The organism is Vibrio sp. SCSIO 43009, assembly GCF_023716525.1.
Lineage (GTDB): Bacteria > Pseudomonadota > Gammaproteobacteria > Enterobacterales > Vibrionaceae > Vibrio > Vibrio alginolyticus.
Map to the genome: position 1 here is coordinate 1,902,324 of NZ_CP071842.1, position 115,343 is coordinate 2,017,666.

The following is a 115,343-nucleotide window of genomic DNA, read 5'->3' on the forward strand; positions in this document are numbered from 1 at the left end:
TCTTGGTGTCATTGGCGTTCACTATTTATTGCCAACACAGCGCAACTTCACCCCGTCATCAAGCTGCTTGCGCCATCAAAATCGTGCGCTTATTGGTCATTTTAAAAACCAACGCGTGTGGTTCGCGATGCTGATAGGAGGACTCAACTTTGCTTTGTTCGTCAACCTTTACTCCGTCATGGGGTTCCGTCTGGTGAGTGAACCTCACAATGTGCCCGTCGGGTTGGCCTCACTGATCTTTATTTGTTACTTGGGAGGAACTTTCTCCTCTCGTTGCGCAGGCCACTGGAGTAAACGTTATTCATCAATCCTCGGCATGTTCTTGGGCGCGATAGTGAGCATGACGGGGATGTGGATTGCGGCGGTTGAAAGCTTGACTGCAATGCTATTTGGGTTGTTGCTGATAAGTTTTGGTGCCTTCTTTACTCATACCCTCGCCTACGGTTGGGTCGGTCAGAACGCCACTCGCGCCAAAGCCACCGCGACAGCGCTCTACTTAGTACACTACTATGTAGGCGGTAGTTTGGGAGGATTCTTACTTCTTTATTGTTGGCAACATGGTGGTTGGTCGAGTGTTCTTATGGGGGGAAGCGCAGTCTACCTAGCAATGTTTGCTGCAATTGCGTATCTGAAACACATTGCCGAAAGAAAGCACACTGACCAAACACCTGACGCGGCTAGTTTAAAGAGTAGCTAAGGTACGCTCATTTGCGTAATACCTCTCTGGTTACTTGGATAACCAACTCTGCTATGCTTGCGCTACTTTAATAAAAACCAGAAAGTCGTATGTCAACGCGTTCAACACAAAACACAGATATCGAAGCGATCACTCAACAGGTCGATCAATGGCTCAACGATGTAGTAATCGGTCTCAACCTTTGTCCGTTTGCTGCCAAGCCGCAACGTAATAAACAAATCAAAATCTTTGTTAGTGAAGCGACTCAAGAAGAAACGCTTCTTGAAGATATTTTATTGCAACTGATTGAGCTGAGTAACACAGAGCCCGAACAACTTGAGACCACGTTGGTTGTGGTTCCCAACATGCTACAAGATTTCTGGGACTACAACTTTTGCATAGATTGGGTTGAAGGATTAATTAAGCAGCAAAACTGGGAAGGTATTTTCCAAGTAGCGACTTTCCATCCTGATTACTGTTTTGGCGGCGCAAGGCCTGAAGACGACGAAAACCTGACCAATCGTTCTCCTTACCCGATCTTCCATTTGATTCGCGAAGAGAGTATGGAAAAGGTACTAAAACACTATCCTGATCCTGAATCCATTCCCGATACAAACATCGCTCGTGTTTCCTCCCTTTCAGAGGAAGAACGTAAAAAGCTGTTCCCTTACCTATTTCGTTAAGCACCACCATTCCCAAAGGCAGATTTATCACCAGTTAGATGCAATGCCCTTGGGGTTCAAAGTGCGGTTTGGTATCATTGCCGCTTCAATCGATTCAATGGAAATTAGAATGCAACTGTCAAAGCTAACCCAAGAGATTTTTGATCACTTATACCGTGATATCACCGAGTTCCGTAGTACGTTCGACTTACCAGTCGCAGACGCTGCAAGCCTTGATACGCAAGCAGACACACTACACACCTCTTTGGCGATCGAAGAGCTAACAGAGCTAACAGAAGCAGATTGTAAAACTGAGCAAGCAGATGCCATCGTAGACAGCGTGTATGTATTAATGGGCCGTCTCGTTCATCTTGGCCACAGCAAAGTAGAAGACAACCTGGCGATCAGCTACTTAATCGATCTTCTATTAAACGTTGCAGTAAACCGTGGTATTGAATTTATTCCTTGCTGGGATGAAGTGCATTCAAGCAACATGAGCAAAGTATGCCGTAACGAGCAAGAGTACTCAGAAACAGAAGCATTCTACGCGGAACAAGGCATCAAGTTGATGGCGGTGCAGAAAGGTGAATACATCATCGCGAAATGCGCCGAAGATTTCGTATCGGAAGGTAAAACCATTCGTAAAGGCAAAGTACTCAAATCTGTTTACTACCGCCCAGCAGATCTAAAACCGTTAACTCAATAAGCGTTGAGTTTGGCTATCTCGATTAAAAAAAACGACCTCAAGTAGGTCGTTTTTTTATTGTCCCTAAATACTAATCAAAGATTAAATAAGGTTGCTCATCTACGATGACCTTTTTGACTTGAGTATTGAACACTTCCCCGAGAGCTTCTTCCGTTAGCACAGTATCGGCATTTCCTGATGAGTGCAGCACACCGTTGTTAAGCAGCAATACTTTATCTGCGTGCTTTAATGTGCGATTGAGATCGTGATTAGCAACTAATACTCCAATTCCCTGCGCCGCCATAGCGTTAATCAATTGATAGAGCAGACCCTCTTGCGCAATATCTAACGGTGCTGCTGGCTCATCCAAAATTAAAAACTGCGAAAAAGGATTAATGGTACGCCACACCTGCAAACATACACCTGCTAATCGGACACGCTGCCACTCACCACCGGATAATGTTTGAATACTGCGATGAAGCTTATCTTGCAGTTGTACCAGCTCCACCACCATATTGACGGCATCACGCACTTTGATATCCGCAATCTCAGCACCACTTGGCAGAGATAAAGCGAGATACTGAAACACATCAACATTAAACGCTGGGCGCGATTGCTGACACAAATAACCTCGAACATGAGCTTGCTCTGACAACGGTAAAGTAAGCAAGTTTTTGTTGCCAACGTACACTTCACCACTCATACCCTCTCGGTGACTTAACGTACCAGAAATCGCAGCCAATAAAGTACTCTTACCGGAACCATTAGGCCCAACGACATGTACGATTTCGCCAGCTTTGCACTCAAAAGAAAGAGGCAATAATCGACTACCAACCGACATATGTTTAACGTGCATCATGACTCTTCACCAGCATCCAGATGAAAATAGGTGCGCCAATCGATGTTGTCATGACACCTAAAGGTAACTCTGCGGAGTCCAATAACAGTCTTGCGCCGATGTCAGCAAATACAAGCAACGCAGCACCAGATATTGCAGAAAGTGGCAATAAATAACGGTTTTCCGTACCAAAAGCCAAACGCAACAAGTGCGGCACCACCAAACCAACAAAACTGATGATGCCACCCAAAGCGACTGAACTCCCCACCAAAACAGAAATGGCGAGGATCAGTTTCCAACGCATTTGATGCACATCGACACCCAATTGGGTCGCATGAATCTCACCCAGCATCAATCTATCAAGCGACTTGCCTTTACAACATAACCAGATGAGCACCGGTAACATCACCAAGGTAACGGTATGTTGATACCAACTCGCACCGCCAATACTGCCCATTAACCAATACATCAGTTGGCGTAAGCTAAGATCATCACTAAAGTAAAAAGCCCACGTCACAATCGCGCTCGATAAAATACCCAATGCGACCCCAACCAAAAGCAATCGAGCCGTCGTCAGGTGCATTGCCCTTGCTATCGCCACCAAAACAAACGTGAAGACCATCGAGCCTGCAATCGCTGCCAACATAAAAACAATCGGGGTAGGAAGAACAGGTGACGCGAACATGATTAAGACCATTGCTAAGCTTGCACCACCAGATATACCGAGCACGCCAGGTTCAGCCAACACGTTCCCAAGCAACACTTGTAACGTCGCGCCAGATACCGCTAACGCAGCACCAATAATTGCCGCAGACACTAACCTCGGTAAACGCAAGTCCACCAATAACTTCTGTTCAAATGCAGATAAGGATTGAAAAGGAGAAAGGAAAATTTCTCCGACCATCAAGTGAATGGCAGAGAGTACAGCGAGCACGATCGACATAACCATCAGGTTACGTTGCCAGCGTCGTTCCTTGTTCAGGATAAGTTGTTGAAAATCCATAGCGGCCGATAAAAACAAACGAGGCTTAACCTTACAGTTAAGCCTCGGTAAATTGCAATTAACTTCTCAAAGCAATGTTGGATTAATCGTAAACCAACTCACCCTCTTCAAAACGGGTTTTCACTTCACAAACCATCAGAGCTGCACGTTGACCTATTGCGACGTGGCGGTTCGGGAAGACAATCGCTTCGTTTTCATTCTTCGCCATTAATGGTTTGTCGCCATCATGACCAAACACTTCGCCGTGAACAAATGAGGTGAAGTTTTCAACATTGTCGTCGAACATAAAGTCAAAGTCTTCGTTCAAACGAACGATTGTGCGACTTACGCGATACTTAATGCATGGTTTTGGTAAGTGTTCTGGCTTCGTTTCCGCAATCAAATTACGTAAAGACAAATCAAACGCGGTCAGTTTATCGAGGTCATTTTCACCGATACGAGCCACACGGCCAAGCTCCATTGTGAGAGCCTGCGCACCAAAATTCTCGGCACTGTACCAGCTAAACGTGCTCGATGGTGAGTTTGACAGGAGCACTGCTTCAATGTGTGCACTGTCCAAGAAATCGATCAATGCCTTGCTGCGCACAGGATGACGAGTCTTAGGACTTACTGCAAACGTATAGTGCTTCGAGCCTCTAATCGCGCAGTGTAAATCAAGGTGCCAGCGTGTTGTCGGGTCGGTATCCTGATAAAAATCTCGAACAAGCAGCTTAAGCGTATCGGCGATAACAAGCTCTTTTGTCTGTTTGTGTTCTTTTTCGTCAAACAGACGGTTGAGATTTTCTTCGAGGAATCGCGTGTGCGCCAGAGTGGATTCTGGGTGAGCGATAATGAACAGACAACGGGTATCGACCGTCTGGAACCCAGATTCTATGTCTTGAATAATGGAATCCACCAGCTCCATCGGTGCGGTTTCATCTCCGTGAACCCCACAAGAGATGATGATGTTCTTCGTATCCTGAGTATAATTCGCAGGGATTACTTCTAATACACCACGCTGATAGAGTTTAAGTTTTACACCGTTAGAAAGCACCTGCTCCGCTGGTGCAACATCAATATGAACATCTAACGTGTCAGTTAAAAACGATTGGCGAAAGAGAGACTTCGTCATGCGTTACTCCTTAATAGCACGGCGGATATGTTAATAAATTGTACAAAGGATTTTTGTTGCTGCGATCTCACTTATGAGTAGAAATCACTATTTCCCTCGAAAATCCGATGCCTTTTCGCGCCAGGCACTCAAATCAAGCATTGAGGCGTTTAATTTTCAAACAATTACAAAGTGTTAGGGCTGTGAACTTTACCACAGCCCTGATTAAGATCATTATGATTTGATCAAATTTTTGTAGCTATAAAGCAGATTATGCATCAACACTGCGAAAAACTTAGCCGCGCTGTGCGAGCAAACGCTCAAACTCATCGACTTTTTCACGCACTAGCTCAACACTCTGCTGCCAAAACGTTGGCTGGGTTAAATCCATCGACAGATGCTTTTCGACGACATCTTCCGCCATCATGCAGCCAGTATCGCGCAGCAAATTGATGTAATCGGTGTAAAACGCTTCGCCTTTGGTTTCTCGCTGTGCATAGATACCCTTGCTAAACAAGAAACCAAATAGGTATGGGTAGTTATAAAAGCTCACGCTATCAATAGAAAAGTGCAGCTTGCTTGCCCAGAAGTACGGATCCGGTTCGCTCATTACGTCGCCATACCATTCTTTCCAAGTTTCTGACATCAACTCACAGAATTCATCTGCGGTTAACTCTCCATCCTGGCGGCGTTCATAGAACGATTTTTCAAACTCGTAGCGAACCGGAATGTTGATCATTAAAGCTAGCGCAGATGACAACTCTTCCCACAACATTTCGAGCTTTTCATCAACGCTCTCCGCTTTCGAAATCAAATGATCACGAACGATGTTTTCTGCAAAGATAGAGGCGGTTTCTGCTAACGTCATTGGGTAGTAAGTTTGGCAAAGTGGCAAATCACGAATAACCCAGTTATGGAACGCATGGCCAAGTTCATGTGCCAGAGTCATAAGGTCTGAACGGCTGCCACTCCAAGTCATAAACACAAGTGGTGTTCGCGTTGCTGGCAGTTTGGTGCAGTATGCGCCAAGACGCTTGTTAGCATTTGGCGCGGCATCAATCCAACCATTTTGTACCATCAAACGGACAAACTCCGACATCTCAGGGTTTACTGTTTCAAATGCTTCACAAATAACATCAATCGCTTCATCAAAGTCGTAAACCTTCGCTTCACCGCTCAAAGCAGGCATAGCGGCCAGATGATTCCAAGGTTTCATCTCATCCAGACCATGTACTTGCGCCATCAATAAACCTGCTTTCTGACCAATAGTTCGACTGTCTTTGGCTACTGTCATCATCGCATTTAAAGTTTCAGCTTGGATTCGGCTACCATGCAAACTCAGCTCTAGGAAGTGAACTTCACGCTTCGTAGAACGCTTTTTGTTTTCAGTTAAGCGCCATCCTGCTAACGCATTCAAAATCGCAGCGAATGATTCTTGGTGCGTTTGCATTGCATCTTGTACGCCACGCCACGCGGCTTCTTGACGCTCGAATTCAGAACCATAAAGAATGCTTGCCGCTTGAGAAAACCCAAGCTCTTCACTATTACCATCTGTGTACTCAAGCTTCACTTTCAATGAGCCAGTCAGGTTATCGTATAGGTTACCCCAAGCCGATTTGCCATCCACACTCATCGCAGCCAGTAACTGTTCTTCTGCGTTGCTAAGACGAGTATCCGCCAACTTTCTAGAATTCAAGATAGAAAAAGCTTGCCCACTGATATCAGGATTTTCATGGTCTAACACGCGCAAGATAAACTCTTCGTCGGCATGAGTTAATGTCAAATCAAAGGGACTGAACGCTTGGGAAAGCTCCGAAAAGATGCGGGTCATTTTACCAAGTAACGATTTCGCTTCGGCGTTTGTTGCATCAACAGAAGCATAACAACTCGCAAAATTTGCAACTGTACCCGCTAAACGACTCGCAGCTTCATTGGTCAAAATCGCATTTTGCATGATCTCTACGTTGCCACAATCTACTGATTGTTTATTCAAAAGATCAATACATTGTTCCACCAGAGCAATATCGTCTTGAATTCGTGGGTCAGAAAGGTCGTTATAAACGATGGACAAATCCCAACTCGGCGTTGTCATTTCTATATTTCCTTTTTATGTAACTGAGTCAATTTTCGCTTCCTGCACCTAGCAGATGGGCTTCCACTGACATCTTCCGTGACTATGCCCGTAAGCAATATCGTTCTGGGCATTTTAATATTTATAAGTTAACGAGTTAAAAGAGGTACGCCAATCGAACGCACCGAGGCGTAAATTTGCTCATCTATGGTAATTGTTATATGCGTGACAGAAGCGTTTCCTATCGACAACGTCGAATACCACCTTGGATTACGCCAATCTAACTCCAATACATGAGCAAGAATCATACGAATGACGCCACCATGCGTGACGATAAGGAGATTGTCATTGATATCGTTGATGATTTGAGACCAAACGCGACATATGCGCTCAGAAAATGTGCTTAAGCTCTCAGCATTCGGCAACGTATGTTGTGCTGGCGATTGCCAAAAAGCATCTAGCTTTTTCCACTGCTCAGTGAGCAGATCAAAAGGCATACCATCAAAATCACCAAATGCCATCTCTTGTAAAGATTCATCCGTCATTACTGGTAATAATTGCTGTTCAGCAATGATGTTTGCCAGTTCTTGACAGCGTGAAAGTGGAGAAGAAATTATTCCACCCACACCTCGTCCACTCTCAGCCCAAGCCCGAGCAATACTCTCTTGATCAGCAGGCGTAACTTTTACATCTGTTTGGCCATGGAGTCCTGGTGGAGCCTCTACTTTTCCATGACGCACAAGATAGATATTGAGTGTTTTCATTTTGTTCCATCCTACTCTTTAAGAACCAACGGCAAACCAGCAGCAACAAAGGTAACGCGATGGCAAACACTGGCTAGTTTTTGATTCATCCGTCCTGCATTATCCACAAAATAACGACTAACCGCCCCCAAAGGTACAATGCCCATTCCAACCTCGTTAGAGACGAATATTAACGTCGCATCTGAGCCACGTACCACCTGTATAAGCTTTTCAATTTCTGCTTCTAGCTTCTCATTGGAACATTCATCACCTAACTCAAATATCCAATTGTTGAGCCACAAGGTTAAACAGTCGATCAATACAACATCGGTGATAGCGAAATTTGTCAGTAACTCAGATAAATGAAGGGGGCATTCATGCTCTTGCCACTCGCCCCCGCGTTGCTTTTGATGATGCGCTATTCGCTCTCGCATTTCTTGGTCAAATGGCAGCGCGGTTGCAACATAGTGTAATGATCGATGAGAAGCGACCGATAATTGCTTAGCTGTTTTTTCTGCCAAATGCGACTTCCCAGAGCGCGCGCCACCGAGTATCAATTGCTTCATGAGGAGTGATACAACCCAATCATAGTGAGATAAATAAGCAGTTCCGACAACTGTTGCGCTGCGCCAAGGCAATCCCCCGTAAAGCCGCCAATTCTCTTGGTTAACCAACGTTTGAACATCAAACGAAATACCACGAGAACAAGCGATATCAAGATCGCATCCGCGAAACCAAGCACAAGCAATGTTACGCCACCAGTAAACAACAAAATGGAGACTTCTAGAGAAGACTGGCGACTTGCTAGCGGTTTACTTTTCGACGTATCACTGTCACTGACATAAGGCATGTCATAAATAAGCGTCGCTGCTAGTGCTCGGCTTGCGGTGTAAGCGACGACAATGACCAACCAAAAGTGCGGCAAGTTAGCCAGTTCACTCCAAAAAACATACTTAGCCAATAACGCCATAATGAGAGTGGCGGCACCATAAGTGCCAATACGACTGTCTTTCATAATAGAGAGGCGTCGCTCTACGGTCATGCCACCGCCAATGCCATCCGCCATATCGGTCAAGCCGTCTTCGTGAAAAGCCCCAGTTAACAATAAGCTAAACACCATCGTTAATACTATGGCAACCGACTCTGGGAAAAAAATTGAGGTGAGCGAGAATACCAAAGCGCAAAGTGCTCCAAGCACGAGACCAACTAACGCGAAGTAACGGCCTGCCTGATTCATGCGTTCTTCACTGTAAGGCAACGCTTGGGGCACGGGTAAGCGGCTAAAAAAACTGGTAGCTAATAGAAATAACTCCCACTGGTATCTTAACGATGACGGCATGACTTTCTCAGAATTATCAGGGACTGACACTATACTGTAACTCCTGCACTCTCGAAGCTCGCCATTTTGTTGTAAAACTGAGCGGCAGCTTTTAACAAGGGTAAGGCAAGAGCGGCTCCTGTTCCCTCCCCTAGCCGTAAACCAAGGTCGAGCAGAGGTTCTGCTTTAAGATGTTCCAATACAAATTTATGTCCATTTTCTTCAGAGCGATGGGCAAACAACATGTATTCACGCGTTTCTTCGTCTAACAACGTCGCAATATAAGCCGCTACCGATACGATAAACCCATCCACTAAAACTGGAGTTTTAAGCCGCTTGGCTTCTAAAAAAGCGCCCACCATTTGTACGATTTCAAAACCCCCAACCTGTGCGAGAATCGCTTTGGTATCAAGACCTCGACATCGGTTTACCCCCTGTGCTACCAGTTTATATTTGCGGCTCAACTGCTGTTGATTGATTCCGGTGCCAACGCCAACACAATAATCAATATCTAATGAGCTCAGCGCCGATAACAGTGCTGAGGCCGAACTGGTATTACCGATGCCCATCTCGCCGAACATTAAGAGGTTTGAACCATGCAAAATGGTATGCTCAGCAATCTTCGCACCATATTCTAAACCTAACGCCACTTGTTCTGGGGACATCGCGGATTGTTTAGAAAAATTAGCCGTACCGTTACCCAACCGTTGTTCAACCAAGTTGGGATGGGATTTAAATTCTGGAACCAGCACATCAATAGGAGCCAACATGCCGCAATCTATTACTTTGAGTTGAATGCCATTAATGTCGCAAAAACAGTTGATGGCTGCGCCGCCAGCGAGAAAGTTAGCCACCATTTGCTGAGTGACTTCGCTTGGCGCAATGCTCACACCCTCCTCTGCCACGCCGTGATCTCCAGCAAATACCAGCATGCTCGGTTTGCAGATAGCGATGGAATCAACTGGCTGAGGTTTATTCTGACTTTGAATAAGAGCTAACTGCAGTGCCACCTTTTCCAATAAGCCTAAAGAACCGACGGGTTTGGTTTTGTTATCTATGCGTGCTTGTATCTCCGCAGCAAAAGAGTCATCCATTTTTTACGTTCCTTTGATGTTGTCTGGGTGAGAGGTGTTCTGTTGTTCAAGAGGTCTTGTTCAGCGACAGTTTTTGCGCGCCCACTATTGTATGCACTTGCATCCAATTGGGGCAGCGCTAATCAAGTTTATCTCAGGATAGTCTGCCGAGTTCGCAGAGCGTCTCACCTTTCTTGCACGAGATTATAAGTAACTCGTTGAAATCCGCTACAATAGCTTAGACTATGTTCCCATATAGGAGAAAAGATATGGATAACAACACCTGCGCAATCATCGCCGGTGCAACTGGCTTAGTAGGCTCAAAAGTCATTGCAAACCTCATAAATCAATCAGGTGTTGGAACATTATATTATCTTTCTCGCCGCCCACTCGATGGCGTCCTAGATGTGGACAACAAGCTTATTCCTCTCATTGATGCAGACCTTTCTATCCACCAATGGGATGAGAACCAACCAACACCAACCATCGGCTTTATCTGTTTAGGCACGACCCTTAAGCAAGCAGGCAGTAAGGATAATTTGCGTAGAGTAGATGTTGATCTGGTGTGCAAAGTCGCCCAACAAATGAAAACAATCGGAGTCAAACGCCTTGCGGTTGTTTCTAGCCTCGGTGCAAATAGTAAATCGCCATCCCATTACTTAGCTTGTAAAGGACAAATGGAACAACGAATCGAAGCTATGGATTTTGAGGAAATCGTATTTGTTCGCCCAGGCCCGCTTGTTGGTCAACGTCAAAACCCAAGAATGGACGAGAAGTTAGTACAAACTCTGTTTAAGGTAATTCGCCCACTTATGCTTGGCAAACTGTCCAACTTTTTACCTATTCGAGCAGAAGATGTCGCCAAAGCGATGATTTATCAACTTTTCAGTTATCAAGAAGACTCGGTGGTTTACTTACAAAGGAAAGAAATGCGTGACTTACTGCATCACTACGAATAACCATTTTGTACAATTAACGTGCTAATTCACGCTCTCACGCGACTTAGATCTCGTTTTTATATTCATTTTAGATCTAGCTAATACCCGTTTGTCATTTTTAAAGTTATATCACGAGCGTTATCTTACGCTCCATAAATAAATCCGTATAAAACCCCGTATAAAAAACAACCGCCACTTCGGCTGGTTGATAAGGTCAAATTATGAATTTTGCAGTGATAGCCTCTCTAGCCGTCTTTGTTGGAATATTGTTCTTTCTATTTAATCAACAACAAAAGAAACACACTCTTTCACGTCTCGTTTTGATCGGTCTTGTTACCGGTTCTCTTTTTGGTCTTGCTTTGCAACTCATTCACGGTGAAGGTAACAGCGCAATTGCTCAAACACTTGAATGGGTAGGCATTGTAGGCAGTGGCTACGTTGGTCTACTGAAAATGGTCATCATGCCACTGGTGTTGGTATCGATGATCTCTGCAGTTGTTAAATTGGAGAAAGGTGGATCATTAGGTAAAATTTCTGGCCTGACCATCTCTGTTCTTCTAGTAACGACTGCAATTGCTGCACTTATCGGTATCTTGGTGACAACGACATTTGGCCTTTCAGCAGAAGGTTTAACTGAAGGCGCGCGTGAAACCGCTCGTATCGCCGTTTTAGAAAGCCGTGCCAGTACAGTAAGTGACCTAACTATTCCTCAAATGCTAGTTAGCTTCATTCCAACCAACCCATTTGCTGATCTAACAGGTGCTCGCTCGACATCAATTATCGCTGTTGTGATTTTCGGCGTGTTAACTGGTATCGCCGCTCGTAAAGTGATGATGGAAAAAGCAGAGTTGGAATCACCGATTCGTACTTTCGTAGAAGCTGCTCAATCTATCGTTATGCGATTAGTGAAGATGATCATGGCCCTAACGCCATACGGCATCGCAGCACTGATGGCAAAAGTGGTAGCGACATCAAGCGCAGGCGACATCCTAAACCTACTTGGCTTTATTGTGGCGTCTTATGTTGCTATCGCACTGATGTTTGTTGTTCATGGCGTATTGGTCTCTTTTGTTGGCGTTAGCCCTGCGGAATACTTTAAGAAAATCTGGCCTGTACTGACCTTCGCGTTTACATCCCGTAGCTCAGCAGCAACAATTCCACTAAACGTAGAAGCGCAAATCACCAAGCTTAACGTACCACCAGCGATTGCAAACCTATCAGCATCGTTTGGTGCCACTATCGGCCAAAACGGCTGTGCGGGTATCTATCCTGCAATGCTTGCAGTGATGGTAGCTCCAACAATGGGTATCAACCCACTTGATCTACACTTTATCCTGTCATTGATTGCGATTATCACCATCAGCTCATTTGGTATTGCAGGTGTCGGCGGCGGTGCGACGTTTGCAGCCTTGATTGTTCTTCCTGCAATGGGCTTACCTGTGACCATCGCGGCACTGCTTATCTCTATTGAACCACTGATTGACATGGCACGTACCGCACTAAACGTTTCAGGCTCAATGACTGCGGGTACAATTGCTAGCCGAGTGCTGAAGTCACCAGAAAGTGAAGCAACATTGGAAGAAACACGAGCATAGAACTCAAATTCCTTCCAAAGCGATAAAACGTAAAATATCAAGCCGATGGTTCGCCATCGGCTTTTTTCATTTTCAAAAATTCAACTTGCATCTTTCGTTGCTAGTCAAGGCGTTGAATGGTCTAATACTGTCATCGGTTTTGTAAACGGTAAGCAGAATGCACCAAGATAATCAGCCCACTTTTTTCTTCTTTGATTATGAGACATGGGGAACCAACCCCGCGAAAGATCGCCCAAGCCAGTTTGCTGGTGTTCGTACAGATGAAAACTTTAATATCATCGGCGAGCCTTTAGTCATGTACTGTCAACCACCGGCTGATTATCTTCCGTCTCCTGAAGCTGCGCTTATTACTGGTATTACTCCGCAAAAAACGGTTCAAGAAGGCCTTTCTGAGCCAGAGTTTATCGCTAAGATTCACACTGAACTCGCGAGACCAAATACCACCAGTTTAGGCTACAACAGCATTCGCTTTGATGACGAAGTGACCCGTTATACTTGTTATCGCAACTTTATCGATCCATACGCATGGAGTTGGCAAAACGGTAACTCACGTTGGGATTTACTCGATGTACTACGCGCGTGCCATGCCCTTCGCCCAGAAGGCGTAGAATGGCCAGAAAACGAAGATGGCTTCACTAGCTTTAAATTAGAACACTTGTCTGTGGCTAACGGCATAGAACATAGTAACGCGCACGATGCCATGGCAGATGTGGTTGCGACTATCGAAATGGCAAAGAAAGTAAAAGCAGCGCAACCAAAATTGTTTGATTACTTTTTTTCTATGCGCCAAAAGCGCAAGCTCAATGATTTAGTCGACATCGTCAACATGACACCGTTGATGCACGTTTCAGGCATGCTAGGGCGCGAATGTCAGTACACTAGCTGGATTGTGCCTGTTGCTTGGCATCCAACCAATAATAACGCCGTTATCACCATCGATTTAGCGAAAGACCCTCAACCTATTCTTGAGCTATCCGCAGAAGAGCTGCACGAAAGACTCTACACGAAGCGCGAAGATCTTGGTGAATTGCTACCAGTGCCAGTTAAACTAGTTCATTTGAACAAATGCCCTATTCTCGCCCCTGCAAAAACGTTAACGGCTGAAAATGCAGAGTCTATTGGCATTGATCGCCAACAATGTCTCGCCAATCTCGCTTTGTTGCGCCAACATCCTGAAATTAGAGAAAAGCTGATTAGCCTCTTTTCCGTCGAGCGTAAATTCGATAAAAGTGATGACGTCGATACACAGCTTTACGACGGGTTCTTTTCTCCGGCTGATCGCGCAGCTATGGATATCATTCGAGAAACCGACCCGAATAATCTTGCTGCATTAGACATTGAATTTGATGACAAGCGTATTAAACCTCTATTGTTCCGCTATCGTGCGCGTAACTTCCCAGGCACATTAGACGAGCAAGAACAAAGACGCTGGGCACTACACTGTCGAGAAGTGTTTGAAAGCCAAATTGAAGAGTACATGCTGAATTTAGAAAACTTAGTTCACGAACATGAAAGTGACGAAAAGAAGATTGCGATATTAAAATCCGTGTACCGTTATGTAGAGAGCTTAGCTTCCTAACTCCTCCTAATACAAGCGCACCTTATGGTGTGCTTGTTGTTTATATACTGTCAAAATGATTAAAGAACGATTCTTACAACTGATCCAACTGCTCATTTCAATCTTCCTCATCATGGGAGCACTTGGCATCGGAATTACCATTCAAAAGTTCACTGGCGTTTCCGTTCCAGGAAGTGTCATCGGTATGCTCGTACTGTTTTTCTCCATGACTCTTGGGCTTGTAAAAGTCGACTGGGTCAAACCGGGCGCCACGCTATTTATCCGCTATATGATCTTATTGTTCGTTCCTATTAGCGTGGGATTAATGCAACATTTCGATATGCTACTCGCTAATGCCCTCCCTATCATTGCTAGCGCAGTTGGAGGCTCACTCATTGTACTAGTCAGCCTCGCTTGGCTGCTGGACTACTTGTTAAAGGAGAAGCACTGATATGTGGTTAGTTGTTACCATTGCGGTTTTTCTTGTCGCGCGCCAAATTGCAATCAAAGTGAATAATCCTCTAGCAAATCCTTTGCTGATCAGTATTGCAGTGCTCATTCCTTTGCTTACTTACTTAAATGTACCGTTTGAAACGTATTATGCGGATAACGAAGGGATCAGTTTTTTACTTCAACCAGCCGTAGTTGCTCTGGCTTATCCACTATATGAACAACTACCACAAATTAAAGCAAACTGGCGAATCATCACTTTTGCTTGCACAGTAGGCAGTGTGATGTCGATGATGACAACCACCTTGATCGCAGTCGCTTTCAAAGCGGATATCAGTTTAATCGCGAGTCTAGTGGGTAAGTCCGTCACTACACCAATAGCGATGGAAATATCGAGTCACCTCGGTGGTGAAGCCGCCGTTGCAGCGATCTTGGTTCTGATTGTCGGTTTATTGGGCGCAATTTTGGCATACCCAATTTACAATTTGATTGGAATTAAACACCCGATTGCACGTGGTCTGACAATGGGTACAGTCTCTCATGCCTTAGGCACCGCTACTTGTGCAGAGAAACAGCCCATAGATGCCGCGTTCTCATCACTCGCATTGGTTTTATGTGGGATCATAACTTCTATTTTGGCTCCAAGCTTTTTTGCTTTGGCTGTCTGGCTATATCAATAGTTAAGCGCTCTCGGTCTGCCCTCCTTCCGGCAGGCCGTAGCCTTTCCGCTTCTTCCTTACCCTTTTCAAAACCCTATCTTATCTATCAACCTCACCCAGTAATATCGTGAAGGGACTTGATCGAGATATACATTCATAGCATTAGCATTCTAGGTGCTACCACTCGCTCTAGATTACGTAGGCATAAAGTAGCATAGCGGTAAAAGTCGCGTTAGTAACATACTCCTGCTCCTTGGTCATATGAATATATACTGATATGGTTAATTGTGAGACGGAGATAACGCTTCACACCTGTGCAATCGAATACATGTGTGAGCTCACTCTAATTATGTAACAGAATTATCAATTGCATTATTTATCGTGATCTAACGCACGGAACATTTCTATCTTTCACATAGAATAACTGTCCATGCAATAACAAGGATTCAACATGAAAAGTCGCATTGAACAGGCGCTAGCAGGCGCTCCAGAAGCACTTTCCAAACAACTTGCTCCTATCATCCAAGCTGATGATTTTGATGCTACGCTTTCAGTTCAACAATTTGAGCAGTTGCTTTCAGCTACCGGTCTATCAGACAAAGAGCTTCGTGTTGCGCTACTTCCTTTTGCCGCAGCGTACTCCTATGCTCCCCTTTCTGACTTTTATGTCGGCGCTATCGTTCGTGGCCTTTCAGGTCGCCTTTACTTCGGTGCCAACATGGAATTCTTTGGTGTACAGTTGGGTCAAACGGTTCACGCAGAGCAGTCTGCGATTAGCCATGCTTGGATGAAAGGCGAACGTGGTGTTAAGGATATCACTATCAACTTCAGCCCATGTGGTCACTGCCGCCAGTTCATGAATGAGTTATCTACCGCAAACGAGCTTAAAATCCAGCTCCCAGAACGCGAAGAAAAGTCACTTCATGAATACCTGCCTGAAGCCTTTGGACCAAACGATCTCGGTATCGAGTCCGGCTTAATGGCAGAAGTTAAACACCAATTCTCATGTGATGATGAAGACGCACTCATCCAAAGTGCAGTTGAAGCGATGAACATGAGCCACTCTCCATACACCAACAACTTGAGTGGTTTAGCATTAGAGATGACTAGCGGCCGTGTATTCCAAGGCGCTTATGCAGAAAATGCAGCGTTTAATCCTAGCTTGCCACCGCTACAAGTTGCGCTAATCCAAGTTTTACTTGCGGGTGAAAACTTTGACAGCATCAAAGCCGCTGCATTGGTAGAAAACTCTGAAGGTAAGATCAGTCACTTAGCCGATACGCAATCAACGTTGGAAGCGTTGAATCCAGATATTCCGCTTAGTTTTGTCAACGTATAAACGACAAATTCAACAAAAAGCTCTACAACATGTAGAGCTTTTTTATTACCTAAAAACCAAAAGCAAACGTTTGCTTTGTCATAAAACTTCAGTATGATCTCCTGCAATTTCTGTCTCATCACTCTATTTTGTAAGGGAACACTATGTTTGGCACTGCAACTAGCGCAAATGCTACCCGTGTATTACTTTTAGGCTCTGGCGAACTCGGTAAAGAAGTCGCCATTGAATGCCAGAGACTTGGTTTAGAAGTGATTGCTTGTGATCGCTATGCCAATGCTCCAGCGATGCAAGTCGCTCACCGTAGTTATGTTATCGACATGTTAGATGGGAACGCCTTAGAAGAAGTTATTACGAAGGAACAACCTACTTACGTCGTACCAGAAATTGAAGCCATCGCAACCGGCAAACTGGTAGAGCTTGAAGAAAAAGGACTGAATGTTGTTCCAACCGCTAAGGCAACCAGGCTAACAATGAATCGTGAAGGTATCCGACGTTTGGCAGCAGAAGAACTGGAATTGACGACTTCACCTTATCGTTTTGCAGATAACTTTGAAGACTTCAAAGCCGCGGTTGAGCATGTGGGTATTCCGTGCGTGGTGAAGCCAGTGATGAGCTCTTCCGGTAAAGGGCAAAGTGTTATCAAGACCGAAGACGACGTTACAAAAGCATGGGATTACGCTCAGGAAGGCGGACGTACGGGTGCAGGTCGCGTTATCGTGGAAGGTTTTATCGACTTCGATTACGAAATCACTTTATTGACCATCAGAGCCGTTGACGGTGTGCATTTCTGTGCTCCAATTGGTCATCGTCAGGAAGATGGCGACTACCGCGAATCATGGCAACCGCAAGCTATGTCAGAAAACGCAGTAAAAGCAGCTGAATACACGGCTGAGAAAGTGGTAAACGCGCTCGGTGGCTACGGCATCTTTGGTGTAGAGCTGTTTGTTAAAGGCGATAAAGTCATTTTCAATGAGGTCTCTCCTCGCCCTCACGATACGGGTATGGTTACAATGATTTCACAGGAAATGTCTGAGTTTGCTCTCCACGTGCGCGCGTTTACCGGAATGCCAATTAATAATATTGTGCAATATGGCCCATCTGCGTCTGCTGTTATTCTTGGACAAGGGACTTCCACAAACATTCGCTTTGAAAACCTAAGCAAAGCTTTAGCTCAACCTCAAACACAAGTTCGTCTATTCGGTAAGCCAGAAATCGATGGTCGCCGCCGTTTAGGTGTTGTCCTTACGCGACGAAAAACCACCGAAGAAGCCGTTCAAGATGCTGTTGAAAGTGCTTCAAAAGTGAATATCATTTATTAAATACGAACCACTCATACAAAAATAGCGCAGCTCAAATTGCTGCGCTATTTCGTGTTCCAAACCGAAGAGAGACTATTCACTCTCGATTAAGTACACTTCTTCAGAGAAGCGACTTAAGCCTTTTTTCGCAATTTTAGGATGATTCTCGTCAGCTTCATCTACGTTCAAACAAGTAACTTTGTAACCTGAAAATAACTGCTCAATCTCTTCGACCGGCACGCTAAATGGAGGCCCCGCCATCTCTTCTTGAGGATAGTTGAGTGTAACAAGCAAAATACGACCGCCTGGGTTCAGCAGTTGCTTGAGACGCTCTACATACTCCTCTCGCATATCTTGCGGTAAAGCAACCAACGCGGCGCGATCATAAATGATATCGGCTTGAGATACTGGTGCAGTGAAAAAGTCCCCAGTATAAATAGAGAGCTCATCAAATTGATAAAGCTCGTGCATGCCATTAAGAGGCGTTACCGTTGGCGTGTAAAAATGTTCAGCAAAAAAGGCACGCACAGCAATATGGCTTAGCTCAACGCCTTCAACCGAATCATGCTTCATCGCTAGCCAAATCAAGTCTTCTGACTTTCCACATAAAGGAACTAACACTTTATCTTCACGCTTTGGATTAGTATGTTTCCAATATACTGGTAATAGCGGGTTTACATCTTCCAAGTGAAATCCGATCTGATTGCTGGCCCATTTGTTATGCCAAAATTCTTGGTCTCTCATTTTACTTTCTACTTGTCGGCTGTTTTCATTTTGAGAGGTAAGACTAACGTTTTTTTTCAATTTGTCTATGCCGTTCATCTTTGGTTAATACTGCGGTGATAGGATGTAATCGGTCTCATAGGAGACGCGCCTTTATCTGATAATCAGAATAAAGAAAAGAGAAATGGTGATCTAACGCACGATTCTACTTCAAGATAAAACTGAAACCTTGGAATCTTTCGTAATGGCCCCATTTATAAGTTAGTACCTGATTTGCCGAACTTAGCGACCTTTATGTTCCCTATTTTCTAAGTACAAGCAAGTTAAGGAGAGTGAATGAGCTTATTTCTTCGTACTACAGCATTGATGCTTTTGGTACTTAGCCGTGCACCGGCATTTGCCGCACTTCCAATTACCCCTGCGCCTAATGGCGAACAAAATCGTTCAACCAGCCAAAACGAAGTTTGTTCGAAACTTTTTAAACACAGCCTTAGCGGTTTATACGGCATTCAGTCAATCGACACCACGCCAACTCAGCCATATTCTGACTTCGACATTCTTTACAGCAAAGCACACCAAGCACAATTCGAACTTGAAACTATCTGTAAAAGTACCGCACTTCTTAATGACGCTCAGCCATACTTCGCAGGTGTAAAATCCAAACAACGAGCAGAAGAAAAGATAGCTTTAGAATTAGGTGGGAAAGTTGAACGTATTACTGACCTAGCACGTGCAACGATTGTAGCTGAAGACGTCGCGAGCTTAGTCTCCATTTATGAAACGTTAGAGCGTGAAACAACGATTGTGAAAGTAAAAAATCGATTCAAAAAACCTGGCCCTTCAGGATATAGAGACTTGAACTTGCTCGTTCGTTTACCAAAAACAAACCTAGTAGCCGAAGTTCAACTGCACTTGAAAGCAATCGCAGATGTAAAAAGCGGTCCCGAACACGACCTATACGAAAAAATCCAGAAACTAGAACGTCAAGCGATGTTGGAAAAACGTGAGCTAAGCGAAATAGAGCTTGCCTCTATTCGCAACATGCGCACACAGTCTAAGAACTTGTACCAACAAGCATGGCAACCATACTTAACAACGCATCTAGAAGCGGCGTAACCGATATCATTAAGCGTCTCTCATAAACAGAAAAACCACCGCATTGCGGTGGTTTTCATTTGTATGCACACGAATTTTACGCAAAAAAAGACCACGCCTTAGCGTGATCCATTTATTCGGCTTACTGTACTTTCTTCAGGTTTTCTACACGAGCTTTTAACTTCTGACCCGGGCGAAAAGTCACTACACGTCGAGCAGTAATTGGAATATCTTCACCAGTTTTCGGGTTACGACCAGGTCGTTCATTCTTGTCACGAAGATCAAAGTTACCAAAACCTGACAGTTTTACCTGTTCGCCACTTTCCAGTGCCTTACGAATCTCTTCAAAGAACACTTCCACCGTTTCCTTGGCGTCCCGCTTACTAAATCCTAATTTATCAAACAGGTTTTCTGCCAGTTCGGCTTTTGTGAGCGCCATAAAACTTTCCTCAAAGCTATGTTAAACAATGCTACGTTAGTGTAGCGCCAGAGCAGTTTTACCCTACCAATTCAACAACATATCGGGGTTACATCAGGAAGTGTATGACAAGCTTATGATTTTCGCCAACTTTTTTCTTGGCGAACAAAAGGAATAGCACTACGTAAATTATTGTTAAACGCCAGAAATTTGATATTTTTGTTTTTGTTTCATCTTTATCAGGAAAAACATCCAGATTATAAAACTAAAATTAGTTTAAATATCAACATTAAACACTATTTAATAAAAATATCAGATATTGGTTATTTAACAGACACTTGACATAGAACTTGTCGTAAATTCAGTGATTTGTATGTAACTCGATACGTAACAATTAGATTAAAAGGTATGACCACCTGTACTTTGTAACTGTGCTTAGAAAGCTTGATTAAACCCACGCTTCTCGCTGTTTAACGATGACGCCATATATAAAGATTGATAATGTGGAAGTTCGTGTATTTCCTCATTAGCTTCTTACACTGCTTCTAGGCGACCATGATTAATCAAATCATAAATATTCTTTTCCCTGTTTTTGCTCTTGTCGGAGTTGGCTATTTGGTCGGTCGTTACATCAAGCCTGACTTTCGCCCAATAAACCGCATTAATATTGAGGTATTTACGCCAGCATTGGTATTTTCGTCACTCGTTAGCATGCCGCTCGATTCAAATCAGGGGCCGCTTCTTTTGGCGGCAATTGTCGCGGTTTTAATTCCCGCACTACTCATGATCCCGGTATGTCGATGGACGTCACTCTCGTTTAAAACCTGGGCGCCACCACATATGTTTCGCAATAGCGGAAATCTAGCTATTCCTTTGTTTACCTATACGTTTGGAGAAATTGCGCTGTCGTCAGCAGTGCTTTTATTTGTCGTGTCAGCATGCTTGCATATCAGCTTAGGCATAATGCTGCTTAGTCATGGCAACCCTTTTAAGCAAATAGTCAAGATGCCAATCTTTTTAGCAGCGTCGTTGGCTCTGTTTCTCAACGTGTCAAATGTGGGTGCATGGGCGCCTTTATACGAAGCCACGGCTCTACTTGGGCAAGCGGCCGTACCCGTGATGCTTTTATCTCTGGGGGCACAAATGTGTCATTTAAGGTTGGACGGTTTAAAGATTGGTGTGTTGTGTACCGTGCAGTCACTGGCAACTGGTGCTGTCGCTTTTGCACTTATTTATTGGTTAATTCCCCTTCCAACGATGCAATTGCAAATGATGGTGCTCTTCACAATGCTGCCGCCAGCCGTCATGAATTACCTATTTGCGGAAAGGCTGAATATAGAACCCATGAAAGTGGCGTCAATGGTACTATTTGGCAACTTTTTCAGCATTCTTACGCTACCTCTTCTGCTTAGCTATACCCTCTCACTCGCTGCCTAACCGCCAACAAGCTATCGTTAGCGTGTATTAGCTGAAAAACAATACGTTCCTAATCTCGGGTAAGGGCCATCCCTAGTTTGGTCTAGTATTTTAAAGTAATGAGGGATGGTGCGAGCAGTAAGGAACTTGAACAACGATAAGGTAATCCTAAAAATAAAAAACCCTGCCAAACTGGCAGGGTTTTCATTTCTTAAGAAGATACGTTACGCGAGATTAGTCACGCAGAGACGCACCAAACTTCTCAGAAACGTGAGCAACGATAGCGTCAACCGCACCAGCGATATCTGCATCTTCAAGCGTACGCTCAAGTGACTGTAGAGTCAGAGCGATTGCTAGGCTCTTCTTACCATCTTCAACGCCTTTACCTACGTAAACGTCGAACAGTTTCGCATCTTTAAGGAACTCGCCACCTTGCTCTAGACAAGCGTTAACAATGTCACCAGATGCAACAGCTTCATCCACTACTACCGCGATATCACGACGGTTTGAAGGGAATTTAGAAAGTGCTACCGCTTCTGGGATCACTTTGCTGTTGATTGCAGACCATTCGATTTCGAATACGATAGTACGACCGTTTAGACCGAACTTACGCTCAAGCTCAGGGTGAACGGTACCGATCACGCCTACTTCTTTGCCGTCTACGATGATTGCCGCAGATTGACCTGGGTGAAGAGCTGGATTAGCTTTTTTGCTTTCAGGTGACAGTGCAGCGAAAGAGTACGCTTTTTCGTTCGCAGATAGCTCTAGAATCGCTTCTAGATCGCCCTTAAGGTCGAAGAAATCAACAGTGTTGGTTTCGATATCCCAGTGCTCTTCACCACGAGTACCAGCAATAACACCTGCAAGCATAGGCTCTTGACGCATGCCGTTTTCTGCAGATTCACATGGGATGAAACGTAGGCCATATTCGAATAGACGAACACGTGGCTGTTGACGCTTCTGGTTGTGAACAACCGTGTTCAGCAGACCTTGGATAAGACCAAGACGCATTGCTGACATGTCTGCAGAAATTGGGTTTGGAAGCACTAGAGGCTCAACACCAGGTACAACTAGCTTTTGTTGCTCAGGCTCAACGAAGCTGTATGTAATTGCTTCGTGGTAACCACGGTCAACAAGAAGATCACGAACGCGTTTCAGTGGAAGATCCGCTTCAACGTGGTTGTGCATCTTAAGTGCTGCTGCTGGGTGTTGGTTAGGAATGTTGTCGTAACCGTAGATACGGCCAACTTCTTCAATCAGGTCTTGCTCGATAGCGATATCGAAACGCCATGTTGGCGCTACTGCCATCCAACCTTCTTCTGAAGCTTCAACCGTCAAACCTAGACGCTCTAAGATTTCTACTACGTCGCTATCAGCGATGTGGTGACCTAGCAGGTTGTCTAGCTTAGTACGACGTAGAGCAACTTTGTTTGGCTTAGGTAGGTCTGCTTCAGACTCTACTGCAACAACAGGTGCTACTTCACCGCCACAGATCTCAACAAGAAGCTGAGTTGCACGCTCCATTGCGCTCACTTGTAGTGCGTAATCCACACCACGCTCGAAACGCATTGAAGAATCAGTGTGAAGACCGTAGCTACGTGCGCGGCCACGGATGTGGTCAGGTGCAAAGAATGCACACTCTAGTAGAACGTCTTTAGTCTCAGTTGTTACACCAGAGTCTTCACCACCAAAGATACCTGCGATAGCAAGTGCTTTGTTGTGGTCAGCAACTACAAGTGTATCTGCGTTTAGTTCTGCTTCGTTGCCGTCAAGAAGCGTTAGCTTCTCACCTTGCTCAGCCATACGAACTACGATGCCACCCTCGATCTTCGCTAGATCGAATGCGTGCATTGGTTGGCCTTGCTCTAGAAGAACGTAGTTAGTGATGTCTACTACAGGGTCGATCGAGCGAATACCACAACGACGCAGTTTCTCTTGCATCCATAGTGGCGTTTCAGCTTGAACGTTTACGTTCTTAACTACACGACCTAGGTAACGTGGACACGCAGCTGGCGCTTTCACTTCGATAGACACTTTATCGTCGATTGAAGGGGCAACTGCTTCTACTAATGGCTCTGTCACGTCAGCACGGTTTAGTACGCCAACTTCACGAGCTAGACCACGAATGCTGAAACAGTCTGCGCGGTTTGCTGTTAGGTCTACGTCTACTGTTACGTCGTCTAGACCTAGGAATTCACGGAAATCAGTACCGATTACTGCGTCTTCTGCTAGTTCCATGATGCCGTCTGACTCAACGTCGATACCTAGTTCAGTGAACGAACAAAGCATGCCGTGAGATGGCTGGCCACGTAGTTTCGCTTTTTTGATTTTGAAATCGCCTGGAAGAACAGCACCAACTGTTGCTACTGCTACTTTCAGACCTTGGCGACAGTTAGGTGCGCCACAAACAATGTCTAGAAGCTCTTCTTCACCCACGTCAACTTTAGTTACGCGCAGTTTGTCTGCATCTGGGTGTTGAGCACATTCAACAACGTGACCGACTTTAACGCCAGTAAAAGAACCAGCAACAGGAAGAACGTCGTCTACCTCTAGACCGGCCATTGTAATTTGGTGAGTTAGCTCGTCAGTAGTAACCGCAGGGCTTACCCACTCACGAAGCCATGATTCGCTGAATTTCATGTTGATGAACCCTCTGGATTACTTGAACTGTTTTAGGAAACGAAGATCGTTCTCGAAGAACGCACGTAGGTCGTTCACGCCGTAACGAAGCATTGTTAGACGCTCAACACCCATACCGAATGCGAAACCAGAGTATTTTTCAGGATCGATACCTACGCTACGTAGCACGTTCGGGTGAACCATACCGCAGCCTAGTACTTCTAACCATTTACCGTTTTTGCCTTTCACGTCTACTTCAGCTGAAGGCTCAGTGAATGGGAAGTAAGATGGACGGAAACGTACTTCTACTTCTTCTTCGAAGAAGTTACATAGGAAATCGTGCAGGATGCCTTTCAGCTGAGCAAAGTTTACGTTCTCATCAACCAGCATGCCTTCCACTTGGTGGAACATTGGCGTGTGCGTTTGGTCGTAGTCGTTACGGTATACACGGCCTGGTGCGATGAAACGGAATGGTGGTTTACCATTTTCCATCGTACGGATCTGTACGCCTGACGTATGAGTACGAAGCATCAAGTCTGGGTTGAAGAAGAAAGTATCGTGGTCAGTACGAGCTGGGTGATCAGCTGCGATGTTTAGTGCATCAAAGTTGTGGAATGCATCTTCGATCTCTGGGCCTGCCTCGGTGTTAAAACCAAGTTCGCCAAAGAACTTCTCAATACGCTCTACAGTACGAGTTACTGGGTGTAAACCACCGTTTTCAATACGACGACCTGGTAGTGTTACGTCGATTGTTTCTGCTGCTAGTTTCGCTTCAAGCTCAGCACGTTGTAGTGCATCTTTACGAGCTGCGATAGCTTGCTGAACTACGCCTTTCGCTTTGTTGATCTCTTGACCAGCTTCACGGCGTTCTTCTGGTGGTAGTTTGCCTAGGCTTTGAAGTTGAGCAGTTAGCTCACCTTTTTTACCCAGATACTGAACACGCACTTCATCAAGTGCGACTAGCGATTCGGCAGCTTCAATTGCAGTGCTCGCGCTAGCAATGATCTCTTCTAGATGTTGCATCGTTTCCTCATCTACCTGTAGGTAGTGTCCATAAGGGAGTGATTGGTTTTTTGATAGCTGTACATAGTAGCCAAACCGGGCACCAATGCCAAATTGAATTACGAAAAGAAGAGGTTATTGAATAAAAAGAGCACAAAAACGTCAAAAATGTCATCTTTAGTTAATCTGCCGTTTAGTTGTGCCCTTTTGTTTTAGAAATAGTATTGAATAGATAGCTCGATAAAATCGTCATCTCTAGCGAAGTAGAGCAAATCATTTGGTGTTTCATTTTTAAACAACCAAGCATCAATTTGCCACTTAACGTGATTCGATATTCGGCTCGATGCTTCTAACTTAGCATTGTAAACATTAGCGTTATCTAAATCCTTCGTGATTCCCGTCAATACTTCCGTTCCGTCCTCATCATTGAGCGCCCAACGAATACCTGCAAACACATCATTTTGACCGATAGTTTGTGCGTTGTTCCCACGACTGTCATAGAGGTACTCACCAATGACCCCCACATCCCAAACCGTGTCAAATGCACCGACGAAGGTATACTCAAAACCCGTCACAAGACCGACATGATTATCAGCGCTATCTCGATAAACACTTTCTAGTTTCCATAACCAATCGCCAACAATTCCTTGCACATCCAGACCGACATGACTCATCAGAGCGTAGTAAGGCTTTAATTCTCCGTACTCTAAACGAAAGTAAGGATCCCGGTTTGTTCCATATAAATAGCTTAGGCCTACGTCCCAATCGCCAAGCATTTTCGAATATCGAAAAGCCACATCTACGTGCTTCTCTTCTCTGCTTGATTCATAGATAGCATCATCAGAGACAACGGGTTCGGTTCGCAAGCGGCCATCTGTACCCGCAAACGTTCGTTCCCTAAAGTAAGGTAACAACATTGCGTGGACGGTGCCCCAGTCTTTGAAAGAGGTAAAATGTAACATCGGCTGACCGAGTTTATCTTCACCATCGACGGCTTCAATGGCATCTGTTTGGTTTACTACATCAACTAAATGGGCTGATTCAGTCACTCCCCAAAAGACCTTACTAATCCCAACTCGAAGCTCATAATCATCCCAATAAGTCAGATAAAGTGCCTCTCGTATGTCGCCATGACTTCGCTCATCGTCTAGACCATCCAGACGATAGAAAGGTGTGAAAGTAAAGTTTGCATCACCATTTTGCATCTCCCAGTAAAATTCTGGCTGCAAAACCAATGACGTTTGCGCTTTGCTCTGACCCTGAGAGCCCGTTTTAAAAAACTGACGATGCTCAATATTGACTTGTCCTGCGAGCTCGACGGCAGTCAGAGGCATTGAGTAAAAAAAGGCTGCTGCACTAAGCAACAACCCAACATTTAATCGCTTCATTTTTCCTCCACTACCTCACTCGCTTCAACACATTCTTATGAAAGTCATTGTCTTGTAATCCAGTGTTAAAACGCATTTCGCTAGTCGTTAGCTCTGTACTTTTTCCTGTTTGATGGTTTGTCATCGCCATAGTGTGCGCGCGCCAATATTGGTTGAGATATTGCTTGTAATCGGAAAAAGAAAGCGTTTTTAACAAAGAGCCTTTGCGGTCGTAAAACTCAACTTTAAGTGGACGATAATGCGCTTTATCTAACCACACCGTTTGCTTGGTATAACCTGAGTTCTTATCGGTCGGAATTTGTTCTACGACGAAAACATCTTGCCCGTTTATGCTGTCATCTTTTAGGTAGTTGAAACGGTATTTTTCAATCTCAAAGGAACTGAGATCCTCATACGCGAATTCACTGCCCATAAAAGGACCTGATTTATTACGCGAGGAAATACGTTTCACACGTTTCAGTGCAGGAAGGTAAAGCCATTGGTCATCGGCACCCACCGTATGAGAATGATTGAGAAACGCCGTGCCTTTTACATCTCTCGGTTCATCAAATATCGTGAGCCCTTTGTCACCATCGCCATCAACTTCGAGTGATTGTAAGCGCATTAAACGTGTGCTGCTTTCTCCTTGCGCGTTTCGCAGAATCATTTGCATCGTAGCAACAGAATCCCCCCACCCTTCATCACGGGCTTTGCGCTCTTGGGCAATTTCTAGTCCTTTTGCTTCATCCGCCAACACCGCATGACTCATAATAAGCGAGACAGAAAGTACTGATACTTTTAAGGCATTTTTTACTAAATTCATGTTCAATCCTTTAATTCGTTATGACTGAGTAACAGTCTTGGTTTGAGAGTCAGTTGATTTAAGCTTATTTCGGCGCTCCACCTCGTCGTAAACGCCTTTGTCAAACAACATCAGTAGAGTCGGTAGGAAGATGAAATCCACAACAAGAGCAATAAAGATGACAATGGCACTCAGCTGTCCCATATCGGCATTTAAACGGAAGCTCGACATCGCCAGAACAGAGAAACCAGCAACAAGCACGACAGTCGTAATCCAAAGTGCGCGCCCCACGGTACGAAAGGCGTAGCGAACCGCTTGCTCCGCACTGTGGCCATCTTTACGAGCGTGTTGATATTTAGAAAGAAAGTGAACGGCGTCATCGACAACAACACCAAGCGTTAATGTCACAACGACAGACAATCCCAAGTTAATCTCGCCAGAAACCAGCGCCCAAATACCAAAACCAATAAGCGCAGGAGCAATATTCGGGACAAGACTAATTAAGCCAAGCTTGAACGAACGCAAGGCAAAGATCAGTAATGCAGAGATTAAGACAAGAGTAATGGGCAAGGTTGACAGCATGCTGGCCATATTCGTTTCACCAATATGCGCAAACATCAATGAAGGACTAGAAGCAACAACATCATATTGAGGCGCGTTTTCGTTAAACCATTGGTAAATGCGATTTTCCAAATCAACAAGCTCGACGCTGCCCAAGTTCTCCACGGTGAGAACCATCTTGATCGACGACTTATCTACATTGATTTGGTTGTTCAAATCTAAACCATACGGTAGTGACATTTCGTAAAGCAGCAGATATTGAGCCGCTAATTCTCTGTCTTGAGGGAGCGAGTAATAAGCCTGATCATCTCCATGCATGTTCTTGTTTAGGCGCTTATAAACATCGCTCAAGGTCGCAACATGGTCCGTTTCTGGCTGCAACCTTAGCCAGTCAGTAAATTTACCCACGGTATTGAGAAAATTAGGATCCGCAATACCCTGCGATTCGTTGGTTTTTATCGCGATACTGATGTTCGCCATGCCACTGATTCGCTCTTCCATAAAATCAGCCGCTCGGCGAAATTCATTGCTATGGCCAAAGTACTCGACGGATTCATCATTGACTTTGTTCAGTGGAATCAAGCTCGCACTCGCGACAATAACAAGCACCGACAACGGCAATAAAGCATGTCGCTTTGACACCACGAAATCTCCTAAATGATCCATAAAGTGCTTTCTTTCATCAGAAGTATCCGACTTCACCGTAACCGGAAGGATATTAAGCAAGGCGGGAAGTAACGTGATGGAAAGGAAACAAGCAACCATGACGCCAAGGGCTGATAGGTTGCCGAAATCTCTCAGGATTGGAGAATCCGACATATTCATCATTAAAAAGCCGATCGCGGTGGTAATGGAGGTAATCAAGATAGGCATGAAATTGAGCGCAATACTTCGCTCAATAGAGTGGGCTTTACTAAAGCCGTTTTGCATAGACTGACGCATTGTCGCGATGATGTGTACACAGTCTGCGACGGCAAGCGTCATCACCAAGGTAGGCACATTAACGGTCGCCGTGCTTAAGAACATACCAGCCCATCCTGACAAGCCCATTGTAACCATAACCGAGCCGATAATAACGATGAGCGTCGCGATGACGCTAAGCAATGAGCGCAACATGATGGTCAGAAACACCAATATCACTAGTAACATAGTTGGCACTAATGTTGCGCTATCATCTTGGGCTGCGGTCATAAACGCGTAGTTCATTGCAATAATACCAGCCTTGTGGAATTCCGTGTCTGGGTACACTTGCTGATAACGCTCAATCATTCCGTTTATGTAAGCAACCACCTCTTGTACTTCAGCAGTTTTATCTATTTCAGGGAGTTGGACCGTAATGTTTACGACCGTGACATCTCCTTTTTCAGAAATCAGTGAACTTTTCAAAACCGGCTCACTCAACGCAATACTTTTGACTTTCTCTATTCGTTGAGGTGTCAATTCATATTCGCTATACAGTAAATCTTCGACAAGAAGATCATCTTCAAACGCTTCGGTATGCTGGTAGTTGGCGAGGGAATCAACGCGGGTCGAGTATGGAACTTGCCACGCCTCGTCAGTGATCTGCTGAATAAGAGATAATGTGCTAGGAGTAAAAACAGTGCCGCTCTTTGGCGCTATAACCAAAGCAAGACTGTCAGATTTTGCAAAGGTGGTTTGAATTTCATCAAACGCAAGTAACTGCTCATTTGTTCCATCAAAGAATATGTCGTAATCTCCTCTAAAGTAAAGATTTTTTCCTCCAATAGTTGCTATGACAATCAATAAAACGGTAGCAAGCATCACCGATACACTGTAATTCGTTGGTAGCTTACCCCACCCTGAACGGGCGTATTGTTGAACGTTGTGATGTGGCATCACACTCTCCTTTTGTGACGTTTCGTCAAATTTAAAAACTAAAAAAAAACAGCAAATGCTGTAAATAACCAGACAAACTCGACATGCAAACTTTAGATCGAATGAATTTGGCTACATAAGTTAGTTTTTAGTAACTTCCTATGCTTCTCGTGATCATTGGCTGAACGCCAACCTTCGAGATTCAATGACGATTCGTCACAATAGTGCGATAAAAAAGCCAACCATAACGTCAGATTGGCCTTTCCAGTTTATTAGCGATTCACTGACTCTAAATAAGCAAGCTCTTCACTAAATAACTCCTGCTCCACTCGACGCCAGGTTTTACGGTAGTCCCATTCTGTAGATAAAGGCGACCAACCTAAACCATCAAGTAACATATTCGCGTTGTGCAGTACTGAGAATGGGTCTTGAATTCGCTGAATACATCGACTGTTCGATGCATTTTGCGCCAAAGCGTTTGAACCGAATGCAATAGACCAGTTGGCGAATACAATAGCATCAGAACCAATTGCGGGAGAAAACTTAAGATCACCACATTCTACCGCATTGTTCACCAGCGCATCAGCACCATCTATTACTTGTTCTTCCAAGTTATTCAGTTCATTCACACGTTTAGGCGAAGCCTTCTCTAGAACCCAAGGCGTCTTTGCAACAATCGCACAAGTTGATAGTACTGGCTCCATACGAGCGTAAATACGATAACCTACATGCATCGCAATGATTTTTTCTCTGGTATTGCCATTAAATTTGGCGGTACGTTCGAAAAATATTGCTTCGCTTTTCAGCGAATGAATACAAAGCGCAAGAATCACATCTTCTTTGCTGCAAAAATGATTGTAGATCGTCCCTTTAGAATAAGGGCTTGACGCTGTAAGCTTGTCCATCGTTAAGTTGGCAAAGCCTTGCTCTTGAACTAGAGACTTAGCCAATTGAATAAGCTCTATCTCACGATCAGCAATCGCCTGTTGCTTTTTTGTTAGCCCTGAAGACACACGACATCCGTCTTGCTTGCTATATTTTTTACAGCGAAAGTTAAACATAATCCTTTGATCCGTATACCAACACACTCCCAATAATTGTAACACGATTCTTTAATACAGGAACGTAACTAAAGTTGACGAACCGTCACAAATGACACTTCGTCATAATAGATCAAAAAACAAACATTTCAAGTATGAATTTATAATTAGAAGATAAATAGCCACCAATTATGCATACCCAAGTAGCTACAGAATGCTTGGTTCAACGAGAATGGTTTCTTTGTAGAGGAAGCGAGAGAGGCTTTGGGAGGAACAACGAAGGAAATCAGCATGTTAAAAATAACGAAAGTAGATGCTGAACAGGTATTATTCGAAATAAGCCCAAAACACTTTAAGTCTGAATTAAGAGCAAACACCGCTGAATGCCCTACTTACAAAGTATTTGCTGTCTTAGGCTTTTTCTTTTGCAACGCCCTTTCAGAAACTCTCTTCAAAAAAGGCTCAAAATCTATATAGATAGGCTTGGCTTATCACCTGCAGATGCGATGGCATAACGAATATCATCAATAAATCGCCCCTCTGTCTCAATAATGCCGTCAGAGAATGTGACTGGCTGATGTGGCCCAGCAAGTAGAACAATATTAGTAAAATCAGAGACATTAAAGTTCTCTGCTACAACATTTTTGGAATGAAAATCGATGACGGTCTTTGCGACTTGATCTTCCAGTAACAAAAGCTGTTCTTCGGTAATTTTCATACGCGCCAAAGCAACGCGAACACACTTATCGTGGGTAGTCGTCTGCTCTTTTATGATTTCTGTATATTTGTCGTTGAGCTTGGAGTTCTCTGCATAGCTATAATATAAAGGCCCGTGCAGCGTTATATTTTTATCTTCATCAACGTAAACGAGATCCAACAACTCTAATGCTTTTAAGTAATCAGACATGCTCTGCTCAGACAAGTCATACTTTTTCTTTAAAATAGAATAACCGTCTTTACCTCGAAGCATTCTCAATTCACGATAAAAGTCGTAAAGGTGAGGGAATTGAAAGAATACCTCATCCTGCGTACGACTAAAGTAATCCTCGTCTTCACCTTGCAATTGATTTGCGAGCTTTTGTAGTTCATCTAACGTGCAATCAACCGCTCTACAATATTCCAGCAACTTATCTAAAGCGAGATTCGTGCTTGTAAGATGTCTCTTAAAGGTAGATAGTGGCATACCCATTTTCTCAGATAGCTCTCGATATGTTAGCCCTTTTGTTTTAATCGCTTGGCGTAATGCGGCTAGCAAGTATTCGGGAGTCAGATCTCTCATCTACAATTCCTTTTGGCAATGTTACAGCTGTATAGTATTTGTAACAATTTAGAACCGCTTGGCAAGGTATAAGTTCATATTTTTATAAGAAAAACATGAATTAATATACTGAAAGTAGAATTCACACAACAAATGAAAAATTCAATATGAATTCAATTTCATTATAGATATAAAATAATATGCAAAATAAAAGTAAAGCAATCACTCTAAATTATCGTGATTAATTTTAATAGTAACGTAAAGTTGAGAATATAAATCTATTCGCTCTGCAAAAATCTAGAATAATTAACCTAAAAGGAACAGAACGGTAAATGCATAATAATTCACCGCTCTCTATTAGCATTTTTGCAATGCTATTCAAGTAGACTAGTCCGCTAGTTTCACTGCAGTACCAAATGCCAAAATTTCCGAAGAACCATCTACGATTGAGCTTGTGGTAAATCGAATCCCTACAATTGCATCGGCACCTTTAGATTCAGCGTCCGCCACCATGCGCTGTATAGCAATATCACGCGCGTCGGTCATCATTTCCGTGTAACCACGAATTTCGCCGCCAACAATGCTCTTGATACCCGCCATGAGGTCACGGCCAATATGCTTTGATTGAACAACATTACCAGTTACAACCCCTCTGATTTCAGAGATCTGCTGGCCAGGAATGCTTTCGGTCGTTGTGTAGATCATTTTTAATCCCTTATAAACGTAAAAATTTATACCCAAGCTACCTTATAACTAACATAAGATGCTAACCAATAAATTGAGAAGACTGATAAACAATACTCTAAATAGCCAAGCTAAAAGTCATTTGGGTATAAATTTTAGCAATAAAAAAGGAGAGCTAATGCTCTCCTTCTCTTAATCCTAAACTGCTAATTAAAGAGCAGCTTTCGCTTTTTCAACTAGAACTGCAAATGCAGCTTTGTCGAATACTGCGATGTCCGCAAGGATCTTACGGTCGATCTCGATAGATGCTTTCTTAAGACCGTTGATGAAACGGCTGTAAGATAGACCATTTTGACGAGATGCCGCATTGATACGTGCAATCCATAGTTGACGGAATTGACGTTTCTTAGCGCGACGGTCACGGTAAGCGTATTGACCAGCTTTAGTAACTGCTTGGAAAGCTACGCGGTAAACGCGTGAACGCGCACCGTAGTAACCTTTAGCTTGTTTTAGAACTTTCTTATGACGTGCACGAGCTTGTACACCACGTTTTACGCGAGGCATTATGCTTCTCCTAAACTAAACGATTGATAACTAAAAAGAATTAAGCGTATGGCAACATACGGATTACTGCAGCCACTTCACATTTTGGAAGGATTGCATTCGGACGTAGTTGACGCTTGTTCTTAGTAGTACGCTTAGTCAGGATGTGACGTTTTGTAGCGTGCTTGTACTTAATACCACCAGCAGTTTTCTTAAAACGCTTAGCAGCACCTTTGTTGGTTTTCATCTTAGGCATGATGAATAACTCCGCATTGAGTAGGTTTAATAAACAACGTAATTAGGGCGAACAAAACCTAGCCGTTATGCCTTTATCGAAAGGAAAGCGGCTAGGTTTTAATTACTTGATGAGCCGTTAATTACTTCTTTTTAGGGGCTAGCACCATGATCATCTGGCGACCTTCAATCTTCTTAGGGAAAGATTCAACTACAGCAATTTCTGCAGTATCTTCCTTAAGACGATTTAGAACGTCAACACCGATGTCTTGGTGTGCCATCTCTCGGCCACGGAAGCGAATTGTTACTTTCACTTTGTTGCCTTCTTCAAGGAAACGCGTCAGGTTGCGTAGTTTTACCTGATAGTCTCCAATATCAGTTCCAGGACGGAATTTTACTTCCTTGATCTGGACCTGCTTTTGCTTCTTCTTCTGCTCTTTAGCAGTTTTGCTCTTCTCGAAGAGGAACTTACCATAGTCCATCACACGACAAACAGGTGGCTCGGCGTTAGGACTGATCTCAACGAGATCCATACCAGCTTCTTCAGCAGCTGCAATGGCTTCTTGAATCGATACAACACCAACTGATTCACCGTCAGCGCCTGTTAGTCGAACTTCACGAATACCACGAATTTCACCGTTGATACGGTGCGGGTTTTGTTTTACCGGCTGTTGGCCACGTCTTCCGCCTTTAATAGCTTATTCCTCCAGATTGAGCTTACGGCTAGAGATCTCGTCTTGGATGTATGCAATAAAATCATCCACTTTAAATTTACCAAGATCTTTACCTTTACGAGTACGCACTGCAATTTCGCCAGCTTCCATTTCTTGGTCACCAACAACAAGCATATACGGTACACGCTTCAAAGTATGTTCGCGGATTTTAAAGCCAATCTTCTCATTTCTCAAGTCCGCTTTAGCTCTAATTCCACTTTTTTGTAGTTTTTGTACTATTTCTTGAACATAACCTGACTGTTTATCAGTAATGTTCATAAGAACTGCTTGTTCTGGCGCCAACCAAGTTGGGAAGAAACCAGCATATTCTTCGATAAGGATACCGATGAAGCGCTCTAGTGAACCTAGAATCGCACGGTGAATCATTACCGGTACAAGACGTTCATTGTTTTCACCTACATAAGTTGCACCTAAGCGACCTGGTAGGTTGAAGTCTAGCTGGACAGTACCACACTGCCACGCACGGTCTAGACAATCGTATAGTGTGAATTCAATCTTAGGACCGTAGAACGCACCCTCGCCTTCTTGAATTTCGTATGGAATATCCATCGATTCAAGAGACTGCTTCAATGCTTCTTCAGATTGATCCCAGATTTCATCTGAACCTACACGTTTCTCTGGACGAGTAGACAGTTTCACTACGATGTTGTCGAAACCAAATGTTTGGTACGTATCGTACACCATCTTGATACAGTTTGTTACTTCTTCTTGAATTTGGCTCTCAGTACAGAAAATGTGAGCGTCATCCTGAGTAAAGCCACGTACACGCATAATACCGTGTAGTGCACCAGATGGTTCGTTACGGTGACATGAGCCAAACTCAGCCATACGTAGCGGTAAGTCGCGGTACGATTTTAGACCTTGGTTGAAGATCTGTACGTGACCTGGACAGTTCATTGGCTTAATCGCGTATTCACGGTTCTCAGAAGAAGTTGTGAACATTGCATCAGCGTATTTGTCCCAGTGCCCAGAGCGTTCCCAAAGAACACGGTCCATCATAAGTGGACCTTTCACTTCTTGGTAACCGTACTCATCTAGCTTAGCGCGGATGAATACTTCTAGATCACGGAAGATAGACCAACCATTGTGATGCCAGAACACCATACCCGGTGCTTCTTGCTGCATGTGGAATAGGTCGAGTTGCTTACCAATCTTACGGTGATCACGCTTCGCCGCTTCTTCTAGGCGAGTTAGGTGCGCTTTCAGTGCTTTCTTGTCGTGGAAAGCCGTACCGTAGATACGTTGAAGCATTTTGTTGTCGCTGTTACCACGCCAGTAAGCACCTGCAACATTCAGCAAAGTGAAGTGTTGACAGAAGCTCATGTTAGGAACGTGAGGACCACGACACATGTCGATGTATTCTTCATGGTGGTAAAGGCCTGGACGATCATCACGAGATACGTTTTCGTCTAGGATTTCCACTTTGTATGGTTCGCCACGTGATTCAAACGTATCACGCGCTTCCTGCCAGCTTACTTTTTTCTTAACCACTTCGTACTTGGTTTTCGCTAGCTCTTTCATACGCTTTTCAATCTTTTCAAGATCTTCTTGCGTTAGAGATTCGTCTAAGTCGATATCGTAGTAGAAGCCATTGTCGATGGTTGGACCGATCGCCATTTTAGCTTGAGGGTAAAGCTGCTTAAGAGCGTGACCAAGAAGGTGAGCACAAGAGTGACGAACGATTTCTAGACCGTCTACTTCATCTTTAACTGTGATGATTTCAAGGCTTGCGTCTTCTTCAATTAGATCACACGCATCAACGCGGTTACCGTTTACACGACCAGCGATAGTTGCTTTTGCAAGACCAGGACCGATCGATTGCGCAACTTCCATAGTAGAAACTGGGTTGTCAAATTGACGCTGACTGCCGTCAGGAAGAGTAATAATAGGCATGCTATGTCCTTTACAGTGGTGTTGCACACCAAGCAACACATGTTATTCAAATTAGAAGCTATTTGTTGAAAATAGTTGAGAGTCAATAAAGGCCTCTCGGTAACACGAATACCGGACCGTTATCGAAAATGGGATTGTACCTAGCTCACATTTAGAATGCAAAGCGCGATTTTGTTTTGTCATAAGAACTTAACCGCAGACCCGTCACGACAATCTGATCATGCTTTTTTAAGAGACCGCATAGCTGATGAATGGAATTGCCCCTCAATGAACTTACACAACAAATTACAATATCCCCTATTACGTGTGAACCGATACAAAGCCTAACACGCTGGGCGAGAGCTCAACGTGCGATTTAGGTATATAGTTGTTTTATAGAGTAGTTTGTATGTAGGTATTCATCATGGTCTATTTCAAATCGCGCTTTATGGTGCTTCTAAGCACCTCGATATGTTCTTTGCAAGCCTTCGCATCAAATGACTTATATGGCCCGCTGCGTTCTTACGCACAATCCCCAATGCAAGTGGTTAGTCACACCAGCATACTGCGTTCAGGACATAGTCTGCCCTATGGTTTTGTCGAAGCCTATGGTTCAGGAACCGTGGCAAGTGTTTGGGCTCATACTGATGAATACGCACTGGATTATTACCACAATCAAATCGAATTAGGCAGCAAATGGCAAGTCAGCAACCGTTGGCAGTGGGAGCTCAACTATCGATGGGTCTTTGCCGCTGACAACCATTTAGATGGACTGACGAAAAGCTTCCATAAACTTTTCGGTATCGGACAAAATGGGCGGGATAAAGTAGACAGAGATCGTTTTTACATTTCAATGCCGCAATATGATGTGCTTGAAGATAATTTCGAAGGACAAACACTGGCCAATAACCTATCTACTTACTTACAGTATCAAGTGTTCCAAAATGAACATCACGGCCTATCGATTGGCGGCAGTTTGTATTTTAACGATGTGGCTCACGGCACTTTTCAAGGTAGCAGTTTCGAGCAAGGCTTCCAATTAAACTACAGCTACTTAAGTGATGCTCATGCATTTTATTCGATGATTGGCATGACTTTTCGCTCGGATGACCGTGCCTTGCTCGATCTGCCCTATCGACATAATACGATTGCCATTGCGGGTGGGTACCGTTATGCCTTAGAAGATAACCATCACCTGATGTTGGAATATCATTGGTATCAAGGCTCAACAGAAGGGCCCACAGAGTTTGCTGATGCCTCTAATGAACTGGTATTGGGCTATCGATATCTAATGGAAAATTCAGCGCTTGAGTTTTTAGCCGTAGAGAACGCAAGAAACATGGATAACAGTACCGATATCGCTTTCACAATAGGATATCGGTACATATTTTCATCAAGGTGATGAGAGCTATAGATTTAGCGTTGGTGCAACTGCGGCTGCGACTTGAGCATCAGTTGCATTGATCGGCAACGTAAACGAGCGATATTGGTCACCAGCCAAGCTGAGCGAACGGTCAATCTCTGCCAAACAATGCATGACCTGCCCTTCCAGAATAAAAGAGAGCTCAATTTCTTTTGATGAGATAAAGCCGCTGTTACGGAACTCTAGCTCTTGATAAATACCAGAGCGAGAGGCAAACGAGCCACCGCGCAAAAAGCCTTTTTCAACATCGGCTTTAACCATAGTGAAGCCAGCTTGCTCGATCGCTTGAATAACCCGAGATGCTACTGGTAGTGGTTTCACTTCAATATAGTCACGATCACGCGGATCAATTGCAAAATCAATATCTAACGTCGTCTCAACCCAAACATGACATTGATTCTTAAGTGCGCTAACCGCAGTAATTGGCGTTTCATCATGCAATTTTAGCTCAAACGGAACCTGCTTTTCTTCATTAGGTTGAATCACAAAAGGGTCAACTGCTTTCAATTGATCAATAGTGAACGTTTGGTAACTTACGCTATCATCCACTTCGACTTTCATTTCCGTGTTCAATTTAATCGTAATAGCATCAATTTGTTGTTCGACGTCTCCGCCTTTGATATGAACATGCCCTTTCAGCGTCGCTCCTTGAAACACGCTCATTTCGTCCAAAGTGGTATCTACTTTTGCAGAGCCGATCCCCAGTGATGCTTTCAATTTTTTAAACATACTTTTCCTTTTTTAGCGATTTTTCTTCTAATAATCGTTTGTTTACACAATTGTTTTCTGCTGTGCAAGCAATAGACCACAAGAAAATGTTTGAATTCAATCATCAATCCAAATAATGCTCAGCAGCAAGAGTCATTCAGCTCTGCAATAGGATTGCTCGGTCACTAAGCGGTACATTCGTCGAGAAATGTTTGCAATTTGTACCTAAATTAAGCAGTATTTGTATAGTCAAATAAAGGAAAATGATTATGTCTGCACCACTCTACATTCAAATTAAACAATTTATCCTGGATAAAATTGATGCCGGAGAGTGGGTAGTTGGTCATCGCATCGCCACCGAGATTGAGCTTACCGAGCAATTTGGTGTCAGTAGAATGACAGTGAACAAAGCAATTCGGGATTTAGTAAATGAGGGCCGATTACAACGTCGCCCACGCTTAGGCACGTTCGTGTGTGATCCTGGTGAAAAGTCAGAATCTCCCCTGCTAGACATTCGAAACATTGCCGAAGAAGTCAGCGATAGAGGGCGAAAGTATGGCAGTAAAGTGCTCAAACAGATTGCTATAAAAGCAGATGACAACATTGCGACAAAACTCGGCGTTATGTTAGGCACGACAGTGTTTTACAGTGAAATTATTCACTATGAAGACCAAACGCCGATTCAATTGGAGCTCCGCTGGGTGAATAGCCAATATGCGCCGAGTTATTTAAATCAAGACTTCACACAAATCACTCCAAATCAATACCTGTCAGATAATTGCCCACTCAGCGCGATAGAACATACTGTAGAGGCAATTGTGCCTGAAAGCCGTATTAAGCAAGACTTAAAAATGCAAGCCAATGAACCTTGCCTTCTCTTGAATCGCAGAACGTGGAGCCAAGATAAGTTAGTCAGTACCGCCCTACTTTATCACCCTGGTAACAAATATAAGCTGAGCTCAAAAGTGCTCATTTAAGGACAAGATTTATCCTCTAGATCTACGTTTTGATCACATTTTAGCAACATCAATCTTGTCAGTGTTCTTATTTTGCTCTATTTATTTGTATATACATTTAATGATACAAATAAACACAGGGACACAAACATGGATTTGCTGATTGAAAACGCACGTCTAGTTACCATGCAATCGGGAGAATGCGGATACCTTCCAACGCCTCCAGCGCGCATTGGTATTCAATCTGGAAAAATCGTTGCGATCAGTACCTGTGCCATTGGTGAAGACGCACCGCAAACCGAGTCTCTGTTGTCTGCCCAACATTACCCTCAGAGTATCGATCTTCAAGGCCAGTTAGTTCTGCCAGGTTTGATCGACTGCCACACTCATCTTATTTACGCGGGCAATCGTGCCAACGAATTTGAAATGCGCTTAAACGGCGTGCCATATCAAGAAATTTCCAAACAAGGCGGCGGGATTCTCTCAACGGTACATGCGACACGCTCTGCAACCGAAGCACAACTAGTTGAGTTAGCGTTACCACGTTTAGATGGGTTACTCGCGAGTGGCGTCACTTCTGTCGAGGTGAAATCTGGCTATGGATTGACACTGAATGATGAAATAAAAATGCTCCGTGCCGCCAAAATGCTAGAGCAAGAGCGCAAAGTTAAAATCACGACTACACTTCTCGCCGCTCACGCTATTCCGCCAGAGTTTCAAGGTCGTGCAGATGATTATATTGAGCACATTTGTCAGGACATAATCCCTGTTGTCGCAAAGGAAGAATTAGCTACGAGTGTCGATATTTTTTGTGAATCGATTGGTTTCAATCTTGAACAAACAGAAAAAGTGTTTGTAGCTGCAAAACGCCACGGCTTAAAGGTTAAAGGGCATACTGAGCAACTTTCTAATCTCGGTGGTACAGCCCTCACTGCGCAATACAACGGTCTGTCAGCGGATCACATCGAGTTTTTAGATGAGCAAGGTGTTAAAGCACTTGCTCGATCAAACACCGTCGCCACTCTATTGCCTGGCGCTTTTTATTTTCTAAGAGAAACTCAGTTACCACCGATTGAGTTGTTGAGAGAGCATAACGTGCCGATGGCAATTGCTACGGACGTCAACCCAGGTACATCACCATTTTCTGATCTCACACTCATGCTGAATATGGCGTGCACGCTATTTCGCCTTACACCGCAAGAAGCACTGCGTGGTGTAACGCAACATGCAGCCAAAGCTCTGGGTTATCAAAACTCACGTGGCGAAATCAAAGTAGGGTTTGATGCGGACTTCTCTATATGGGATATCGAAAGCCCTGCGGATTTAAGCTATCAAGTCGGAGCAAAACGTCTGGTAGGTCGTATAGTAAATGGTGAATACATTTCACACGGAGGCCAATAATATGTCTCAATTCGACCTACACTCTCCCCTATTTCATTGGCAAGGCCGTCATGATGCCGAGGACGGCAAGCTTGGTCAGCGAATTCATCACGTTGTTCAACGCCAAAAAGCAGATGAGTTGAGTGCCGTTGCGCATGGCGTCTCATTACTCGGTTTTGCTACCGACGCTGGCGTTGCGAGAAACAAAGGACGCATTGGCGCGAAAAAAGCGCCAGACTTAATCCGACGAGCACTCGCTAATTTAGCATGGCACCAAGACGCCCCACTATATGACTTAGGTACTGTGGTGTGTGAAGACGACTTACTGGAAGAGAGCCAAGCTCTATGTGCAGCAACCATTTCAAGCGCACTGCCCCATACGCCAGTCATCGTGCTGGGTGGTGGGCATGAGATTGCGTGGGCCTCCTTTTCCGGCTTAGCGGGGTATTTTAAAGAGCACTATCCAGAGAAGAAACCTAAAATCGGCATTATCAATTTCGATGCGCATTTCGATTTGCGCGCATTTGAGAGTAACCTCGCCGACATAAGACCAAGCTCTGGTACACCCTTCAACCAAATTCATCATTTTTGTCAACGTAACGATTGGGACTTTCATTACGCTTGTATTGGTGTAAGCCGTAGTAGCAACACTAAAGCGCTATTTGAAAAAGCAGATGCGTTAAATGTTTGGTATGTAGAGGACAATCAGCTCTGCTACTTAAACCACAGTTATCACTTAACTCAGCTTCAGCATTTTATTGACGACTGTGACTACCTCTATTTGACCATTGATCTAGATGTATTTCCTGCCGCAACCGCACCTGGAGTCAGCGCACCAGCAGCTCGGGGAGTGAGTTACGACACTATTGCACCCTTTTTAGAGCGAATTCTTCATTACAAAAATAAGCTAATGCTGGCTGATATCGCCGAATACAACCCAAATTATGACGTCGATAGTCAAACTGCACGATTAGCTGCCCGTTTGTGTTGGGATATCGCCAACGCGATGGCGGAAAAACAGCACAAACCATAATGCATCCCAGATGCCACTGATTATTACGACCAAGCAAGTACTTGGTCATCACGAGAAACTAAAGGAGTCTGAAATGACACAGCGCCAGGGACAAGATCCACGACTTGATACAAGCAGAACAATTCGTGCACCTCACGGAGATAAACTGCGCGCAAAATCTTGGCTAACCGAAGCCCCTCTTCGTATGCTGATGAACAACCTTGATCCTGATGTTGCAGAACATCCACATTCACTGGTTGTATATGGCGGCATTGGCCGAGCAGCGCGAAACTGGGAATGTTACGACAAGATTGTTGAAGTACTTGAAAGACTCGAAGATGACCAAACGCTTTTAGTTCAATCAGGCAAGCCTGTTGGTGTTTTCCCTACTCATAAAAATGCCCCACGCGTGCTTATCGCAAACTCAAACCTTGTTCCGCATTGGGCAAACTGGGAACACTTCAACGAGCTCGATAAACAAGGCTTGATGATGTACGGCCAAATGACCGCTGGCAGCTGGATATACATTGGCTCGCAAGGTATCGTACAAGGCACATACGAAACGTTCGTATCTGTTGCAAAAAAACACTTTGACGGTGAAGCAAAGGGCCGTTGGATTCTAACAGGTGGTCTTGGTGGCATGGGTGGTGCTCAACCTCTCGCTGGTACAATGGCGGGCTTCTCCATGATTGCAGTAGAGTGTGATGAATCACGTATCGATTACCGCCTACGTACAGGCTATGTCGATAAGAAAGCGACTTCTTTAGATGAAGCGCTAGCTATCATTAAAGAGTCAGACACACCAGTATCGGTTGGTCTACTAGGTAATGCAGCAGACGTTTTCTCTGAGCTGGTAGAACGTAATATCACGCCTGATGTCGTAACAGACCAAACGTCTGCACACGACCCGCTCAATGGCTATTTACCACAAGGCTGGAGCATGTCTCACGCAGCAGAAATGCGTTTGCAAGATGAAGCAATGGTCGTAAAAGCAGCGAAAAAATCCATGGCTGTGCAAGTTCAAGCGATGTTAGAGCTGCAAAATCGCGGCGCCGCAACACTCGACTACGGTAACAACATCCGCCAGATGGCCTTGGAAGAAGGCGTAGAAAACGCATTCGATTTTCCTGGCTTCGTTCCAGCCTACATTCGTCCTCTATTCTGTGAAGGTATCGGTCCTTTCCGTTGGGCTGCTCTCTCTGGCGATCCTGAGGACATTTATAAAACCGACCAAAAAGTAAAAGAGCTAATTCCAGATAATCCGCACTTACATAACTGGCTAGATATGGCTCGCGAACGCATCCAGTTCCAAGGTTTACCTGCGCGTATTTGCTGGGTTGGTCTTAAAGATCGTGAGCGTCTTGGTCAAGCATTCAACGAAATGGTGAAAAATGGCGAACTTAAAGCGCCCGTTGTCATTGGTCGAGATCACTTAGATTCTGGCTCTGTAGCAAGCCCGAACCGTGAAACCGAAGGTATGATGGACGGTTCTGACGCCGTATCAGACTGGCCATTATTAAACGCGCTACTCAACACGGCGGGCGGCGCAACTTGGGTTTCACTACACCACGGTGGTGGCGTAGGTATGGGCTTCTCGCAACACTCAGGTATGGTTATCTGCTGTGACGGCAGTGAAGATGCCTCACAACGTATTGCCCGCGTGCTGCATAACGACCCAGCAACAGGCGTGATGCGTCATGCTGATGCGGGATACGATATCGCTAAACAATGTGCAGCAGAGCAAGGGCTAGATTTGCCAATGCTCAACGAAGAACTGAAGAAGCTCAAGTAAGGATGAAAGAGATGTTAAATTTAACGCTAAAGCCAGGTCATATTAGCTTAAACGAACTACGCCAAGTGAGCCGTTCACCAGTCAACCTTACTTTGGATCCTGAAGCCATTCCGGCCATTGAAGAAAGCACACAGGTCGTAGACCGAGTCATCGCGGAAGATAGAACGGTTTACGGAATTAACACTGGTTTTGGGCTATTGGCTAACACACGAATAGCACCAGAAGATTTAGAAACACTGCAACGCAGTATCGTTCTTTCTCATGCGGCAGGTATCGGTGAGTTTATGTCAGATGAAACGGTTCGTCTGATGATGGTATTAAAAATCAATAGTCTGTCTCGTGGCTTTTCTGGGATTCGCCTAAAAGTCATTAATATGCTGACCGACCTAGTCAACGCACAAGTTTACCCTTGCGTACCTAAAAAGGGCTCTGTTGGCGCATCAGGTGACTTAGCTCCTCTAGCCCATATGAGCACTGTATTACTGGGAGAAGGACAAGCTCGCCACAACGGTAAAATCATTTCCGGGCAAGAAGCATTAAAAATCGCAGGTCTAGAGCCTATCACTCTGGCGCCAAAAGAAGGCTTAGCGCTACTAAATGGGACTCAGGCATCCACAGCGTTCGCATTGGAAGGCCTGTTTATCGCGGAAGACCTTTTCGCGTCAGCAACCGTTTGTGGTGCAATGTCTGTTGAAGCCGCTCTCGGCAGCCGACGTCCATTCGATCCGCGCATTCACCGTGTACGTGGTCATCGCAGCCAGATGGACGCAGCACTCGCATACCGTCATTTGTTAGACACATCGAGTGAAATAGGTGATTCGCACACTAACTGTGAAAAAGTACAAGACCCGTATTCTTTGCGCTGTCAGCCTCAAGTGATGGGCGCGTGTTTACAGCAAATCCGCAATGCGGCGGAAGTATTACAAGTAGAAGCGAACTCCGTATCAGATAATCCATTGGTGTTTGCTGAAGATGGTGACATCATCTCTGGCGGTAACTTCCACGCTGAGCCTGTTGCAATGGCAGCCGACAACCTAGCACTTGCGATTGCCGAGATCGGCAGCTTGTCTGAACGTCGTATGGCATTACTTATCGATAGCGCGCTATCAAAACTGCCACCGTTCTTAGTCGACAATGGTGGTGTGAACTCTGGTTTCATGATTGCTCAGGTTACCTCTGCTGCGTTAGCAAGTGAAAACAAAACACTCGCTCACCCAGCGTCAGTAGACAGCTTGCCAACATCTGCAAACCAAGAAGATCACGTGTCAATGGCAACATTCGCGGCTCGCAGATTGAAAGAAATGGGCGAAAACACTCGCGGTATTCTGGCGGTAGAATACCTCTCAGCAGCACAAGGCCTAGACTTTAGAGCGCCAAACAAGTCCTCTGAGCGTATTGAGATTGCGAAACAAATGTTGCGTGAAAAAGTATCGTTCTACGATAAAGATCGCTACTTTGCGCCGGACATTGAACAGGCCAATACTCTGCTTAAGCTGGCTATCCACAACACGCTTATGCCAGAGAGCTTGTTACCAAGTGTTCAATAATCAAGCATAACTGGCATTTCATCGAATAAACAGGTGATGACTTGAAGGCTCTACGTTCAGCGTGGAGCCTTTTTACATACGATTAAACATATTAATGGCACTATTTATGAACACCAGTCTACTTTGATGGCTATACTTTACAAGATAGGCGAGCCAAAAGGTCGTTGTTTATTGTTTTCACAAATAAAAGCGTTGCTAAAGTATGCGTTTTTAACGGTTTATCCGCCGAAATAGTGTCTTATTGTTAGGATACGGTTAAGTTTTCACTGGATGGACCATTGCTACGCAGATATTCGCATATAATCCCACACAGTTTTGGTTACTACGTAAAAATTATGTTTCTAACACCTTATTTTTCAAACACTAATCACCAGTTTCAGTTCACTCGCGAACAAGCAAGCCACTTTGCAAAACGTGTCGCAGGTGACTACAACCCAATTCATGATGAAGACAACAAACGCTTTTGTGTCCCTGGGGATTTACTTTTCGCTGTGCTTCTTAGTAAAGAAGGCGTTAGCCAAAAGATGCGTTTTAACTTCTCTGGCATGGTAAACGATGGTGTAGCACTTCATATTGAAAATAAGTGTGACAAAGAAAGCGCTGTTGTTGACGAGGCAGGTAAAGAATACTTACACATGTCCCGTGAAGGTGAAACTAACCACGATCCGGCATTTATTGAGCATGTAGTGACAAATTACGTGCAATTTTCTGGTATGAACTTCCCTCACATCATGGTTCCTCTTATGGAAGAGAAGCAAATGATGATTAACTGCCAGCGTCCATTAGTTATTTATGAAAGCATGGAAGTCGAATTTTCACGCTTAGACCTTACGCATCCAGAGGTTGATTTCACTGGCGCAACATTCGACGTAGAAGGAAAACGAGGTGTAGTCACCTTAAACTTTGCGTTCAAAGAAGACGGTGAAGTCGTTGGTAAAGGTATTAAGCGCATGGTTGCAAGTGGCTTGAAGCCATATGACCAAGAAGCGGTTGACGACCTTGTACGCCGCTTTAATGAACGTAAGGATGCATTCCTAGCAAAGTTCGTTAAGGCAGCCTAGTCGACTGCCCTATCAGAAGCGCACAAAAAACGTGTTTACTAAAAGAAAGCCCAACGTCGACCGTTGGGCTTTCTTTTTATGTCTCATCCAAACAAAACTAAACGCAATGCTTAGAGCCAACGACGAACATGGTTTTTATAATCCACATACTCTTCACCAAACAATCGCTCTAAAACGCGTTCCTCAGGCTTGATTTGAAACCGATTCATATAACTGACAAATATCACGCCACAAAGCACCACACTCAAGTGCTGCCACCACAAACCAGTTGCTATGATTAGGAGCAGTAATGCCGTGTACATAGGGTTGCGTGAAAAGGCAAACACACCAGTTCTTACAACAGAAGATGCCGCTTCAGGTTTTACTGGGTTCACTGTGGTTTTTACTTTGCGAAATTCATACACACCAGCAATGCCCATGTAACCAGACAACAAAGTTAATACACCTACTACAAATTCAACAAAGGGTACTCGAATGTTCATGCTCGGCGTCAAAACTTTAAGTCCGTACATCAAAAGTATGACTAACAAAAACACCGCAACAGGTGGGACTTTGAGTTCAAGTTTTCTCAAGATTCATATCCTTTGAAAGGGTCTAAGTACGGTTTCTAAAAAGCCCAGTAAAACTGGGCTTGATTTAGTCCGATTACAACAAAGTTAACAATGCCTGAACGGGATGCTTGGGCTTCGTTCCTTCAAAGCGTTTAACTTGGCTGCGGCAAGAATAGCCTGTAATCAAACATCTCTCGTTATCTAACTTATCTAAGCTCGGCTTCCAGCTTAAATTGTAAATGTCTTTCGACATCGACAACTTATCAACCTCATGACCAAACGTACCCGCCATACCACAACAACCAACCGGTACCGTATTCAAAACTGCACCAAAGTGAGCAAAAATAGCGCCCCACTCTTTTTCCGCATTTGGCATTTTGGTTTTCTCAGTACAGTGAGCAAACAGATACCAAGGTTCCTGCGCCTTATGCTCTCCGCTTTCAAACGCTTCTAGTCTTGGGTAAAGCCATTCGTGGGCTGTTAGTACATCGAAATTACCTCGCTTACTGCCAAGCACTTCAGCGTATTCATCTCGATAACACAGCACCAAAGCAGGATCGACGCCAACTAATGGGATATCCAAATCCGCTACCATCGCCAAGAACTTCGCTGTGTCGGCTGCTGTGTCCTTAAACTGACGTAAAAACCCTTTAATGTGTTGTGCTTTACCATTCGGCTTAAACGGCAGAAGCACCGGATTCATACCCAGCTTTTTCAATAACTTAACGAAGTCTTCAACGACATCAGCGTCGTAGTAACTAGTGAATGGGTCTTGAACAATTAAAACATGCTTGCTCTTTTCAGACGAAGACAAACCACTGAGCGCTTGCAGATCATAAGGCGTTGTCAGCGACTCTACTCGTTGTTTCAAGGTGGGTACTGATAACAACGGCGCATCGACATACCCGACCGTAGATGCCGTTAAACTTTTCACCCACGACTGCTTCAAAACACCATTTACGACACCTGGCGCTTTTGCCATCATCGGCAGCATAGTTTCAATGTTCGCAACCAGATAGTCTTTTGCAGGACGTTGATAACGAGAGTGATAGATGTTTAAAAAGCGTGAGCGAAAGCTCGGAACATCGACTTTAATCGGACACTGACTCGCACACGCTTTACACGCCAAACAACCATTCATCGCTTCATACACTTCGTGAGAGAAGTCATACTCGTGACGACGATTGATAGAATGACGTACGCGGTCAATCATGGTTTTGATTGATGTTTTGTTTTCTAGTGTTTGCTTTTCTAAGTCAAGAATATCAATGCCTTGCTCAGTAAGCTGACGCAACCACTCACGAACCAAACCTGCACGACCTTTTGGTGAATGACGACGATCGGCTGTTACTTTCATCGATGGACACATTGGCGAGCTGGTATCATAGTTAAAACACAAACCGTTACCGTTACATTCCATCGCTTGTTTAAAGCTGTCACGTACTTGAACGTCAATCTGACGGTCATAGTAACCACGTTTGGTATCGGTAACTTTGACAAGCTCTGCATCACTATCCAGCGGTGTACAGATTTTGCCCGGGTTCATTTTGTTGTGTGGATCGAATGCCGCTTTCACACGTCTCAGTTCAGTAAACAACTCGTCGCCGAAAAACTCAGGGCCATATTCTGAACGGAAACCTTTGCCGTGTTCACCCCACATCAAACCGCCGTATTTCGCCACCAGCTTGACCACTTCATCAGACACTTCGTGCATCAATGCTTCTTGGTGCGGGTCACACAAATCCAACGCAGGACGTACGTGAAGCACCCCAGCATCGACGTGACCAAACATGCCGTAATTCAGAGACTTGCTGTCTAACAGTTCTCGAAACTCTACAATAAAGTCCGCCAGGTTTTCTGGTGGCACACAGGTATCTTCAGCGAATGCGACCGGTTTAGCACGACCTTTTGCTGCGCCTAACAAACCCACCGCTTTTTTACGCATGTTGTAAATACGCCCAATGCTCGCTACATCGTTACAAACTTGGTAGCCGATAATGCCCGCTTCTTCTGTTTCCAACATGGTATCGAGCTTGGCGGTCAACGCTGCAACCTGAGCAGCAACTTCCTCTTCGTCCTGACCTGCGTATTCCACCATGTTGATGCCAAGCATCTCTTTATTTGGAACATCGGTAAGTAAATCGCTCACGGTGTGCCAAACGATATCTTGCTTCGCGAGATTAAGCACTTTTGAGTCAACGGTTTCTACAGACAGCGCTTTCGCCTCTACCATAAACGGTGCATTACGCAGTGCAGAATCAAAGCTGTTGTATTTAACGTTAACCAAAGTACGTGCTTTCGGAATTGGCGTCAGGTTCAGCTTTGCTTCGGTAATAAATGCCAATGAACCTTCCGCGCCGCACAGTACTCGTGTGATATCGAAACGGTTACCGTCTTCATTCAAGGCATTTTTTAAATCGTAGCCCGTTAAAAATCGGTTAAGAGGAGGAAACTTATCTACGATCTGCTGGCGTTTTTCACGACATACGGATTCCGTTACACGTAGCGCCTTGGCAGCAAACTCGCCTTCTTTTGGGTAACCATGAGACAAGTCCGACTCTAAAATTGAACCATCAGCAAACACCGCTTGTAGCGACAAAACATGATCGGATGTTTTTCCGTATTTCAGAGAACCTTGACCAGAAGCATCGGTGTTGACCATGCCGCCAATCGTTGCACGGTTACTGGTAGATAAGTCTGGAGAGAAGAAGTAGCCATAAGGGCGAACAGCGTCATTTAACTGGTCTTTCACTACACCAGTTTGTACACGAACCCAGCCTTCTTTCTCATTAATCTCAAGCACTTTGTTCATGTGACGAGACATATCCACCACAATACCTTTGGTTAGCGACTGACCATTGGTCCCTGTGCCGCCACCACGAGGTGAAAAGGTAATTCGTTCGTACTTTTCTTTATTGCTCAGTTTCCCGAGGAGAGAAACATCTTCTGTCGTTTTGGGATGAACGACAGACTGAGGAAGTTGCTGGTAAACACTGTTGTCAGTGGCAACCGCTAGTCGGCTTGAATATTGGCTTTCGATATCACCAGTGAATCCGGCGTGCTCAAGCTCTTTCAGAAAACTAAGAACAAGAGGATCGACATCAGTTTGCGAGTGTAATCTTGGTAACATTTGCTTCCTGCCCCTACGACGCTGATCCGATCAGCTGCGGGTTGTGTAATTATTTGCTCACTTCTCATACAAATTGGCGCTAAGCGAAAAAACACCACAAAAGAGTTAGTGAAGTAATATTCTTTGAATTTCGTCACTTTACAACATTTAAAAAGACGAGCAAATCAGAATCTCGATACAATAATTAAACTTATGCTTTATTTTTTCACGCTTGATGCCTACATTGGGGAACGAATCGCGTTTCTAGATGAGTTTTCAGAATGAAAAAAAATAAAATTGTGACCACTGAAGATATCCTTCTCAAACTTTGCCAGTCTGTTTCTGGCGTACTTACTTCGGCGACATCTTCTCAAGTAAATTATTCAGCAATGGTGCAAAAAATCCACAAGACTAGCCTCAAACCAGATTTTGGCTGTTTTGTTCTGTTTGATGGCGGATTTACCGGGCTAGTTGTGATTAATTTTACGGCAAAAGCCGCACTGGAGATCTACACCAACTACATGCGTAATATGGGCATGCCAGAAGAAGAACTGGCAATATCTCATACTTCTGACGAGGTAGGCGATGTTCTGGGTGAACTCATGAATCAACTGGTCGGAGACTTCACTAATAAAATTCGTAAAGACCTGCAAACGAACATCACACAAAACCAACCAAAAATGCTGGCGCTGAATAAGCAAGTTATCTTACAAGTTGATACCAACCTTGACCGCCCTCAAGCGCGCAGAGTGACGTTCTCCACCGAAAACAACAATATTTTCTATCTCGAACTAGCAATGGATAAAACTGAGTTCATCCAACTGGAAGAGTTTGAAGTTGCTGAAGACGAAAACCCAGACGACATTTTAGAGGCCACACGTAAACAGTTGGCTGAGAAAGAATCTAAATCGTCGGGATCAAACGATGATGCCGATGACTTGCTCAACCAGCTCGGGTTGTAATTCTAACGAATCTTAATGAAGAATGGCTTCTTAGACACAAGTACGACTTCATACTGATTACGACGAACTAAAACGCCAGCCTCGCTTAATGCGAGGCTTCTTTTTATGTGCTGAAATTATCTTCAGTCCCACCTTGTATTTCGTTTTTATGTCAAAAAAGGTAATATGTCTGACTTCATAAATTTTCTGCTTTCGTTACTGGTTGTCGATGGATAAACAAAAAGCTCTGAAAAAAATCGCCAAGTGCTTAGAACTGGGCAATTCCGCTAATGTTAATGAGGCTGCCAATGCTATCAAAATGGCACATCGCCTCATGCTTAAATATGGTCTCGATAAAGACGATATTGAGTTCATCAGAATGGGAAAAACACAATCTTCTCATCTGCTACCAGCGAACATCAGTTCTACCATATTGCGAGTGATTCGCGGCATTAACACAAAATTCGGTGTCGAAGCAGTATTGTTGAATCACAAAGGGCTCAAACGTGTCGAATTTATCGGTGAAGCAGATCGCGCTATTTTTGCTGCATTTGCTTTCGATATTGTTTATCGCGAGATGAACGAAAGTACCGGACAATTCCGAAACAGCTTTGCTGGCACCGGCACCTCTTCTCAGGAAGTGACTCGCCGTGTGAACTCATTTGTATCTGGCTGGGTGGAAGGCGCGATTGAAAAATTGCCAATTATTTCTCCAGATGAAGAGTCGGCCAATAAAATTAATGACTATATTGATAAAGAATTCCAAAACATTGACCGCGAAACGTTCAAGAAGCAATTGAAAGAAGCAATGAAAAACCTAACTGAAGACTACGAAGTGGGCTTAAAGAAAGGTAGAAAGGTTTCAGTTAACCGTGGAGTGGGCGGCGAACAAGCACGCAAAATGTTGGGCGATTCATCGAAATAGCCAGAATAGTAAAGGATTCACATAAGCAGCAATGACTTCGATGTCGATGGGGCTTACTTTGACAGCTTTGGCAGTATTGGTAGGAATTTTCTTACAGAAACTCTTATCAATCTTACTTTCTCATAACAAATATTAATGCTTGTTTATTCATAATTCGCATCCCATTATGAGGCATGGTTTCGCCTCAGTTTTATACGGAGATTTTCCCTTGAAAAAGATGCCTATTGCACTAGCTCTAGTGCTAGCTCTTACTGGCTGTCAAGCCACTCAACGCCAAAATGCAACAACGGGTGAATACGAAACTAACTCCACCACGCAAGGCGCGCTTATTGGTGCGATCGCTGGCGCAGCAATCGGCCTAGCAACGGGTGATGATGCTAAAGAACGTCGTCAGCATGCACTCATTGGTGCAGCCGCAGGCGGAGCGACTGGCGCTGGCGTTGGTTACTACTTTGACCAACAAGAAGCGGAATTACGTCGCGCTTTGCTAAACTCTGGCGTACAAGTTCAGCGTGTTGGTGAAAATCAGCTTTTACTGCGTATGGAAAACGGTATCGGCTTCTCTTCAAGCTCTTACCAGCTTGATGCTAGTATCCATAACACTCTACGCGGTGTTGCTCGCATCCTAGTTGAGTACCCAGATACCAGTCTCGTTATTGACGGTTACACGGATAGCACAGGTAGTGAGTCATACAACCAAACGTTGTCAGAGCGCCGTGCAGAGTCCGTACGTCAATTCCTAGTATCTCAAAACGTTGCACCTGGTCGTGCAATTGCACGCGGCTACGGCGAACGTAACCCAATTTGCTCAAACCAAACTTCTGAAGGTCGTGCGTGCAACCGTCGTGTTGAAATCCAGATCTTGCCACTGAAGTAATTTGGTTGCACCATAACGGTAATAATAAAAAATTACCGGAGCAGGCCTAACCATTATCGTTAGGCCTGACATATTAATGTCTGTCAAAACGTCTGCCCTACTCTGCTTATTTAGCCTCAGCTTTTCTGGCTACTCACTTGCCTCTCAAGCTCCAAATGACCCCATCGAACAATACGAGTACGCACAACAATTATTGGCATCAAACGAAGCTGAAGCCTCACCAGAAACGCGCTACTGGCTAGAGCAATCCGCCAACCAAGGTTACCTCCCTGCACAAAAACAGCTCGCGAACGACTTTGCTAAAGGGATAAATGGCGAAAAAAATGAAACACAAGCGTTATATTGGCTAACCTCTATCGCACTCAATGACCCAACCGATCGTGGCTTTCTTCTCGCCGATTTTATTCAGCGCAATCCAGATAAGGTCACAACTTCTCAATTGACTGAAGCCTTGTATCAAATGGCTTCTCAGCATAATCCAGCAGCAGAACAAGCTTATAATCAACTGTTAGAGCAGCGCTTCAACCAACTGCGAGCTAAACAAGTCTCGCAAATAAAGTCGCTCGATAAAAAGGCTGAGCAAGCACAGGAAGAGAAAAGCACAGTTGCAAACCCCAAAGTAGAACACTCGCAGTTTTTATGGCTGATCTGGCTAGCGGCGATACTCATCATCAGCGGCTTAAGTTTTCTCGTAATCAAGAAACTTAAGCAAAATAGAAAAGCGCTTGAAGCCAAAGAGGAAAGCCAAAATCAACGAATGGCGAAAAAAATAAAAGAGCTAGAGTTTACGAACAAGCAACTGAAACGCCAGCTAGAGAAAGTATTCAAAGAATTTAAGAAATCCAAAACCCAGGCAGAGAACCATAAGCTAAGCGTCGCGTGTGCTATGTTTGGCTACACACCACAACACATCCCTGATTTACAAGCAATCAAGCTACGCTATAGACAGCTATCAAAGCTTTATCATCCTGACACAAGAGGCAGTGAAGAAGAAATGAAGCGACTCAATCATGCCTTTAAGCTCGTCTCACAAAATGTTACAAAACAGTAAAAATAGGTCAGGATACTTTGGCTAGCATGCTTTTAGACCTATATAATCAAGCGCCGCAATCGATCTCCCTCTCAAACAAATTAACAGACATTTAACTTAAGTCGCGCTTTTATGCCATAATGCCCGGCGCAAAATAACACCTAACGACTCAAATTAATCTAGGTGGGGAGAAAATCAATGTTCACTGAAGAAGGCACCTGTGATTGGTGTAAAAAACCTAGTCTTGTAACTCGTCACGATTATTTAGATGGCAAGCACCACTACTCATGTAAAGCTTGTTACGATATGGCAAAAATCGACGTGCGCCTATTTAACCAAGGCGAATTGCAAATGCGCGAACGTTTGCAACGAGCGAGCTAAGCAAGACGGAATCAATGGAACTGATTTTCAAAAGCGCCTTTTATAAGGCGCTTTTTTGATCTCCCAAGCCTATTTCCAATCTCTATCTCGTATTCCCTCCTATCCTACATAGCATGTCGCATCGGTTATCAGCCCTCTTCCACTGTATACAAACCACTGTCCGTGAAAAACACCTGTATATACAGTAGTAAACCCCTGTATGTCTCTCGTCCAACTTTCTACTCACCTCACATTTTTAAATTGATGTTAGACATATCAGAAATAAAAAATAAACAAATAAATTCAATTACTTAAAGTAAAATTCTTTTATTTCCTTTTCAAAAAACCGCAAATAACTTTTGAGAAACTTGTTGATCAGGTCGCCAAAACAAACTACTGTATAGGCATACAGCATGTATAAAGGAACAGTAAGATGCAGTTACAAAGTCAATCTCATACATACTCTCGTTACAACGTATTGGCACAAGCAACTAAGCCCATGGCCGTTTCGGATCAGCTTCTATCTAAGCTGGCTGTTTTATCGCAGCAGAAACAATGGATTTTGTTTACAGCAGACTGCCCTCGTCCAGACTTTGAACAACTCACTGCTTCTAATATTTGCTGTAAAAACGTTATTCAAATGAAGCCCTCTCAACAGCTTTCAGAAGTCGAGATCGTGATAAAAGCCATCCGATCAGGCAATGCCAGTGCTGTTGTCGCATCCAATAAAATTGCACTTATGAATCAATCTATGTTGCGCGACATGGCGCAGCGCTATCAGTGTGAAGTCTTTTTCGTCGAAGGCAGAGTTAATAAGTACCACTAATAAGTTCGACGTTATCCATCCTGCATCTCGCCTCCTTTTTAAGGGGGCTTTTTTTGTGCTTTAACAAATTAAGGAAAACGTTTGAATAGTGAACACACCTTAACAGAGCTATGTTTTGTATAAATCAAACATAAAAAGGCTCTAAAAAGAGCCTTTGACGATGATGTATGCACTATTGGAAAGTTATTGCTGTAACAGGCGTATATTTGTATTTAGAATCATCAATATTGTAATGTACTGTGATACTACTTTTCGTGTGCTTTACTGACAACAAAGTAGACAAAAATGTATCAAATGCGATATCACTTTTATTTATGCGAAAGTAGCTAGCATTGCTTGGCATGTTTTCCAATGTGAATAATATGCCACCTGCATGACTATTTTTCCAATTGCCTCCATATAGATTTATTTTACTTACCTTACCAGTGTGGGACTCTGCGTAGACATTGAATGAGATTAATCCGATAAAAAATAGTGTGAGTAGTGTTTTCATTTATTTAATCCTTAAATACCCCAGCTTTTTACTCAAAGTGAAGAAAGAGGGTGCATGCTTTAGCACACCTGAATAATAATGCGGAGTTTGCTTATTTGAACTCTCTTGGTAATCTGGAAGTTAAGACCCAAAATACGTCGACCAACTTTTAATTTGGAATCTCTTATTTAGTCAAGAGACTCTCTGATCATGACATAATGTGGCTTTTCAGAAGCGGTGTAACGTTTGATATCACTGCACTTTTTAAGATTGTAATATTGCATCATTAAAGGCTTTCGTGTTGTCACTGCAGTCAGGGCCATTGATGCCCAAGATTTACACGTTTCAGGAGCAACCCCATTTCTAGATGTATTAACATTACATAATCCAACAGATGACGCCCATGAAGTACTCACGATTAGAGCACCATCGCTCTGTATCCATACATCATTGACAAGGCCTTCACAATGAATTGACTCTGCCGTCATGGCGGAAGCAGAGAAAAGACACAATAAGAATAAGAACTTTGTTTTCATGTTGTTCCTTTAATTTAAAAATAGCTTTCCTGAATAGCTAAGAAGTCCAGTTCACATGTCCCCTTCAAAGAGAAAGCTCGCACTTTTTTTCCAGCCATATAAGCTGAAAGTGCTAGAGAAGTAATTTGCTCCAAACCTTTATCTGAGTGTTTTGAGTGCGTAATTATTGCCACTCCGTCACAATCACTATTAAAAATTTTCGCTTGATCGTCAAAATAGACTTTTGTCGCTTTAAAAGTTGCTTGGTCGTACACTTTTATGCCTTTAAGACGCCCGTGTGCGATATCTTTCGCGTCTGCTAACACAAAGTTTGAGCACAAACAAAGAGGGATGATTAGGTAATTTAAAATTTTCATACTAGGCTCTACGCTAAAGTGGGAATGCAAAAATCCCTTCGATGGAACAATGCCACCAACCTTTGTGATTGGTTTCTTGGTAACGGATATTCCCTTTAAAGTTTTTGGTAGTCATCATCGTAAGTAAAAGTGAATAAAGCTCCTTGTAGTTAGGGTTAGATTTACTGAGTCTTCCTCCCTTTTCATGACTACAACCAGGCATAGCGCCTTGCTGGAACTCAATGTAAAGTCCGTCCCTTGCGTCATGGTAAAAAGCAACAGGGTATAACTTTTCAATTTGTGGGCCTGTTTTTATCTCAGCGTAAGCGTGGAATGAGAAAAGCGTAATCATCAATAGCAAATATTTTTTCATCAGTATTTCCCATTATCCCGCAGGATCAACTTGGTTAATCACACAAAACGAAGAACCACTTTGGATACCAGAGGTATAAACGGTCACGCTACGTTTACCTGCAAGCCATAAAGCAAGAGTGGTTGATGTCATTGCACTAAATTCTTGTTTAACTAACATCCAACCATACGGAGAACCCTCGCAGTTATCTGGTAGGCCAGTATCAAGCATAATCAATAAGCCTTGCGTCGTTGTTGTTAGATTTTTGATATTCCCTGACAAATAGGTCGACGCGCCAAAAGACACTGGAGACCAAAGCAGTACCCCAATAACAAAAAAACTTATAATTCTACGCATATTTGCGATTCCTTTTCCGTAAGTCATTTAAACGTTCAGTCAGCCAATAAACCTAATACAACAGCTTTAGGTACCGTACTCCCCCAAGGGCTGGGGCTGCACTGAGTCGCCCATACTCGGATTCTTTTTCCAGAAGCAACCGCTGTTAAGGCCTGTGAATACATTTGCTCGAAACTAGGTGTATCAGGAGACAACTTAACCACCTGTCCATTACTGCAATTAAGTGGATTTTGAATGGTGGTTTTAGGTATTAAATATACCGACCCTTTTTCCGCCCTGATCTCTTGTAGTTTAAACTCCCCTATTCCTGCCGAGTACGCGATAGAGCTATAGATAAAAAAAGAAAATAGTAATATTTTTTTCATTGTAAATTTCGTTTTTTGGTTGAGAAAGCCCACCCAAAGAGTTCAACTCTTTAGAGTATAATTAAACGCATTTGAGACTTGTAATAAAAGCTATCTATATAAGGACGCTTTTACTTTTTACGTCGCAATAAAAATTTATGGTTTTTATTTATCTGAAACTACATACGATATTTTGCATGAACCTTTATCTGAGACGCGCAGCCAAATTGGGTGTTCCGTTGTATGTGAGGTTAATATTAAACTATAAATTGAATCATAGTTTTTATGTCCTAGCTCTAGTTTTAAATAGTCGTAGGTTCCGGCGTCACAATCTAATTTTTTCTCATCACCAGACGTTCCAACAGAAATACCCGACTCAGTAATCACTAAACGAGTAATTTTTACATTTGTACAGTGGACACCACTACAATCAGCGAAGCTTTGCCCAGACAGTAGCAATAACGAAGTTAATAGCCATTTTTTCATATTAAAAATCACAGGTATGCTTGCTCACCCTTGTTACAAGCTTCTTTGTATAGGGTGAGCAATGGATTTTAGTTTCACTCTCTTACTGAGGAAACGATAAGGCACTACTTACTGCCCTTCAATTAATGAAGAGCAATAAGCATCGTTTGTATCAGGCTAGCAAATCCTGCTCGCCGTACACGAGCCACTTCGGCAAATATGCGGTTTCTGGAATCGTCCAGCCATACTTATCGTATGCTAATGCAGCAAGACCAGTCAGTTTCAGAGAAACATTTCCTTTTGGCGAATAACGAACATCTTCATTCATATAGAACTGGTAATGCGCCTCTAACGCATCCCTCAGTGCTTCTTGATAATGTGACTCATCGCCATCGATAATGGCAACAAACACGTTCACAAAAGGAATAAACAAAGAGTGTACATATGGCACTCTGGTTGATTCTAAATGTTGCGGGGAGGATTTCTCCATCACCGTTTGCAATAACTCAGGTAATGCTGATGAATTGCTAAATACACCGTTAACGAACTCGACCAGCGCAACATCGAAAGGATCTTTTAAACGCACTAACGACTCATCCATGATGGTCATCAGCTCTACGCAGCGCCAATCTCTCGCGGCCATCGCTAAACAGATTTCATCCAACCATGCATCCATTGTTCCTTCTGCAATAGAACGGTTACCCACTTCCGAAAATTGTCGGTGCCCAACGGAGAATTCAACCACTTGGTCTGCATGATTGGCCAGCAAGTACACGTTATTCAGTAACTCAAGCGCCCTTTTTATATAAGCTGGCGAGGCCTGATGTTGCCCGTATTTTGAAGCAGTGAAGAATGCACCAAGCGAATACCAAGCATCGCTACTCATTCTTTTGAGAGGTTGCTGATAAAAAGATTGTTTGTCATCCAACATTTTTTCCCAAAAGCTGTAGAAACGTTCGTCTTCTTCACGAAAAATACGCAATTTTCTTTCTTCAGGTATATCTAAATAGTGATTTTTTATTGGTTCCATAAAGTCAACGCTCCTACTTCGTACTCTTTGGCGGTGTAATTCTCTCTAATCGTCGATGAACCATCAACATACTTTTGCTGGACGACTTTCATGCGGATCTTATCACTATTTTCAGCCATAAGGTCTACGGTTTCCTGCAATGCCGAGACGTCATCTCCACGTTCTTTGGCGATTGCGATCTTTTTGACCATATTCTCGTGAATAGACTGAATATAATCTCCTGATGCTTGCTCGACTCGCTTACCGTTGTGCAATCGACTGCCTAGTGTGGAGTTTCCTCCTTTTGCGTCGAAGATACTAATAATCGACGAGCCATCTGGAGCCTCACTCACCCAGAGTTGGTCAAATTCACCCGATTTTTGTTTACCTGGTAAAGAAGTCGCCAATTTTCTAGGATTTTTGAGGGTTGATAAAGCTTCTACCGTTGTTGCGATCTCACCAATGGCTTCACTTATCATTCCTTTTCTAGCTTGAATAATATCAGGAGAAAGATCTTTAGAAACTGAAATCTCGTCTCTCAATTTAGTTAGCTCTTGAATATTGAGGTCCTTATATTCCACACCGCCAATTTTCACAGACTGAGTCACCGCAGCTAAACGAGTTTTTCCGTCGCCTAACACTTCGTTTAAGTCTTTTGGTATACCGCGAGAGTTATCGGGTTTTCCCTTTGGTGTAGCCTTAACATCAATTTTTTTAGTCGCTGGCTTTCTAAATCGCTTAGATACAGTGTCGAACTCGTAATTCTTCTCTATAAAGTATGCAAGATCCTCATCTTTATATTTCCCATTTGGAACGTGTTGACTGTACTGTGCTTTCAGTGCGTCTATGTCATCAGGACCGTATTCATCAAGATCTATAACCTCATTTCTTGCTCTTCGGTGTTGTAGCAAAGCTTCTTGATAGTTATCACCTTGCATCATATTCGCCATGCTTTGGTTCTCTGGGCCCCCAGCAGTCGCAAGCTGGTTATGACGACTTAGCATCATCGCCTCTAGACGATCCATGAATTCGCCCAACCCCATGCTGTTTAATTTAGCAGCAATCTTTCTCATCATTCGAGAACCAGGCACAAGCTGTCCTATTGACGCATCAATAGCAAAGCCTTTAAGCAGTTCTTGCAGCGCGGCGTCACCTGCCGCTTGACCTTGTTTATCATAAGTATCAGCTACTTCGTAAAAGTCAGCCGCAATGGTAACTGCATCAATGACTTTTAGAAGAATAGGGATGAGAAGCAAGAACAGCGCATTATTTTCAGCCGCGTTTTCACCAGCGCTAGCCGCAATATCAACATCACCACCGGCGGCAAACGCAGCCAGCCCGGCGCCTAGTTTCGCTAAATCGACCCCAGCAGCTTTAAGTTCATTGAGCTCAGCTTCAATTTGGCCTCTGTGTTCTTCTACAAATTGACGATCTAATTCAACAAGATCAACCGCACTTAAATCTGAATTCTCAGACTTTGCTGATTCCTTTAACTTATCAATTTTGTCTTCAAGAAATGCTTGTTGCTTCTTAGCATTTTCCTCGACTTGCTTTCGAGACAAATCGCCAATGACTTCACCGACTACCGCGCCTCCTGCACCAGATGAACAGGAAAGACTATTTGTAGAGCCACCCTGAGCTTCAGCTAACGCCGCTCCATAAACACAACCAGCACCAGCGTGCGCTATATATCTTATTGCATCGCTCCAGTTGTGATCCTCAGCTAATCCTTTTATCTCTTGTGCCATGCTCTCGCCAAGGCTATTGGCAGCGGCAACAAGCATGTTTTGCTTCAGTGAGTCGCCAAAGTCGCCAAAGTCTCCACCGTTAATCAACGTAGAAACACTTGAGCGGATGACAGAGCGCATCAATGCATCTTGTGCTTGCTCGATTAAGTTTATCGATGTTTGATTGGCATTCATGGCAGAGCTAATGTCTGCACTATTAAAGAAGCTTGAGTTTTGGAAAGCCTCGCTATTTAAGACACCAGCGGTTGCCATTGAAATAGCCAAAGACCGAAGACCGTCCGATGACACAATTTTCTCGATCGCGCCGTCTAAGCCATCACCATTGGCAAGGCTTGTCGCTGCCGAGGTAGCAAGTGTAACCGCCCCAGCTTGCATTGCCGCAGCACTAATACCGCCAAAAGAAGAAATTGAGCCACCAGCTCCGATCCAACCGGCACCAGCAGGCCCCATTGCCACAGACACTGCAATAGCAATGATAGCCATTGCCGCAGGTGATAGATTAGAGGTCTTTTCATGGATGTGGAGTTCTTCTAATCTTTGATACACCAATTCGATATTTTCACTGTATTGAGGGTCATTGTATAAGTCGACCATCCAGCTTAAATCTTCAGCTGCACCAAGCTCTGACAGTACATCGTTCAGCGTTTGACCGTCTTTTTGGCCTAATTCTAGAGTAACTCCTTGTGTCGCATGTATCTTAACGCCACCAGTGATACTGTTATAAACTGCTGTTTCTACTTGATCTTGTTTGGTTTCAGTTTTTATTTTCCAAAAGCCTTTCTTTACCTTGTTAAAGAAATAATGGTCTTGTTCTTTAGCAAGTAATAGGTGGACTTTACCCAACATGGCATTAACGCTTGTTCCGTCTACAGAGTCAATTTTGGTCGCCTTCAGAGCAATATCACCCATAGAAGAAGAGATCATGACATTTCGCCCAGCACTTAGCGCGGAGCGAATAGCAATTGATTGAAATTCACTTTCCTGAATAGTGGTTTTGCCAAATCTTCCGTATCTAGAGGATTGAAACTTGTTATCAGCATTTGCAATATGAACCCCTTGCTGAGCAAGAATAGAAAGTACTCCTTTGTCAGCAAACACCTCAGATGCATTAATAACAACTTGTCCTGACGCCATTAACGAAATGCTATCTTCGGCCGTCAATTTAGAACCGAAATGTTCAACAATTGACTCATCTTCTTTAAAACCGTTAACTTGCTCATTTCGGACATAAGTCGTCTGTTGGCTAGTAATGAAAATATTACTACCAGCATTAAAGATGATATTCTTACCCGTTACTTGGCCACCAGCTATATCGATATCAGAAGCCGATGAAATAGATATCGTGCCATTTTTTGCATTTACTGAAGAAATTTTACCAAGACGACTCCCTTGCTCATATTTTGTAGCAAATCGATGTACCATCGTCTTTTGAACATACTGCCCCGTAATAATATTAGCGTTGCCAGTGTCCGCGTTTACCGTACCCGCATTAAACAATGTGCCACCAACATTTAGGTTTAGATCTTCGTCAGCAATAATCTTTGCATGCTCGCTAACTGAAAGATTACCCGTTGCATTTAGGAATGCATTGCGTCGTGTGAGTAGTGTACCCGAGTTAACAGTGATATTACGGAAGTTGGCGTAATCTCCTGAGACTTCTACTGTGTGACCCGCAATTTTTGCACTATCGATGGTTGCATCGGTTAAATGCAACACAGGAACCAGTACTTGTTCGCCATTAATATTGCGCAATTCTGGCCAAACGAAATCATGCTTAAATGCGTTAACTTGCTGACGGGTTACTTTTTCACCATATTTTACGCTGTACTTGGCCGCAAAACTTTTCGCATTTTGGTAAAGGTAATTAATCTGTTCCTTTTCTGTTCTCGGATCAATGTTCTTTGAGCCTGACTGATAGATGGACATTTTAGGTAAAATTAAACGATCAATTTCGCGTTGCATTTGCATGCGAATTAAGCGTGCCTGTACAAACTTATCACCGATTCTTTTATCAACCGGATAATGTGGGAATATAACGGTTATATCACCTACCGCAATCGGGATCATCAGTGGCTCAGGCAAGCCCGATTTATTATCGTTTAGCAGCGTTTTGTGAAACGATACTAAGTCTTGAGCCGTCTCTACTTGGTTGCTAGCGATATAATACGCTTTTTCAAACTGACGTTCTCGGTTATAAACGCGAGAAAACTGAGGAGACGCATTTACATTAGTGATAATAGTCGCATCATTGATCACCTCTGCCGCACTCGCGACTCCAGGTAAAACAATTTGACCAACCATAACGAAGCTTAATAAGTACGAGGTGCACTTTTGCCACAATGGAGGTGGTAGATCTGCCATTTTTTCAATATTTTTATTCATTTTAAAACCAATTTATTCCGCAAGATAATGACTTAGCTGCCCTTGAGTTACGACAATCGAATCGTTAACTTTTTTATATTCCAACGTATTTCTCGAATAACGATCTCTTCCACCCAACTTCAACTTAGGATATATTCTTTTAAAATTAATCGTCACATTATTACCATTTACTTTATGGGACTCATAGACAATAGTTCGAGCAAATTTACCTTCATATTCAGCTAATATCGACTGCTTTCTTCCTTCTGGTATTATTGTTTTTAATAAGTTATCTATTGCTATAACTTGTTGAGCTCCACTCAACACTACTTTTTTATTCTTTATCTCATCACCTAGAGAACCATGAGGAATAAATCTTTCTAATACACTCAGGTCTAGCTGCACTTTTTGATAAGTGACTCCTTCATCATCTGGAATCATACCGCTTTGGCGCGTGTACATGCTGGCAAGAACTTTGTAAACTAGCTCTATTCGATTCGAATTTTTTACAATATTTACGGTTTCATCCCCGGATGTATCAATTGCCACCCAAAGATAGTTTGTACGGAAAGAGTAAGAGCCTTCAGGAGTATTTAATCCTACCTTCAACCTTTCCCTTTCATATTCTTCAGCCTCTTTTACTGTTTTGAACATCCCAGTAAAACTTAGATATCTTTCTGCAGCAGCTTCTAACTGGTTAAGAGTATAAGATGTACCACCAAATTCTTTCTCACTCTGTGTTTCATCATAGATCTCTTTCCAGTTGACACTGAACTTATATGGACGAGTTAATTTCCAATCCGTAAGGTCTTTATAATCGTCAGACCACGGCAGACCTTCAGGCCAATTACTTGGCTTTGATGAGTAAGCGGTATATAACAATACCTCTCCTTTTACAACATCTGAAACAACCTCTATATTTGATAGTCGATATTCGTAATTAAATGTGCTGTAAATTGATGATGCATTTGTAAGAAAATTTCTGTAATCAAAATGTTTAAATAAAACTGGTTCATTTTCATCTATAAAGTTTTTGACTATATTTGAAATAATAAATTGCTGATCAGTGTCTAAGGAGTTTATATTATCGATAATCAAATCAGATTCTGTAGCAACTTCACCATTTACACCAAATACATTTCCCTCAAAAGAGAGCAATGTTTCAGCCTCTGTTCTTGTTGTGACGTACTCTCTGTTACAACCTCGGTAGTTCAAACATGATGTAAGACCTTCAAAGTCCGTATTTTCTGTATCAGTACCTACCTCTAAGCCAATGCTTTTAGTCGTACTATTAAAAAAACGTACGTCTTTAAAGGCTTGAAAGTAAGATACTTCGTTAAACAGCTTACTGCTTTCCACTTTTTTCGGATCGCTTGTTCCACCACGACTAAACTGGAAGTCACCAAATGAAAACACACGCCCCGGCGGTGAGTAAGTTAAGATTTTTGTTTCAGTACCAGACTTATAGTGACCTATCTCGTTTTTCTTGCTGTCATCTTGACTGTATTCAACAACACGGTAAGGATAAGATTCAAAACTGATTTCGTATCGCTCGTTACTAAAGATTGGTGAGTTAACTAAGAATTCGCCACCACCGTTCAGCCCCATAATGGCAGATGAGTTCAAAACGTATCCACTAGCTTTTAATTTCAAGCTTCGTTCCGCCTCAATCGCGACTTGATTGGCTTTGATGCCATTGACTCGAATACCCGCATCCCAGTTGACGCTATTACTTTTCTTAAGACGATATGGATTAATGTTTTCAATTCTTTTCGCTTGTATGGTTAAATTATCCGCAAGAATAGAAGCTGACACCGTACTGGCGCTATTTGCATTAGCTATCCTTGTTTTTGTATTTTTATCTTCCTTAATTTTTTCTTGTAGCTCATGCCAAATACCAAACTGTTTTTTGACCTCATAACCTTCGCCGCCAATGGTTAATACATCGTCAAGGTACACGACTTTATCAACGAGAGAGCCATTAATTACCGAGCCAGACTTTGAATAAAGTGTCACGTTTTTACCCAACACTTTGCCGCCAAAGCTGTTGTAAATGGACTTTTCCGTCTCTACATCAATGTTTGCCGATTCCACCACGCCATTATTGATGAACTGGTTTGCGGAAACTTTTACCTCATCCGCAGCAACATAACCCTGTTGAAGCACGTCATTAAGAGCAATCAAAGTCATATCACCACCAATCACTTTTGCTTGCTTATTACCCTGCTTTAGTATGTGTATATTGCTCAAGCTTTTTAACGAAAGGTGATTATCTGACGACAATTTAGCAGTGGCTTTTACATGAATATTCTGATATTCCTTACTCTTATATTTGCCCAAACTCTGAACAAAAACACCTTCAGTCGGCGCATAAAGTTTACCGTTATGTTGACTGGTACTTAGTGCATCAGACATGGTGCTCATGTCTGCATCTATCACAATATTGTTCGGGCTAGCAATCGCAATAGTCGCTGCTCGGAATTTACCTTTAATCGTCGACCAAGCAGAGCTCAATGTTGCGGACTTCACGGCTAAATCTTCGTAGCTGACTTTAAGGCGGCCAGTAAACATGTTGATACCACCTGCGCCTACTACTTTACTCCCCCTATCGACAATTATCATGCCTGACTCAGGATGATTTTCCGCACGTAAGTTAGTATCAATTGTGCCAGAGGTATCAATGGTATCTGCAATCAATTCCAAGGATTGAAGGCCCGGTGACACCAAGCCCTTCACCGTGACTTTTCCATCTCTGACCGTGGTTAAATCACCAATGCCATTCACAGTTTTTGCGCTCGATGAGTAACTTGGCGCCGCGGCTGCCATTGTCACGCGACCAACATTATCAAAACTACACTGTTCACAAGTTAATTTGCCACTTGCGCTTCGTGTAATAAATAGAATGTCTACCGGAGAGCCAAGAATAGAGAACTGATCTTTTAAGGAGATATTGTTGGACTCAATAACAATTAAATCCGCTTTGCCCGTACCGCGCACTCCACCGGATGTATCATCGGTATTAACAACAGTAAGAGGCTTGCCACTTAACTCAAACTTACTGAACACATTGTAGGAAATGCCATTTTTTGCTTTTGCTGGTACTAAAATATCAAAGTTGCTCGAAGATTGTTGGATCACCTGAGTGTCAGTTCTACTTGAAAAACCAAAACTCGACGCAGTCGCATGGCCTGTAAATAAGCTCGCTGAAATAAGCGAGAGAAACGCAATTTTTACGGATTTGCGAACCGACTTCGTTTCCATATTAAGCCTTTTTTTCGTCACAAAGATTAATTATTGTGACCATTATCAATGAAACCAAAACACCAAAGGGCTGAGCCATTTATTAATTAAACTTCCCATATAAGTAGTAATCAATAGAGATAAATGATAAATAGCCTTAAAGCTTCCTCCCTCAATCAAAGGGAGGAAGTGACTATATAACGTCTTTTATAGGTAATGACTGAGCTGGCTTTTCGTTAATATGGTTTTTTCATAGATAGCCCTATTGAACCAATGACAACCACCATAATTTACACATCCATATGTTTTAATTATCCTAGTATATTCTATCTCTATATTATTCCCTATGACTTTATGAGAGCGATAGGTTGTTCTATCGAATGTCTTAAAATCCCCTCGGAATCCACGATGTGGATTTTTTGGATAATCAATAGTGGTAGGAATCGTTTTCAAATAATTAGTGATTGCAATGTTCATGTTTGAGCCATTTAACTCTATAGGTAAATTTGGCCTCAAATATTCAACAGGCAAGTATTTCATTAACTGTGTTAAGTTAACTTTTTTTCTTAGATACTGTTTCTCTTCATATTCGAACCTTTTGTAGTAAGTAACAAGAAACTTATCACGCTGTACATAGTTTATTGTTATAGTGTCTGAATCCCGTTCTTTGAAAACATCTATAGTGTTAAGGTCAATGTAACTATATAGTAGTTTTCCATATCTATTATTTGTGCTAGCTTTTTTAAAACTTGTTACTTGCAGATAAGTTTTCGCTGCCTCTTCAATCTGCTTTAGGGTGTAGCCTGTAGAATCAAGTTCTTTATCTCCTTGATCTTCATCGTACTTCTCTTTCCAGTTTACTTTAAACTTATACGGTTGGCTTATTTTAAAACTCGTTAGATCTTTATAATCATCAGACCAAGGCTTTCCCGTTGGCCAATTATCTGGCTTCGCTGTAAATCCTGTATATAATGACACCTCTCCCTTCACGAAGTCTGATACTACTTCTACCTTCTCTAATCTATATTCGTAAACACAAGTGTTCCATATTTTGCATAACCCAATACCCCATATATACTTTTCATCTAAACGATTCGAATTTTTAGAGACATAATTATTAACTATATTCGAGATGACAATTTGCTTGTCAGTATCTACTGAGTTTATATTTCTGATAACCAAATCAGATTCTGTGGCAACTTCACCGTTTACACCAGACACATTTCCCTCAAAAGCAAGCAATGTTTCAGCCTCTGTTCTTGTTGTGACGTACTCTCTATTACAACGTCGATAGTTCAAACATGACGTCATACCTTCAAAGTCAGTGTTCTCTGTGTCTGTACCTATTTCTAAGCCAATGCTTTTAATCGTACTATTAAAGAAACGCACGTCTTTAAATGCTTGGAAGTAAGAAACCTCATTAAACAGTTTACTGCTTTGCACTTTTTTCGGATCGCTTGTTCCACCACGACTAAATTGGAAGTCACCAAATGAAAACACGCGCCCCGGCGGTGAGTACGTTAAGATCTTCGTTTCTGTACCAGACTTGTAGTGACCTATCTCGTTTTTCTTGCTGTCATCTTGACTATATTCAACAACACGGTAAGGATAAGACTCAAAACTGATTTCGTAACGCTCGTTGCTAAAAATCGGTGAGTTAACTAAGAATTCGCCACCACCATTCAATCCCATAATGGCAGATGAGTTCAAAACGTATTCGCTGGCTTTTAATTTTATGCTTCGCTCAGCCTCAATCGCGACTTGGTTTGCTTTAATACCATTAACACGAATACCCGCATCCCAGTTGACACTGTCGGCTTTTTTAAGGCGATACGGATTGATGTTCTCAATTATCTTCGCTTGTATGTCTAAATTATCTGCAAGAATTGAAGCGGAAACAGTACTGACGCTGTTTGCTGAATTTATTTGTGATTTTATATCTGGGTCGTCGTCTAACGACTGCCATATACCAAACTGCTTGTCAATATCGTAACCTTCGCCACCAATGCTCAAGGCGCTGTCAAGGTATACTGCTTTATCTGTACGAGAACCATTAATTACGGCTCCAGACTTTGAGTAAAGTGTCACGTTCTTACCCAACACTTTGCCGCCAAAGCTGTTGTAAATGGACTTTTCTGTCTCTACATCAATGTTTGCCGATTCCACCACGCCATTATTGATGAACTGGTTTGCGGAAACTTTTACCTCATCCGCAGCAACATAACCCTGTTGAAGCACGTCATTAAGAGCAATCAAAGTCATATCACCACCAATCACTTTTGCTTGCTTATTACCCTGCTTTAGTATGTGTATATTGCTCAAGCTTTTTAACGAAAGGTGATTATCTGACGACAATTTAGCAGTGGCTTTTACATGAATATTCTGATATTCCTTACTCTTATATTTGCCCAAACTCTGAACAAAAACACCTTCAGTCGGCGCATAAAGTTTACCGTTATGTTGACTGGTACTTAGTGCATCAGACATGGTGCTCATGTCTGCATCTATCACAATATTGTTCGGGCTAGCAATCGCAATAGTCGCTGCTCGGAATTTACCTTTAATCGTCGACCAAGCAGAGCTCAATGTTGCGGACTTCACGGCTAAATCTTCGTAGCTGACTTTAAGGCGGCCAGTAAACATGTTGATACCACCTGCGCCTACTACTTTACTCCCCCTATCGACAATTATCATGCCTGACTCAGGATGATTTTCCGCACGTAAGTTAGTATCAATTGTGCCAGAGGTATCAATGGTATCTGCAATCAATTCCAAGGATTGAAGGCCCGGTGACACCAAGCCCTTCACCGTGACTTTTCCATCTCTGACCGTGGTTAAATCACCAATGCCATTCACAGTTTTTGCGCTCGATGAGTAACTTGGCGCCGCGGCTGCCATTGTCACGCGACCAACATTATCAAAACTACACTGTTCACAAGTTAATTTGCCACTTGCGCTTCGTGTAATAAATAGAATGTCTACCGGAGAGCCAAGAATAGAGAACTGATCTTTTAAGGAGATATTGTTGGACTCAATAACAATTAAATCCGCTTTGCCCGTACCGCGCACTCCACCGGATGTATCATCGGTATTAACAACAGTAAGAGGCTTGCCACTTAACTCAAACTTACTGAATACATTGTAGGAAATGCCATTTTTCGCTTTCGCAGGTACCAGAACATCAAAGTTGCTTGAGGAGCTCTGACGCACCTGAGTATCAGTCCTGCTTGACAGACCATAACTTGATGCCAACACATGGCTTGTTAATAAACTCGCTGAAAGGAGCGAGAAAACTGCAATTTTTACGGATTTGCGAACCGACTTCGTTTCCATATTAAGCCTATTTTATGTCACGTATAATAGTTGTTGTAACACTTATCAATTACAATAAAACGCCAAAGGTAACGATTCACTTGTTGATTCAATGCTCTTCATAAGAAAGCAGATTTATCTGGGTTTAGTCCGACTTGCTAGACATATAAGAGAAGAAGTTCTTAGAAGATCGCCCTACTTTCACTTTCTGATGTTAAGAGTTTCTGACCCAGAAAATACCTGTGGCAGGCCGACTAACAGCGCTAACATGCACCGCAAGTAACGGTTCATAACACTTTTCGTTGTTCTAGGGTTTAACCAAGAATCGATCGACGACAGCAGCACATTTCTTAGTTTGCTCTGCATCGTATCTGAGAAGAATTTTTTTCTTCGCCATAAAGGCTGCCATTATCACACTAACTTTCGTATCGTAATTTTGTGCTGAAGCAGGAATATCAAAACGGTAACCACCATCGCAGGCAGAGACAGATTCATCTTTATATTCCGTATAAAAATTCAATCCTCCATTGTTGGGGTAAAGTTTCTTGATTTCTACATATGGCGAATCTTTCCATTTAACTGCAAATGCAGACGAAGATAAGCTCGCGAATACAGCGATAGCCAGTAGACATTTTTTCATTATTTTATTTGCCTTTATTCTTTGAAATTTGAGTTAATTAACTCGCAAAAACCCAGTTTATATTTTTAGCCACCGACCAACTCTTGAGTGACGAACACGAGTCTATATTTGGTAGAAAGGTGATATTAACTACTTTATCTTGTGATTTTGCAGCAAGTAACGTGCTGTACATAGCTTTGCAACTCTCGACCTCTACGTTGTTGGTCTTATGTTTTACATTACAAAGATATACACTTGGTAACCCTCCAGGACCACTGACTAGCACCGTCCCTCCTCGTCCGATAGCAAGATTACTGACCTTTCCTCTGCAATGTGTATCCGCAAACGCCGGTAAAGTCACCACAGAGATAAATAAACCGACAAGGCAAACAATTTTATTCATTTTTCATTATTCCTCTTTTAGAGTTTGTGATTTTACGAACGCAGCTTGGCTAGGTTAAAAAAGACGCACATGGCCGATGGTCGCAAACGTTGGTCCGACCCAATGCGTTTTATCGCAACTTGCATTTACCCATATATCCACCTCTTTACCCGCCATATGGGCAGATAACAGAACGGTAAACCAGGTTTTATTGGTAAGTGGATTAAGAATGATATCCCCGCTTAAAATGACTTCACAATTGTGTGGATTTCGGAAACTTGCGAGCTTAATTAGTGCTTGTGTTTCATTAAGTACATAGATACTGGAAATTTTAGATTTACCTGACCACCCCGGAGCTGCAACAGAATGAAAGGATGTAAGCATTGCCAATGTCATACTCAATATTAAAAACCAAGTTCTCATGTTGTATCTCCTCGATTTGAAATTTGGGCAACAATATTTCTATTCGTACATGTTGTGATTTCAGGTTCTCTAGCCAACCCGATGTACTCTCATGCGATTTCCAACACAAGAATCCTTATGGCTCTCTTTATCATACCCGATGTTTACTTTCTCTTTAGTTGAGTATGCTAATAGTAATCGTGACATAATGATCTGGCGGGACTCCGGCGATATTGCCGGATCGATAGCCATATAATCAGTCAAAGTACACTTTGGGTGAGAATCGGGCATACCTTCGACTCGGATCAGAATAATAGTATTTCCTGGGTAAGTTAGAACCGCTTTTACTTCACCTGAAAAGTTTGCTGTATACCTTGCGCTCGCCGCCAGAGGAAATAATAAAAGTAGTAGTAAGATGTTTTTCATATCTAGCTTTCCAAACCTAACACTCAGTTATTTAATCTAGGCCCTAATTTCTCAACTAAAACATCACCTGTCTGAGGGGTTATGCTCAACCCTTTGACCTCACCTATACAGGTATATTTGCCATAACTTGCAAATGATAGACCTGATAATAAAGTAACAATTAGCGCTTTTTTGATAACCTTTACCTCACTTGTTGAATAAATAATCCTGATCCTTATAAGTAGGCTCTAATTAAGGATATACACCGTTCCATTTGGAGTAACTGTGTTATATGTAAACTCAGGTTTAGAGTACCAACCAACTGATTTACAAGAATGAGCATAAAGTTTAATCCTCTTTTTTGTATTAAACGCCGCTAATATGGTTGAGTAAATTTCACTGTACTGGGGGTGTGTTTTTTGATTAAAAAATCAACATTCGTTAGTACAGTTCATCGGATTTCCAAAGTTTCCATACACCATAAACCCATTACCTCGCTCTATATCTATTCTAGTGGGTACAGCTTCATTAGAAAACGCGCCAGAAAAGACAGGCATAGATAAAAACAATAAAGATAATTTTCTCATTACTTACACCATGTTCTATTTTTTAAAATACTGTAACTAGACGATCGGCAAGCTTATTGTCCAAATTGAACACCATTAAAATAGCGGGCTATTTTACACATTCAAATCAAAAATAAAATCATTAAGTCAAAAAATTGTCAAAAACACAGGTTTCAATAGTAACTAAGAACACATTTACGCCTATCTACAGCCACAATTAAGATTATTGTTAATAAAAGTTAAGACTCGAAAAAATTAGAAACATCTAAATTAGATTTAAAAAATAAAACCAAATACATTACGCCATATTGAAAATAATCCAAATCAACTTGTAACTTATATTTTTCATCTAGAAATAAGCTCTATTTGTCTTTATCTCCTAGCTAGAAATCTGATTAACAATGACGCACGCCAACCGTTATTACTATTTCAATACGGGAGATTCTTCTAACTAATGGAATCATGAGGCACTTTCTTGCCAACTGGTAACAAATTAACCCACAGTACAAGGCAAACGTTTGCTTTTTCTCTGGCGAGTTAAAATAGTTCTGGTATGATGCCCACATTCGATTTATTCAGCGTCCACATTTTGCTGAATATCTTCTCTTTCTGACGTTTGATTAAGATGATAGGAATGTCGCAATGAGCCTTGCTAATCAAGTACTTGCCGTCAATGACGACCTGCCAATTCGCACCCATAAACCCGTTCATAGTGGAAAAGTTCGTTCAGTTTACTGGTTAACTGAAGAAGACAGCGCCCGACTGATCAAAGAAAAAGGATACGATGTCGCTCCAGATGCGCCTTTGGCTATCATGGTGATTAGCGACCGAATCTCTGCATTCGATTGTATTTGGTATGCTGAAGGTGGTCTTAATGGTGTCCCGGGTAAAGGGGCTGCGCTTAATGCGATTTCTAATCACTGGTTCAAACTGTTCAAAGAAAATGGCTTAGCAGATAGCCATATTCTAGACATTCCTCACCCTTTTGTTTGGATTGTACAAAAAGCCAAACCGGTAAAAATCGAAGCCATCTGCCGCAAATACATCACGGGTTCGATGTGGCGCGCTTACGCAAATGGCGAGCGCGAGTTTTGTGGAATCCAACTTCCTGAAGGGTTAGAAAAAGACAAAGCACTTCCAGAATTGCTAATGACCCCATCCACAAAAGGCATTCTAAAAGGCATTCCCGGTGTGCCAGAAGCGGATGACGTAAATATTACTCGTCAAAACATCGTAGACAACTACGAAGCATTTAACTTCTCAAGCGCTGACGATATCGCACTCTACGAAAAATTGCTGAAAGAAGGCTTTAACGTTATCAGCCAAGCGTTAGAAGAAATCGACCAAATCTTTGTCGATACCAAATTCGAATTTGGTTATGTTCATGATGCTGCTGGCAATGAAAAGCTGATTTACATGGATGAAGTGGGTACACCAGACTCGTCTCGTATATGGGATGCTAAAGAGTACCAAGCAGGTCACATCGTAGAGAACTCAAAAGAAGGTTTCCGCCAGTTCCTACTTAACCACTTCCCTGACCCAGATATCTTGCTAAACAAAGAACGTATGCCAGAGCGTGAAGCACTCGCTCGTGATAATGCTTTACCCGTCGAATCTTTGATGGCGATTTCGAGCACCTACATTGGTATTGCCGAGAAGATTACAGGCAAGCCGATTCATTTGAGTGAGAATCCGAAAGCGGAAATCATCGAAGTTCTGAGCAAAGAATACGGATTGATTGACTAGCACTGTCGCTAGATTGCTAAACGCTTTCCAATAAAAAGTCCGCACTAGCTTGCGGACTTTTTTCATATTAGGTTCAGTTTAGCTGATGTTTAACGTAGTGCCATCTGTTGTAAAGGCTGACTTAGTCGTCACCTGATATGTTTTGTCTTTAATCGTTGATACGAAATACCAGGTCGACTCTGCCTTGTCGGGCGTAAAAGTAACGCGCATAAAGCCACGCTGTTTGATGTCTGCCCACTGTAATTCTGACACTAAGTGCGGCAGCGTGTATTCCATTTGAGCGATCGCAACAGGGTCTAACGCGAGGTAGGCCTCTAACCCAGGGGAACTCACAGAGCTAGTCGCAAACTCTACCCCGATAGGATGCTTAGATATGTCTTTAAGCTCACTTGCCCATGCGTTGTGCGTATCTCCTGCCAAACAGACAAAGTTACCACTGCTGGCTTTGGCCAGTTGATAAACGCTCTCTCGCTCAACGTAGTAACCATCCCATGCATCTAGGTTATATGGCAAAGCAATGGTATCTAAACTTGGGTCAGAGAGATAACCCGTAATCGCAGAGTTTACCGCTAATAACGCCTCTGTTTTTTGTTCTTCAGTGGCAGTAAACAATTGAAACATCGCGGTCATAACCGAACTTGGCAACTCCATACGAGACATTAACACTTGTTGCCCTAGCACATTCCAAGTTGCGTCGTGCGTACTGAACGCATCCATCAGCCAAGCGAGTTGGTCACCGCCTAACAGCTCTCGGTCTTGACTGCGCGACTGAGCAACTAAACCGCCAATAGCTTCCATCGTTGGTGAGCTGAGCGAGAAATAATCCAACGGTTTATCACGCCCCACAAGTCGCGTGTCGAGCATCATCAAATTGACTAAACTTCCAAACGAAAACTGACGGTAAATCAGCATGTTTGAGAAAGTGTTTTCACGAACGGGCAACCATTCTGTCCACGCGGCAGCCGCAGCTGCACGACGATCATTAAAACTGCCTTCCTCTTCTTGATGGTTTTCCGCACCATTTTTCCAACTATCATTTGCAAGCTCATGGTCATCCCAGACTGCAATCATTGGTAGGCTCGCATGTAACGCTTGCAGATCAGCATCTTGGCGATATTGCGCATACCGTTTTCGGTAATCATCTAAGGTAATGCATTCAGTGCCTTTGCTTGGCTCTCGCCCTAGTGCCTCAGCATCTTCATTAGCGTAGCCACCAGCACCATACTCATATATGTAATCACCGAGATGAAGCACCACATCAAACGGGTCTTGCTCATGTTGATTTAAAATCTCTCGGTACACATGGAAATAGCCAGCAGGATAGTTTGCACAAGAAACAACCGCCATGGATGCCTTTTCTACACCATCTTCTGGTAATGTTTGAGTTTGCCCGACTTCGCTAGTGACATCACCAACCATGAATCGATAGTAGTAACGAGAATTTGCGTTGAGATTTTGAACATCGACTTTTACCGTGAAATCTCGGCTCGTGTCTGTGGCAAAAGTGCCACTTTGCACGATATCAGTAAAATTTTCGTTAGATGAAACTTGCCAGCTTACATCTGCGTAGCTCGCTGAGGTTGTAACACGAGTCCAAATGATTACTTGTGTTTGAGTAGGATCTCCACTCGCCACTCCGTGCTCAAAGGTAACCGCAACAGATTCACTAGCATCGCTACCACAGCCCACCAGCCCGGTAACAATCGCCGTTGAAGAGGCAGCTTTCATAAAGTCTCGACGAGACAAAGACATATTGACTTCCTTTCTTATTGTGTTTGTTTTTATGCCCAAATGACGTGGTGACTCAATCATCCTTGTGTGCCAATAAGGGACGTTAATTCGAACTTACAGTACCAACCACTTAGTCGGTAATTTGTCCTAAAAACACAAAGTTAGAAGCTAGTTATGACAATTGCATTTCCAAACGTTACATTTTTGTTAATTTAAGTGCAAATACTCTATATTCATCACACTTCCAAGACCTGTGACAAAAACCTCAAAATAAAAAAGCGACCTACTTTGAGGTCGCTTTTCATTGCACTATTGTTAAGTGGTACATCGATGAAGTGGAAATGCTCAGCCTAAAACTTGATGTTAAGGACATCTTGTTCTGACGTATCCACCTTCAACTGACTGCGAGATTCTATGTACTCGATTTGCTGAACATCGAGCGAATATGGCATAACGACTCGCAATTCATTGATCCCTTCATGTTTAGCTAGCTGGGTTAAGCGGACCAAATTGGATTCATCACTTTTACGAGAAGACATCGATTTTAATGCGGCATCCCACAACCGATCTTCAGGCTTGCTCAATTCCGCAATGTTCTGTTTCCACATCAAACCGAAAATAGGCGCGATGGTGGCAAATGCCTCTAAAAAGGTCCATTTTTTACTACCTGTCGCTCCTAAAAAGCTAGTGTAGTCGAATTCAATGCACGTCTTTCCTTGTTGATCCATTCTATGCCCCCGACACTCGAAAATGAGATATACCAAATATCGTTCAACTGTTTTGATATAGCAATGGGATATAAAACATTCGTCTTTTATGCCCTAATTTACATACAAAAGGAAATATTAAAACCAGCTTTGTAACAACTGATGTACAGCTTCGCCATATATAAGCATTCAATTGATTAATATTTCAATTAAGAAACTAAAAACAACACGCAAGTAACGCTATCAATATGAAATCATTATAGATTCACCAAGAAAATATCAATTCTTGTCACAACGTCATCCGCCGACCTACTTTACATCAATCACTCGACTGGCCTTTTTATACTGTATCTTCCAACCAGCCCAACGTGGCAGCTCCCAACGCTTCGGGTCCCCCTTACGGTTTCCCTCTCGATAAACGACCTGTACCAGCTTGCGAGACGCGTAATACTCAACATCCAGTTGGAGTTCTGGCAGCGAAAGTTCTAAAGGGTACTGCTCCGTGAAATCGTCGTATTCCCATTCTGGAACACCGTTAAATGTTAAGTCTTCCGGTTCAAACAACGCCATATCATCGACATTTTCAACGCCTAATGTTTCCAACTGATCCTTTAACCAGCTAGAAAATGTCAAGGAGGCCAAGTCGTTAACCTCTTCTCCTTCGACATTAAGGCCCAATGCGTTGTAGAGTTTCCAGTGTTGGATTTGTTGTTTTCTTTGAGAAGCAAATCCTGGTAACAGTGTCTCGTCTTCTATCATTTCGACAATAGACTGAACAGCAACATCACCTTTTAACGCTTGATGTTCAGTACAGATTGTTCGTCCGGCGTAGACCAAATGCATCGTTGCTCTTGGGGTCTCCTCTTCATAATTCGTCTCACCTTGTTGCCACTCCCCTAGCTCAAGTTCGCGTAATAATGTCAGCGGGATAGGCATCATAACCGATGCGAGGTTCAGTGTTTGCTTAACGCCTCGTCCTGGCACGCTATGGCTATCTAGCACGATGGCCGCTTCTTCTTTATCAGGAAAGCGGCTGTTACGCCCAACCAGCATCTCGACTACGCCATTTCCTAGAGCATCCCTTCGACGAGCTCGTCGGACAAACACAAGCTCAGGGTGCAATGAGGCGATGGAGAAAAAGAGCGCTTCACGTTTATATCGAGAGGCAACGTCAAGTTCCGGCAATTCAAATATTTCTCGCATTTGTTTCGCTAAACCTTGTGACTCTTCGAGTGCGCTGGCATCAATGACAATGCCCGGAAATCGCTCCCCCCGAACCAAACGGATAAGCAAAGAGGCATCACATCCGTATGGCTCCTCTTGAGATAGAAGCTCAGCGACTTCGCCACTTTGTCGCTGATAGAGCTGTGCAGGCACAGATAAGGCGGCAGCCAAATCAATCATTGCTTCCTTCTCTGGCTTCGCTTGAATTCTGGTAACAAGATCGGCAAACAGTGCATCAATGGGTAGTGGATATACTTTTCTCCCATGCTGCGTGACATTGCCATCCTCATCAATCGCTTCCATAGATAACAACGTCGAATGAGATGCCTCTAGCGACTTTGGGGGAATTGAGTCGAGAAAATCGAGTGTTGAGAGACGGTACCCACAACAAGCCGCTGCCAGCATGGGCTCGACGAGCTCTTCTCTGTGTAATTCTGGAGGTGTCACCAACTCTAAAGGCGCGTGCTCACCATATAGACGAATACAAGCCCCTTCGGTAACGCGACCTGCTCGCCCCATTCGCTGCGCGGCACTGGCCTTAGAAATGTTGGTTAATGTCAGTGCTGTACGTCCATTTCGTTGTACAGTTCTGCGCTCTAAACCACTATCGATTACCACACGGATATTAGGAATGGTCAGAGAGGTTTCCGCGACGTTGGTTGCCAATACGACTTTCCGTTGCTTTTGTACCGTCAGCGCACGATGTCGTTCTTCATCACTGACCGAGGCATGAAGTTTAACCACCATGACATCACTGCTGCTTTGTAGCATCTGCGCGCATTGGGCGATCTCTTTACGTCCTGGGAGAAAAACAAGAATATCGCCATCTTCATCTTCCAGTACTTCTTTTACCGCTCCGACAACCTCCTGTTCACATCCCTTTTTGTTCGGTAAATAGCGGCTGTCTGTAGAACGATGTGTCACCGTGACTGGAAAGCAACGTCCCTCCGAACGCAGACGCTTAGCATTCAGGTAACGAGCAAGCTTTTCGCCTTCTAAGGTAGCGGAAGTGACGATCAATCGATGTTGATTTTCTTGCTTCAAAATGGCGGTTAATAGATCAATATCCCAGCGTCGCTCGTGAAATTCGTCCACTATCACGACATCAAAGTCTGCTAGCTTGTTTTCCGAAAACCAACGCAGTGCAACCCCCGGAGTCACAAATACAACTTCGGTTTTTTCATCAAAGTAGGCATGAAGCTTGATCGCGTAACCGACTTTGCGACCTATTGGCTCTCCAGATTGCTCCGCAAGAAATTCAGCCAGCGAGGTACAAGCAATTCGACGTGGTTCAATAACCAGAACGCGTCCGTGTTTTGCCGCCCACATGGGCAAGCGGGTAGATTTACCCGACCCGGTTTCGGCTTCCACCACAAGATGGTTAAGGCTTACATGATGGTCAAACTCGGCTTGCAGGCTGTCGATAGGTAGTTGAAACATAGAAATTGGACTTGATTTGATGATGCAAAACATTATACCCAAGTAAAAAAATCCTGCTTTAGGTATCTCTAAACAACCAATATTGCCGATATTTTCGTCGGTATCTGAATTTTTTTGCGACATTACATTGATGTGCATCAACGCATGTTTACAACTAAATAGTGAACCCGTTAAAATTTGGTGCGCATCCTTCAACCCTACATAAGGCACCCAATGAACAACGATAAACGCCCACTATATATTCCATATGCGGGTCCGGCTCTTTTAGCAACCCCTCTTTTGAACAAAGGCAGTGCATTCTCTGCTGAAGAACGTAGTTCATTCAACTTAGAAGGTCTGCTTCCAGAGTCGACCGAAACTATCCAAGAGCAGGTGGAACGTGCCTACCAGCAATACAAAAGTTTCGAAAGCGATATGGATAAGCACATTTATCTGCGTAACATCCAAGACACCAACGAAACATTGTATTACCGCCTAGTGCAAAATCACATTTCTGAGATGATGCCTATCATCTACACGCCGACTGTTGGCGCAGCATGTGAAAACTTCTCTAACATTTACCGTCGTGGTCGTGGTCTGTTCATTTCATACCCAAACCGTGACCGTATTGACGACTTGCTGAACAACGCAGCAAACCACAACGTTAAAGTGATTGTTGTGACAGATGGCGAACGTATCCTTGGCTTGGGTGACCAAGGTATCGGCGGCATGGGTATTCCTATCGGTAAACTGTCACTATATACCGCGTGTGGTGGTATCAGCCCTGCTTACACTCTACCAATCGTGCTTGATGTGGGTACCAATAACCCGCAACGCTTAGCTGATCCGATGTACATGGGTTGGCGTCATCCTCGTATTACGGGTGCAGAATACGATGCATTTGTAGAAGAGTTTATCCAAGCGGTACAGCGCCGTTGGCCTGATGCTTTGATCCAGTTCGAAGACTTTGCTCAGAAAAATGCGATGCCTCTTCTAGAGCGTTACAAAGACCGCGTGTGTTGCTTCAATGATGATATTCAGGGTACTGCAGCTGTTACTGTTGGCTCTCTACTTGCCGCCTGTAAAGCAGCAGGAACTCAGCTTTCTAAACAACGTATTACCTTCCTAGGCGCAGGGTCTGCTGGTTGTGGTATCGCAGAAGCGATCATCGCACAAATGGTATCGGAAGGAATTTCTGACGAGCAAGCTCGCTCACAAGTTTACATGGTTGACCGTTGGGGTCTGTTACAAGAAGGCATGCCTAACCTTCTTGATTTCCAACAACGCTTGGTGCAAAAGCATACCAATACGAAAGAGTGGGAAAATGAAGGAAATGGCTTCTCACTACTCGATGTTATGCGTAACGCCAAGCCAACGGTACTAATTGGTGTTTCTGGTGCGCCTGGCCTATTTAGCCAAGAAGTCATCGAAGAAATGCATAAACACTGTAAGCGTCCGATTGTCTTCCCACTGTCGAACCCAACAAGCCGCGTGGAAGCGACACCGAACGACATCATTCGTTGGACAAATGGTGAAGCACTGGTTGCAACAGGTAGCCCATTTGAGCCAGTGGTTCATGAAGGTCGCACTTACCCTATTGCACAATGTAACAACAGCTACATCTTCCCAGGCATTGGCCTTGGTGTACTTGCTGTCAATGCAAAACGTGTCACTGACGAGATGCTAATGGAATCAAGTCGCGCGCTAGCAACATGTTCTCCTCTAGCAATCAATGGTCGTGGTGCACTACTTCCACCACTGGAAGAGATCCACTTAGTGTCGAAAAAAATCGCATTTGCCGTTGGTAAAAAGGCAATTGAACAAGGTGTCGCATTAGAAATTACTGATGAAGCATTGAACGTGGCAATTGAACAGTCGTTCTGGCAACCTGTTTACCGCCGCTACAAACGCACTGCGTTCTAAGCTTGAGACAATTCGTTTAATAATTAGCCTCTACCATGTAGGGGCTTTTATTTTTTTATCATCCTAACCAGATTTTGGCATAAATGGGCTTCTCTCTTTTTGCTTCTATCAGATATGATGAGAACTACATTTTTAGTTAAGGATATAAAACGTTTTGTTGTTTTCTCGCATAAGATCAAAGTGGAAGCTGAAATTTTCCTGGAAGCGATTTGCTTTGATTTTGTCGATCTCTGCACTTAGTCTGCTTGTTTCTGTTATTGCCATCGACCGATGGGTGGTTTTACAAGCCAAAGAGAGCATTTTCACCGAATACGAGCAAATCCCTCAACATGAGGTTGCCGTAGTTCTTGGTACCAGTAAGTACATCGGAAAGATCCTCAACACTTACTACACTCATCGCATTAATGCGGCGATTGAGCTTTACAACCAAGGCAAAGTAAAACAGTTTTTATTGAGTGGCGATAACGCCCACCGTTCATACAACGAACCGTGGACAATGAAACGCGATTTACTTAAAGCAGGCGTGCCTGAAGAAGTGATTCACCTTGATTATGCTGGCTTTCGTACCTTAGATTCGATTGTACGAGCGAAAAAAATTTTTGCTTCGGAGCGATTTCTGATTGTGACTCAGCGCTTTCACTGTGAACGCGCACTGTTCATCGCTGATGCTTACAGCATTGATGCGCAGTGTCTCGCGGTAGCAGGGCCGACGGCCAACAAGCAAAAAACATCGATGCGTGTTCGAGAACTGCTAGCCCGTGTGAAAGCGTTTTTAGACCTGTATATTATCAATACGCAGCCTAAGTTCCTTGGCCCTCAAGAACCTATCGTTGCAGTAAAAGAGCCAAATAAAGCAGCTAACGAGCCTCTTCAAGTCCCCGTCGAATAGAGGAATAACGTGGCTCACAAGCCTAGTAACATTTCTATAAAACAAATGGGTAGTTTTCTACCCATTTCCAATTCTCAACATCACACTTTCTAATTTGCTCTACGATTCAGGCAAAACTCTTTTTCGCATTCAAAGTAACATTTCATCAATAAATAACTACAAGTCAGTTACTTTGCCATAAAAAAACCGACAAAAGGCAATGCAAAAGGAGCACTACCCATGACCGCACTCGCTGTGACATTGAAGAATTGGTTCTTCACTCGCAACAGCATGATTTTGAACGCGAATATCCTATTGTTCATTATCTTGTTTAATACCTTACCCTTTGAACCACAAGTAGTAACCGGCCTGAGCATCTTAGTTTTTGTTGCTATTCTGTGGCTAACCGAAGCGATTCACGTCAGCATTACTGCGCTGCTCATACCACTACTTGCGGTATTTTTGGGTGTGTTCAACACTCAAGCCGCACTGAATAACTTTTCCAACTCCATCATTTTTCTATTTTTGGGTGGTTTTGCACTAGCTGCGGCTCTACATAAACAAAAGTTAGATCAAGCGATTGCAGATAAAGTACTATTGCTGGCAAGAGGAAAAATGTCTGTCGCTGTATTCATGCTATTTGGTGTGAGTGCTGGCCTGTCAATGTGGATTTCAAACACCGCCACCGCCGCGATGATGTTACCGCTTGTGCTGGGTGTGATGACAAAGCTAGACGCCAAGAAAAACCACAACACCTTTTTGTTTGTTCTACTCGGTATCGCTTACAGTGCTTCAATTGGTGGTATTGCAACACTGGTTGGTAGCCCACCAAACGCAATTGCAGCCGCTGAAGTTGGCCTAAGCTTCACTGAATGGATGAAGTTTGGTGTACCTATTTCCCTAGTATTAATGCCAATCGCTATCCTCGTATTGTACACGATGACTAAGCCTGACCTTAGCCACAAGTTTGACCTTGACCATCAACCAGTCGAATGGACAAACGGCAAAATGATTACGTTGGCGATTTTCTTACTGACCGTAACTTTGTGGATATTCAGTAAGCCTATTAACGCTATGCTGGGTGGCTTCGCGAAGTTCGATACTCTTGTAGCCATTGGCGCCATCCTTCTACTTGGTGCTTCTCGCGCCGTCGAGTGGAAAGATATTGAGAAAACAACCGACTGGGGTGTGTTAATCCTATTTGGTGGTGGTATCTGTCTGAGTAACGTCCTAAAAGCAACCGGAACAAGCGTATTTTTGGCTCATAGCTTGTCAGGCTTCCTTGAGCAAGCCGGTATTCTCTTAACGATTCTTGCAGTGGTTGCTTTTGTTGTCTTCTTAACTGAGTTTGCGAGTAACACCGCCAGTGCTGCGCTACTTGTCCCTGTATTTGCGACCATTGCAGAAGCCTTAGGCATGTCTCCGGTTATTCTCTCTGCACTGATTGCCGTCGCTGCATCTTGTGCATTTATGTTACCTGTTGCAACACCTCCAAACGCGATTGTGTTCGGTACGGGTCATATCAAGCAAAAAGAAATGATGCGAATTGGTTTCGTATTAAACATTGCCTGTATTGCTGCACTAACGCTTTTCGCTTGGTTGTTCTGGTAAAAATAGCAAGTTCGATTAGCACTACACTGCTGCTCACGGTAATCGTATCGATAACCCAAACTTCCCCCCTAAGTGGTGTTCAGCAGTATCCCTCTTGGTGGCCAGTTGGCCACCTTTTTTCTTTCCTTTTAGTGAACGGCTATCAGGCTTGCTTCTTTTCGCAAGCAAGTAAACCATAATGAGCTTCCACTCGGTTGCGACCATTGCGCTTCGCCTGATACAGCACTTCGTCAGCTCTCGCCATGGTTTCTGAGACGCGTTCATTCTGCATTTGGGCAACGCCAATACTGCAAGTTAATGATTCACCGTGCACCCACAAATGATCCTCCACATTTTTGCGAATCATTTCTGCCTTCTCTAACGCTTGTTCAATATTGGTATCAGGGCAAAATACGACAAACTCTTCGCCGCCCCAACGAACGAGTCGATCGTCTGAGTAAATAGAAGTCGCTACCACCATGACAAATTCGCGCAATATGTCATCCCCCATTTGGTGCCCAAATTTGTCGTTCACCTTTTTAAACTTATCCAAGTCCAAATAGAGAATACTGAAGGTGTTATGCCCCCAGCGAACCTGACGAGATTGTTGTTCCAGCCAGTGTTGCACAGCATATCGGTTCATCGCGCCCGTCAAAGCATCTCGATGCGCTAGCTCTGCAAACTCATAGTTTTGAGCTCGCAAAGTATCATTCACCTTTTCCAAATGACGGTGACGCTTTTGCGCTTTTTCATAAGCCACTCTATTTTTTCGTAACTCATGCAGTGAAAAAGCCAGTCCAAGCGCCATCCAAGAGAGTAATAATGCATACAACAATGTTTCTTGCGCAAGGTAAGCGCCTTCAAACTCAATTTTATCAATCACAATTCTATGTTTACCAAGTGCCGCACCAGACCCAGTTGCAATATCAATACGTGTGATGTTTGAAAATTCAGGTGCAGAGTGCTCAATCGCGACTCCGTTATCTGCTAACCACCAGGTCATCACCTGAAGATTTTTAATCGGAATTTCGACAATATCGCTCGAACCCGACGGAGAAAACTGCATGCCATTATATTTAATGGTGTACTCGTCGTCCGGCTTGGAATACTCAGAATTATAATTGCGAAGATACAAACGTAGGTCGTGGCTAGGGTTAGCCCCTATTCCTGCCTCTTCATATCGCACCTTCAATCGAATCGTATGGTAGTTGGAAAGGTCAATACCCTGTGTTGGCGTTGCTGAATCGGTATAAACCGAGATTCCGCAGTAAGGCCAAGCATACGAGCTCTGCTTTAGTTCACAGCTAAGGACTAGGCTTTGCCGATCGTATGTGATATCTGCCTCACTCACACCTCCTTCACTGGCATCTTTAGTTGCATAGATATTGAAATGCTCAGGTGTAATGGTCAGCTTTCGCGTATCGCCAAGCACACTATAAAGGGCAACCAAACTGATAGTGCAAATAGAAAGAGCAAAGATAAAGTTATGGATCCACTTCATGGGCAAGTGACCTGCTGAGATTATACAATACGTGGGGTTCAATAATTTCAAAAATGAAATCAAGGTGATTTATCAAGAAATAAAATCGCTTTTTCATTCAATTCTTAGTTTCGACACATGGTAACGGATTTTGAACCGTTATCACGTTTTAAAATTTCTAAAAAGTGCAGCCCAACTTCTATTTGCGAAGCATTTCACAGCCATAATTTTTAGAAAATAAAACACGATGCATAATAATTTAGTGCAAGACACTTACTTTAAAGCTCCTGTCAACCCTGCATCTCTTCTCCACTTCAGTATATACTGTGCAAAAACACAATAATGAGTAATGTCATGTCATTAATTGCAACTGGCACGCTAAACAAAATGCGTGCTTCTCTGGACGGTGCCGTCAACTACCGTCTTCCTGTCGGTGAGGAAGAAATCGACTTAACTCCTTTTCTGGGTAAAACGCTCACACTGACTCACACTGGCAATATTTTTTGTTGCTCATGTGGAAAGAAAACGAAAAAGAGTTATTCGCAAGGCCACTGTTTTGTATGCATGAAAAAGCTAGCAAGCTGCGACATGTGTATCATGAAGCCAGAGACCTGCCACTACGATCAAGGGACTTGTCGCGAACCACAATGGGGTGAAGAGAATTGCATGGTGGATCACTTTGTCTACCTGTCCAACACATCCAGCTTAAAAGTTGGTATTACTCGTCATACTCAAGTCCCGACTCGTTGGATTGACCAAGGCGCGACTCAGGGCTTGCCAATTTTTAAAGTAAAAACTCGCCATATCTCCGGTTTAATTGAAGTTGAACTGGCGAAACATATCGCAGACAAGACCAATTGGCGCACACTGCTAAAAGGTGACGGTGAACCTATGGCATTGCAGGACCGTTTTGCTGAGCTATTGCCTTTAGTCGAAGAGAAAATTGCCGAGATAAAACAGCAATTCGGCGAAGATGCCATTGAAGTATTAAACGAAAGCATTACCGACCTTAGCTACCCGGTACAACAGCACCCAACGAAGATCACTTCGCATAACTTCGATAAAAACCCGGTTGTTACTGGCACTTTGCAAGGCATCAAAGGTCAATACCTCATCTTTGATACCGGCGTTATTAATGTAAGAAAATTCACTTCCTATGAAGTTGAAGTTAGTGAGTAATCGCTTGCAGAACGCGTTGATTCAAATAAAAATGAAAAAAGCTCGATTTTGACTCGAGCTTTTGTTTTTCTATTAGGAAGAAATCGTTAGTTATGCGTCAAGGATGCTTTCTAGCACATCGAATAACATATCGACTTCTTCTATTGTGTTGTAATGCATACAACCAATTCGCACTACACCACCCGATTCTTCTAAACCAAGTTGACGAACTAAGCCCAACGCATAAAAGTGACCATTCCATACACAAATGTTATGTTCACCCAGTGTTTTCGCGATGAACTCTGGAGAATATCGGTCAAACGTTAGCGCAAAAGTTGGCGTGCGGAGTTGGCTATCTTCCTTTGCGATACCGAATAGATTGACACCATCTAATGCATTCAAACGCTGCAAGAAACGCTCACTCAAGCGCTGCTCATGTTGTTCATACAGTTGGTAGCTTTGCTCCAATCGTTGGCGAAGAGGTAAACCGACTTCACCAAATTGAGCCAGGTACTCAACCGCAGAAACGACACCAGCAAGACCTTCAAAACTTTGCGTTCCTGTTTCAAATCGACCAGGGCCTATATTAGTGGCAGGCTCGACTTTGTAAGGGCGAATACTGTGGAGCCACTGATCGGCTATGTAAGCAATACCAACGTGCGGTCCGAAAAACTTGTAAGCTGAGCAAGCTAAAAAGTCACAACCTAACGCTTGAACATCAACCAAATGATGAGGCGCATAATGGACGGCATCCACATAAACTTGTGCCCCAACATTGTGCGCCATGCTGACTACTTGCTGTACATCCACAATAGAACCCGTCGTGTTCGATGCATAAGTCACAGCGACAAGGCGCGTTTTATCAGAAAGAAGGCGGCTTAAATGCTCCATATCAAGCGTACAATCTTCTTCGTTGATACGAACTTGATGAACCGTAACGCCTTTATCTTCTGCCGCTTGCTGCCAGCTGGATACATTTGAATAGTGATCCAAAGCGGAGACAATGATCTCATCTCCTGCTTGCCAATCTCGACTAATCGCGCGACTAAGCTGAAAGGTTAGTGAGGTCATATTGGCACCGAAGACAATATTGCCAGATGAAGGGGCATTAAGTAGAGCCTGAGCCGACTCACGCGCATTTTGCATTACGTCAACGGTCACTTGGCTAGAAAAATAATGCCCGCCTAAGTTAGCGTTGAAACGACCTAAATACCCAACCATGCTGTCTAGTACTGGTTGAGGCACTTGTGAGCCACCTGGACCATCAAAAAACGTCACGGGCTTGTCGTTGTGGTATTGAGCCAACGCCGGAAATTGCTCTCTGATCTGATTAAGATTGAAGTTCATTACGCTTATCCGTAGCAGTAAGTACAAATACATCCATATGGCCCGCTTCGTCATCAATAACAGAGCGGATAGGGCACGCGTTATGCCACAGCTTGCTATCAGCCAAGATTGCGACCTCTCCGGTTTCTAGCACTTTACGGAAAAATGGGGCTTGGTTATGGCTGCTGTACAGCATGATGTCGCCACCGATGATGTTATGGCGTCCCACACCAACCATTGCAATATGATCAAAACCGTCTTGGTGCACACCTTCAGGTGCTACTTGGGTTTCTTCTTCCAGTGCCCTGATACGGATTTGGTGAATTTCTATTTCTTGACCGTTTGGCAGATGATTCGCATTGACAAACAATTCACACATTTCTCGAAATCCATCGCTGGTAAGAATATCCTTCTCAATTGGCTCGAATTGTCTTACTACATCACCTTGAAATCGGTTGATATCAGAGGATTGAACAAAGCTATTTTTATTTAAGTCGATGACTTTGCCGTTATCAAAGCCAACCACAGAATAACGTCGTAGTCGATACTGACCATCTGCATGTTCGGTACGAGGCAGTTCTTCAAACGATGGGGAAAGCTGCTCAATTGCTGCCATGCTGAGCTGTGTTAAATGTAGAGTATTCTCACGTGAATGTAACATCATTTGCTCCTTTAATGAGGCACATTAATTAACATTTAATTTACACACTAGGTTACGCAAATATTCTGCAATTACCAGCTTTTAACGTTGATAGCTTCAACAAAACGACGAAAACAACATAACAAACCAAACCAAACCACAAAAACAGAGCCATGTTTCAGTTTTACGCTTTGACAATATTTGAAACTAGACTTCTCTACTACGAATAGAATTTTATGCTAGAAGTCAACGTTCTCAATCAATATTTAGTGGGTTCTAATCTATAACCAATTATTCGATCACAATCGTTGTTTATGCTTTTAAAGCACTAAGAATTTCCATACAATCGAGGGAAATGTTACGCCCTTTTTGGAGCCATAATGAGCGACGTAAAACACTGTAAATTATTAATTCTTGGTTCTGGTCCTGCAGGATACACAGCTGCCGTCTACGCAGCGCGTGCAAACTTAAACCCTGTGCTTGTGACGGGAATGCAACAAGGTGGTCAGCTAACCACCACAACTGAAGTTGAAAACTGGCCAGGCGATGCTGAGGGACTGACAGGTCCAGCATTGATGGATCGCATGAAAGAACACGCCGAGCGTTTTGAAACTGAAATCGTATTTGATCACATCAATGAAGTAGAGCTATCACAACGCCCATTTCGTTTAAAAGGCGACTCAGGTGAGTACACTTGTGATGCCTTAATCATATCTACCGGCGCATCAGCAAAATACCTTGGCCTTGAGTCTGAAGAAGCATTTAAAGGTCGCGGCGTTTCTGCTTGTGCAACCTGTGACGGTTTCTTCTACCGTAATCAGAAAGTTGCAGTTGTGGGCGGTGGTAACACGGCTGTTGAAGAAGCGCTATACCTATCTAACATTGCGTCAGAAGTTCACCTGATCCACCGCCGCGATTCATTCCGCGCAGAGAAGATCCTTGTGAAACGTCTGATGGATAAAGTTGAAAGCGGTAATATCGTTCTTCATACCGATCGCACTCTCGATGAAGTACTGGGTGACGATATGGGCGTAACGGGCGTCCGCATTAAAGACGTGAACAGCGGTGCGACAGAAGATATCGATGTAATGGGTGCATTCATCGCAATTGGTCACCAGCCAAACACACAAATCTTTGAAGGCCAAGTAGACATGAAAGATGGCTACATCATCGTTCAATCAGGTCTTGAAGGCAACGCAACACAAACTAGTATCGAAGGTGTATTTGCAGCTGGCGACGTAATGGACCACAACTACCGTCAAGCGATCACCTCTGCAGGTACAGGTTGTATGGCTGCATTAGATGCTGAACGTTTCTTAGACTCACTTGGTGACAAATAACTTTTCACATTTGTGTCATATCCTTAAAGCCCAGCGGTATTCCCGCTGGGTTTTCTTTTGTATACTACCGCCTCATTAAAACAATTATCATTAAGCCTTCACGATGGATAAGAAAAAGCAAAGCAGCTTGAATAAGTGGCTGAAGCAACAAAGTAAGTTAGCCAAGCGCTGGCTTATGATTGCGATAGGCCTAGGCGTACTTTCAAGCGTGTTTTTATTGGCTCAAGCAGCCCTGCTCGCCTCCATTCTGCACCAGTTAATCATTGACCAAGTCGACAAAGCCGAGCTCATTTGGCATTTTGTTGGGCTCGGTGGCACGGTTATCGGTCGAGCTGCTTGTACCTGGGGTCGAGAGCTTGCCGGTTACCGTTGCGGGGAGCAAATTCGAGTTTATATTCGCCAACTCATTTTAGATAAAGTTCACAAGCTTGGGCCAGCTTACATCAAAGGCAAACCTGCTGGCAGTTGGGCAACGCTCATCTTAGAGCAGGTAGAAGATATGCAAGATTTCTTCTCACGCTACTTGCCTCAAATGTCATTATCGGTACTAGTGCCTTTCATCATTTTGGTTGTCGTATTCCCAGTAAACTGGGCAGCAGGCTTGATCTTCCTGGTCACTGCACCACTAGTGCCTATTTTCATGGCACTGGTTGGGATGAAAGCCGCAGAAGCAAACCGTAAAAACTTTAAAGCGATGCAGCGTTTGTCGGGTCACTTTTATGACCGCTTGCAAGCAATGACAACCATTCGCTTATTCGATAGAACAAAATCTGAAACTGAGACGCTAAAGGGTGCTTCAGAAGTCTTTCGTACTCGTACCATGGACGTTCTGAAAATCGCGTTTCTGTCTTCTGCGGTGTTAGAGTTTTTCACTTCTATTTCTATCGCAATTACCGCTGTCTACTTTGGCTTTAGTTATATCGGGGAGCTCGATTTCGGCTACTACGGCGCAGGTGTTACGCTCTTTGCTGGTTTGTTCATTCTGATTCTTGCTCCAGAGTTTTATCAGCCATTACGTGATTTGGGCACGTTCTATCATGCGAAACAGCAAGCGGTTGGCGCAGCAGAAAGCATTGTCGAGTTTCTGGATTTGGAAGTCGATCAAATCAAAGATGGTACCCAAGCGTTAGATAAAAACAGCCCTATCCATATTGAAGCGGACCAGTTAACCATTTTTAGTCCGGAAGGTAAGCAGCTCGCAGGTCCCCTATCCTTCTCTCTTGAAGCCAACAAAAGTACAGCGTTGGTTGGACCAAGTGGCGCAGGTAAAACAAGTTTGGTAAACACAATCCTCGGTTTCATGCCTTATCAAGGTAGCTTAAAAATTAATGGCTGCGAATTGTCGCAACTGGATCTAGCCACATGGCGAGAGGCAGTAAGCTGGATTGGTCAAAACCCGATGCTATTACACGGTGGCATTCGAGATAACATCACACTAGGTAAGCAAAATATTCAGGATGCAGACGTACATTCTGTGTTGAATGACTCTCACGCTGCTGAATTTGTTGAAATGCATGGGTTGGATTATCCGATATCTGATCGTTCTGGTGGTTTATCTGTCGGCCAAGCGCAGCGTTTAGCACTGGCTCGCGCCATGCTACAAAATGGTCGTTTTTGGTTATTAGATGAACCAACCGCAAGCTTAGATGCTCGCAGTGAAAAACTCGTGATGGAAGGCATTAACAAGTATGCGCATGCCACAACGAATTTGATGATTACTCACCAACTTGCGCCTTTACAAAACGTATCGCAAATTCTTGTTATGCAGGACGGCCAGATTGTTCAACGTGGTGATTACGCCACACTGTCGACAGAAGATGGCTTATTTAAAGACATGTTGGAAGCGAACCTCGCACAACGTGAAACAGACAAGGAGAACTTAGATGCGTGATTTACTCCCTTATCTAAAACTCTATAAAAAACACTGGTTTGGTCTTTCGCTAGGTATGCTACTGGCATTTCTGACCTTAGCGGCGTCTATTGGCTTATTAACGCTATCAGGTTGGTTTATTTCAGCCGCAGCGGTGGCAGGCTTGACGGTTGCTCGTGAGACCTTCAACTACATGTTACCAGGTGCCGGGGTACGCGGCGCTGCAATGGCTCGAACCGCAGGTCGATGGGGAGAACGTGTCGTTAGCCACAATGCAACGTTCAAGCTGCTTACCGATCTACGCATCTTCTTCTTTAAGAAACTTGCACCACTGATTCCGGGTCGTGTTTCTACGATGCGTGATGCCGATCTGCTCAACCGCTTAGTAGCGGACGTAGATGCGATGGATCACGTTTACCTTCGACTTATCAGCCCTGTCGTGATTGGTGTTTTTGGCATATTGAGTTTAACGGCTGTCCTGGCGTTCTTTGATTGGCATCTCGCCCTACTGCTTGGCTCGATTCTTACCGTCATGTTGTTTGTATGGCCAGTACTGTTCTATAAACTGGGTAAAAACAATGGCGAGAATCTCACTCATCATAAAGCGCAATTGCGAGTGGCGACACTGGACTGGCTTCAAGGCTACAGTGAACTGAGTATCTTTGGAGCAGAAGAACGTTATCGTAATCTCATTCTAGAGAAGCAGAAGCAGTTGCTGTCTAACCAATTTGTGAACGCGAATTTAACGGGCATGGCTTCAGGCCTGCTTATGCTGGTGAACGGCATTACACTGGTTGTGATGCTTTGGTTTGCTGCAGACGGCGTAGGTGGTCGTGCTCCTGATCCTTGGATTGCGCTGTTCGCGTTTGCAACCATGGCTAGCTTTGAGATTCTGATGCCTATCGCGGGCGCATTCCAGTATCTCGGTCAAACGTTGACTTCTGCTCGTCGTTTAAATGAAGTAATTTTGGCTGAACCTGACGTCGTCTTCCCTGAGCAGTCGAAACATAAAGACACAACGTTAGACATTGAATTCGACAACATAGATTTTACTTACCCTGACGGTCAGCAAAAGGTGCTGAAAGACTTGTCACTCTCACTACCGTTGGGCACTAAAACTGCAATTGTAGGTCAAACAGGTTCAGGTAAATCAACACTGATTCAGCTTCTTTGCCGCTACTGGGATGTTAACCAAGGTGAAGTTCGAATCGGTGGTACAAAACTGCAAGATTGGAGCGAGTCGGACCTGCGAGCAGCAATGACTGTGGTCAGTCAACGCGTAGATGTACTAAACGGGACACTACGTGACAACTTACTCATGGCCGCTCCGGATGCAAGTGATGAGCAACTGTCTACTATTTTACGAAAAGTCGAGCTTGGCGGACTTCTTGAAGAGCCAGGTTTAGACGCTTGGTTAGGCGACGGCGGTCGTCAGTTATCTGGTGGTGAGAAACGCCGAATCGGTATTGCTCGAGCATTGCTACGTGATGCCCCAATCCTACTCTTAGATGAGCCGACTGAAGGCCTCGATAAGCGTACGGAACAAAAAGTGATGGCGCTTTTCAATGAACACTTTGCTAATAAGACAGTAGTATTCATTACACACCGACTGATAGAGTTAGAAAGTATGGATAGCATCTGTTTGATGGAACAAGGTGAGATCATCGAACAAGGCGACCATCCAACGCTACTCGCTCAAAAAGGTCGTTACTACCAGCTATTACAATCTCTATAATTCGATTTTCAGTGACGAGAAGGGCTCATCAAACGATGAGCCCTTTTGTTATTCCTGTATTATTAGTTACCTAATTAAGCACGTATACAGTGCTGATTTACCGACCAGATTTTTTGAGATAAGCCGCCATTTCATCTTCCGGAACCATGCCCCCACCTGTTGCCCAAACAAGATGTGTTGCGTTTTTGAGTTTTTCTTCGTCAAATTTCATTCGAGACTGATAAGCATGGTTATTCGAGACGTGCACTGCCCCAATCATACCGGCTAATGCAGAAGGCTCTAGATTAATACCTTCCAGTTCACTTAACTCACCCAAGTGGTGATACATACGAGCGTCATCAATGGTGTAAAAACCATCAAGTAGCCTTTCCATCGCTCTTCCGACAAATCCCGAGGCACGACCTACTGCCAAACCATCAGCGGCGGTAATGTTATCGATACCCAAATCTTGCACCGAAATATCGTCATGCAAGCCTGTATGTACGCCCAACAGCATGCACGGTGAGTGCGTTGGCTCTGCGAAAATACAGTGGACATGCTCGCCAAATGCTACCTTCAAGCCAAATGCCACCCCACCAGGTCCACCGCCAACACCACAAGGAAGATAAACAAACAATGGATGATGCTCATCAACCACGATTCCCAAGTCATCAAATTGCTGCTTAAGACGCTCACCCGCAACAGAGTAACCTAGAAACAGCGTCCGTGAGTTTTCATCATCGATAAAGAAACAGTTGGGATCTTTTTCTGCCTCTTTACGACCTTGCTCGACAGCAATACCATAATCTTCTTGGTGCTCTACGACATTAACACCATGTGACCGGAGCTTATTTTTCTTCCATTCCCGCGCATCCGCAGACATGTGGACTGAAACTGAAAAACCCAGCTTCGCACTCATGATGCCGATGGACATACCAAGATTGCCGGTTGAGCCAACCGCAATACTGTACTGCTTAAAAAACTGCCGAAACTCATTGCTGAACAATTTGCTGTAATCATCGCTTTCACAGAGCAAGCCGGCATCAAACGCCAACTTTTCTGCATGAGTGAGCACTTCATAAATACCACCTCTCGCTTTGATCGAACCAGAAATTGGCAAATGACTGTCTTTTTTGAGCATTAAATGGCCCAATATTGGCGTGTCGTATTGCTGCTCCAAACGCACTTTCATATTGGGAATATCCACCACTGCGGACTCAATAACGCCACGCGACGTTTCCGTTTCGGGAAACGCTTTCATCAAATAAGGCGCAAATCGTGTTAGCCGTTCACTCGCCGCTTGAATATCTTTTTCATCTAACCCGACATGAGGTAAGCCTTCCTCCAATGAAGTGATATGGGGGTTGAACCAACAAACCTCTTCAAGATCAATAAGTGCAGCCAAGAGTGGGAACTGCTTAGTCAGCGCTTCAATATTTGCCTTGGTCATTTTACCTTCCTGGAATGATGTGAGTTGAGATAAACAAAAGCGCCGCAATAGCGACGCTTTGGAGAACAACTATCAGTTTGAGCTTACGCGTAGTTTTTCTCAAACTCTTGCATGAAGTCTACTAACGCTTGAACGCCTTCTAGCGGCATTGCGTTATAAATGGATGCTCGCATACCACCAACTGCTCGGTGACCTTTTAGCGCTTTCAGCCCTTTAGAGTCTGCTAACTCAAGGAAGGTTGCATCCAGTTCAGGCTTAGCAAGTTGAAATGGAACGTTCATCAAAGAACGGTTCGCTGAGTGCACGCCATTACGGTAGAAATCAGACTGATCGATGTAATCATACAGTAGCGCGGCTTTAGCGCGGTTCACTTGCTCAATCGCTTTTACTCCGCCCTGTGCCTTCAGCCATTTGAAAACAAGACCAGACAGGTACCATGCAAAGGTTGGTGGCGTGTTGAACATTGATTCTTTTTCTGCCAAAACAGTGTAATCCAAGATACTTGGTAGAACCTGCTTCGCCATACCTAATAAATCATCGCGCACGATAGCAATAGCAATGCCGGAAGGACCAATATTTTTCTGAGCGCCCGCGTAAATCACACCGTATTTAGACACATCGATCTCACGAGAAAGAATTGTCGAAGACATGTCAGCAACAATCGGTTTGTCGGTGATAGGAAGATCGTTAATCTCAATACCATCAATGGTCTCATTTGGACAGAAGTGAACGTAAGCCGCTTCTGGAGCAATTTTCCATTCACTTGCAGGTAGAACCGCGACTTTCCCGTTGATTTCTGTTTTTGCATCAAACACGTCTGGTTCGCAGTATTTTTTCGCTTCAGCTACCGCGCTTTCAGCCCAATAACCACCATCGATGTAAGTTGCCGTATCGGCATCACCAAGTAAGTTTAGAGGAACAGCAGCAAACTGAGCACGAGCACCACCTTGGCAGAACAGCACTTTATAGTTGTCCGGAATATTCAGAAGATCACGTAAATCCTGCTCGGCTTCTTCTGCAACTTTGATGAACTCTTTGCTTCGGTGGCTGATTTCCATGACCGAAGTGCCAAGACCTTGCCAATCGATTAGTTCCTTTTGTGCTTGCTGCATAACTGCTTTAGGCAGACCTGCTGGCCCTGCACTGAAGTTAAATACGTTGTCCGTATTTTGTTCCATGATGCTCATTGCTCCTGCTATGTAAATATTACGAAATTAATATCACGTTTTCGCAGTGATAAAAACAAGAAAAGAGGTCTTACGACCTCTTTTTAAAGACTAAGCGTTGAATTGGAACAAATTCGCAACAACACGAATTACTGTTGTTGCATCAAAGCAGGCATAAGTAGAGCCACCAATGGGAACTCATGCCCATTTTCGAACTTCAATTTGCCTTCACCAATTTCTGCTTTTAATTGATAACCGCCCTCTACTTTTTCGATCAACTCCATAATAAGGAGCTCATCAATCCCTTCTTGAATAAATGGGTAATGCGTTACTAATTCATCAGAGAAGTAAGTGCTAAGTTCACCAGTAGTGGCCGTCACCAACTTCATTGGATCTTGAGTAATATGCTCAGTACCTTCAGGGATGGATAGTTGCCACTCATTGTGGAACTTGCCGTCACCGAACGCGAGTGAAAGCTCGTTCACGGATAAATCAAAACCTTTGCTAAACAGCGTATCGACATGCGGCAATAAATTCGCAATTTCCTGCTCATCTAACATAGGAGAGCTTTGATAGATAGACATAATTTGATCAAAAGACTGGCTATCCACATCTGCAATTGAGAAATCCAACTTAAAGTTATCGACATCCGTCCCATCAGTTAAACGTAGTTTCTTAGCATCTAGGTTTAATTGACTGTTCAGCTTATCACCAGACTCACTCATCGTAGTGTTACCACGGTAGCTCGCATTTTCAATCAAAAAGACAGGCGTTAAGTTCGCATCAACCACATCTAGCTTCTCTAGAGAGAAAGATTGCTCGCCTAACCAGTAGCCTTTTGCTTGCTTTCCTTTACCTTGCCCTGTCAATGCATTCAGATGAAGCTCTTCACCGTTTTCAAAATCCACTTGAACAGAAGGAACGGAAACTTGGTAATTGAGATCACCCAATACCGTCACATCACCTGTTACTTTTGCAGGGCTTGTAGAAACAGAAACGCCTTGCGCTTCGTTACGATAATGCCAACTGTCTAGGTCGAGGATAAATGCTGTATTGCCATTTAGTTGAGTCTGGCTATGCATCGTGAGAGGCAAAAAGTCATTGTCCACCAATTTTGAATCTGCTGTTAGGCTTGTTAGACCGTGGCTAACATCACTGGTTACGTCAAACGTCGTTGGCATACCATCACGCTCTAACTGCGTTTTAAGCTCAGGATCAACAACTGAATAACGAGTCAGCACGACTGAAGACAAATAGCCACGCTGATACTCGACCACTTCGCCTTTAATCATTTCATCATTCATATTGGTAATACCATCTTCAATGATGGACTGACCAATTTGTCCGACAGCCAATGGCCAACACAGTGCTAATGAGATAGCACCACCAATGGCGCCGATTTTTTTAAGATTTTGCATAACGTCACTTATTAGATATTTTCGGTCAGTCTACCCCAAACCACCTGCGGAGAAAACATTGAGACAAATCAGACTATTGATGCTTATTCTAGTCCATTAATCAGGAATCATACTTGGCTCCCACTCATCATGTCCTTTTATTGTTAAAGTTTGCGTGGCGAAGTTTTAACCGGAGCTAAAACATCTGTGAATCGTTATGCTGTGTTGTGTCTCGACAACAACCCAATCAGTGCTGAACAGTTTCGATTGGAGCTGTCTGCCTTCTCAAGTAAGTTTGATATTTTTTCTGTCGAATCGATAGAAGAGGCTCAAAGCGCTTTAGAGTATCTAGAAGAAAGAGAACAGACTGTTGCTTTAGTTATAGCGAGCCATCACGCTCATTTTAACGGCGTGGATTTTCTTATTGGTTTAGACCGGATGCCACATACCGAGCAAGCAAGAAAAATTCTTATTAGCTGCTCGTCTGATATAGAGGCAATTCTCACTGCCGTTAATGAGGGCAGGCTCGACCACTGCCTCACTAAACCTTTGCCAGATCACGTCTTATTTAACACAGTGCAAAAAGAGCTGACCCAATTTATCTTGCGAAATGGCAAAGAAGACCTGCTAAGTTACAGTCAGATATTGGATCATCACAGCTTGTTGCGAGCGCACATCAATAACCAGATGAGCCATTATCAAGCCGGATTCTTACACGACTACCACTCGATGTCTGATGCCGAGTTAGCCGAGCAAGTGATCTCCGCTCTCCAGCAATTTTTCAAAGATAATGACGAAACAAGAGCGTGCCGTACATACTCACCTGAACACTTATTAACCGTGGAAGGCGAGCCAAATTGCTTTTTGTGGTTTATCACCGAAGGTGAAGTGGCTCTGTACAAGCGCGATGAGCAAGGCATGCAGCGAGAGGTTGTACGCCATAACAAAGGGAATATTGTCGGAGGCATGTCGTTTGTTACTGGGGAATGTTCTTTCTCGACAGCTCTAACACTAACCAAAACAGAAGTTATCAAACTCGATCGCAACGTATTCAATAAAGTGATGCAAAGCGACTCAAACTTACTGCCTCTTTTTACAAACTTGCTTTTACGCCACTTCAACCGCCGATTGCAAAGAAGCATCAACACCAAACTGCAACTTCAAAAAACGCTCGAATCTTTAGAATCAGCCCACCAGCAGCTCATTGAAAGAGAAAAAATGGCGATGCTTGGCCAATTGGTTGCGGGAGTGGCACACGAACTAAACAATCCAGTAGCCGCGATATTGAGGGGCGTAGAGAATTTAACGCATACGCTAGAACGATTACTTAACGATGCGCCCAGTTCCGATATACAAAGCAAAGGCATTGAATTACTGAGCAAAGCGCAAACCTCAAAACCCGCTTCAACCGCCGAGCTCAGATCACGCGTAAAAGCGCTTAGCCATACTCTTCCAGACCGAGCATTGGCAAAAAAAGTGGTGAGCCTTGGATTAGAGTCCGATCAAGAGCTACTTACCCAACTAACGAGAAAGCAGAAAGCGTCTTATCATGCTCTCAATACACTAGAGCAATACCACAAAGCAGGTTCTACACTTCGCTCAATTAATGTCTGTGCAGCACGAATTGCTGATATGGTAAAAAGCCTGAAAGGATATGCTCGGTCAGATGATGAGACCCTGCACTATGCCGATATTCATGAGGGCATTGAAGACACCTTGGTGATTTTCGAGAACAAATTAAAAATGCACCAAGTTTCAACCGACTATGCAAACTTGCCTTCCATCCTTTGTCAACCGATCGCACTCCAACAGGTGTGGACGAACTTGGTCTCTAACGCCATTGACGCATTTCCAGAGAAAGGTGTGTTAAACATACAAACACGCCTTATAGAAAAAGAGCACACACATTATGCCGTTATCTCCTTTGAAGATAATGGATGTGGCATTCCTGAATCGCAAAGAGACGCCATTTTCGAGCTGAACTTCACCACAAAAAAAGAAGGTAATTTTGGCTTAGGCATCGGGCTGTCCATCTGCCAGCAAATCGTAACAGCACACAGAGGGTGGATTGACGTCGAATCAGAGATCGGCCAGTTCACACGAATGACCGTCTGGTTACCAGTCATCGAAGAAGGAGATGAAACATGACCAAGTATCTAATTTTATGTGTCGATGACGAACGAGAAGTCTTGGATAGCGTGCTCCAAGATCTTGCTCCCTTCGAGGAGAACTTTGTCGTCGAAGGAGCGGAATCGGTGACTGAAGCTCGGCAAGTGATTGAGGAGATGGCGGAAGAAGAAGTTCAGCTTGCGCTCATTTTATGTGACCACATTATGCCGGAACAAACTGGGATCAGCTTCTTAATCGAACTCAGTCAAAATGGTGACACAAAAGCAGCGCGCAAAGTTTTACTCACAGGACAAGCTGGTTTGGAAGACACCGTAGAAGCCGTAAATAACGCGAGTCTCGATTATTACATTGCCAAACCTTGGAAAGGTGAAGCATTGAGAAAAGCAATCGTGTCTCAGCTTACCGCGTTTGTGATTGAGAATGATGATAACCTGCTATCCTGGACTCAAATCCTTGATTCTGAGGCAATCCTCAACGCCATGGCAGAAAGAAGAGCAAGCTTTGGCGAGTAATAAAGTGTTTGGTTCTAACTTGAACTCAACGATGCTCATTGCACCACCTAACCTCGCATAGTCGAATGAGGTTAGAAAAACATCGTTACTTGTCCGAGTGAAATTCTCGGACACTACGTATATGGCGTAGTTTTTGCTTAAACCAAGGAACTATTAAGTTAATTGACAAAACATCGACACATTTTTGTTGGTCGTGGACCTTCCTTTTTATTATGATGTCGGACAAATCAGATTACGGTTCAAGTGGTTGCTTGAATCCATGGAAATAATGAACAAGGTTTATCGTTAGTTATGCGTAAAACACTATTAGCCGCTGCCTTACTAGTGGCATCAAGCCATGCCCTAGCTGCAAACGATCGCAATGCGCCAGCAACTATGAGCAACTTTAGCTACGACTATTTCGAAGCACGTATTGGCGCAAGTCCTGTGACATTTGGTGCTGGATTCAGCAAATCAATTCACCCGAACGCGCATGTTATTGCTCGTATTGACTCTGAGTTTGAAAGTGATTTTGACTCAGCTGCAGGCTTTGGCTTCCATTCTCCGCTAAACAACTGGGCAGATCTTACTGGTGAAATGCTAATGCGCGTTGTGCAACCTTCGAATGAGAGCAGCACAGATGTTGGTATGGAGCTGAACTTAGGTGTTCGCCAATGGTTGGGCCCTCAATTAGAAGTAGGCGGCAAAGTCGGCTACGTTTCTATCGATAACGATGACGATTGGACTGGCTCTGCCTACGCTCGATTCCACTCAACAGAGCTTTTCTCTTTGGGTGCTGAAGCACGTATCAACGATTTTTACGGTGATCAGGTAATGTTCACTACGCGTTTTAAGTTTTAAGATTTGTGCTGTAAGAAAAGAGCAAATTAAAAAAACAAAAACCGAGGTCTCTGCCTCGGTTTTTTTGTCTAATTTAATGACTAACTCAATGAAGTGGTAAAAAACTTCAACGTCCTTTTTCCGCTTTTCACACTTGCCTTTACGACCCGCTAACTCCATCGAAACGAGTCAATCATTGTGCGATCAGCTTCGCTTAGTCACACAGTGCCAATAACTGTTTTTTACGCGGCTCTTGGATCAGTTTCCAATGTACGCCATCAGTTGCACCAGCAAATTTCCACAGTAGCTTTACATCAACATCATTACCGTAAGCTGTTTTAACTTTGTTGAAGACTTTTACAGGTCCAAGTTCTAAAAAGGTTTCTACGTCATCAACACCGGCTTTCTTGACCATACGTTCAAGGGTTAGTTGCATGTTGGGTAAGTCTCTTAAGCGTCTACTGGCAGAGGACTTTTGATATTTCCGTTCCTTAATTGAGTATTCAATTGATTTCTGTACCAGTTCATCAAGCCCTACATATCCGGATTCGAATAAATCGGTTACATCATAATAATTTACGGTTGCCGTCGTCTGTTTTTTGACGTGCTTATACTTCTCACAGCTCAGTTGAGTAAACACTTCATCTAGCCCATTACCACCACGTAAGTAGCAGCAATCATTGCTGACAAGCGCAAACATAGCATCATCGGTGAATAAACCAATACCACCGAACATAGAACGTTTTTGGTACTCACTGAAGGTGCGTACATATTTAAAAAAAGCTTGGTCTGTCATGTCCATTGACCTCTTTAATCTGAATAAATTACCCCGATTAGCGATGTCACCAGATAAACAGCAGCTTATAGCGAATTATAAATGTCGATTTGTTGGCGATATTTTTGTGAGTTGTGCTCACCAACTTGCTTAATCATACTTAACGTTGAAAAATAAGTTAGGACATAGGTCACATATAAAAAAGTATAAATTCTGCATACGTGATTAGTTTCACACTTATTGTTTGTGTGGTGATATTTTTTTGACGCATAGCATGCCTAAAACACGCCATCATTATGATCTCGCTGGCAATTACGGGCACATAATACGCATTTAATTGATAAAGAATACGCTGTAAGGGTACACTGTACGAAAGATCTCAAGTACAGCGTCACAATGGAACATTTATCATTTTTTTGGCTGCCAAATAATAAAGATAAGCTTATAAACGCACTGGAATCCGAGTTTGCTCAGCTGGTAGAACAGTCCATCGCCACGGGTAAGATTTCGTTACCTCCTATTCCTGATGTCGTGCTTAAAATTCAGCAGTTATGTGTCGAAGAACACACCACGATTGCCGATGTTGCTAACTGTTTATTGGAAGATCCCGGATTAGCAGCGGTCGTTTTACGAGTCGCTAACTCTGTGATTTTCAATCGCAGAAATATCACCTGCAACGACTTAACTACAGCGGTATCTCGTCTCGGAATACTTCGTGTACGTGATATTGTTACCGCACAAGCGATCGAGCAACTTAAACACTCAGTTAATCTCACTAAAGAATGCAATGCCATCTTGGTGAAGAGTGCGGCGATATCGCGTGAGCTCGGTGCCGTCATGGTGATGTTGGTTCAATCGTTTCGTAGCCACGAGCCAGGCACTTATGGTCATCTAGAGCAAGAAAAGGCGTTATTGGTCGGTCTATTAGCCGATATAGGGTTATTTTGCCTAATTAATGAGTACCACTTGTACTTAGATAGGGGCAATTACTTAGACCCAGATATTGCATTGCAGATCTTCCAAACACGTTGTTCTGCCACAAGTAAACTGGTACTTGAGCGTTGGGGGTTTGACAACGACTTCAGAGAAGTATCCTCAAACGAAAAATACGAATTAACGCGACCAGAAGTGAGTTATCTCGACATCGCTAGAATTGCGCATCATTTATTGATGTTCCGCAATCACGATGAACGCATTGACGAACATGAAGTTGAATTCAACTTAACTGGTGCAGAAGTCTTGTATGAACTTAGTAACATGAGTGATACTGACTTCAATGATCAAATCCGTGCTGTACTGAATGCTAGCGGTTTGTAATTTATCGTTTTCTGATAATACCTTATCCGTGATAAAACGATTCGCTCAAGGCTGGGCTGTGTGTGGTGAAATGTCTCTAATTTCAACCGATAGATAATTTGATTTATGCGTGTTGATGTTATCTCAAAAAGGAATCATTGAGCTTTATGTTCTCAGGGATGCTATTTATTTTCGCTCCGCTTGTGGTGGGGTATCTAATTCCTATATCTCGATCTTCGTTATTGGAGAAGATCAATCAGTCAACGTCCTACCTTATTTACGTCATTTTGTCGTTGATGGGTCTTAGCTTAGCGGCGCTCGATAATTTAAGCAGCAACTTACAAAGTATTCTCCTCTATGCGAGTACGTTTTTTTTGTGTCTAAGTGCCTGCAACCTGTTGGCTCTGCCTATTATTGATAAAATTATTCCACTCCAGACCAATCAGAATCAAAAGAAGTTACCGTTATCTTCGATGGCTTTAGAGTCTGTTAAGCTTATCGTGGTCGTTGGCGGCGGGTTAGTGGTTGGCCTGCTGTTACCCATTGATTTAAGTTGGGTAGATACAGCAAGCGAATGGATACTCTTTCTACTTCTATTTTTTATTGGTATTCAGCTGCGCAATAGTGGACTTACTCTGCGTCAAATCCTATTAAATAAACAAGGAATGGCCATTGCGGCTGTTGTCATCGCAACATGTATGCTTGGTGGCGTTCTTGCAGCGGTGCTTTTGGATCTTCCTCTTTATCAAGCACTCGCAATGGCTTCAGGTTTTGGCTGGTATTCACTCGCAGGTATTTTAATGGGTGACGCTTTTGGTCCGGTATTTGGTGGCGCGTCGTTCTTGATTGAATTGATGAGAGAGCTAGTCGCACTGGTTGCCATTCCTCTCTTTATTCGTAGCTATCCGTGCACCGCAATCGGTTATGCCGGTGCAACAGCAATGGACTTCACCCTACCCGTTATTCAAACCACCGGTGGTGTGCGTTGTGTTCCTGTTGCTATCGTTAGCGGCTTTATTTTGAGTTTATTGGTACCAGTTATGATGCTTTTCTTTGTATCACTTGCTAGCTAGATCTCAGGTTTTCGCTTTAACATCCATTACAATACGGCAAAAATTTAAATACCCAGTTAACGTCAAAGTGGTCAATATTTTTTGGCAAGCCCCCTCTTTCTTTTCGTCATTCAGCCCAACGATTTGTCACGACCAAATAGAAAGAAGGGAGAAACATCAAATGATGCGCATTGCGTTAATAAAGGGATAACAACCAGAAGGAAGAAGAATGAAACGCTTTGTCGTTGCAGCGCTCCTCGCTACAAGCTCAACTTTTACACTTGCCGCAGATCAACAATGTCTTGCTAGCAAATACGATGGCTACGTCGATGCCTCACTACAGTGGTATCAAGATCTTGTTGATTTGACGGTTACCCAATATCCAGATCTGAAAGAAGTTAGCCAATGGTTCTTGGATGGACGTAAACATCACTTTGAATTAAACCGCGAAGCGGTTCACTACTTTCTAGAGAACGACCCTAGCCGCGTTGCGACGGAACAGCCAATCGAAGCATGGTTAAAACTAGAGCAACATGACGTTAAGCAGTTAGCGACCCGAAGCGATAAGTTAGGTGAAGTTGCAAAACAGACATTTAGCGACCGTCAATCAACTAACCATCCAAAAAACTACGAGCTTCGTTCAGCATTCGCTGATCTGCTTAGTCATCCCCAACAAATTGATACCGCACTTAATAAGTACAATCAGTCAATAGAAAAGATTGAAAAGCAGAAATGTGACTAAGATTGCTCGCATTAGTCGTTGATTAGCATTCGATAACATCAGAGTGTTTTAACGTACTCAATCTAGAATTTTTTAATGTGAATATCGTAACCTTCACCTAAAATTTTCATTTCTACAACTTGGGTTTCAACAATTAAAACGGGACTTTGCGCCCGTTTTAGTTTAGATTGTGCCGCTCGCATTACCAAAATAACTACAAAGATTCTTTGCTATGGTTAAGGAACAAAAAACCGCTGATGTTAGCTTTGAGAGCTTGCTAAAGATCTTCACTGTCCCAGAAGGTCCGGACTCAACGTTAACTAAAATTGACGAGAGCCTCTCGCGAAATCTAAATCAATTTCTTCGTGAACACATCGTGGCAGAAGAAAAGCCTTTACGCGAAATCGAAAAAGACTTTTCTTCTGCTCAGATTCCTGAGCAGCCAGAGTTCGTGTCAGATCATACAGAGCACTTACTCGACACTTTGGTGTCGCACTCAGTTCACACATCTTCACCAAGCTTCATTGGTCATATGACATCGGCACTGCCTTATTTCTTGATGCCACTGTCAAAGATCATGATCGCCTTAAACCAAAACCTGGTAAAAATAGAGACTTCCAAAGCCTTTACGCCACTTGAGCGTCAAGTTTTGGGTATGCTGCATCGCTTGATATATGGTCAGAATGATACGTTTTACAATCAGTGGATGCACAGTGCAAACCACTCATTAGGCGCATTTTGTTCCGGCGGCACCATTGCCAATATCACTGCGCTTTGGGTAGCACGTAACAAAGCGTTAAGAGCCAATGGCTCATTTAAAGGCGTGGAGAAGGAAGGCCTTTTTAAAGCCATGAAGCACTATGGCTATGATGGCTTAGCGGTGCTAGTGTCTGAGCGTGGTCACTACTCCCTTAAGAAAGCAGCCGATGTATTAGGGCTAGGCCAAGAGGGCTTGGTTGCGGTTAAAACCGATGCCAACAACCGTATTATTGTCGACGACCTTAAAGCGAAAATTGTTGAGCTCGAAAAACAAAACATCAAGCCTATTGCTGTTATTGGTGTGGCTGGCACAACAGAGACAGGTAATGTTGATCCATTGCCTGAAATCGCTGAAGTCTGCCAAGCTCACGGCTGTCACTTCCATGTGGATGCCGCATGGGGTGGCGCAACACTGATGTCTAACCATCACCGTCATCTTCTTAAAGGTGTGGAAATGGCAGACTCAGTAACTATTGATGCACACAAGCAGCTCTATATCCCGATGGGCGCTGGTATGGTTCTGTTCAAAGACCCTGACGCAATGAAATCCATAGAGCATCACGCTCAATATATATTGCGCAAAGGTTCAAAAGACCTAGGCAGCCATACACTAGAAGGCTCACGTTCGGGCATGGCGATGTTGGTCTACGCCGCAATGCACATCATAAGTCGCCCAGGTTACGAGCTTCTGATTGACCAAAGCATTGAAAAAGCTCGATACTTTGCGGATTTAATCAAACAGCAAGATGATTTCGAGTTAGTTTCTGAACCAGAGCTTTGTCTGCTCACATACCGTTATTTGCCGCCATTCATCCGTGAAGCATTAGCACAAGCAGAAGGCTCACAAAAAGAACAACTGAATGAGCTGATCAATGAGTTAACACAGTTTATTCAAAAGCGTCAGCGCGAAACGGGCAAATCGTTCGTTTCACGTACAAGACTGAACCCAGACCAATGGCAACGCATGAATACGATAGTGTTTCGAGTGGTTTTGGCAAATCCACTGACCACAAAAGAAATTTTGAGCTCAGTGCTTGATGAACAACGCGAAATCGCCAAGCAAGCACCAAATTTGATGAAAAGAATTCAACAGCTGGTTGTTGATATTCAATCGTCTTAACAGCCAGATCGAGTTACATCAATTTGAAATTTTTTTTCGTTTTGATGTAACTCAAACATCATTATCGTGCGACTAGCGCAACAAAACTTCGTTTACACATCCAATTCTGTAGTTTTTACAACATTTTGTTTGAGGCCTGTCAAATTCTCACTAAATAGTACCCGTTATTGGTTTAGACTGATTGAAGATCAGGTTTATACTGATTCTATGGCGCTGGTTGTTTTCGTTAACGCCCCACTCTACTCCGGAATCTTCGTGTTTCCTTTCGTTAGCAGAGCCAGCGAGTTGTTCTCTATACCCTCGTGAACACTATGAATACATTAGAAAAAATTCAAAAAAACCTGGAGAATTTCAGTAAGTCAGAGCGCAAAGTTGCGGAAGTAATTATGGCGTCTCCACAAACTGCAATTCATTCAAGCATTGCAACGCTGGCTAAAATGGCCGACGTTAGTGAGCCCACTGTAAACCGCTTCTGTCGTCGTCTGGACACCAAGGGCTTTCCAGATTTTAAGCTTCACTTGGCACAGAGCCTAGCCAACGGCACCCCTTACGTTAACCGTAATGTGGAAGAAGACGATGGCCCAGACGCGTACACCCATAAGATTTTCGAATCGACGATGGCGTGTTTAGATGTCGCGAAAAATAGCCTAGATCCAATGCAAGTGAACCGTGCGGTCGATTTGCTAACGCAAGCGAAGCGCATTTCATTCTTTGGCCTTGGTGCATCATCTTCTGTTGCCCGAGACGCACAAAACAAGTTTATTCGCTTTAATATTCCAATTACTTGTTTTGAAGATATTGTTATGCAGCGCATGAGTTGTATCAACTGCAGTGATAATGATGTTGTGGTTCTTATTTCTCATACCGGTCGAACAAAGAGTCAGGTAGAAATAGCGAACCTTGCTCGTGAAAATGGCGCAACGGTTATTGCGATTACAGCGAAGGATTCTCCTCTAGAAAAGGCAAGCTCGCTGGCCATCACGCTCGATATTCCAGAAGATACCGACGTTTACATGCCAATGGCAAGCCGAGTTGTACAAATGACAGTGATTGATGTGCTAGCAACTGGCTTCACTCTTCGCCGTGGTACAGGTTTCCGTGAGAACCTAAAACGCGTAAAAGATGCGTTGAAAGACAGTCGCTATGACAAACTAAGCCAGTACTAAGCACTAAAGCTTAGTCAATACTTTATCTAGGGGAGCTCAAGGCTCCCCTTTTGTTTTAATGCTGCTAAGGGAGCAATCACCCTAAGTCGTTGACACTCGATAAGTCCGTTCTTGATTCCAGTACTTCAACAGAACTGACATGTTGTGCACTCTCAGCTGCGCACTCTCCGCTACAATCACAGACTTGCTGTAATATGTGTATCAAACGTTCTTGATTAAGAGGTAAAGGATTCCCTTTGATTGCCATTGATTTAAGCGCATCATTCGCCACTTGCTCAAAAGAGGTTTGGCATACTCCAAATTGAGCCAGTAGCGGTAACGCTAACTTATCTAGCACCATATTTACCCAAAGAATTCCATCGTGTTCGTTAGCATTTACTCGCTCAGTGACTAATTGGGCCAGCTTGCGATAACGACTTATCACATCATTCCTACCCGCGAGTTTAGCGGCGTTAATGTTCTCCTGCATCACGTGCGGAGCTAGGCGAGCCGTAATAACGCTATGGGGGGCGTCTAACTTGCCTCCTAACGCCGATGCTAACCCATGAGCGGCACCTAATTTGGCATTAGTAATCGCCATACCACCAAGCAATGCAGCGAACGATAAATCAGAGCGCGCCTTATGATTATCTTGCTTACAAGCGGCAATCACTGAACGGCTTAAACGGCGTAGCCCCTCTTCGCAGACCATATCAGTAAGAGGGTTTGGCTCACCACACACATACGCTTCCATTAAATGAGTGAACGCATCCATTGCGCCACGTCCAGATGTGTATTGGTCGGTCCCGTAAGTAAGTGTCGGGTCTACAATGGCAACGTCTGCGAGCATATCAGGGCTTCGAAGACTCACTTTCACTTTATCTTGTCCAGATTTCAGCACAGCATTTCTGGTCACTTCTGAACCGGTGCTTGCTGTCGTAGGAATTGCAATAAAATGAAGAGGCTTTGCTTTTAAAGGGACGCTTCTTCCTACCACTTCTACGTAATCGTAAACATTGCCTTGATTGGGAATAATGGCAGCTAAGGCTTTGCCCATATCGATGACGCTGCCACCACCTATCGCAACCACCATATCAGGTTGGAATTTTCTACCGAGCACTGCGGTCTCTTCTACCATCGTGATGTATGGTTCACCAACGATAGCTACGTGCTGGTAACGCATATTTTGAGATTTAAGATATTGGATAATGGGGGCGGCTCGTTGGGTATCCTGCCCAGTGACCAGCAAAACACTGTAGCCAAATTGGTTAATAACGGATAATGAAGATTGAAGTGCACCTTCACCAAATATAATCCTTGTTGCAGTCATAAACTGAAACATACACACCCTCCCAAAAGAATATCCCCAAATAACCTCTCGCCCTCTGATTTAACACTTATGTTAGAGTTGAAGTTATTTGCGTATAGCCAAAATAGATTGCTATTTTTTTAAACAAAAAAAATTGACCAATTCCACCTTGCCATCATTAACCCTTTAGAATGTATGTTTTTTATGCGTCACTTCACATACTTCAGAGCCGTAAAATAAGAACACGCGTTTAGTTTTTATTCGATAGATTTCACCTATAGAACCAAGAGGTAATTGCCACTTTATTTCCGTATCTGGATCGGGCATAGTTACTCCAACAAAAGAAAGCGCACTCAGCCGCTATGTTTTGTACGCTTTCAAAAAAGAATAGATTTAGGAGAAATAAGATTATGTTCGTTGTTATCTTTGGTCGCCCTGCATGTCCTTTCTGTGTTCGTGCAAAAGAGCACGCAGAAACGCTAAAAGCAAAACGTGATGACTTCAACTACCGTTACGTTGATATTCACGCTGAAGGTATTTCTAAAGCAGATCTTGAGAAAACAGTTGGTAAACCAGTTGAAACCGTTCCTCAGATCTTTATCGACCAAGAGCATATCGGTGGCTGCGACGAGTTCGAAGCATACGCGAAAGAGCACCTAGGTCTATTTGACGAGTAATAAAGACTGTTTTCAAAAAAGCCGCTTCATGCGGCTTTTTTATTATTTTTCAGCTGGTTATTACGTTAAGTCAACTAATGGTAAAACCTAAAAAAATTCACTTATCTTTTTGCTATATTTAGTTACAATTCACAGTTCTTAATCTTTTTTGGCACACACTCTACCGAGCCACACAGTGAACATAGACGTCGTATACCTTCTTGAGCAAAACCCTATCCTTCTAATCTTCGTCGTATTAGCCATTGGCCTTGCCATCGGAAAAATTCGATTTGGCAAATTACAATTAGGCAACTCTATTGGCGTTCTTATTACCTCTTTGGTAATGGGCCACCTTGGTTTCTCATTTAATGCAGAAGCTTTAACCATTGGCTTTATGCTGTTTATCTACTGCGTTGGCATTGAAGCTGGACCAAACTTTTTTGGTATATTCTTCAGAGATGGTAAGCATTATTTTATTTTAAGCATGACTGTTCTCGTGTCTGCGGTCAGCTTAACGTATGGCTTGAGTCACTATTTCGGCCTCGATTTTGGCTTATCCGCCGGTATGATGGCAGGCGCATTGACCGCAACGCCAGTACTGGTTGGTGCACAAGATGCCCTTAACTCTGGCCTTGCGACTATACCGCGGAATATGGAATTTTCTCTGGTATTAGAAAATCTATCCGTAGGCTACGCGATGGCTTATCTGGTCGGCTTAATTAGCATGATCATGTTTGCTAAATTGTTGCCAAAACTGCAAAAACAAAACCTTTCTGATTCCGCGCAGCAAATCGCACAAGAGCGTGGCCTTGGAAATTCAAGCCAGAGAAAAGTGTATTTACCCATTATTCGAGCTTACCGAGTGGGCCCAGAGCTAATTGACTGGACTGATGGTAAAAACTTGCGAGAACTGGGTATTTATCGTCAAACTGGCTGTTACATTGAACGAATCCGTCGCAATGGTATTCTCGCCCACCCAGATGGTGATGCTATCTTGCAAGAGGGAGATGAAATTGCACTGGTTGGCTTCCCTGACAGCCATGCTCGCTTAGACCCTAGCTTCCGTAATGGTAAAGAAGTATTCGACCGTAACTTGCTTGATTTGCGCATCGTTGAAGAAGAAATCGTCGTAAAAAGTGACGCTATCGCTGGTAAGCGTTTATCGGATTTGAATTTGTCTGAGTTTGGCTGTTTCTTAAACCGCGTAGTTCGCGCTCAGATTGAAATGCCTATGGACTTAGACATTGTGCTCGCTAAAGGGGACGTCCTTCAAGTGAGCGGCGAGAAAAGCCGAGTACATGGACTGGCGGAAAAAATCGGTTTCATCTCGATCCACAGTCAAATGGCCGATTTGCTCGCTTTTTGTAGCTTCTTTATTTTGGGTATTCTGTTCGGCCTCATCACAATGACGTTCGGTCAGGTGTCTTTCAGTTTGGGTAATGCGGTGGGTCTTCTGTTGTCCGGTATTACGCTTGGTTTCTTACGAGCAAATCACCCTACTTTCGGTTATGTCCCACAAGGGGCGCTGAATATGGTCAAAGATCTAGGGTTAATGTTCTTTATGGTGGGAATTGGTCTAAGTGCAGGTGGAAAGATGTTCGAGCACCTAACGCAAGTAGGACCAAAAGTCATTGGTTTGGCATTTATTGTCAGTGTTGTGCCTGTGGTTCTGGCTTACTTAGTTGGCGCACACGTACTCAAGATGAACCGTGCCCTGCTCTTCGGTGCCATTATTGGCGCCCGTACTTGCGCTCCAGCTATGGATGTCGTTAACGACTACGCTAAGTCCACCATCCCAGCCCTTGGTTATGCGGGTACATATGCGATTGCGAATATTTTAATGACGCTAGCTGGTACGATTCTGATAATACTAAGTTAATACTCACTTTGACTATGAAATACAAAAAGGCGCTCAATGAGCGCCTTTTGTTTATTGGTTATCTAGTCTGTGATTCGATTAGATTTGAATGAAGTCTGCTTCAACTGCTGGATTCACATCCGCTTCGTAATCTACGCCTTCAACGCCGAAACCAAATAGTTTCAAGAACTCTTCTTTGTACTCAACGTAGTCAGTCAGCTCTTTTAGGTTCTCAGTCGTAATTTGAGGCCATAGCTCACGACAGTGCTGCTGAATGTCGTCACGAAGTTCCCAGTCATCCAGACGTAGGCGGTTCATCTCATCAACTTCTGCCGCGCTACCGTCTTCTTTGTATAGACGTTGGCTGAACATACGGTAGATTTGTTCCATACAGCCTTCGTGTACACCTTCTTCGCGCATTTTCTTGAATACCATTGCGATGTACAGTGGCATAACAGGAATTGCAGAACTCGCCTGAGTTACAACAGATTTAAGTACCGCAACATTGGCACTACCACCTGTTGCTGCTAACTTGTCGTTTAGCGCTTTCGCTGCACGGTCTAGGTCCATTTTTGCTTTACCTAGTGCACCATCCCAATAAATTGGCCAAGTTAGCTCAGTACCAATGTAGCTGTACGCGACGGTCTTACAACCTTCAGCAAGAACACCAGCATCAGACAACGCATTGATCCAAAGTTCCCAATCTTCACCGCCCATTACCGTGACAGTGTCTTTGATTTCTTCTTCTGTTGCAGGCTCAACGCTAGCTTCGATGATCACATCTTTGTTGGTATCAACAGCCGTTGATGTGTAAGTTTCACCGATAGGTTTAAGAGATGAACGAACTAATTCACCAGTTTCTGGCATTTTACGTACTGGAGATGCCAGTGAGTAAACCACCATATCGATTTGACCTAAGTCTTCTTTGATCAGCTCGATAGTTTTCTGTTTCGCTTCATTTGAGAAAGCGTCGCCGTTTAAGCTTTTTGCGTACAGACCTTCTTCACGCGCTAGCTTTTCAAAAGCAGCGGCATTGTAAAAACCTGCTGTACCTGGCTTCTTCTCAGTACCTTCTTTTTCGAAGAAAACACCGATAGTTGATGCACCGCCACCAAATGCCGCAGCGATACGAGAAGATAGACCGTAGCCACTTGATGCACCAACAACAAGAACACGCTTAGGTGCGTTTTTGATTGGACCTTGCGCTTTGGTGTACGCAATTTGTTCTTTTACGTTAGCTTCACAACCAACAGGGTGCGTTGTAGTACAGATAAATCCACGAATTCTAGGTTTGATGATCATATTCAACTTCCTTTAAAAAACCTTGTTAGGATAAAAGTTTCGTTGGGATTTCGCATCTAATTTCTGTAAAAATGCTCTTAAAAGGCAAGTGGTTGGAGCACTATCCCACCATCCACTCCCCAAGAATACAAAAAAGCACCTCATTGAGGTGCTTTTCTTAACATTAGTTGTCTATTATGCCGCCGGATTCAACTGCGACTTTTTTGGGCTATGAGTTCGCACTTCAGAAAAGTCATGACTAAAGTGGTCAACTTGAATCGCCTTGTAGCGCAATTTATCTGCAGCCATGATTTGATCAATTTCTTGTTCAGTTAACACGCCTGCTTCAAATGCTTGCTGCAAACGATCATGTAGCAGACCTTTACGAGCCACTTTACCATCCTTCGCAGCCTTCATAAGTTTACGCTCCAAAGGTTTAATGTCGTACATTGCAAGGAATGCATTCTCCATTAAGCCTACGCTGTCATCCTCTGATTTTCCGATGTAGCACAGATGCGTGAGGCGATCGCGTTGCGCGCCTGGCGTCATCATCGCTTCAGCCAAATTCACACACAGCTCATCACTTGGCTTATTGAAATGATTACCAAGCGGGAACAATAGCCCCTTAAGCACACCGCCAACGTATTTCACAGGGAAGTTGGTGTAAGCCTCATTTAATGACTTAGAAGCGTTATACAAACAGTGTTGAACAGCGTAATGAACGAAGTCTAGATCGCCTTGTTGACGGCCTTCATCTTCATACTTTTTCAAGGCAGCAGATGCCATGTATAGATAGCTTAATCCATCACCCAAACGTGCGGAGATCATTTCTTTACGCTTCAAGTCTCCACCTAAGGTTAACATCGCAAAGTCTGCACTTACTGCAAGTGCACGACTGAGACGAGTAATGTTTTTGTAGTATTGCTGCGTTGGGCCACTCATGTGCGCGTTAACAAATCGAGAACCAGTTAGTGCTGCACCAAATGCACCGAATGTATTACCGAGCGCGTGCTTGATGTGTTTAAAGAGTAAGTTGTCAAATTCTTTCGCACCTTGTTCAGAATCTGGATTCGCCGCGGCTTCCATTTCTTTTAGAACATATGGGTGACATCGAGTCGCACCTTGACCAAAAATCATCAGGTTACGAGTCAGAATATTCGCGCCTTCAACGGTAATAGCAACCGGGATACCAAGGTAATGTTTAGCAAGATAGTTCATTGGGCCATCTTGAATCGCACGACCCGCATGGATATCAAACGAATCATTTAGAATGGTACGCGCGATTTCCGTCATGTGGTACTTGGCAATCGCGGTTACAATCCCAGGTTTTTCTTTCATATCGAGAGAAGTCGTCGTTAGCGTACGCGTCGCTTCTAGTAGATAAGTAAGACCACCAATGCGCCCCATCGCTTCTGCGACGCCTTCAAACTTACCGATCGACATTCCAAACTGTTTACGCACGTAAGCATAAGCACCTGTTGTACGTGTAGTAAGGTGACCAATCGCAGTGCCAAGCGCTGGGAGAGAGATACCACGCCCCGCAGAAAGACACTCAACCAGCATACGCCAACCTTTACCTGCGTAATCAGCGCCACCGATCAACCAGTCCATAGGGATGAAGACATCTTCACCACGAGTTGGACCATTCATGAACGCAGACCCCAGAGGATCATGGCGTTCACCTATCTCGACACCTTCATGGTCAGCGGGAATCAACGCACATGTAATGCCAACCTCTTTCTTGTCTCCAAGTAGCCCTTCAGGATCCTGCAGTTTAAATGCTAACCCGAGCACTGTCGCAACTGGCGCAAGCGTGATGTAGCGTTTATTCCAACTAACTCGCACGCCAAGCACTTCTTTGCCTTCATGGGTGCCGTAACAAACTACGCCTTGATCAGGTATGCCACCCGCATCAGAACCCGCTTCAGGGCCAGTTAGGGCGAAACAAGGGATGTCTGTACCATCAGCTAAACGAGGCAACCAGTAATCTTTTTGCTCTTGCGTACCATAGTGCGATAGCAGCTCACCAGGGCCAAGAGAGTTCGGTACCATTACCGATACCGCGGTACTGATACTTCGAGTCGCAATACGAGAAACAATGGTTGAGTTCGCCAAAGCGGAAAATTCACGACCACCATATGCTTTCGAGATGATCAAAGAGAAAAATCGCTCTTTACGTAGGTACTCCCATACTTCAGGCGGTAAATCCCTGTCTTCTTTGACAATCTTCTGGTCATCAAGCATTTCTAGCAGGGTTTCAAGCTCATTATCCATAAATGACTGCTCTTCTGCCGTCAGTGTAGGCGTTGGATAATGATGCAATGTTGTGAAGTTTGGCTTGCCTGAGAATAGTTCGGCATCCCACCATACACTACCCGCTTCCATCGCCTCTTTCTCGGTGCTAGACAGAGGTGGCAATACTTTTTTGAACACTTTAAAAGCCGGGTCACTAATCCATTTTCTTCGTAGAGAGCTCATAGTTCAGATCCTTTTGTTCACGTAACCGCTCGGGGTATAATCTTATTATTGGTTTAACTTTCTTATTTGTCTTATGCCAACTGCTTTGCTGACATTCCTGCTGACAAATATGGAATCAGTAAATCGACGACAGATTTCACATCGACTTCCTTTTCAAACTTACTTTCTGCCAGCTCCGAAAGAGCCTGGCTTGAAGCCATCGTAAATACACAGGTTCCTAACGTGAAGTGCAATCGCCAAAACAACTGTTCTTCACATAGTTCCGGGTTCGCCTTCATTATCGAGAAAGTGAAAAGGTTCAGTACCTCTTCGTATCTGGTGGTAATGAACCAGCGTAGATGACCTTGAACGTCTGTATAACCGCGGCCAATTAACAACATAAATAGCGCAGTACCATTTGGGCGTACATCGTTTAATGTACGTAAAGGTAATCGCAATGACTCAAAGACATCGTCCATGTTGTAGCTATCGCGCGTGTTTAACTCAATTAATGAAGTCTTAATGCTCGGCATTAGTGCTTCTAAATACCTATCTAAAACCGCTCTAACCAGCGTTTTTTTATCGCCAAAGTGATAGTTTACCGATGCTAAGTTAACGTTAGCTTTACCTGTTATCGTTCTTAGCGAAGTATCATTAAAGCCATGTTCAGCAAAGAGTCCTTCTGCGACATCGAGTATTTTTTCTTTTGTTGATGTTCTCGGGGCCATTTTAATCACTCGTATTAAACAACTGTTTGAAAATATACTCCCGAAACTTCAGATTAACAAATGATTAACATCACACTTTAACCAATTGGTCTGACCAGACAATAAAAGGTGTGATCTAATCTTTTGAAATTCAATCGAATACTCCAGTGAAGCTTGTCAGAAGAAAACGATCAAACTTCTCAGTCCATCGCAATTGAAATGCTAACAATAGCCTTGGCGGCTTGGAGTGAGCGACGAGAGTATGAAATACATCTTCGGTTCTAGGGGAGATAAAATGAGAAACACAGAAGTTAGTAACTTCGCCAAGTTGGTAATCCATCTCGATTTTTCTATTACTTTCGGGTGTGTAAGAAGCTAGAAAGCATTAAGTAGA

The 115,343-nt window shown here is 43.5% G+C and carries 97 protein-coding genes (1 of these 97 only partly in view); 44 read left to right on the plus strand and 53 right to left on the minus strand.

Annotation, left to right across the window (positions count from 1 at the left end):
• From J4N43_RS08935 to J4N43_RS08945, 3 genes are all read left to right on the plus strand, one after another.
• Positions 1-697, plus strand: the 3' portion of a protein-coding gene (locus J4N43_RS08935; RefSeq protein WP_158159633.1) for an MFS transporter. Its footprint begins 527 nt before the window's first position; only the last 697 of its 1,224 coding nucleotides appear in the window; its start codon lies beyond the left edge, outside the window; it ends in the stop codon at positions 695-697.
• A gap of 89 nt (positions 698-786) precedes the next feature.
• A complete protein-coding gene (locus J4N43_RS08940) occupies positions 787-1,359 on the plus strand; it encodes a DUF1415 domain-containing protein (protein ID WP_115385896.1) in 573 nt (190 codons plus the stop codon).
• Between the two features lie 109 nt (positions 1,360-1,468).
• Positions 1,469-2,044, plus strand: coding sequence for a nucleoside triphosphate pyrophosphohydrolase family protein (locus J4N43_RS08945; RefSeq protein ID WP_252094107.1), 576 nt, complete (start codon positions 1,469-1,471; stop codon positions 2,042-2,044).
• Between the two features lie 70 nt (positions 2,045-2,114).
• Here J4N43_RS08945 and btuD read toward each other — a convergent pair whose 3' ends face one another.
• The 8 genes from btuD to cobT form a co-directional block, all read right to left on the minus strand.
• Entirely contained in the window at positions 2,115-2,882 is a 768-nt protein-coding gene (gene btuD / locus J4N43_RS08950) for a vitamin B12 ABC transporter ATP-binding protein BtuD (RefSeq protein WP_082245220.1), read from the minus strand.
• Complete coding sequence (gene btuC, locus J4N43_RS08955; protein ID WP_005377877.1) at positions 2,869-3,864, minus strand: vitamin B12 ABC transporter permease BtuC; 996 nt, start codon at positions 3,862-3,864, stop codon at positions 2,869-2,871. Before btuC ends, btuD begins: the two co-directional genes overlap by 14 nt.
• Positions 3,865-3,946: 82 nt before the next feature.
• Complete coding sequence (locus tag J4N43_RS08960) at positions 3,947-4,975, minus strand: succinylglutamate desuccinylase (RefSeq protein WP_005377878.1); 1,029 nt, start codon at positions 4,973-4,975, stop codon at positions 3,947-3,949.
• 274 nt (positions 4,976-5,249) lie between these two features.
• Positions 5,250-7,046: a M3 family oligoendopeptidase gene (locus J4N43_RS08965; RefSeq protein ID WP_158159631.1), complete on the minus strand. Its 1,797-nt coding sequence runs from the start codon at positions 7,044-7,046 to the stop codon at positions 5,250-5,252.
• A 128-nt stretch (positions 7,047-7,174) separates the two neighbouring features.
• Entirely contained in the window at positions 7,175-7,789 is a 615-nt protein-coding gene (gene cobC / locus J4N43_RS08970) for an alpha-ribazole phosphatase (protein ID WP_158159630.1), read from the minus strand.
• Positions 7,790-7,800: 11 nt separating this feature from the next.
• On the minus strand, positions 7,801-8,334 hold the full coding sequence (gene cobU / locus J4N43_RS08975) for a bifunctional adenosylcobinamide kinase/adenosylcobinamide-phosphate guanylyltransferase (protein ID WP_065274411.1): 534 nt from the start codon (positions 8,332-8,334) through the stop codon (positions 7,801-7,803).
• A complete protein-coding gene (locus J4N43_RS08980; protein WP_158159810.1) occupies positions 8,331-9,107 on the minus strand; it encodes an adenosylcobinamide-GDP ribazoletransferase in 777 nt (258 codons plus the stop codon). Before J4N43_RS08980 ends, cobU begins: the two co-directional genes overlap by 4 nt.
• Before the next feature lie 29 nt (positions 9,108-9,136).
• A complete protein-coding gene (gene cobT / locus J4N43_RS08985; protein WP_005377883.1) occupies positions 9,137-10,180 on the minus strand; it encodes a nicotinate-nucleotide--dimethylbenzimidazole phosphoribosyltransferase in 1,044 nt (347 codons plus the stop codon).
• Between the two features lie 248 nt (positions 10,181-10,428).
• Between cobT and J4N43_RS08990 the strand changes: the two genes are divergently transcribed.
• The 7 genes from J4N43_RS08990 (at position 10,429) to purT (ending at position 18,017) form a co-directional block, all read left to right on the plus strand.
• Complete coding sequence (locus J4N43_RS08990) at positions 10,429-11,118, plus strand: NAD(P)H-binding protein (RefSeq protein WP_053350419.1); 690 nt, start codon at positions 10,429-10,431, stop codon at positions 11,116-11,118.
• A 200-nt stretch (positions 11,119-11,318) separates the two neighbouring features.
• Positions 11,319-12,692 carry an L-cystine transporter gene (locus J4N43_RS08995; RefSeq protein ID WP_053350420.1) on the plus strand — a complete coding sequence of 458 codons (1,374 nt, stop codon included), beginning with the start codon at positions 11,319-11,321 and terminating at the stop codon, positions 12,690-12,692.
• A 157-nt stretch (positions 12,693-12,849) separates the two neighbouring features.
• Positions 12,850-14,271: an exodeoxyribonuclease I gene (gene sbcB, locus J4N43_RS09000; protein WP_017820876.1), complete on the plus strand. Its 1,422-nt coding sequence runs from the start codon at positions 12,850-12,852 to the stop codon at positions 14,269-14,271.
• 55 nt (positions 14,272-14,326) lie between these two features.
• Positions 14,327-14,701, plus strand: a complete 375-nt coding sequence (locus tag J4N43_RS09005) for a CidA/LrgA family protein (RefSeq protein ID WP_005397786.1) — start codon at positions 14,327-14,329, stop codon at positions 14,699-14,701.
• 1 nt (position 14,702) lies between these two features.
• On the plus strand, positions 14,703-15,380 hold the full coding sequence (locus tag J4N43_RS09010; RefSeq protein WP_005377888.1) for an LrgB family protein: 678 nt from the start codon (positions 14,703-14,705) through the stop codon (positions 15,378-15,380).
• A gap of 430 nt (positions 15,381-15,810) precedes the next feature.
• Positions 15,811-16,698 (plus strand): cytidine deaminase, encoded by an 888-nt coding sequence (cdd, locus tag J4N43_RS09015; RefSeq protein WP_053350421.1) that lies wholly within the window; start codon positions 15,811-15,813, stop codon positions 16,696-16,698.
• A gap of 143 nt (positions 16,699-16,841) precedes the next feature.
• Positions 16,842-18,017, plus strand: coding sequence for a formate-dependent phosphoribosylglycinamide formyltransferase (gene purT / locus J4N43_RS09020; RefSeq protein ID WP_021033842.1), 1,176 nt, complete (start codon positions 16,842-16,844; stop codon positions 18,015-18,017).
• A gap of 72 nt (positions 18,018-18,089) precedes the next feature.
• On the opposite strand, the gene J4N43_RS09025 is transcribed toward purT, so the two are convergent.
• The gene (locus J4N43_RS09025; protein WP_021707633.1) at positions 18,090-18,740 is read right to left on the minus strand and encodes a thiopurine S-methyltransferase; all 651 of its coding nucleotides are present in this window, start codon (positions 18,738-18,740) and stop codon (positions 18,090-18,092) included.
• A 315-nt stretch (positions 18,741-19,055) separates the two neighbouring features.
• Here J4N43_RS09025 and J4N43_RS09030 point away from each other — a divergent pair, with 315 nt between their 5' ends.
• Positions 19,056-19,835: a nucleotidyltransferase family protein gene (locus tag J4N43_RS09030; RefSeq protein ID WP_053350422.1), complete on the plus strand. Its 780-nt coding sequence runs from the start codon at positions 19,056-19,058 to the stop codon at positions 19,833-19,835.
• A 121-nt stretch (positions 19,836-19,956) separates the two neighbouring features.
• Here J4N43_RS09030 and ihfA read toward each other — a convergent pair whose 3' ends face one another.
• Positions 19,957-20,253: an integration host factor subunit alpha gene (ihfA, locus tag J4N43_RS09035; protein ID WP_005377899.1), complete on the minus strand. Its 297-nt coding sequence runs from the start codon at positions 20,251-20,253 to the stop codon at positions 19,957-19,959.
• A 534-nt stretch (positions 20,254-20,787) separates the two neighbouring features.
• Between ihfA and J4N43_RS09040 the strand changes: the two genes are divergently transcribed.
• Positions 20,788-21,669 (plus strand): AEC family transporter, encoded by an 882-nt coding sequence (locus J4N43_RS09040; RefSeq protein ID WP_042521947.1) that lies wholly within the window; start codon positions 20,788-20,790, stop codon positions 21,667-21,669.
• Between the two features lie 213 nt (positions 21,670-21,882).
• On the opposite strand, the gene pheT is transcribed toward J4N43_RS09040, so the two are convergent.
• The 6 genes from pheT to J4N43_RS09070 form a co-directional block, all read right to left on the minus strand.
• Positions 21,883-24,288 (minus strand): phenylalanine--tRNA ligase subunit beta, encoded by a 2,406-nt coding sequence (pheT, locus tag J4N43_RS09045; protein ID WP_053350423.1) that lies wholly within the window; start codon positions 24,286-24,288, stop codon positions 21,883-21,885.
• Between the two features lie 18 nt (positions 24,289-24,306).
• Positions 24,307-25,290: a phenylalanine--tRNA ligase subunit alpha gene (gene pheS / locus J4N43_RS09050; RefSeq protein WP_005385470.1), complete on the minus strand. Its 984-nt coding sequence runs from the start codon at positions 25,288-25,290 to the stop codon at positions 24,307-24,309.
• A gap of 191 nt (positions 25,291-25,481) precedes the next feature.
• On the minus strand, positions 25,482-26,657 hold the full coding sequence (locus J4N43_RS09055) for a hypothetical protein (RefSeq protein ID WP_053350424.1): 1,176 nt from the start codon (positions 26,655-26,657) through the stop codon (positions 25,482-25,484).
• Positions 26,658-26,667: 10 nt separating this feature from the next.
• Positions 26,668-27,459: an outer membrane lipoprotein-sorting protein gene (locus tag J4N43_RS09060; protein WP_025766823.1), complete on the minus strand. Its 792-nt coding sequence runs from the start codon at positions 27,457-27,459 to the stop codon at positions 26,668-26,670.
• An 18-nt stretch (positions 27,460-27,477) separates the two neighbouring features.
• Positions 27,478-29,856, minus strand: a complete 2,379-nt coding sequence (locus J4N43_RS09065; protein ID WP_053350425.1) for an efflux RND transporter permease subunit — start codon at positions 29,854-29,856, stop codon at positions 27,478-27,480.
• Positions 29,857-30,107: 251 nt separating this feature from the next.
• A complete protein-coding gene (locus J4N43_RS09070; RefSeq protein ID WP_005377913.1) occupies positions 30,108-30,896 on the minus strand; it encodes a TetR/AcrR family transcriptional regulator in 789 nt (262 codons plus the stop codon).
• Between the two features lie 270 nt (positions 30,897-31,166).
• Between J4N43_RS09070 and J4N43_RS09075 the strand changes: the two genes are divergently transcribed.
• Positions 31,167-31,352, plus strand: coding sequence for a hypothetical protein (locus tag J4N43_RS09075; protein ID WP_005377915.1), 186 nt, complete (start codon positions 31,167-31,169; stop codon positions 31,350-31,352).
• Here J4N43_RS09075 and J4N43_RS09080 read toward each other — a convergent pair.
• From J4N43_RS09080 to thrS, 6 genes are all read right to left on the minus strand, one after another.
• On the minus strand, positions 31,345-32,154 hold the full coding sequence (locus J4N43_RS09080; protein ID WP_005377917.1) for a helix-turn-helix domain-containing protein: 810 nt from the start codon (positions 32,152-32,154) through the stop codon (positions 31,345-31,347). The genes J4N43_RS09075 and J4N43_RS09080 overlap by 8 nt on opposite strands.
• A gap of 366 nt (positions 32,155-32,520) precedes the next feature.
• Positions 32,521-32,838 carry a heavy metal-binding domain-containing protein gene (locus tag J4N43_RS09085; RefSeq protein WP_033905144.1) on the minus strand — a complete coding sequence of 106 codons (318 nt, stop codon included), beginning with the start codon at positions 32,836-32,838 and terminating at the stop codon, positions 32,521-32,523.
• Positions 32,839-33,027: 189 nt separating this feature from the next.
• The gene (gene rplT, locus J4N43_RS09090) at positions 33,028-33,381 is read right to left on the minus strand and encodes a 50S ribosomal protein L20 (protein ID WP_004727974.1); all 354 of its coding nucleotides are present in this window, start codon (positions 33,379-33,381) and stop codon (positions 33,028-33,030) included.
• 40 nt (positions 33,382-33,421) lie between these two features.
• The gene (gene rpmI / locus J4N43_RS09095; protein WP_005377932.1) at positions 33,422-33,616 is read right to left on the minus strand and encodes a 50S ribosomal protein L35; all 195 of its coding nucleotides are present in this window, start codon (positions 33,614-33,616) and stop codon (positions 33,422-33,424) included.
• 121 nt (positions 33,617-33,737) lie between these two features.
• Positions 33,738-34,289 (minus strand): translation initiation factor IF-3, encoded by a 552-nt coding sequence (gene infC / locus J4N43_RS09100; RefSeq protein WP_080276913.1) that lies wholly within the window; start codon positions 34,287-34,289, stop codon positions 33,738-33,740.
• A 3-nt stretch (positions 34,290-34,292) separates the two neighbouring features.
• Positions 34,293-36,221, minus strand: a complete 1,929-nt coding sequence (gene thrS, locus J4N43_RS09105; protein ID WP_005395892.1) for a threonine--tRNA ligase — start codon at positions 36,219-36,221, stop codon at positions 34,293-34,295.
• Between the two features lie 403 nt (positions 36,222-36,624).
• On the opposite strand from thrS, the gene J4N43_RS09110 reads away from it, so the two are divergent.
• Positions 36,625-37,602, plus strand: coding sequence for a DUF3187 family protein (locus tag J4N43_RS09110; RefSeq protein ID WP_158159628.1), 978 nt, complete (start codon positions 36,625-36,627; stop codon positions 37,600-37,602).
• Between the two features lie 6 nt (positions 37,603-37,608).
• Here J4N43_RS09110 and J4N43_RS09115 read toward each other — a convergent pair whose 3' ends face one another.
• Positions 37,609-38,352: a sporulation protein gene (locus J4N43_RS09115; protein ID WP_158159627.1), complete on the minus strand. Its 744-nt coding sequence runs from the start codon at positions 38,350-38,352 to the stop codon at positions 37,609-37,611.
• Positions 38,353-38,600: 248 nt separating this feature from the next.
• Here J4N43_RS09115 and hutC point away from each other — a divergent pair, with 248 nt between their 5' ends.
• The 6 genes from hutC to J4N43_RS09145 all read left to right on the plus strand — a co-directional run bounded on the left by hutC (position 38,601) and on the right by J4N43_RS09145 (position 46,079).
• Positions 38,601-39,308: a histidine utilization transcriptional repressor HutC gene (gene hutC, locus J4N43_RS09120; RefSeq protein WP_005385493.1), complete on the plus strand. Its 708-nt coding sequence runs from the start codon at positions 38,601-38,603 to the stop codon at positions 39,306-39,308.
• A gap of 129 nt (positions 39,309-39,437) precedes the next feature.
• Positions 39,438-40,688, plus strand: coding sequence for an imidazolonepropionase (gene hutI / locus J4N43_RS09125; protein WP_158159626.1), 1,251 nt, complete (start codon positions 39,438-39,440; stop codon positions 40,686-40,688).
• A gap of 1 nt (position 40,689) precedes the next feature.
• Positions 40,690-41,700 carry a formimidoylglutamase gene (gene hutG / locus J4N43_RS09130; RefSeq protein ID WP_005377946.1) on the plus strand — a complete coding sequence of 337 codons (1,011 nt, stop codon included), beginning with the start codon at positions 40,690-40,692 and terminating at the stop codon, positions 41,698-41,700.
• Between the two features lie 73 nt (positions 41,701-41,773).
• Positions 41,774-43,471 (plus strand): urocanate hydratase, encoded by a 1,698-nt coding sequence (gene hutU / locus J4N43_RS09135; RefSeq protein ID WP_054578031.1) that lies wholly within the window; start codon positions 41,774-41,776, stop codon positions 43,469-43,471.
• A gap of 11 nt (positions 43,472-43,482) precedes the next feature.
• Positions 43,483-45,018 (plus strand): histidine ammonia-lyase, encoded by a 1,536-nt coding sequence (hutH, locus tag J4N43_RS09140; RefSeq protein WP_017821814.1) that lies wholly within the window; start codon positions 43,483-43,485, stop codon positions 45,016-45,018.
• A gap of 335 nt (positions 45,019-45,353) precedes the next feature.
• Positions 45,354-46,079, plus strand: a complete 726-nt coding sequence (locus J4N43_RS09145) for a DUF3581 domain-containing protein (RefSeq protein WP_017821813.1) — start codon at positions 45,354-45,356, stop codon at positions 46,077-46,079.
• Between the two features lie 110 nt (positions 46,080-46,189).
• Here the strand turns inward: J4N43_RS09145 and J4N43_RS09150 are convergent, their stop codons facing one another.
• Together J4N43_RS09150 and ydiJ are read right to left on the minus strand one after the other, a co-directional pair.
• Entirely contained in the window at positions 46,190-46,651 is a 462-nt protein-coding gene (locus J4N43_RS09150; protein ID WP_033905135.1) for a methyltransferase family protein, read from the minus strand.
• A gap of 73 nt (positions 46,652-46,724) precedes the next feature.
• The gene (gene ydiJ, locus J4N43_RS09155; RefSeq protein ID WP_053350427.1) at positions 46,725-49,760 is read right to left on the minus strand and encodes a D-2-hydroxyglutarate dehydrogenase YdiJ; all 3,036 of its coding nucleotides are present in this window, start codon (positions 49,758-49,760) and stop codon (positions 46,725-46,727) included.
• A gap of 260 nt (positions 49,761-50,020) precedes the next feature.
• Here ydiJ and J4N43_RS09160 point away from each other — a divergent pair, with 260 nt between their 5' ends.
• The 6 genes from J4N43_RS09160 to J4N43_RS09185 all read left to right on the plus strand — a co-directional run bounded on the left by J4N43_RS09160 (position 50,021) and on the right by J4N43_RS09185 (position 54,698).
• A complete protein-coding gene (locus tag J4N43_RS09160) occupies positions 50,021-50,701 on the plus strand; it encodes a DUF3334 family protein (RefSeq protein WP_005388843.1) in 681 nt (226 codons plus the stop codon).
• A 208-nt stretch (positions 50,702-50,909) separates the two neighbouring features.
• Positions 50,910-51,605 carry a DUF2786 domain-containing protein gene (locus tag J4N43_RS09165; protein WP_005377954.1) on the plus strand — a complete coding sequence of 232 codons (696 nt, stop codon included), beginning with the start codon at positions 50,910-50,912 and terminating at the stop codon, positions 51,603-51,605.
• A 208-nt stretch (positions 51,606-51,813) separates the two neighbouring features.
• On the plus strand, positions 51,814-52,482 hold the full coding sequence (locus J4N43_RS09170) for a YiaD family glycine zipper/OmpA-like lipoprotein (RefSeq protein WP_005395877.1): 669 nt from the start codon (positions 51,814-51,816) through the stop codon (positions 52,480-52,482).
• Positions 52,483-52,558: 76 nt separating this feature from the next.
• Entirely contained in the window at positions 52,559-53,533 is a 975-nt protein-coding gene (locus tag J4N43_RS09175) for a molecular chaperone DnaJ (protein ID WP_017634859.1), read from the plus strand.
• A 177-nt stretch (positions 53,534-53,710) separates the two neighbouring features.
• Positions 53,711-53,893, plus strand: coding sequence for a hypothetical protein (locus J4N43_RS09180; protein WP_005377960.1), 183 nt, complete (start codon positions 53,711-53,713; stop codon positions 53,891-53,893).
• Positions 53,894-54,305: 412 nt separating this feature from the next.
• Complete coding sequence (locus tag J4N43_RS09185; protein WP_005377962.1) at positions 54,306-54,698, plus strand: SulA-like leucine-rich domain-containing protein; 393 nt, start codon at positions 54,306-54,308, stop codon at positions 54,696-54,698.
• A 660-nt stretch (positions 54,699-55,358) separates the two neighbouring features.
• Here the strand turns inward: J4N43_RS09185 and J4N43_RS09190 are convergent.
• The 14 genes from J4N43_RS09190 to J4N43_RS09255 all read right to left on the minus strand — a co-directional run bounded on the left by J4N43_RS09190 (position 55,359) and on the right by J4N43_RS09255 (position 71,058).
• Complete coding sequence (locus J4N43_RS09190; RefSeq protein ID WP_053350430.1) at positions 55,359-55,706, minus strand: hypothetical protein; 348 nt, start codon at positions 55,704-55,706, stop codon at positions 55,359-55,361.
• Positions 55,707-55,720: 14 nt separating this feature from the next.
• Positions 55,721-56,062, minus strand: a complete 342-nt coding sequence (locus tag J4N43_RS09195) for a hypothetical protein (RefSeq protein WP_031854115.1) — start codon at positions 56,060-56,062, stop codon at positions 55,721-55,723.
• Positions 56,063-56,075: 13 nt separating this feature from the next.
• Positions 56,076-56,414, minus strand: coding sequence for a hypothetical protein (locus tag J4N43_RS09200; RefSeq protein WP_053350431.1), 339 nt, complete (start codon positions 56,412-56,414; stop codon positions 56,076-56,078).
• Positions 56,415-56,426: 12 nt separating this feature from the next.
• Positions 56,427-56,750, minus strand: a complete 324-nt coding sequence (locus J4N43_RS09205; RefSeq protein WP_031854116.1) for a hypothetical protein — start codon at positions 56,748-56,750, stop codon at positions 56,427-56,429.
• Between the two features lie 35 nt (positions 56,751-56,785).
• Positions 56,786-57,115, minus strand: coding sequence for a hypothetical protein (locus J4N43_RS09210; protein WP_031854117.1), 330 nt, complete (start codon positions 57,113-57,115; stop codon positions 56,786-56,788).
• A 144-nt stretch (positions 57,116-57,259) separates the two neighbouring features.
• Positions 57,260-57,580 (minus strand): hypothetical protein, encoded by a 321-nt coding sequence (locus J4N43_RS09215; protein WP_053350433.1) that lies wholly within the window; start codon positions 57,578-57,580, stop codon positions 57,260-57,262.
• A gap of 151 nt (positions 57,581-57,731) precedes the next feature.
• Positions 57,732-58,589 (minus strand): immunity 49 family protein, encoded by an 858-nt coding sequence (locus J4N43_RS09220; protein ID WP_062730693.1) that lies wholly within the window; start codon positions 58,587-58,589, stop codon positions 57,732-57,734.
• A complete protein-coding gene (locus tag J4N43_RS09225) occupies positions 58,577-62,698 on the minus strand; it encodes a DUF637 domain-containing protein (protein ID WP_053350840.1) in 4,122 nt (1,373 codons plus the stop codon). The genes J4N43_RS09220 and J4N43_RS09225 overlap by 13 nt, the downstream gene beginning before the upstream one ends.
• Positions 62,699-62,710: 12 nt before the next feature.
• The gene (locus tag J4N43_RS09230) at positions 62,711-65,938 is read right to left on the minus strand and encodes a hypothetical protein (protein ID WP_062730694.1); all 3,228 of its coding nucleotides are present in this window, start codon (positions 65,936-65,938) and stop codon (positions 62,711-62,713) included.
• Between the two features lie 186 nt (positions 65,939-66,124).
• The gene (locus tag J4N43_RS09235) at positions 66,125-69,250 is read right to left on the minus strand and encodes an FhaB protein (protein WP_158159625.1); all 3,126 of its coding nucleotides are present in this window, start codon (positions 69,248-69,250) and stop codon (positions 66,125-66,127) included.
• A gap of 286 nt (positions 69,251-69,536) precedes the next feature.
• Positions 69,537-69,869, minus strand: a complete 333-nt coding sequence (locus J4N43_RS09240) for a hypothetical protein (RefSeq protein ID WP_053349532.1) — start codon at positions 69,867-69,869, stop codon at positions 69,537-69,539.
• Between the two features lie 37 nt (positions 69,870-69,906).
• Positions 69,907-70,251, minus strand: a complete 345-nt coding sequence (locus J4N43_RS09245; protein WP_053349531.1) for a hypothetical protein — start codon at positions 70,249-70,251, stop codon at positions 69,907-69,909.
• Positions 70,252-70,305: 54 nt separating this feature from the next.
• The gene (locus J4N43_RS09250; protein WP_238966574.1) at positions 70,306-70,653 is read right to left on the minus strand and encodes a hypothetical protein; all 348 of its coding nucleotides are present in this window, start codon (positions 70,651-70,653) and stop codon (positions 70,306-70,308) included.
• Positions 70,654-70,722: 69 nt separating this feature from the next.
• Positions 70,723-71,058: a hypothetical protein gene (locus J4N43_RS09255; protein ID WP_053349530.1), complete on the minus strand. Its 336-nt coding sequence runs from the start codon at positions 71,056-71,058 to the stop codon at positions 70,723-70,725.
• Between the two features lie 1,187 nt (positions 71,059-72,245).
• On the opposite strand from J4N43_RS09255, the gene J4N43_RS09260 reads away from it, so the two are divergent.
• Positions 72,246-73,349: a phosphoribosylaminoimidazolesuccinocarboxamide synthase gene (locus tag J4N43_RS09260; protein ID WP_053349529.1), complete on the plus strand. Its 1,104-nt coding sequence runs from the start codon at positions 72,246-72,248 to the stop codon at positions 73,347-73,349.
• Positions 73,350-73,427: 78 nt separating this feature from the next.
• On the opposite strand, the gene J4N43_RS09265 is transcribed toward J4N43_RS09260, so the two are convergent.
• From J4N43_RS09265 to J4N43_RS09275, 3 genes are all read right to left on the minus strand, one after another.
• On the minus strand, positions 73,428-75,101 hold the full coding sequence (locus J4N43_RS09265) for an alkaline phosphatase D family protein (RefSeq protein WP_062730696.1): 1,674 nt from the start codon (positions 75,099-75,101) through the stop codon (positions 73,428-73,430).
• 329 nt (positions 75,102-75,430) lie between these two features.
• Positions 75,431-75,808, minus strand: a complete 378-nt coding sequence (locus J4N43_RS09270) for a hypothetical protein (protein WP_005377965.1) — start codon at positions 75,806-75,808, stop codon at positions 75,431-75,433.
• A 288-nt stretch (positions 75,809-76,096) separates the two neighbouring features.
• Positions 76,097-78,451, minus strand: a complete 2,355-nt coding sequence (locus J4N43_RS09275; protein ID WP_053349540.1) for a helicase-related protein — start codon at positions 78,449-78,451, stop codon at positions 76,097-76,099.
• A 213-nt stretch (positions 78,452-78,664) separates the two neighbouring features.
• Between J4N43_RS09275 and J4N43_RS09280 the strand changes: the two genes are divergently transcribed.
• The 3 genes from J4N43_RS09280 (at position 78,665) to J4N43_RS09290 (ending at position 82,832) form a co-directional block, all read left to right on the plus strand.
• On the plus strand, positions 78,665-80,353 hold the full coding sequence (locus J4N43_RS09280) for an NAD-dependent malic enzyme (RefSeq protein ID WP_005377977.1): 1,689 nt from the start codon (positions 78,665-78,667) through the stop codon (positions 80,351-80,353).
• 154 nt (positions 80,354-80,507) lie between these two features.
• Complete coding sequence (locus tag J4N43_RS09285; protein WP_005388862.1) at positions 80,508-81,242, plus strand: SanA/YdcF family protein; 735 nt, start codon at positions 80,508-80,510, stop codon at positions 81,240-81,242.
• 219 nt (positions 81,243-81,461) lie between these two features.
• Complete coding sequence (locus J4N43_RS09290; RefSeq protein ID WP_017634863.1) at positions 81,462-82,832, plus strand: SLC13 family permease; 1,371 nt, start codon at positions 81,462-81,464, stop codon at positions 82,830-82,832.
• 142 nt (positions 82,833-82,974) lie between these two features.
• Here J4N43_RS09290 and J4N43_RS09295 read toward each other — a convergent pair whose 3' ends face one another.
• On the minus strand, positions 82,975-84,312 hold the full coding sequence (locus tag J4N43_RS09295) for a GGDEF domain-containing protein (protein WP_031781257.1): 1,338 nt from the start codon (positions 84,310-84,312) through the stop codon (positions 82,975-82,977).
• A gap of 333 nt (positions 84,313-84,645) precedes the next feature.
• Here J4N43_RS09295 and J4N43_RS09300 point away from each other — a divergent pair, with 333 nt between their 5' ends.
• A complete protein-coding gene (locus tag J4N43_RS09300; RefSeq protein WP_053349526.1) occupies positions 84,646-85,470 on the plus strand; it encodes a DUF2797 domain-containing protein in 825 nt (274 codons plus the stop codon).
• Between the two features lie 90 nt (positions 85,471-85,560).
• Here the strand turns inward: J4N43_RS09300 and J4N43_RS09305 are convergent, their stop codons facing one another.
• The gene (locus tag J4N43_RS09305) at positions 85,561-86,796 is read right to left on the minus strand and encodes a cysteine desulfurase-like protein (protein WP_005377986.1); all 1,236 of its coding nucleotides are present in this window, start codon (positions 86,794-86,796) and stop codon (positions 85,561-85,563) included.
• Positions 86,780-87,436, minus strand: coding sequence for a 2OG-Fe dioxygenase family protein (locus tag J4N43_RS09310; protein WP_005377989.1), 657 nt, complete (start codon positions 87,434-87,436; stop codon positions 86,780-86,782). Before J4N43_RS09310 ends, J4N43_RS09305 begins: the two co-directional genes overlap by 17 nt.
• A gap of 359 nt (positions 87,437-87,795) precedes the next feature.
• On the opposite strand from J4N43_RS09310, the gene trxB reads away from it, so the two are divergent.
• From trxB to cydC, 3 genes are all read left to right on the plus strand, one after another.
• Positions 87,796-88,755, plus strand: coding sequence for a thioredoxin-disulfide reductase (gene trxB, locus J4N43_RS09315; RefSeq protein ID WP_005377991.1), 960 nt, complete (start codon positions 87,796-87,798; stop codon positions 88,753-88,755).
• 103 nt (positions 88,756-88,858) lie between these two features.
• Positions 88,859-90,646, plus strand: a complete 1,788-nt coding sequence (cydD, locus tag J4N43_RS09320) for a heme ABC transporter permease/ATP-binding protein CydD (protein ID WP_158159624.1) — start codon at positions 88,859-88,861, stop codon at positions 90,644-90,646.
• A complete protein-coding gene (gene cydC, locus J4N43_RS09325; RefSeq protein WP_053349524.1) occupies positions 90,639-92,360 on the plus strand; it encodes a heme ABC transporter ATP-binding protein/permease CydC in 1,722 nt (573 codons plus the stop codon). The genes cydD and cydC overlap by 8 nt, the downstream gene beginning before the upstream one ends.
• A 97-nt stretch (positions 92,361-92,457) precedes the next feature.
• On the opposite strand, the gene dsdA is transcribed toward cydC, so the two are convergent.
• The 3 genes from dsdA to J4N43_RS09340 form a co-directional block, all read right to left on the minus strand.
• A complete protein-coding gene (dsdA, locus tag J4N43_RS09330; protein WP_053349523.1) occupies positions 92,458-93,789 on the minus strand; it encodes a D-serine ammonia-lyase in 1,332 nt (443 codons plus the stop codon).
• Positions 93,790-93,872: 83 nt separating this feature from the next.
• Positions 93,873-94,967, minus strand: a complete 1,095-nt coding sequence (gene serC, locus J4N43_RS09335) for a 3-phosphoserine/phosphohydroxythreonine transaminase (RefSeq protein WP_031781349.1) — start codon at positions 94,965-94,967, stop codon at positions 93,873-93,875.
• Positions 94,968-95,104: 137 nt separating this feature from the next.
• A complete protein-coding gene (locus J4N43_RS09340) occupies positions 95,105-96,373 on the minus strand; it encodes a DUF945 family protein (protein WP_005389614.1) in 1,269 nt (422 codons plus the stop codon).
• Between the two features lie 186 nt (positions 96,374-96,559).
• Between J4N43_RS09340 and J4N43_RS09345 the strand changes: the two genes are divergently transcribed.
• The 3 genes from J4N43_RS09345 (at position 96,560) to J4N43_RS09355 (ending at position 99,834) form a co-directional block, all read left to right on the plus strand.
• Positions 96,560-98,500, plus strand: coding sequence for an ATP-binding protein (locus tag J4N43_RS09345; protein WP_053349539.1), 1,941 nt, complete (start codon positions 96,560-96,562; stop codon positions 98,498-98,500).
• Complete coding sequence (locus J4N43_RS09350) at positions 98,497-98,994, plus strand: response regulator (protein ID WP_005378005.1); 498 nt, start codon at positions 98,497-98,499, stop codon at positions 98,992-98,994. Before J4N43_RS09345 ends, J4N43_RS09350 begins: the two co-directional genes overlap by 4 nt.
• A 291-nt stretch (positions 98,995-99,285) precedes the next feature.
• Entirely contained in the window at positions 99,286-99,834 is a 549-nt protein-coding gene (locus J4N43_RS09355; RefSeq protein ID WP_005378006.1) for a hypothetical protein, read from the plus strand.
• Between the two features lie 193 nt (positions 99,835-100,027).
• On the opposite strand, the gene J4N43_RS09360 is transcribed toward J4N43_RS09355, so the two are convergent.
• Entirely contained in the window at positions 100,028-100,615 is a 588-nt protein-coding gene (locus tag J4N43_RS09360; RefSeq protein ID WP_005378007.1) for a TfoX/Sxy family DNA transformation protein, read from the minus strand.
• Positions 100,616-100,984: 369 nt separating this feature from the next.
• On the opposite strand from J4N43_RS09360, the gene J4N43_RS09365 reads away from it, so the two are divergent.
• The 5 genes from J4N43_RS09365 (at position 100,985) to J4N43_RS09385 (ending at position 106,702) form a co-directional block, all read left to right on the plus strand.
• Positions 100,985-101,905 carry an HDOD domain-containing protein gene (locus J4N43_RS09365; protein WP_005378009.1) on the plus strand — a complete coding sequence of 307 codons (921 nt, stop codon included), beginning with the start codon at positions 100,985-100,987 and terminating at the stop codon, positions 101,903-101,905.
• A gap of 146 nt (positions 101,906-102,051) precedes the next feature.
• A complete protein-coding gene (locus J4N43_RS09370; protein WP_005378011.1) occupies positions 102,052-102,957 on the plus strand; it encodes a LysO family transporter in 906 nt (301 codons plus the stop codon).
• Positions 102,958-103,165: 208 nt separating this feature from the next.
• Positions 103,166-103,678: a hypothetical protein gene (locus J4N43_RS09375; protein ID WP_017634875.1), complete on the plus strand. Its 513-nt coding sequence runs from the start codon at positions 103,166-103,168 to the stop codon at positions 103,676-103,678.
• Positions 103,679-103,889: 211 nt separating this feature from the next.
• Entirely contained in the window at positions 103,890-105,536 is a 1,647-nt protein-coding gene (gene panP / locus J4N43_RS09380; RefSeq protein ID WP_047100728.1) for a pyridoxal-dependent aspartate 1-decarboxylase PanP, read from the plus strand.
• A 311-nt stretch (positions 105,537-105,847) separates the two neighbouring features.
• Complete coding sequence (locus tag J4N43_RS09385; RefSeq protein WP_005378021.1) at positions 105,848-106,702, plus strand: MurR/RpiR family transcriptional regulator; 855 nt, start codon at positions 105,848-105,850, stop codon at positions 106,700-106,702.
• 76 nt (positions 106,703-106,778) lie between these two features.
• Here J4N43_RS09385 and J4N43_RS09390 read toward each other — a convergent pair whose 3' ends face one another.
• The gene (locus tag J4N43_RS09390) at positions 106,779-108,023 is read right to left on the minus strand and encodes an iron-containing alcohol dehydrogenase (protein ID WP_047100729.1); all 1,245 of its coding nucleotides are present in this window, start codon (positions 108,021-108,023) and stop codon (positions 106,779-106,781) included.
• A gap of 377 nt (positions 108,024-108,400) precedes the next feature.
• Between J4N43_RS09390 and J4N43_RS09395 the strand changes: the two genes are divergently transcribed.
• Together J4N43_RS09395 and J4N43_RS09400 are read left to right on the plus strand one after the other, a co-directional pair.
• Positions 108,401-108,667 (plus strand): GrxA family glutaredoxin, encoded by a 267-nt coding sequence (locus J4N43_RS09395; protein ID WP_005378026.1) that lies wholly within the window; start codon positions 108,401-108,403, stop codon positions 108,665-108,667.
• Between the two features lie 175 nt (positions 108,668-108,842).
• Complete coding sequence (locus J4N43_RS09400) at positions 108,843-110,525, plus strand: aspartate:alanine antiporter (RefSeq protein WP_005378028.1); 1,683 nt, start codon at positions 108,843-108,845, stop codon at positions 110,523-110,525.
• A gap of 78 nt (positions 110,526-110,603) precedes the next feature.
• Here J4N43_RS09400 and fabV read toward each other — a convergent pair whose 3' ends face one another.
• From fabV to psrA, 3 genes are all read right to left on the minus strand, one after another.
• Positions 110,604-111,806, minus strand: coding sequence for an enoyl-ACP reductase FabV (gene fabV, locus J4N43_RS09405; protein ID WP_005388648.1), 1,203 nt, complete (start codon positions 111,804-111,806; stop codon positions 110,604-110,606).
• A 174-nt stretch (positions 111,807-111,980) separates the two neighbouring features.
• Positions 111,981-114,263, minus strand: a complete 2,283-nt coding sequence (locus J4N43_RS09410) for an acyl-CoA dehydrogenase (protein WP_158159623.1) — start codon at positions 114,261-114,263, stop codon at positions 111,981-111,983.
• A 71-nt stretch (positions 114,264-114,334) separates the two neighbouring features.
• A complete protein-coding gene (gene psrA / locus J4N43_RS09415) occupies positions 114,335-114,970 on the minus strand; it encodes a TetR family transcriptional repressor PsrA (protein ID WP_005378033.1) in 636 nt (211 codons plus the stop codon).
• Positions 114,971-115,343: the final 373 nt, after the last annotated feature.

Coding starts and splice junctions, on each gene's coding strand:
- J4N43_RS08940 (WP_115385896.1), top strand. CDS start 787: ATGTCAACGCGTTCAACACAAAACACAGATATCGAAGCGATCACTCAA.
- J4N43_RS08945 (WP_252094107.1), top strand. CDS start 1,469: ATGCAACTGTCAAAGCTAACCCAAGAGATTTTTGATCACTTATACCGT.
- btuD (WP_082245220.1), bottom strand. CDS start 2,882: ATGATGCACGTTAAACATATGTCGGTTGGTAGTCGATTATTGCCTCTT.
- btuC (WP_005377877.1), bottom strand. CDS start 3,864: ATGGATTTTCAACAACTTATCCTGAACAAGGAACGACGCTGGCAACGT.
- J4N43_RS08960 (WP_005377878.1), bottom strand. CDS start 4,975: ATGACGAAGTCTCTCTTTCGCCAATCGTTTTTAACTGACACGTTAGAT.
- J4N43_RS08965 (WP_158159631.1), bottom strand. CDS start 7,046: ATGACAACGCCGAGTTGGGATTTGTCCATCGTTTATAACGACCTTTCT.
- cobC (WP_158159630.1), bottom strand. CDS start 7,789: ATGAAAACACTCAATATCTATCTTGTGCGTCATGGAAAAGTAGAGGCT.
- cobU (WP_065274411.1), bottom strand. CDS start 8,334: ATGAAGCAATTGATACTCGGTGGCGCGCGCTCTGGGAAGTCGCATTTG.
- J4N43_RS08980 (WP_158159810.1), bottom strand. CDS start 9,107: ATGCCGTCATCGTTAAGATACCAGTGGGAGTTATTTCTATTAGCTACC.
- cobT (WP_005377883.1), bottom strand. CDS start 10,180: ATGGATGACTCTTTTGCTGCGGAGATACAAGCACGCATAGATAACAAA.
- J4N43_RS08990 (WP_053350419.1), top strand. CDS start 10,429: ATGGATAACAACACCTGCGCAATCATCGCCGGTGCAACTGGCTTAGTA.
- J4N43_RS08995 (WP_053350420.1), top strand. CDS start 11,319: ATGAATTTTGCAGTGATAGCCTCTCTAGCCGTCTTTGTTGGAATATTG.
- sbcB (WP_017820876.1), top strand. CDS start 12,850: ATGCACCAAGATAATCAGCCCACTTTTTTCTTCTTTGATTATGAGACA.
- J4N43_RS09005 (WP_005397786.1), top strand. CDS start 14,327: ATGATTAAAGAACGATTCTTACAACTGATCCAACTGCTCATTTCAATC.
- J4N43_RS09010 (WP_005377888.1), top strand. CDS start 14,703: ATGTGGTTAGTTGTTACCATTGCGGTTTTTCTTGTCGCGCGCCAAATT.
- cdd (WP_053350421.1), top strand. CDS start 15,811: ATGAAAAGTCGCATTGAACAGGCGCTAGCAGGCGCTCCAGAAGCACTT.
- purT (WP_021033842.1), top strand. CDS start 16,842: ATGTTTGGCACTGCAACTAGCGCAAATGCTACCCGTGTATTACTTTTA.
- J4N43_RS09025 (WP_021707633.1), bottom strand. CDS start 18,740: ATGAGAGACCAAGAATTTTGGCATAACAAATGGGCCAGCAATCAGATC.
- J4N43_RS09030 (WP_053350422.1), top strand. CDS start 19,056: ATGAGCTTATTTCTTCGTACTACAGCATTGATGCTTTTGGTACTTAGC.
- ihfA (WP_005377899.1), bottom strand. CDS start 20,253: ATGGCGCTCACAAAAGCCGAACTGGCAGAAAACCTGTTTGATAAATTA.
- J4N43_RS09040 (WP_042521947.1), top strand. CDS start 20,788: ATGATTAATCAAATCATAAATATTCTTTTCCCTGTTTTTGCTCTTGTC.
- pheT (WP_053350423.1), bottom strand. CDS start 24,288: ATGAAATTCAGCGAATCATGGCTTCGTGAGTGGGTAAGCCCTGCGGTT.
- pheS (WP_005385470.1), bottom strand. CDS start 25,290: ATGCAACATCTAGAAGAGATCATTGCTAGCGCGAGCACTGCAATTGAA.
- J4N43_RS09055 (WP_053350424.1), bottom strand. CDS start 26,657: ATGAAGCGATTAAATGTTGGGTTGTTGCTTAGTGCAGCAGCCTTTTTT.
- J4N43_RS09060 (WP_025766823.1), bottom strand. CDS start 27,459: ATGAATTTAGTAAAAAATGCCTTAAAAGTATCAGTACTTTCTGTCTCG.
- J4N43_RS09065 (WP_053350425.1), bottom strand. CDS start 29,856: ATGCCACATCACAACGTTCAACAATACGCCCGTTCAGGGTGGGGTAAG.
- J4N43_RS09070 (WP_005377913.1), bottom strand. CDS start 30,896: ATGTTTAACTTTCGCTGTAAAAAATATAGCAAGCAAGACGGATGTCGT.
- J4N43_RS09075 (WP_005377915.1), top strand. CDS start 31,167: ATGTTAAAAATAACGAAAGTAGATGCTGAACAGGTATTATTCGAAATA.
- J4N43_RS09080 (WP_005377917.1), bottom strand. CDS start 32,154: ATGAGAGATCTGACTCCCGAATACTTGCTAGCCGCATTACGCCAAGCG.
- J4N43_RS09085 (WP_033905144.1), bottom strand. CDS start 32,838: ATGATCTACACAACGACCGAAAGCATTCCTGGCCAGCAGATCTCTGAA.
- rplT (WP_004727974.1), bottom strand. CDS start 33,381: ATGCCTCGCGTAAAACGTGGTGTACAAGCTCGTGCACGTCATAAGAAA.
- rpmI (WP_005377932.1), bottom strand. CDS start 33,616: ATGCCTAAGATGAAAACCAACAAAGGTGCTGCTAAGCGTTTTAAGAAA.
- thrS (WP_005395892.1), bottom strand. CDS start 36,221: ATGCCTATTATTACTCTTCCTGACGGCAGTCAGCGTCAATTTGACAAC.
- J4N43_RS09110 (WP_158159628.1), top strand. CDS start 36,625: ATGGTCTATTTCAAATCGCGCTTTATGGTGCTTCTAAGCACCTCGATA.
- J4N43_RS09115 (WP_158159627.1), bottom strand. CDS start 38,352: ATGTTTAAAAAATTGAAAGCATCACTGGGGATCGGCTCTGCAAAAGTA.
- hutC (WP_005385493.1), top strand. CDS start 38,601: ATGTCTGCACCACTCTACATTCAAATTAAACAATTTATCCTGGATAAA.
- hutI (WP_158159626.1), top strand. CDS start 39,438: ATGGATTTGCTGATTGAAAACGCACGTCTAGTTACCATGCAATCGGGA.
- hutG (WP_005377946.1), top strand. CDS start 40,690: ATGTCTCAATTCGACCTACACTCTCCCCTATTTCATTGGCAAGGCCGT.
- hutU (WP_054578031.1), top strand. CDS start 41,774: ATGACACAGCGCCAGGGACAAGATCCACGACTTGATACAAGCAGAACA.
- hutH (WP_017821814.1), top strand. CDS start 43,483: ATGTTAAATTTAACGCTAAAGCCAGGTCATATTAGCTTAAACGAACTA.
- J4N43_RS09145 (WP_017821813.1), top strand. CDS start 45,354: ATGTTTCTAACACCTTATTTTTCAAACACTAATCACCAGTTTCAGTTC.
- ydiJ (WP_053350427.1), bottom strand. CDS start 49,760: ATGTTACCAAGATTACACTCGCAAACTGATGTCGATCCTCTTGTTCTT.
- J4N43_RS09160 (WP_005388843.1), top strand. CDS start 50,021: ATGAAAAAAAATAAAATTGTGACCACTGAAGATATCCTTCTCAAACTT.
- J4N43_RS09165 (WP_005377954.1), top strand. CDS start 50,910: ATGGATAAACAAAAAGCTCTGAAAAAAATCGCCAAGTGCTTAGAACTG.
- J4N43_RS09175 (WP_017634859.1), top strand. CDS start 52,559: ATGTCTGTCAAAACGTCTGCCCTACTCTGCTTATTTAGCCTCAGCTTT.
- J4N43_RS09180 (WP_005377960.1), top strand. CDS start 53,711: ATGTTCACTGAAGAAGGCACCTGTGATTGGTGTAAAAAACCTAGTCTT.
- J4N43_RS09185 (WP_005377962.1), top strand. CDS start 54,306: ATGCAGTTACAAAGTCAATCTCATACATACTCTCGTTACAACGTATTG.
- J4N43_RS09190 (WP_053350430.1), bottom strand. CDS start 55,706: ATGAAAACAAAGTTCTTATTCTTATTGTGTCTTTTCTCTGCTTCCGCC.
- J4N43_RS09195 (WP_031854115.1), bottom strand. CDS start 56,062: ATGAAAATTTTAAATTACCTAATCATCCCTCTTTGTTTGTGCTCAAAC.
- J4N43_RS09200 (WP_053350431.1), bottom strand. CDS start 56,414: ATGAAAAAATATTTGCTATTGATGATTACGCTTTTCTCATTCCACGCT.
- J4N43_RS09205 (WP_031854116.1), bottom strand. CDS start 56,750: ATGCGTAGAATTATAAGTTTTTTTGTTATTGGGGTACTGCTTTGGTCT.
- J4N43_RS09210 (WP_031854117.1), bottom strand. CDS start 57,115: ATGAAAAAAATATTACTATTTTCTTTTTTTATCTATAGCTCTATCGCG.
- J4N43_RS09215 (WP_053350433.1), bottom strand. CDS start 57,580: ATGAAAAAATGGCTATTAACTTCGTTATTGCTACTGTCTGGGCAAAGC.
- J4N43_RS09220 (WP_062730693.1), bottom strand. CDS start 58,589: ATGGAACCAATAAAAAATCACTATTTAGATATACCTGAAGAAAGAAAA.
- J4N43_RS09225 (WP_053350840.1), bottom strand. CDS start 62,698: ATGAATAAAAATATTGAAAAAATGGCAGATCTACCACCTCCATTGTGG.
- J4N43_RS09230 (WP_062730694.1), bottom strand. CDS start 65,938: ATGGAAACGAAGTCGGTTCGCAAATCCGTAAAAATTGCGTTTCTCTCG.
- J4N43_RS09235 (WP_158159625.1), bottom strand. CDS start 69,250: ATGGAAACGAAGTCGGTTCGCAAATCCGTAAAAATTGCAGTTTTCTCG.
- J4N43_RS09240 (WP_053349532.1), bottom strand. CDS start 69,869: ATGAAAAAATGTCTACTGGCTATCGCTGTATTCGCGAGCTTATCTTCG.
- J4N43_RS09245 (WP_053349531.1), bottom strand. CDS start 70,251: ATGAATAAAATTGTTTGCCTTGTCGGTTTATTTATCTCTGTGGTGACT.
- J4N43_RS09250 (WP_238966574.1), bottom strand. CDS start 70,653: ATGAGAACTTGGTTTTTAATATTGAGTATGACATTGGCAATGCTTACA.
- J4N43_RS09255 (WP_053349530.1), bottom strand. CDS start 71,058: ATGAAAAACATCTTACTACTACTTTTATTATTTCCTCTGGCGGCGAGC.
- J4N43_RS09260 (WP_053349529.1), top strand. CDS start 72,246: ATGAGCCTTGCTAATCAAGTACTTGCCGTCAATGACGACCTGCCAATT.
- J4N43_RS09265 (WP_062730696.1), bottom strand. CDS start 75,101: ATGTCTTTGTCTCGTCGAGACTTTATGAAAGCTGCCTCTTCAACGGCG.
- J4N43_RS09270 (WP_005377965.1), bottom strand. CDS start 75,808: ATGGATCAACAAGGAAAGACGTGCATTGAATTCGACTACACTAGCTTT.
- J4N43_RS09275 (WP_053349540.1), bottom strand. CDS start 78,451: ATGTTTCAACTACCTATCGACAGCCTGCAAGCCGAGTTTGACCATCAT.
- J4N43_RS09280 (WP_005377977.1), top strand. CDS start 78,665: ATGAACAACGATAAACGCCCACTATATATTCCATATGCGGGTCCGGCT.
- J4N43_RS09290 (WP_017634863.1), top strand. CDS start 81,462: ATGACCGCACTCGCTGTGACATTGAAGAATTGGTTCTTCACTCGCAAC.
- J4N43_RS09295 (WP_031781257.1), bottom strand. CDS start 84,312: ATGAAGTGGATCCATAACTTTATCTTTGCTCTTTCTATTTGCACTATC.
- J4N43_RS09300 (WP_053349526.1), top strand. CDS start 84,646: ATGTCATTAATTGCAACTGGCACGCTAAACAAAATGCGTGCTTCTCTG.
- J4N43_RS09305 (WP_005377986.1), bottom strand. CDS start 86,796: ATGAACTTCAATCTTAATCAGATCAGAGAGCAATTTCCGGCGTTGGCT.
- J4N43_RS09310 (WP_005377989.1), bottom strand. CDS start 87,436: ATGTTACATTCACGTGAGAATACTCTACATTTAACACAGCTCAGCATG.
- trxB (WP_005377991.1), top strand. CDS start 87,796: ATGAGCGACGTAAAACACTGTAAATTATTAATTCTTGGTTCTGGTCCT.
- cydD (WP_158159624.1), top strand. CDS start 88,859: ATGGATAAGAAAAAGCAAAGCAGCTTGAATAAGTGGCTGAAGCAACAA.
- cydC (WP_053349524.1), top strand. CDS start 90,639: ATGCGTGATTTACTCCCTTATCTAAAACTCTATAAAAAACACTGGTTT.
- dsdA (WP_053349523.1), bottom strand. CDS start 93,789: ATGACCAAGGCAAATATTGAAGCGCTGACTAAGCAGTTCCCACTCTTG.
- serC (WP_031781349.1), bottom strand. CDS start 94,967: ATGGAACAAAATACGGACAACGTATTTAACTTCAGTGCAGGGCCAGCA.
- J4N43_RS09340 (WP_005389614.1), bottom strand. CDS start 96,373: ATGCAAAATCTTAAAAAAATCGGCGCCATTGGTGGTGCTATCTCATTA.
- J4N43_RS09350 (WP_005378005.1), top strand. CDS start 98,497: ATGACCAAGTATCTAATTTTATGTGTCGATGACGAACGAGAAGTCTTG.
- J4N43_RS09355 (WP_005378006.1), top strand. CDS start 99,286: ATGCGTAAAACACTATTAGCCGCTGCCTTACTAGTGGCATCAAGCCAT.
- J4N43_RS09360 (WP_005378007.1), bottom strand. CDS start 100,615: ATGGACATGACAGACCAAGCTTTTTTTAAATATGTACGCACCTTCAGT.
- J4N43_RS09365 (WP_005378009.1), top strand. CDS start 100,985: ATGGAACATTTATCATTTTTTTGGCTGCCAAATAATAAAGATAAGCTT.
- J4N43_RS09370 (WP_005378011.1), top strand. CDS start 102,052: ATGTTCTCAGGGATGCTATTTATTTTCGCTCCGCTTGTGGTGGGGTAT.
- J4N43_RS09375 (WP_017634875.1), top strand. CDS start 103,166: ATGAAACGCTTTGTCGTTGCAGCGCTCCTCGCTACAAGCTCAACTTTT.
- panP (WP_047100728.1), top strand. CDS start 103,890: ATGGTTAAGGAACAAAAAACCGCTGATGTTAGCTTTGAGAGCTTGCTA.
- J4N43_RS09385 (WP_005378021.1), top strand. CDS start 105,848: ATGAATACATTAGAAAAAATTCAAAAAAACCTGGAGAATTTCAGTAAG.
- J4N43_RS09390 (WP_047100729.1), bottom strand. CDS start 108,023: ATGTTTCAGTTTATGACTGCAACAAGGATTATATTTGGTGAAGGTGCA.
- J4N43_RS09395 (WP_005378026.1), top strand. CDS start 108,401: ATGTTCGTTGTTATCTTTGGTCGCCCTGCATGTCCTTTCTGTGTTCGT.
- fabV (WP_005388648.1), bottom strand. CDS start 111,806: ATGATCATCAAACCTAGAATTCGTGGATTTATCTGTACTACAACGCAC.
- J4N43_RS09410 (WP_158159623.1), bottom strand. CDS start 114,263: ATGAGCTCTCTACGAAGAAAATGGATTAGTGACCCGGCTTTTAAAGTG.
- psrA (WP_005378033.1), bottom strand. CDS start 114,970: ATGGCCCCGAGAACATCAACAAAAGAAAAAATACTCGATGTCGCAGAA.